113 protein-coding genes, 1 tRNA gene and 1 pseudogene (1 of these 115 running past the window's edge) are annotated in these 113,090 nt (G+C 60.1%); 57 read left to right on the top strand and 58 right to left on the bottom strand.

Features of this window, described 5'->3' with window-relative positions; all coding sequences use genetic code 11:
- Positions 1-1,615, bottom strand: the 5' portion of a protein-coding gene (locus EK369_RS12590) for a bifunctional 2',3'-cyclic-nucleotide 2'-phosphodiesterase/3'-nucleotidase (RefSeq protein WP_206198085.1). It extends 338 nt beyond the left edge of the window; the window shows 1,615 of its 1,953 coding nt (coding positions 1-1,615); it begins with the start codon at positions 1,613-1,615; its stop codon lies off the left edge, out of view.
- A 119-nt stretch (positions 1,616-1,734) separates the two neighbouring features.
- On the opposite strand from EK369_RS12590, the gene nudC reads away from it, so the two are divergent.
- A complete protein-coding gene (gene nudC, locus EK369_RS12585) occupies positions 1,735-2,700 on the top strand; it encodes an NAD(+) diphosphatase (RefSeq protein ID WP_127114612.1) in 966 nt (321 codons plus the stop codon).
- A gap of 48 nt (positions 2,701-2,748) precedes the next feature.
- Positions 2,749-3,216, top strand: coding sequence for an SRPBCC family protein (locus tag EK369_RS12580; RefSeq protein WP_127114611.1), 468 nt, complete (start codon positions 2,749-2,751; stop codon positions 3,214-3,216).
- Positions 3,217-3,264: 48 nt separating this feature from the next.
- Here the strand turns inward: EK369_RS12580 and EK369_RS12575 are convergent, their stop codons facing one another.
- The gene (locus EK369_RS12575; RefSeq protein ID WP_127114610.1) at positions 3,265-3,813 is read right to left on the bottom strand and encodes a cysteine hydrolase family protein; all 549 of its coding nucleotides are present in this window, start codon (positions 3,811-3,813) and stop codon (positions 3,265-3,267) included.
- 12 nt (positions 3,814-3,825) lie between these two features.
- On the bottom strand, positions 3,826-4,686 hold the full coding sequence (locus EK369_RS12570; RefSeq protein WP_127114609.1) for a HalD/BesD family halogenase: 861 nt from the start codon (positions 4,684-4,686) through the stop codon (positions 3,826-3,828).
- Positions 4,687-4,815: 129 nt separating this feature from the next.
- Here EK369_RS12570 and EK369_RS12565 point away from each other — a divergent pair, with 129 nt between their 5' ends.
- Positions 4,816-5,685, top strand: a complete 870-nt coding sequence (locus tag EK369_RS12565; protein WP_127114608.1) for a LysR family transcriptional regulator — start codon at positions 4,816-4,818, stop codon at positions 5,683-5,685.
- Positions 5,686-5,707: 22 nt separating this feature from the next.
- Here EK369_RS12565 and EK369_RS12560 read toward each other — a convergent pair whose 3' ends face one another.
- Positions 5,708-6,544: a prephenate dehydratase gene (locus EK369_RS12560; protein WP_127114607.1), complete on the bottom strand. Its 837-nt coding sequence runs from the start codon at positions 6,542-6,544 to the stop codon at positions 5,708-5,710.
- Between the two features lie 120 nt (positions 6,545-6,664).
- Between EK369_RS12560 and EK369_RS12555 the strand changes: the two genes are divergently transcribed.
- From EK369_RS12555 to EK369_RS12535, 5 genes are all read left to right on the top strand, one after another.
- Positions 6,665-7,192: a c-type cytochrome gene (locus tag EK369_RS12555; RefSeq protein WP_127114606.1), complete on the top strand. Its 528-nt coding sequence runs from the start codon at positions 6,665-6,667 to the stop codon at positions 7,190-7,192.
- Positions 7,193-7,521: 329 nt separating this feature from the next.
- Positions 7,522-9,456, top strand: a complete 1,935-nt coding sequence (locus EK369_RS12550) for an extracellular solute-binding protein (RefSeq protein ID WP_235871418.1) — start codon at positions 7,522-7,524, stop codon at positions 9,454-9,456.
- A 7-nt stretch (positions 9,457-9,463) separates the two neighbouring features.
- Complete coding sequence (locus tag EK369_RS12545; RefSeq protein ID WP_127114605.1) at positions 9,464-10,549, top strand: microcin C ABC transporter permease YejB; 1,086 nt, start codon at positions 9,464-9,466, stop codon at positions 10,547-10,549.
- A 2-nt stretch (positions 10,550-10,551) separates the two neighbouring features.
- Positions 10,552-11,658: an ABC transporter permease gene (locus EK369_RS12540; protein ID WP_127114604.1), complete on the top strand. Its 1,107-nt coding sequence runs from the start codon at positions 10,552-10,554 to the stop codon at positions 11,656-11,658.
- Positions 11,655-13,253 (top strand): ABC transporter ATP-binding protein, encoded by a 1,599-nt coding sequence (locus tag EK369_RS12535; RefSeq protein WP_127114603.1) that lies wholly within the window; start codon positions 11,655-11,657, stop codon positions 13,251-13,253. Before EK369_RS12540 ends, EK369_RS12535 begins: the two co-directional genes overlap by 4 nt.
- Positions 13,254-13,278: 25 nt before the next feature.
- On the opposite strand, the gene EK369_RS12530 is transcribed toward EK369_RS12535, so the two are convergent.
- Positions 13,279-14,187: an endonuclease/exonuclease/phosphatase family protein gene (locus EK369_RS12530; protein ID WP_127114602.1), complete on the bottom strand. Its 909-nt coding sequence runs from the start codon at positions 14,185-14,187 to the stop codon at positions 13,279-13,281.
- A 20-nt stretch (positions 14,188-14,207) separates the two neighbouring features.
- A complete protein-coding gene (gene hemN, locus EK369_RS12525) occupies positions 14,208-15,563 on the bottom strand; it encodes an oxygen-independent coproporphyrinogen III oxidase (protein ID WP_127114601.1) in 1,356 nt (451 codons plus the stop codon).
- 64 nt (positions 15,564-15,627) lie between these two features.
- Here hemN and fnrL point away from each other — a divergent pair, with 64 nt between their 5' ends.
- Positions 15,628-16,374, top strand: coding sequence for a transcriptional regulator FnrL (gene fnrL, locus EK369_RS12520; RefSeq protein WP_127114600.1), 747 nt, complete (start codon positions 15,628-15,630; stop codon positions 16,372-16,374).
- 52 nt (positions 16,375-16,426) lie between these two features.
- Here fnrL and EK369_RS12515 read toward each other — a convergent pair whose 3' ends face one another.
- Positions 16,427-17,266, bottom strand: a complete 840-nt coding sequence (locus EK369_RS12515; protein WP_127114599.1) for a universal stress protein — start codon at positions 17,264-17,266, stop codon at positions 16,427-16,429.
- 206 nt (positions 17,267-17,472) lie between these two features.
- Between EK369_RS12515 and ccoN the strand changes: the two genes are divergently transcribed.
- The 8 genes from ccoN (at position 17,473) to ccoS (ending at position 25,754) form a co-directional block, all read left to right on the top strand.
- On the top strand, positions 17,473-19,074 hold the full coding sequence (gene ccoN / locus EK369_RS12510; RefSeq protein WP_127114598.1) for a cytochrome-c oxidase, cbb3-type subunit I: 1,602 nt from the start codon (positions 17,473-17,475) through the stop codon (positions 19,072-19,074).
- A 14-nt stretch (positions 19,075-19,088) separates the two neighbouring features.
- Entirely contained in the window at positions 19,089-19,817 is a 729-nt protein-coding gene (gene ccoO, locus EK369_RS12505; protein ID WP_127114597.1) for a cytochrome-c oxidase, cbb3-type subunit II, read from the top strand.
- Between the two features lie 11 nt (positions 19,818-19,828).
- The gene (locus tag EK369_RS12500; RefSeq protein ID WP_127114596.1) at positions 19,829-19,999 is read left to right on the top strand and encodes a cbb3-type cytochrome c oxidase subunit 3; all 171 of its coding nucleotides are present in this window, start codon (positions 19,829-19,831) and stop codon (positions 19,997-19,999) included.
- Between the two features lie 12 nt (positions 20,000-20,011).
- Positions 20,012-20,878 carry a cytochrome-c oxidase, cbb3-type subunit III gene (gene ccoP / locus EK369_RS12495; RefSeq protein WP_127114595.1) on the top strand — a complete coding sequence of 289 codons (867 nt, stop codon included), beginning with the start codon at positions 20,012-20,014 and terminating at the stop codon, positions 20,876-20,878.
- A 632-nt stretch (positions 20,879-21,510) separates the two neighbouring features.
- Entirely contained in the window at positions 21,511-22,941 is a 1,431-nt protein-coding gene (ccoG, locus tag EK369_RS12490; RefSeq protein ID WP_127114594.1) for a cytochrome c oxidase accessory protein CcoG, read from the top strand.
- 2 nt (positions 22,942-22,943) lie between these two features.
- Positions 22,944-23,402, top strand: a complete 459-nt coding sequence (locus tag EK369_RS12485; RefSeq protein WP_206198090.1) for a FixH family protein — start codon at positions 22,944-22,946, stop codon at positions 23,400-23,402.
- Positions 23,403-23,405: 3 nt separating this feature from the next.
- Positions 23,406-25,589: a heavy metal translocating P-type ATPase gene (locus EK369_RS12480; protein ID WP_127114593.1), complete on the top strand. Its 2,184-nt coding sequence runs from the start codon at positions 23,406-23,408 to the stop codon at positions 25,587-25,589.
- A gap of 6 nt (positions 25,590-25,595) precedes the next feature.
- Positions 25,596-25,754, top strand: coding sequence for a cbb3-type cytochrome oxidase assembly protein CcoS (gene ccoS, locus EK369_RS12475; protein WP_127114592.1), 159 nt, complete (start codon positions 25,596-25,598; stop codon positions 25,752-25,754).
- A gap of 74 nt (positions 25,755-25,828) precedes the next feature.
- On the opposite strand, the gene EK369_RS12470 is transcribed toward ccoS, so the two are convergent.
- The 3 genes from EK369_RS12470 to EK369_RS12460 form a co-directional block, all read right to left on the bottom strand.
- Entirely contained in the window at positions 25,829-26,518 is a 690-nt protein-coding gene (locus tag EK369_RS12470) for a fumarylacetoacetate hydrolase family protein (RefSeq protein WP_127114591.1), read from the bottom strand.
- Between the two features lie 39 nt (positions 26,519-26,557).
- Complete coding sequence (locus tag EK369_RS12465) at positions 26,558-27,922, bottom strand: D-alanyl-D-alanine carboxypeptidase family protein (RefSeq protein WP_235871417.1); 1,365 nt, start codon at positions 27,920-27,922, stop codon at positions 26,558-26,560.
- Between the two features lie 204 nt (positions 27,923-28,126).
- The gene (locus EK369_RS12460; protein WP_127114590.1) at positions 28,127-28,828 is read right to left on the bottom strand and encodes an HAD family hydrolase; all 702 of its coding nucleotides are present in this window, start codon (positions 28,826-28,828) and stop codon (positions 28,127-28,129) included.
- Between the two features lie 96 nt (positions 28,829-28,924).
- Between EK369_RS12460 and clpS the strand changes: the two genes are divergently transcribed.
- The 4 genes from clpS (at position 28,925) to hemF (ending at position 32,092) form a co-directional block, all read left to right on the top strand.
- Complete coding sequence (clpS, locus tag EK369_RS12455) at positions 28,925-29,263, top strand: ATP-dependent Clp protease adapter ClpS (protein ID WP_127114589.1); 339 nt, start codon at positions 28,925-28,927, stop codon at positions 29,261-29,263.
- Positions 29,264-29,295: 32 nt separating this feature from the next.
- Positions 29,296-30,279, top strand: coding sequence for a class I SAM-dependent methyltransferase (locus EK369_RS12450; protein WP_127114588.1), 984 nt, complete (start codon positions 29,296-29,298; stop codon positions 30,277-30,279).
- A gap of 39 nt (positions 30,280-30,318) precedes the next feature.
- Positions 30,319-31,119 carry an SDR family NAD(P)-dependent oxidoreductase gene (locus tag EK369_RS12445; RefSeq protein WP_127114587.1) on the top strand — a complete coding sequence of 267 codons (801 nt, stop codon included), beginning with the start codon at positions 30,319-30,321 and terminating at the stop codon, positions 31,117-31,119.
- Positions 31,120-31,195: 76 nt separating this feature from the next.
- Positions 31,196-32,092 (top strand): oxygen-dependent coproporphyrinogen oxidase, encoded by an 897-nt coding sequence (gene hemF, locus EK369_RS12440; protein WP_127114586.1) that lies wholly within the window; start codon positions 31,196-31,198, stop codon positions 32,090-32,092.
- Positions 32,093-32,162: 70 nt separating this feature from the next.
- On the opposite strand, the gene EK369_RS12435 is transcribed toward hemF, so the two are convergent.
- From EK369_RS12435 to hemC, 3 genes are all read right to left on the bottom strand, one after another.
- Positions 32,163-32,726, bottom strand: a complete 564-nt coding sequence (locus EK369_RS12435) for a hypothetical protein (protein ID WP_127114585.1) — start codon at positions 32,724-32,726, stop codon at positions 32,163-32,165.
- Between the two features lie 139 nt (positions 32,727-32,865).
- Positions 32,866-33,954: a Hint domain-containing protein gene (locus EK369_RS12430; protein WP_127114584.1), complete on the bottom strand. Its 1,089-nt coding sequence runs from the start codon at positions 33,952-33,954 to the stop codon at positions 32,866-32,868.
- 124 nt (positions 33,955-34,078) lie between these two features.
- Positions 34,079-35,038 (bottom strand): hydroxymethylbilane synthase, encoded by a 960-nt coding sequence (hemC, locus tag EK369_RS12425; RefSeq protein WP_127114583.1) that lies wholly within the window; start codon positions 35,036-35,038, stop codon positions 34,079-34,081.
- Between the two features lie 206 nt (positions 35,039-35,244).
- Here hemC and hemE point away from each other — a divergent pair, with 206 nt between their 5' ends.
- Together hemE and EK369_RS12415 are read left to right on the top strand one after the other, a co-directional pair.
- Positions 35,245-36,279, top strand: a complete 1,035-nt coding sequence (gene hemE, locus EK369_RS12420) for a uroporphyrinogen decarboxylase (protein ID WP_127114582.1) — start codon at positions 35,245-35,247, stop codon at positions 36,277-36,279.
- A 224-nt stretch (positions 36,280-36,503) separates the two neighbouring features.
- Positions 36,504-37,724: a bifunctional alpha/beta hydrolase/OsmC family protein gene (locus EK369_RS12415; RefSeq protein ID WP_127114581.1), complete on the top strand. Its 1,221-nt coding sequence runs from the start codon at positions 36,504-36,506 to the stop codon at positions 37,722-37,724.
- Here the strand turns inward: EK369_RS12415 and EK369_RS12410 are convergent.
- Genes EK369_RS12410 through EK369_RS12385 form a run of 6 tightly spaced genes read right to left on the bottom strand, consistent with a single transcriptional unit; the run spans position 37,721 to position 42,896 of the window.
- Complete coding sequence (locus EK369_RS12410) at positions 37,721-38,803, bottom strand: CaiB/BaiF CoA transferase family protein (RefSeq protein ID WP_127114580.1); 1,083 nt, start codon at positions 38,801-38,803, stop codon at positions 37,721-37,723. The genes EK369_RS12415 and EK369_RS12410 overlap by 4 nt on opposite strands.
- Before the next feature lie 10 nt (positions 38,804-38,813).
- Entirely contained in the window at positions 38,814-39,641 is an 828-nt protein-coding gene (locus tag EK369_RS12405) for an SDR family NAD(P)-dependent oxidoreductase (RefSeq protein ID WP_127114579.1), read from the bottom strand.
- A gap of 4 nt (positions 39,642-39,645) precedes the next feature.
- A complete protein-coding gene (locus EK369_RS12400) occupies positions 39,646-40,794 on the bottom strand; it encodes an acyl-CoA dehydrogenase family protein (RefSeq protein WP_127114578.1) in 1,149 nt (382 codons plus the stop codon).
- Between the two features lie 17 nt (positions 40,795-40,811).
- Positions 40,812-41,228, bottom strand: a complete 417-nt coding sequence (locus EK369_RS12395; RefSeq protein WP_127114577.1) for a MaoC family dehydratase — start codon at positions 41,226-41,228, stop codon at positions 40,812-40,814.
- Positions 41,225-41,707 carry an FAS1-like dehydratase domain-containing protein gene (locus EK369_RS12390; protein ID WP_127114576.1) on the bottom strand — a complete coding sequence of 161 codons (483 nt, stop codon included), beginning with the start codon at positions 41,705-41,707 and terminating at the stop codon, positions 41,225-41,227. The genes EK369_RS12395 and EK369_RS12390 overlap by 4 nt, the downstream gene beginning before the upstream one ends.
- Before the next feature lies 1 nt (position 41,708).
- The gene (locus EK369_RS12385; protein ID WP_127114575.1) at positions 41,709-42,896 is read right to left on the bottom strand and encodes a lipid-transfer protein; all 1,188 of its coding nucleotides are present in this window, start codon (positions 42,894-42,896) and stop codon (positions 41,709-41,711) included.
- 99 nt (positions 42,897-42,995) lie between these two features.
- On the opposite strand from EK369_RS12385, the gene EK369_RS12380 reads away from it, so the two are divergent.
- From EK369_RS12380 to EK369_RS12370, 3 genes are all read left to right on the top strand, one after another.
- On the top strand, positions 42,996-43,895 hold the full coding sequence (locus EK369_RS12380; protein ID WP_164726987.1) for a LysR family transcriptional regulator: 900 nt from the start codon (positions 42,996-42,998) through the stop codon (positions 43,893-43,895).
- A 97-nt stretch (positions 43,896-43,992) separates the two neighbouring features.
- Positions 43,993-44,069: transfer RNA gene (locus EK369_RS12375), tRNA-Met, on the top strand.
- Between the two features lie 165 nt (positions 44,070-44,234).
- The gene (locus EK369_RS12370; RefSeq protein WP_127114573.1) at positions 44,235-45,155 is read left to right on the top strand and encodes a CehA/McbA family metallohydrolase; all 921 of its coding nucleotides are present in this window, start codon (positions 44,235-44,237) and stop codon (positions 45,153-45,155) included.
- Positions 45,156-45,285: 130 nt separating this feature from the next.
- Here the strand turns inward: EK369_RS12370 and EK369_RS22155 are convergent.
- The 5 genes and pseudogenes from EK369_RS22155 to EK369_RS12345 all read right to left on the bottom strand — a co-directional run.
- Positions 45,286-45,462, bottom strand: a pseudogene (locus EK369_RS22155) (GntR family transcriptional regulator); the annotation flags it as partial.
- A 99-nt stretch (positions 45,463-45,561) separates the two neighbouring features.
- Complete coding sequence (locus EK369_RS12360) at positions 45,562-46,248, bottom strand: DUF1045 domain-containing protein (RefSeq protein ID WP_127114572.1); 687 nt, start codon at positions 46,246-46,248, stop codon at positions 45,562-45,564.
- A gap of 302 nt (positions 46,249-46,550) precedes the next feature.
- On the bottom strand, positions 46,551-46,826 hold the full coding sequence (locus tag EK369_RS12355; protein ID WP_127114571.1) for a hypothetical protein: 276 nt from the start codon (positions 46,824-46,826) through the stop codon (positions 46,551-46,553).
- Positions 46,819-48,642, bottom strand: coding sequence for a Na/Pi cotransporter family protein (locus EK369_RS12350; protein WP_235871416.1), 1,824 nt, complete (start codon positions 48,640-48,642; stop codon positions 46,819-46,821). The genes EK369_RS12355 and EK369_RS12350 overlap by 8 nt, the downstream gene beginning before the upstream one ends.
- Before the next feature lie 200 nt (positions 48,643-48,842).
- On the bottom strand, positions 48,843-49,574 hold the full coding sequence (locus EK369_RS12345; protein WP_164726985.1) for a glycosyltransferase family 32 protein: 732 nt from the start codon (positions 49,572-49,574) through the stop codon (positions 48,843-48,845).
- A 269-nt stretch (positions 49,575-49,843) separates the two neighbouring features.
- Here EK369_RS12345 and ilvD point away from each other — a divergent pair, with 269 nt between their 5' ends.
- Positions 49,844-51,697, top strand: coding sequence for a dihydroxy-acid dehydratase (gene ilvD, locus EK369_RS12340; protein WP_127114569.1), 1,854 nt, complete (start codon positions 49,844-49,846; stop codon positions 51,695-51,697).
- Positions 51,698-51,827: 130 nt separating this feature from the next.
- Here ilvD and EK369_RS12335 read toward each other — a convergent pair whose 3' ends face one another.
- From EK369_RS12335 to EK369_RS12305, 7 genes are all read right to left on the bottom strand, one after another.
- Complete coding sequence (locus tag EK369_RS12335) at positions 51,828-52,982, bottom strand: thiolase family protein (RefSeq protein WP_206198084.1); 1,155 nt, start codon at positions 52,980-52,982, stop codon at positions 51,828-51,830.
- Complete coding sequence (locus EK369_RS12330) at positions 52,963-54,468, bottom strand: AMP-binding protein (RefSeq protein WP_127114567.1); 1,506 nt, start codon at positions 54,466-54,468, stop codon at positions 52,963-52,965. Before EK369_RS12330 ends, EK369_RS12335 begins: the two co-directional genes overlap by 20 nt.
- Positions 54,469-54,478: 10 nt before the next feature.
- Positions 54,479-55,015 carry a biotin transporter BioY gene (locus EK369_RS12325; RefSeq protein ID WP_127114566.1) on the bottom strand — a complete coding sequence of 179 codons (537 nt, stop codon included), beginning with the start codon at positions 55,013-55,015 and terminating at the stop codon, positions 54,479-54,481.
- Positions 55,016-55,115: 100 nt separating this feature from the next.
- On the bottom strand, positions 55,116-55,712 hold the full coding sequence (locus tag EK369_RS12320; RefSeq protein ID WP_127114565.1) for an energy-coupling factor transporter transmembrane component T family protein: 597 nt from the start codon (positions 55,710-55,712) through the stop codon (positions 55,116-55,118).
- On the bottom strand, positions 55,712-56,386 hold the full coding sequence (locus EK369_RS12315) for an energy-coupling factor ABC transporter ATP-binding protein (RefSeq protein WP_127114564.1): 675 nt from the start codon (positions 56,384-56,386) through the stop codon (positions 55,712-55,714). The genes EK369_RS12320 and EK369_RS12315 overlap by 1 nt, the downstream gene beginning before the upstream one ends.
- A gap of 127 nt (positions 56,387-56,513) precedes the next feature.
- Positions 56,514-56,738: a DUF1127 domain-containing protein gene (locus EK369_RS12310; protein ID WP_127114563.1), complete on the bottom strand. Its 225-nt coding sequence runs from the start codon at positions 56,736-56,738 to the stop codon at positions 56,514-56,516.
- 116 nt (positions 56,739-56,854) lie between these two features.
- The gene (locus EK369_RS12305; protein ID WP_164726984.1) at positions 56,855-57,445 is read right to left on the bottom strand and encodes a hypothetical protein; all 591 of its coding nucleotides are present in this window, start codon (positions 57,443-57,445) and stop codon (positions 56,855-56,857) included.
- Between the two features lie 168 nt (positions 57,446-57,613).
- Here EK369_RS12305 and rpe point away from each other — a divergent pair, with 168 nt between their 5' ends.
- Together rpe and EK369_RS12295 are read left to right on the top strand one after the other, a co-directional pair.
- Positions 57,614-58,303, top strand: coding sequence for a ribulose-phosphate 3-epimerase (rpe, locus tag EK369_RS12300; RefSeq protein ID WP_127114561.1), 690 nt, complete (start codon positions 57,614-57,616; stop codon positions 58,301-58,303).
- Positions 58,304-58,429: 126 nt separating this feature from the next.
- Positions 58,430-59,305, top strand: coding sequence for a lysophospholipid acyltransferase family protein (locus EK369_RS12295; RefSeq protein ID WP_127114560.1), 876 nt, complete (start codon positions 58,430-58,432; stop codon positions 59,303-59,305).
- 42 nt (positions 59,306-59,347) lie between these two features.
- On the opposite strand, the gene EK369_RS12290 is transcribed toward EK369_RS12295, so the two are convergent.
- Entirely contained in the window at positions 59,348-59,860 is a 513-nt protein-coding gene (locus EK369_RS12290; RefSeq protein ID WP_127114559.1) for an SH3 domain-containing protein, read from the bottom strand.
- A gap of 107 nt (positions 59,861-59,967) precedes the next feature.
- On the opposite strand from EK369_RS12290, the gene EK369_RS12285 reads away from it, so the two are divergent.
- Positions 59,968-60,954, top strand: a complete 987-nt coding sequence (locus tag EK369_RS12285; RefSeq protein ID WP_127114558.1) for a 2-hydroxyacid dehydrogenase — start codon at positions 59,968-59,970, stop codon at positions 60,952-60,954.
- A gap of 6 nt (positions 60,955-60,960) precedes the next feature.
- Here the strand turns inward: EK369_RS12285 and EK369_RS12280 are convergent, their stop codons facing one another.
- Both EK369_RS12280 and EK369_RS12275 read right to left on the bottom strand, forming a co-directional pair.
- Entirely contained in the window at positions 60,961-61,314 is a 354-nt protein-coding gene (locus EK369_RS12280; protein WP_127114557.1) for a hypothetical protein, read from the bottom strand.
- 116 nt (positions 61,315-61,430) lie between these two features.
- Complete coding sequence (locus EK369_RS12275) at positions 61,431-61,877, bottom strand: GNAT family N-acetyltransferase (RefSeq protein WP_164726983.1); 447 nt, start codon at positions 61,875-61,877, stop codon at positions 61,431-61,433.
- A 112-nt stretch (positions 61,878-61,989) separates the two neighbouring features.
- Between EK369_RS12275 and ggt the strand changes: the two genes are divergently transcribed.
- The 3 genes from ggt to EK369_RS12260 all read left to right on the top strand — a co-directional run bounded on the left by ggt (position 61,990) and on the right by EK369_RS12260 (position 65,992).
- Positions 61,990-63,756, top strand: coding sequence for a gamma-glutamyltransferase (gene ggt / locus EK369_RS12270; RefSeq protein WP_127114555.1), 1,767 nt, complete (start codon positions 61,990-61,992; stop codon positions 63,754-63,756).
- 66 nt (positions 63,757-63,822) lie between these two features.
- Positions 63,823-65,229, top strand: coding sequence for an FAD-binding oxidoreductase (locus EK369_RS12265; RefSeq protein ID WP_127114554.1), 1,407 nt, complete (start codon positions 63,823-63,825; stop codon positions 65,227-65,229).
- Positions 65,230-65,260: 31 nt separating this feature from the next.
- Positions 65,261-65,992, top strand: coding sequence for a hypothetical protein (locus EK369_RS12260; protein WP_127114553.1), 732 nt, complete (start codon positions 65,261-65,263; stop codon positions 65,990-65,992).
- Between the two features lie 262 nt (positions 65,993-66,254).
- Here the strand turns inward: EK369_RS12260 and panB are convergent, their stop codons facing one another.
- On the bottom strand, positions 66,255-67,064 hold the full coding sequence (gene panB, locus EK369_RS12255) for a 3-methyl-2-oxobutanoate hydroxymethyltransferase (RefSeq protein WP_127114552.1): 810 nt from the start codon (positions 67,062-67,064) through the stop codon (positions 66,255-66,257).
- Complete coding sequence (panC, locus tag EK369_RS12250) at positions 67,061-67,906, bottom strand: pantoate--beta-alanine ligase (RefSeq protein ID WP_127114551.1); 846 nt, start codon at positions 67,904-67,906, stop codon at positions 67,061-67,063. The genes panB and panC overlap by 4 nt, the downstream gene beginning before the upstream one ends.
- A gap of 186 nt (positions 67,907-68,092) precedes the next feature.
- Between panC and EK369_RS21800 the strand changes: the two genes are divergently transcribed.
- Positions 68,093-68,248, top strand: coding sequence for a hypothetical protein (locus EK369_RS21800; RefSeq protein WP_164726982.1), 156 nt, complete (start codon positions 68,093-68,095; stop codon positions 68,246-68,248).
- A 149-nt stretch (positions 68,249-68,397) separates the two neighbouring features.
- The gene (locus EK369_RS12245) at positions 68,398-70,905 is read left to right on the top strand and encodes a GcvT family protein (protein ID WP_127114550.1); all 2,508 of its coding nucleotides are present in this window, start codon (positions 68,398-68,400) and stop codon (positions 70,903-70,905) included.
- A gap of 47 nt (positions 70,906-70,952) precedes the next feature.
- Here the strand turns inward: EK369_RS12245 and EK369_RS12240 are convergent, their stop codons facing one another.
- The 8 genes from EK369_RS12240 to EK369_RS12205 form a co-directional block, all read right to left on the bottom strand.
- A complete protein-coding gene (locus EK369_RS12240; RefSeq protein WP_127114549.1) occupies positions 70,953-71,387 on the bottom strand; it encodes an EF-hand domain-containing protein in 435 nt (144 codons plus the stop codon).
- A gap of 119 nt (positions 71,388-71,506) precedes the next feature.
- Positions 71,507-71,899, bottom strand: a complete 393-nt coding sequence (locus tag EK369_RS12235; RefSeq protein ID WP_164726981.1) for an EF-hand domain-containing protein — start codon at positions 71,897-71,899, stop codon at positions 71,507-71,509.
- Between the two features lie 201 nt (positions 71,900-72,100).
- Positions 72,101-72,544, bottom strand: a complete 444-nt coding sequence (locus EK369_RS12230) for an EF-hand domain-containing protein (protein ID WP_127114547.1) — start codon at positions 72,542-72,544, stop codon at positions 72,101-72,103.
- A 61-nt stretch (positions 72,545-72,605) separates the two neighbouring features.
- Positions 72,606-72,944: a carboxymuconolactone decarboxylase family protein gene (locus EK369_RS12225; RefSeq protein WP_127114546.1), complete on the bottom strand. Its 339-nt coding sequence runs from the start codon at positions 72,942-72,944 to the stop codon at positions 72,606-72,608.
- 290 nt (positions 72,945-73,234) lie between these two features.
- Positions 73,235-73,894 (bottom strand): DUF938 domain-containing protein, encoded by a 660-nt coding sequence (locus tag EK369_RS12220; protein WP_127114545.1) that lies wholly within the window; start codon positions 73,892-73,894, stop codon positions 73,235-73,237.
- Positions 73,894-74,970 carry an NAD(P)/FAD-dependent oxidoreductase gene (locus tag EK369_RS12215; RefSeq protein WP_127114544.1) on the bottom strand — a complete coding sequence of 359 codons (1,077 nt, stop codon included), beginning with the start codon at positions 74,968-74,970 and terminating at the stop codon, positions 73,894-73,896. Before EK369_RS12215 ends, EK369_RS12220 begins: the two co-directional genes overlap by 1 nt.
- Positions 74,967-75,917: an aldo/keto reductase gene (locus EK369_RS12210; protein ID WP_127114543.1), complete on the bottom strand. Its 951-nt coding sequence runs from the start codon at positions 75,915-75,917 to the stop codon at positions 74,967-74,969. Before EK369_RS12210 ends, EK369_RS12215 begins: the two co-directional genes overlap by 4 nt.
- A 74-nt stretch (positions 75,918-75,991) precedes the next feature.
- A complete protein-coding gene (locus EK369_RS12205; RefSeq protein WP_164726980.1) occupies positions 75,992-76,840 on the bottom strand; it encodes a LysR substrate-binding domain-containing protein in 849 nt (282 codons plus the stop codon).
- 102 nt (positions 76,841-76,942) lie between these two features.
- Here EK369_RS12205 and EK369_RS12200 point away from each other — a divergent pair, with 102 nt between their 5' ends.
- On the top strand, positions 76,943-77,638 hold the full coding sequence (locus EK369_RS12200) for an SDR family oxidoreductase (protein WP_127114541.1): 696 nt from the start codon (positions 76,943-76,945) through the stop codon (positions 77,636-77,638).
- Positions 77,639-77,692: 54 nt separating this feature from the next.
- Here the strand turns inward: EK369_RS12200 and EK369_RS12195 are convergent, their stop codons facing one another.
- Both EK369_RS12195 and EK369_RS12190 read right to left on the bottom strand, forming a co-directional pair.
- Positions 77,693-78,274, bottom strand: coding sequence for a VOC family protein (locus EK369_RS12195; protein ID WP_127114540.1), 582 nt, complete (start codon positions 78,272-78,274; stop codon positions 77,693-77,695).
- 108 nt (positions 78,275-78,382) lie between these two features.
- Entirely contained in the window at positions 78,383-79,717 is a 1,335-nt protein-coding gene (locus EK369_RS12190) for a tetratricopeptide repeat protein (RefSeq protein ID WP_127114539.1), read from the bottom strand.
- 116 nt (positions 79,718-79,833) lie between these two features.
- Here EK369_RS12190 and EK369_RS12185 point away from each other — a divergent pair, with 116 nt between their 5' ends.
- Complete coding sequence (locus tag EK369_RS12185; RefSeq protein WP_127114538.1) at positions 79,834-80,163, top strand: hypothetical protein; 330 nt, start codon at positions 79,834-79,836, stop codon at positions 80,161-80,163.
- The gene (locus EK369_RS12180; protein WP_164726979.1) at positions 80,156-81,886 is read left to right on the top strand and encodes a sulfatase-like hydrolase/transferase; all 1,731 of its coding nucleotides are present in this window, start codon (positions 80,156-80,158) and stop codon (positions 81,884-81,886) included. Before EK369_RS12185 ends, EK369_RS12180 begins: the two co-directional genes overlap by 8 nt.
- 75 nt (positions 81,887-81,961) lie before the next feature.
- Here EK369_RS12180 and EK369_RS21795 read toward each other — a convergent pair whose 3' ends face one another.
- The 3 genes from EK369_RS21795 to EK369_RS12170 form a co-directional block, all read right to left on the bottom strand.
- Complete coding sequence (locus EK369_RS21795) at positions 81,962-82,105, bottom strand: hypothetical protein (protein ID WP_164726978.1); 144 nt, start codon at positions 82,103-82,105, stop codon at positions 81,962-81,964.
- A 136-nt stretch (positions 82,106-82,241) separates the two neighbouring features.
- Positions 82,242-82,736 carry a hypothetical protein gene (locus tag EK369_RS12175; RefSeq protein WP_127114536.1) on the bottom strand — a complete coding sequence of 165 codons (495 nt, stop codon included), beginning with the start codon at positions 82,734-82,736 and terminating at the stop codon, positions 82,242-82,244.
- Positions 82,729-83,082 carry an ABC transporter substrate-binding protein gene (locus EK369_RS12170; protein WP_235871415.1) on the bottom strand — a complete coding sequence of 118 codons (354 nt, stop codon included), beginning with the start codon at positions 83,080-83,082 and terminating at the stop codon, positions 82,729-82,731. The genes EK369_RS12175 and EK369_RS12170 overlap by 8 nt, the downstream gene beginning before the upstream one ends.
- Between EK369_RS12170 and EK369_RS12165 the strand changes: the two genes are divergently transcribed.
- Positions 82,996-83,385 (top strand): YciI family protein, encoded by a 390-nt coding sequence (locus tag EK369_RS12165; RefSeq protein ID WP_306461216.1) that lies wholly within the window; start codon positions 82,996-82,998, stop codon positions 83,383-83,385. The genes EK369_RS12170 and EK369_RS12165 overlap by 87 nt on opposite strands.
- Before the next feature lie 170 nt (positions 83,386-83,555).
- Positions 83,556-84,152 carry a pyridoxamine 5'-phosphate oxidase family protein gene (locus EK369_RS12160; RefSeq protein WP_127114534.1) on the top strand — a complete coding sequence of 199 codons (597 nt, stop codon included), beginning with the start codon at positions 83,556-83,558 and terminating at the stop codon, positions 84,150-84,152.
- An 87-nt stretch (positions 84,153-84,239) separates the two neighbouring features.
- Here the strand turns inward: EK369_RS12160 and EK369_RS12155 are convergent, their stop codons facing one another.
- The 5 genes from EK369_RS12155 to EK369_RS12135 all read right to left on the bottom strand — a co-directional run bounded on the left by EK369_RS12155 (position 84,240) and on the right by EK369_RS12135 (position 89,617).
- Positions 84,240-85,319 carry a BMP family ABC transporter substrate-binding protein gene (locus EK369_RS12155; protein WP_127114533.1) on the bottom strand — a complete coding sequence of 360 codons (1,080 nt, stop codon included), beginning with the start codon at positions 85,317-85,319 and terminating at the stop codon, positions 84,240-84,242.
- 45 nt (positions 85,320-85,364) lie between these two features.
- Positions 85,365-86,285, bottom strand: coding sequence for an ABC transporter permease (locus tag EK369_RS12150; RefSeq protein ID WP_127114532.1), 921 nt, complete (start codon positions 86,283-86,285; stop codon positions 85,365-85,367).
- Complete coding sequence (locus EK369_RS12145; protein ID WP_127114531.1) at positions 86,285-87,370, bottom strand: ABC transporter permease; 1,086 nt, start codon at positions 87,368-87,370, stop codon at positions 86,285-86,287. The genes EK369_RS12150 and EK369_RS12145 overlap by 1 nt, the downstream gene beginning before the upstream one ends.
- Positions 87,367-88,902 carry an ABC transporter ATP-binding protein gene (locus EK369_RS12140; RefSeq protein ID WP_127114530.1) on the bottom strand — a complete coding sequence of 512 codons (1,536 nt, stop codon included), beginning with the start codon at positions 88,900-88,902 and terminating at the stop codon, positions 87,367-87,369. The genes EK369_RS12145 and EK369_RS12140 overlap by 4 nt, the downstream gene beginning before the upstream one ends.
- Positions 88,903-89,194: 292 nt before the next feature.
- Positions 89,195-89,617 (bottom strand): hypothetical protein, encoded by a 423-nt coding sequence (locus EK369_RS12135; RefSeq protein ID WP_127114529.1) that lies wholly within the window; start codon positions 89,615-89,617, stop codon positions 89,195-89,197.
- A gap of 198 nt (positions 89,618-89,815) precedes the next feature.
- Between EK369_RS12135 and dnaE the strand changes: the two genes are divergently transcribed.
- Positions 89,816-93,334 (top strand): DNA polymerase III subunit alpha, encoded by a 3,519-nt coding sequence (gene dnaE, locus EK369_RS12130; protein ID WP_127114528.1) that lies wholly within the window; start codon positions 89,816-89,818, stop codon positions 93,332-93,334.
- Between the two features lie 164 nt (positions 93,335-93,498).
- Here the strand turns inward: dnaE and EK369_RS12125 are convergent, their stop codons facing one another.
- Positions 93,499-93,693 (bottom strand): SlyX family protein, encoded by a 195-nt coding sequence (locus tag EK369_RS12125; RefSeq protein WP_127114527.1) that lies wholly within the window; start codon positions 93,691-93,693, stop codon positions 93,499-93,501.
- A gap of 101 nt (positions 93,694-93,794) precedes the next feature.
- Between EK369_RS12125 and EK369_RS12120 the strand changes: the two genes are divergently transcribed.
- The 5 genes from EK369_RS12120 (at position 93,795) to hisG (ending at position 98,372) form a co-directional block, all read left to right on the top strand.
- The gene (locus EK369_RS12120) at positions 93,795-94,598 is read left to right on the top strand and encodes a crotonase/enoyl-CoA hydratase family protein (protein ID WP_127114526.1); all 804 of its coding nucleotides are present in this window, start codon (positions 93,795-93,797) and stop codon (positions 94,596-94,598) included.
- 107 nt (positions 94,599-94,705) lie between these two features.
- Entirely contained in the window at positions 94,706-95,023 is a 318-nt protein-coding gene (locus EK369_RS12115) for a hypothetical protein (RefSeq protein ID WP_127114525.1), read from the top strand.
- Between the two features lie 87 nt (positions 95,024-95,110).
- Positions 95,111-96,601, top strand: coding sequence for a histidine--tRNA ligase (gene hisS, locus EK369_RS12110; RefSeq protein ID WP_127114524.1), 1,491 nt, complete (start codon positions 95,111-95,113; stop codon positions 96,599-96,601).
- The gene (locus tag EK369_RS12105; RefSeq protein ID WP_127114523.1) at positions 96,601-97,686 is read left to right on the top strand and encodes an ATP phosphoribosyltransferase regulatory subunit; all 1,086 of its coding nucleotides are present in this window, start codon (positions 96,601-96,603) and stop codon (positions 97,684-97,686) included. The genes hisS and EK369_RS12105 overlap by 1 nt, the downstream gene beginning before the upstream one ends.
- Positions 97,683-98,372 carry an ATP phosphoribosyltransferase gene (gene hisG, locus EK369_RS12100; protein ID WP_127114522.1) on the top strand — a complete coding sequence of 230 codons (690 nt, stop codon included), beginning with the start codon at positions 97,683-97,685 and terminating at the stop codon, positions 98,370-98,372. Before EK369_RS12105 ends, hisG begins: the two co-directional genes overlap by 4 nt.
- A 51-nt stretch (positions 98,373-98,423) precedes the next feature.
- On the opposite strand, the gene EK369_RS12095 is transcribed toward hisG, so the two are convergent.
- Positions 98,424-98,855 carry a DUF1489 family protein gene (locus tag EK369_RS12095; RefSeq protein ID WP_127114521.1) on the bottom strand — a complete coding sequence of 144 codons (432 nt, stop codon included), beginning with the start codon at positions 98,853-98,855 and terminating at the stop codon, positions 98,424-98,426.
- Between the two features lie 175 nt (positions 98,856-99,030).
- Between EK369_RS12095 and EK369_RS12090 the strand changes: the two genes are divergently transcribed.
- From EK369_RS12090 to EK369_RS12075, 4 genes are all read left to right on the top strand, one after another.
- Positions 99,031-101,310, top strand: a complete 2,280-nt coding sequence (locus EK369_RS12090; RefSeq protein WP_127114520.1) for an adenosylcobalamin-dependent ribonucleoside-diphosphate reductase — start codon at positions 99,031-99,033, stop codon at positions 101,308-101,310.
- 581 nt (positions 101,311-101,891) lie between these two features.
- Positions 101,892-102,863, top strand: a complete 972-nt coding sequence (locus EK369_RS12085; RefSeq protein WP_127114519.1) for an ABC transporter substrate-binding protein — start codon at positions 101,892-101,894, stop codon at positions 102,861-102,863.
- A 67-nt stretch (positions 102,864-102,930) separates the two neighbouring features.
- Positions 102,931-103,959: an ABC transporter permease gene (locus EK369_RS12080; RefSeq protein WP_127114518.1), complete on the top strand. Its 1,029-nt coding sequence runs from the start codon at positions 102,931-102,933 to the stop codon at positions 103,957-103,959.
- 12 nt (positions 103,960-103,971) lie between these two features.
- Positions 103,972-105,030 carry a quaternary amine ABC transporter ATP-binding protein gene (locus EK369_RS12075; RefSeq protein ID WP_127114517.1) on the top strand — a complete coding sequence of 353 codons (1,059 nt, stop codon included), beginning with the start codon at positions 103,972-103,974 and terminating at the stop codon, positions 105,028-105,030.
- Positions 105,031-105,063: 33 nt separating this feature from the next.
- On the opposite strand, the gene EK369_RS12070 is transcribed toward EK369_RS12075, so the two are convergent.
- Positions 105,064-105,987: a LysR substrate-binding domain-containing protein gene (locus EK369_RS12070; RefSeq protein WP_127114516.1), complete on the bottom strand. Its 924-nt coding sequence runs from the start codon at positions 105,985-105,987 to the stop codon at positions 105,064-105,066.
- A complete protein-coding gene (locus EK369_RS12065) occupies positions 105,984-106,223 on the bottom strand; it encodes a hypothetical protein (RefSeq protein WP_127114515.1) in 240 nt (79 codons plus the stop codon). Before EK369_RS12065 ends, EK369_RS12070 begins: the two co-directional genes overlap by 4 nt.
- Between EK369_RS12065 and EK369_RS12060 the strand changes: the two genes are divergently transcribed.
- From EK369_RS12060 to EK369_RS12035, 7 genes are all read left to right on the top strand, one after another.
- Positions 106,222-107,826, top strand: coding sequence for a fatty acid--CoA ligase (locus tag EK369_RS12060; protein ID WP_127114514.1), 1,605 nt, complete (start codon positions 106,222-106,224; stop codon positions 107,824-107,826). The two genes, EK369_RS12065 and EK369_RS12060, sit on opposite strands and share 2 nt — an antisense overlap.
- The gene (locus tag EK369_RS12055) at positions 107,823-108,506 is read left to right on the top strand and encodes a dimethylsulfonioproprionate lyase family protein (protein ID WP_127114513.1); all 684 of its coding nucleotides are present in this window, start codon (positions 107,823-107,825) and stop codon (positions 108,504-108,506) included. Before EK369_RS12060 ends, EK369_RS12055 begins: the two co-directional genes overlap by 4 nt.
- 11 nt (positions 108,507-108,517) lie before the next feature.
- On the top strand, positions 108,518-110,638 hold the full coding sequence (locus EK369_RS12050; protein WP_127114512.1) for a 3-hydroxyacyl-CoA dehydrogenase NAD-binding domain-containing protein: 2,121 nt from the start codon (positions 108,518-108,520) through the stop codon (positions 110,636-110,638).
- Positions 110,635-111,819: an acetyl-CoA C-acyltransferase gene (locus tag EK369_RS12045; protein ID WP_127114511.1), complete on the top strand. Its 1,185-nt coding sequence runs from the start codon at positions 110,635-110,637 to the stop codon at positions 111,817-111,819. The genes EK369_RS12050 and EK369_RS12045 overlap by 4 nt, the downstream gene beginning before the upstream one ends.
- 128 nt (positions 111,820-111,947) lie before the next feature.
- Complete coding sequence (locus EK369_RS22345; protein WP_306461215.1) at positions 111,948-112,178, top strand: hypothetical protein; 231 nt, start codon at positions 111,948-111,950, stop codon at positions 112,176-112,178.
- A gap of 36 nt (positions 112,179-112,214) precedes the next feature.
- Entirely contained in the window at positions 112,215-112,835 is a 621-nt protein-coding gene (locus EK369_RS12040) for an AraC family transcriptional regulator ligand-binding domain-containing protein (protein WP_306461214.1), read from the top strand.
- 100 nt (positions 112,836-112,935) lie between these two features.
- Positions 112,936-113,090, top strand: a 155-nt coding sequence (locus EK369_RS12035) for a helix-turn-helix domain-containing protein (RefSeq protein ID WP_164726976.1), incomplete at its 3' end; no start/stop codon positions are given.

Raw genomic sequence — 113,090 nt, 5'->3', positions numbered from 1 at the left:
GCCAATGCAGATGGCCAATGCGCCGTGCGTCCGGATTGATCAGCGTGCCATCCGGCCCGTAGCGCGCAGGCTGGCTCAGGTCGATGTCATACCGCAGCCCGTAAATCGCATCACAATTGTAAACCGGGAAATCCGTGCGGCACAGCGGCTGGTCCGCCTGTCCCGGCACAATCTGCTCATAGAGCCCCGCCGACATCTCCAGCCATTCCGCCAGCTCGGCACCATTCAGACGCAAGACGCTGACATCATTGGGGAAAAACTGCAGGTCGCTGATGTTATTCAGCGCCACCTGGCCCGCGGAAATGTCGGTGAAATGCTGTGGTCCAGCCCGTCCGCCACATTTTTGCGGGGCGGCGGCGGCCAATACCGGCAGGTCGGCCCAGTCGGTGCCCTTGCGCGCCTCGGCCACGTAGCCTGCCAGCGCCTCCGCCACCACGCGCACCGTTGCGCAGCCCGGCAGCCTTGCCAGACCGGAATGCAGCGGCTTGCGGATGTGCCCGACGGGCCTGCGCAGCGCCTCGAGCACCCAGTCATGTGCCGGCCTCAGCACCGCAGACAGCGCCGCGTCCTCTTCGGCTTCTTGTGCGTTCATCAGCTCAACGCTGTGCGCCGCCACCTGCCAGCCCCGACCATCCTGAACCACGCACAAGTCCATCCGCCCCAGCAGACGCCCCCCCGATCCCGGTTGCATCGTCGGCGTGCCGTGCACGGTGGCGGTCTCGGCGCAAATGCCCGGCACCGCGGGGTGCGTTGTGCCGGGAAACCGCAAATGCGTGTGCCCCAGAACCAAGGCGTCCAACCCGTCGATCCCCGCGATCAGATGGCCCGCGTTTTCCAGACCTTCCTGCTCCGGAGCGTCCCCCAGACCCGTATGCGCCAGCCCGATCACCAGATCCGCCCCCGCCGCGCGCAGATCGCTTACCGCGCGTCGTGCTGCGACCAGCGACTCCTCTGCCGTCAACTTGCCCGCCACCCGTGAATGATCCCAGCTCAGCACCTGTGGCGGCACCACGCCAAACACACCGATCCGCAGCCCGTGCCGCGCGCCGGTGCTGTCCACCACCTGTCGCTCCAGAATGCACTGCGGCTGCCAGCACGCGGCCAATCCCTCGGGTGCCTCCCCGGTGACCTCGAGATTGGCACACACCAGCGTCGCATTAATCTGCCCGAGGATCTCGGTCAACCGCTCCAGGTCGACGTTGAATTCGTGGTTTCCGAGCGCCGCCGCATCATATCCCAGCGTGTTCATCGCCGCGACCAAAGGATGCGTCAGCCCATCAGGAGAGCGATCCGATACCAGATCGGTCAGCGGAGTCCCCTGAAGAAAATCGCCGTTGTCCAGCAACAGCGTGTTGTCCGCCGTGGCGCGCACCTCGTGGATCAAGGTCGCAATCCGGCTCAGCGCGGGCAGATGGCCGGGCTGATCGGCAAAGTAATCATAGGAAACCAGCGCCCCGTGCAGATCGGTGGTGGCCAGCAGGCTCAGCGTGACATGCGGCCCGTCCGGAACCTTTGCAGCGTTTTCGGGCACCAGGGACACCTCGGCGGATTGGGGATGGTCAGCGGGAACGGAACACTCGTCAATGCCCGGCAAAGAATCATCGCTGCGCCGCAAAGACAAGCAAAAAATTCACTGAAAACAATTTGTTGAAAGGTTGAAATACCTGCGGTCTCGCTGGGCCATTGCCGTGCGGCAGCATCCGTGGCAAGCCTGTGACAAATCGGAGGGCACACATGCGACACGCGGAAACAGTGACTTTTGGCGGTTCCGGTCTGGATCGGGCCGCAGAGCTGCGCGGTGATGCTGCCGCGCTCGAGGCCGCGCGCCGCGACCCCGCCACCCGCACGATTCTGATCTGGCGCGGCAAGCCGCTTTTGGCGGGCGACACCCGCGCCCTTGCCAGATTGCCGATGGATCACCCGGTTCTGACCGACGCCAAGGTCCCGCCAATCTACCTGGGCCGCGAAGAAGGCGGGCATGTCTTTGCCAGCGACATTTCGTTCTGGACACCTGCCGAGCTGGATGCCGAGGCCATGGGCTCATTCCTGGACCGTTCGGAACAAACCCACCCGGCGCTGCCCCCCGATCACAGCTTTTGCGAATTGCGCGCCACCATGACCTTTCTCACGCCGCGCGACGCCGAACTTGCCACTACGGCCAAGGCGGTGCTCAGCTGGCACCGCTCGCATCGGTTCTGCGCCATCTGTGGCAACGAAAGCCAGATGGCCATGGCCGGGTGGCAACGTGACTGTGCCTCTTGCGGAGGGCATCATTTCCCCCGCACCGATCCCGTGGTGATCATGCTCATCACCCATGGCAACAACGTTCTGATGGGCCGCAGCCCCGGCTGGCCCGAGGGCATGTACTCTCTGCTCGCGGGCTTTGTCGAACCCGGCGAAACCCTTGAGGCAGCGGTGCGCCGCGAGGTGCTGGAAGAGGCGAACATCCGCGTTGGTGCCGTTGATTACCTCGCCAGCCAGCCATGGGCCTTTCCGTCATCGCTGATGTTCGGCTGCCGCGGTCAGGCGCTGGACGCTGAAATCACCATCGACCCCGTCGAACTGGACGATGCCATCTGGGTCAGCCGCGAAGAGATGATGCAGGCCTTTGCCGGTGCACATCCCGTGCTGAAACCGGCGCGAAAGGGGGCGATTGCCCATTTTATCCTGCGCAACTGGCTTGCGGATCGACTGGATTAAAGCATAACTGAATAACGTTAAGGCGTGAGATGAGCCAAGGGCAGACAAATGCAGTTTACGAGTAAAGAGAATATCGAAGTTCCCATCGAACAGGTTTTCGAGATGCTGACAGATTTCGAACGCCACGAGCGCTCCGCTATGCGGCGCGGCGCCGAGGTCACACGCACTGACAGCCTCAGCGCGCCCGGTGTCGGGGTCGGCTGGGATCTGGTGTTTGATTTTCGCGGCAAAAGCCGTCAGATGAACCTCGAGGTGACCGAATTCGACCGGCCTTATGAAATGACCCTCGAGGCCCGGCTACAGGGCGTGGAATCCACCATCCAACTGCAGCTGGTGGCGCTTTCCAAGACCCTGACCCGTCTTAATGTCAGCACTGATGTGCGCCCCAAAACCCTGTCCGCGCGGCTTTTGGTTCAATCGCTGAAACTGGCCAAGTCCAACATCACCAAGCGTTTCGACAAACGCATGGCCACGGCCGCCCGCGACATGGAAGACCGCTACGGCGGCATGGCGTGACAGGTCACGACAGGGACTGGCCGCGCCCCTGACCTGACGCGCCAGCGCTTACCCGGCCAGGATATCGCGGGTTGGTTTCACCGCCGCAATCTCTCCTTCGAGCGTTGCCATGGTGACCGAGTGGATTTGCTCTGCAGGATGTGACACCCCATCCGGCCCCGTGATGCCATAGGTCCAGACCGCGTCGGCGGCATAGACTGGCTGATATCCCAGATCCGAGGCACTCCGGGTGGTTGATTCCACGCAATGGTTGGCCGTGGCCCCGCACAGGACAACGCGCTCGATGTCTGCCGCCTGTAACGTGTCCAGCAGCGACGTGCCGACAAAGCCACTGCTGCCGGTCTTGACGACCACAGGCTCACCGGGCGCCGGGGCGGCCACGGGCTGCACCTCGGACCCCGGCGCGTCGGGGTGAAACGGATCGTCCGGGTCCGTGCCGTGGTGATGGATGTGCACCACCGTTTGCCCCGCCGAGCGGAACGCCTCTAGCAGGGCTGCAATGTTGTCCTCGGCCTGCGGACAGGACCGCTCGGCACCGGCGGCATCCTCTTGCGCCAGAGCCATCTGAACGTCGATCACCAATAATGCGGTTTTCATCTTTGCCTGTTCCTATCCAGTTGCTTCGGCCTTGCGATCGGCCAGAATCTGTTCCACCCGCTTGCCATAAATGCGGATATTGATGTCATCCGCAATAACCTGACCGGGCTGTTCATCATAGGTCAGGATGGCAGAGATTCGCGGGTGATTGCCTTCGACCTTTGTCACGCCATGCAGGGAATAGCCGCCGCGAAACAGCGTGAATGTCCCCGCGCCCCGCGAAAAGCTCATGGCCCCGGACATGTCCCCCGCAAGCAGCTGGTCCACCGCCGCGCGATCTTCGCCGTCATCGGTGCGCGAATTGGGCAGAAAGGTGAACTCACCGCCCTGTTCCGCAGCCTGCAACAACAGCGTCACGGTGCATTCAGTGGTGTCGTAATGCCAGGCGTGCCAGCTCTCGGGGCGCAGCGCCACGATGTTCAGCGCCTGAAACGGGTCCGCACAACGGAATAGCTGATCCTTCTTTTGCACCCGACGCACAAACTCTGTCAGGATATCAGAATGATAAAGCCGCTTGACCTCTGTGCTTACAGGGATCTGATCGTCGGCCAGCTGCACGGCGATATGGGTGAACTCTTTGCGGCGCGGATCATCCTCAGGCAGGCTAGGGTCGATGGCCCCCTGATAGATGTTGCGTTTGACGTGCAGAACCTCCGCCGTCGGCAACAGCTGGTTGGCCTCGGCGTTCAGCCGCTCCAGGGCATCACCCCGGATAAAGCCATCCAGATTGCACCAGCCGTTTGTCTGCATGCTGTCCTGGCATTGCGCCAGAAACGCCGCACCCGGCCCGCGGTCCAGATCCGCGATCGGGTAGCGGTCAAGATCAACCAGGTCCAAGGCAATGTCTCGTTGGGTCAGGGGGGTCTCAGTCATCATGTCTCCTGGCGCTTGGGCACCGCAGGTTCGCGGCGCGGTGACGGGTCAGGCCACTATGCAACCGGGCTTTTGGCAACTAAAACGAAATAAAAATACCCCATGAACATAAAAAATTTATGAGACCCCATGCGCCACAACCTGAATCTGAACTGGCTGCGCAGCTTCGAAGCCACCGCGCGCCACCTGAGCTTTACCGCGGCCAGCCATGAAATCGGGCTGACCCAAACCGCGGTCAGCCAGCATATCAAGGCGCTGGAAATGCAGCTTGGGGACAAGCTGTTCCTGCGTCGCCCCAAAAGCCTGCAACTGACTGACATGGGGCAGGCCTATCTGCCCAAGGTGCGCGACGCACTGGACATGATCGAGATGTCCACCACCGGGTTGTTCGGCCCGCGCCAGACCAGCACTGTTACGCTGCGGGCGTCGATGGCCTTCATCATGTGGATCGCGCCACGGCTTGACGGGTTCCTGCAAGAGAACCCCGATATCGGCGTCAAGCTCGTGACCTCCATCTGGCAAAGCCCGGCGGACAGGCAACCGGTCGACGTGGATATCGTTCTTGCGCCCAACGCCCATAGCCGCCCGGGCCTCGAACATCTTTCGGATGAACAGATCGTGCCCATTTGCAGCACCGCGCGCGCCGACAGAATCAAAAGACCGCAGGACCTGTTGCACCACCCGGCCATTCACATCCTGGGATTTGACGACCATTGGGGCCGCTACCTGTCGGCATTCTCCCTGCAGCCAACCGACCGGGGGCAGCGCCTGATGACCGACACGTCCACCGCCGCACTCGAGATGGTCGCCTCGGGGCTGGGTTGTGCCGTGGTCATCGAACGCTTTGCGGCGCAGGCGATGGACACCGGCCGGGCCATCCATATGGCAGGCCCTGCGGTGTCCCTGGGGCAATCGCACTATTTTGTGCAGCCCGCCCAGACGCCCCCTGTGCCACCGGGCACCGAGCTCTTGAAAACCTGGATTCGCAGTCAGTTCTGACCCCGTGCCCAAATTCACTCCGTCACGTGTGCCGTTTCTCAACCGCCGGATAGACACCCAGAATTTCCAGCGAGTTGGTGAAATACTCCAACTCTTCCAGTGCCCGGCGCACTGCCGGGTCGTCCGGGTGGCCTTCGATGTCGGAATAGAATCGGGTGGCCGTGAACGAGCCGTCCACCATGTAGCTTTCCAGCTTGGTCATGTTGACGCCGTTGGTGGCAAAGCCTCCCATCGCCTTGTACAGCGCCGCCGGAATGTTGCGCACTTCAAAGACAAAGGTGGTCATCATCTCGATTTCGCCACGCCGCTCATAGTTCGGCTCGCGCGACATGATGACAAACCGCGTGGTGTTGTGCCCGTGGTCCTCGATGTCCTGCGCCAGCACGTCCAGCCCGTAAATCTCAGCCGCCAGTGTCGAGGCCAGAACCCCTTCGTTGCGGGTCTGGTGTTCGGCCAGCTCGCGCGCCGCCCCGGCGCTGTCCGCAGCCGAGACTCCATGGATGCCGTGCAGCTTCAGAAAGTTGGCCGATTGCGGCAACAAAACAAGGTGCGCGCGCACGGTGTCGATCTCGTCCAGGGTCACACCGGGCAGCGCCATCAGGCTGATACGCACCCGCACAAAAGCCTCATCAACGATGTGCAACCCGCTTTCCGGCAGCAGCCGGTGAATGTCGGCCACGCGGCCATAGGTCGAGTTTTCGATCGGCAGCATCGCCAGATCCGCCGCGCCCGAGCGCACGGCCCCGATGACATCCTCAAAGGACTGACAGGGCAGGGCCTCCATATCTGGATAGGCTGCGTTGCAGGCCTCGTGCGAGTAGGCGCCCGGCTCACCCTGGAATGCGATGCGATTGGTCATCTCGTGTCTTTTCCGCCGAATTGCTTAACATTGGTCGTTTGGTCGCGGTAACTATACCTTGCCTTTGACAAGAGGAAGCGGATAGATACCCGGCAAAACGCCACGAGACGGAAACGTAGCATGTTTGACACGATGACAATGACCAAGACTATCGGTGCTCTGTGTGGGGCACTGCTGATTTTCATGTTGGGTAAGTGGGGCGCAGAAGTTCTCTACAGCACCGGTGGCGGTGGCCACGGCGATCACGCCCAACAGGCCTATGTGATCGAGGTCGAAGGTGCAGATGACCACGGCGCCGAAGAAGTCGAAGAAGGCCCCTCGCTCGAAGAGCTTCTGGCCGAGGCCGATGTCGAAAAAGGCGCCAAGAGCTTTTCCAAGTGTAAAGCCTGCCACAAGCTGGAAGACGGCGCCAACGGCACCGGTCCGCACCTCTACGGTGTTGTGAACCGCGCTGTGGGGTCTGTTGCTGGCTTCGGGTATTCGGGCAAGCTGGTGGCAGTCGCCGACACATGGTCGCCGGAAAACCTCGATGGGTTCCTGACCAACCCCAAGAAATTCGCACCGGGCACCAAGATGTCGTTCTCGGGCTTCAAGAAAGCCACCGACCGCGCCAACATGATTGCCTATCTGCAGACCATCGGCAACTAAGCCAGAAGGTCAGAGATCTGAAAAAGCCGCTGCTTCGCGCAGCGGCTTTTTTCGTGTCCGGATGACGGCAAAGGCTGTACAAATTAACCAGATGGAAATGTTGTACAACTTGGTCATTCGCCCCAAAAAATGTTGTACAACTTGGAGAGTCGGCTTCAAAAATGTTGTACAACATGGTCAAACCCTGTCCGTTGCGCCGATCACGGGCTGCGCACGGTCTTTTCACACCCTGTTTACACATTCTCACCTTGAATCCCGGCACTCAGGCACCTTAGCTTGAGGGCAACAACAAGAACCGGTGCGAACGCTCGCAGTGCAGGAGAGGCCAGATGACCGAAAAGACCTTTAGAATCGCGGGTCCGATGTTTGACCGCCGCGGTGCCCTTCGCGTCATGGGCGCCAGTGCCCTGGCCCTTGGTTTCGGGCGCGCCGGCACGGCCTATGCTGACGAGGATGAGGTCATTCGCTCGCATGGCTATTCCTTTTTTGGTGACCTGAAATACCCCAAAGGTTTCCCACATTTTGACTATGTGAACCCGAATGCCCCTAAGGGTGGTGAGATCACCATCAGTTCGCGTGGCACATTTGACGGCTTCAATCGCTTTGCATGGCGTGGCAACCCCGAGACGAATTCGGGTGTCGTGGCCGAAGCGATGTTTGGCGAAATGCCCTGGGGTGGCGGGCTGCCTGCGGATTCGATCACCGAAAGCTACTGCCTGATCGCGCGCGAGGTCGAGTACCCGCGCAACAAGACCTGGTGCGTGTTCCACATGCGCGACGACGTCACCTTTCGAAATGGTGCCCCCGTCCACGCCCGCGACGCCGCCTTTACCCACAACCTCTTTCTGGAGCAGGGAATCCGCTCTTACGCCCGCTCCGTCAAGGAGCGCATCGAGGCGGTCGAGGTCATTGACGACCTGACTTTGCGGTACAAATTTGCCGACGGAATCTCGCGCCGGTCGCTGATCGGGCAGGTCGGCGGCACGCCGATTTTCTCCGAGGATTGGTACAATGAAACCGGCGAGCGGCTGGATGAGCCGTCGGTGCTTTCTCCAATGGCATCAGGGCCTTACCAGGTCGGTGATTACGAGTTTAACCGCTACGTCGTCTATGAACGCAATCCGAACTATTGGGGTTGGGATCATCCGCTGAACGTCGGGCGGCACAACTTTGATCGCATCCGGATCGAGTATTTCTCGGACGCCACCGCCGAGTTCGAGGCCTTTAAGGCGGGTGTCTATACCTTCCGCTCGGAAGGATCGAGCAAACGCTGGGCGACGGGCTATGACTTCCCCGGGCTTGAGCGCGGAGACGTTATCCGCGAAGCCATCCCCGACGGCACGGCCCCCAACAACAGCGGCGTGATCTTCAACACGATGAAGGCACCTCTGGATGATCGCGTGGTGCGCCATGCCTTGTCGCTTGCCTTTAACTTCGAATGGACACGCGAGTCGCTGCAGTTCGATCTGACCACGCAGCGCAATTCCTTTGTCGAAGGTCAGGACTGGCAGGCCAATGGCGCCCCGCAAGGGGCCGAGCTGGCCTTTCTCCAATCGCTTGGCGACGTCGTTCCGCCGGAAATGCTGACCGAACCAGCGGTCATGCCGCACAGTTCCAACCCATCCAACCCGATAGACCGCCGTAACAAGCGCGCCGCTTTGAAACTGTTTGAACAGGCTGGCTGGACGGTGAGCGACGAAGGCAAGATGGTGGACAAGGACGGCGCGCAGATGACGCTGGATTTCCTGGTGATTTCCACCTGGGATGACACGCGGCTCGCCATTATCGAAACCTTTGTAAAGACCCTTGAAAACTGGGGGATAAAGGTCAAGGCAGACAAGGTCGACAGTGCACAGGGACAGCAGCGTTTCCTCGACAAACAGTATGATCTGATCCACACGCGAATCCTGACGTTTGCCTCGGCGGGCACCGGGTTAAAGCAACTGTTCGGCGCCGACACTGCGGTTGTGTCCTCTTACAACCCTGCGGCGCTGCGCAGCCCGATGGTGGATGCGATCATTGATGCCGCGCTTGAGACCAAATCACGCGAAGAAGAGTTGATTGCTTTGACCGCGCTGGACCGCGCCCTGAGATTTGAGCGGATCATCGTCCATGGCGGGTATGTCCCTGAAAACTGGGTTGCCTATTACGACATGTTTGAACGTCCGGAAAAACTGCCGCCCTACTCAGTAGGGGTTTTGGATTTCTGGTGGCAGAACCAAGAAAAATACGAGGCTCTCAAGGCCTCTGGCGCGCTGAGGTAACGGGTTTTTGGGCGCGTATATCCTTCGACGGCTGTTACTGGTCATCCCAACGCTTTTGGGGATCATGATCATCAATTTCACGCTGGTGCAGTTTGTGCCGGGCGGTCCGGTAGAGCAGATCATTGCCAAGGTGCAGGGCGAGGGGGACGTGTTTTCCAGCTTTGCCGGCGGAGATCAGGACGTTGCCGAGGAAACCTTTGGCTCGGATAGTGACTATCTGGGGGCACGCGGGTTGCCCAAAGAGTTCATCGAGGAACTGGAAAAAGAGTTCGGCTTTGACAAGCCGCCGCTGACCCGGTTCTTGTTGATGATCGGCAACTACATGCGGTTCGATTTCGGCGAAAGCTATTTTCGCAAAATCAGTGTGATAGATCTGGTTCTCGAGAAGATGCCGGTGTCGATCACACTGGGGCTTTGGTCGACCTTGATTGCCTATCTGGTGTCGATCCCGCTGGGCATTCGCAAGGCGGTAAAGGATGGATCATCCTTTGACACATGGACCAGCGGCGCGATCATCGTGGCTTATGCGATCCCGGGATTCCTGTTCGCGATCATGCTGGTGGTGTTGTTTGCGGGCGGGTCCTATTGGCAGATATTTCCCCTCCGCGGTCTGACATCCGATAACTTTGAAAACCTGAGTTTGACGGGCAAGATCCTTGATTATTTCTGGCACATCACCCTGCCGGTTCTGGCGTCGACAATCGCCGCCTTTGCGACGTTGACGCTGCTGACCAAGAACTCGTTTCTGGATGAGATCAAGAAACACTATGTGATGACCGCACGCGCCAAGGGCCTGACCGAGCGCCGTGTGCTCTATGGCCACGTGTTCCGCAACGCCATGTTGATTGTGATCGCGGGCTTTCCGGCGGTGTTCATCGGCGTGTTCTTTGGCGGCTCGGTGCTGATCGAGACGATCTTTTCGCTGGACGGTCTTGGCCGTCTCGGGTTTGAGGCGGCCGTGGCGCGGGATTATCCGGTGGTGTTTGGCACGCTGTTTATCTTTGGCTTGATCGGCCTTGTTGTCGGCATTCTGTCTGACCTGATGTACGTGATCGTTGATCCGCGCATCGACTTTGAAAAGCGGGAGGGATAGTCATGGCACTTTCCCCTCTCAATCAACGACGCTGGACCAATTTCAAACGCAATCGACGCGCGTACTGGTCGCTGATCATCTTCCTGATCACCTTTACCATCACGCTGTTTGCCGAGGTTCTGGCCAATGACAAGCCGATCCTGGTGAGTTATCGCGGCGACTATTTCGTGCCAATTGCAAAGTTCTATCCCGAAACGACCTTTGGCGGTGACTTCAAAACCGAGGCGGATTACCGTGATCCCGTTGTGCAATGCCTGATTGAAACCGGCGGCGTCGAGGATTGCTTTGACGCACCCGAAGACATCATCGGACAGGTCGCTGCGGGCAGTTTCAAAGCAGATGGTTTTCAAAAGGGGTGGACGCTTTGGCCGCTCATTCCCTATTCCTTTGATACCCATGTGGACCGTCCCGGTGCCGCGCCCTTGCCGCCCAGTGCACAGAACTGGCTGGGCACCGATGATCGCAAGCGCGACGTGCTGGCGCGGGTGATTTATGGCTTCCGATTGTCGATCCTGTTCACACTAATCGTCACCATTAGCGCCAGTGCCATCGGTATTGTTGCCGGCGCTGTACAGGGTTATTTCGGCGGGTGGATCGACCTGATATTTCAGCGCATCATTGAGATCTGGAGTTCGACTCCCAGTCTTTATGTCATCATCATTCTCTTTGCCATTCTGGGGCGCAGTTTCTGGCTGCTGGTCTTTTTGACCATCCTGTTTGGCTGGACCGCACTGGTGGGTGTCGTGCGGGCCGAGTTCCTGCGGGCGAGGAACCTGGAGTACGTGCGCGCGGCCAAGGCGCTGGGCGTTTCAAACCGCGTCATCATGTTCCGCCACATGTTGCCGAATGCGATGGTGGCCACGCTGACCATGTTGCCCTTTATCGTGACAGGCACGATCTCGACCCTTGCCGGGCTTGACTTTCTTGGCTTTGGCCTGCCATCGACGGCCCCGTCTTTGGGAGAATTGACGCTGCAGGCCAAACAAAACCTGCAGGCGCCGTGGCTGGCCTTTACAGCGTTTTTTACCTTTGCCATCATGCTGTCGCTCTTGGTCTTCATTTTTGAAGGGGTGCGCGATGCCTTTGACCCAAGGAAGACCTTTTCATGACGATGCTCGAGGTCAAGGATCTGCGCGTCAGTTTCCGGCAGGATGGCGAAAGCGTTGAGGCGGTCCGGGGGGTGTCGTTCACCGTAGATCGTGGCGAAACGGTTGCTCTGGTGGGCGAGTCCGGCTCGGGCAAATCGGTAACCGCGCTCTCGACGGTTTCGCTATTGCCCGCCAGCGCGACGATTACCGGTGATATCACCTATGACGGTCAACAGATGGTGGGCGCGGATGAGCGTATGCTGCGCAAGGTGCGCGGCAACGACATCTCGTTCATTTTTCAGGAACCGATGACCTCACTCAACCCGCTGCATACGCTGGAAAGGCAGCTGGCCGAGTCGCTTGCCCTGCACCAGGGCATAGCGGGTGAAGGTGCACGGGCGCGGATTGTTGAGCTGATGACCAAAGTGGGCATCCGTGATCCGGAGAGCCGCCTGGGGGCATATCCGCACCAGCTTTCGGGCGGACAACGCCAGCGGGTGATGATTGCCATGGCGCTGGCCAACAAACCTGACATTCTGATCGCGGATGAGCCGACAACAGCGTTGGACGTGACCATTCAGGCGCAGATTCTGGAACTTTTGGCAGAGTTGAAAAAGTCCGAAGATATGGGGCTGTTGTTTATCACCCATGACCTTGGGATTGTGCAGCGGATCGCTGACAAGGTCTGTGTGATGAAGGACGGCGAGATTGTTGAGGCCGGGCCGGTCGACGAGATTTTTGCCAACCCCCAGCATCCCTATACGCGCAAGCTGTTGAGTGCCCGTGCCGTGGGCGCGCCGGACCCGGTTGACGCGGATGCACCGGTGATGGCGGAAACAGAACACCTCAAGGTTTGGTTCCCGATCCAGCGCGGGTTCTTCCGGCGCACGGTGGGGCATATCAAGGCGGTGAATGACGCGACCATTTCGGTACGCGCCGGAGAGACGCTGGGGATCGTCGGCGAATCCGGCTCGGGCAAGACCACGGTGGCGCTGGCGATCATGCGGCTTATCGCGTCGGAAGGTGGGATCACCTTTGACGGACAGGACGTGCGCGGTTGGTCGACCAAGCATTTGCGCGATCTGCGCAAGGATATGCAGATCGTGTTTCAGGACCCGTTCGGCAGTCTCAGCCCGCGCATGACCTGCGAACAGATCATTGCCGAGGGCCTGGGCGTGCACGGAAAGCCGGACGGGCGCGAAGAGCGGGATCTTGTGGCAGAGGTCATGGAAGAGGTCGGGCTGGACCCGGCCACGATGGACCGTTACCCGCACGAGTTTTCCGGTGGCCAACGGCAGCGTATCGCCATCGCGCGGGCCATGATCCTGCGACCCAAGCTGGTAGTGCTGGACGAGCCGACCTCGGCGCTCGACATGACGGTGCAGGTGCAGATCGTTGACCTGCTGAGGGCATTGCAGCGGAAGTATGGGTTGGCTTACCTGTTTATCAGCCACGACCTGCATGTGGTGCGCGCGATGAGCCACAAGATCATGGTGATGAAGGCCGGGGATGTGGTCGAGCAGGGCGCGGCCAAGGAGTTGTTCGAAAACCCGCAGACTGAATACACACGCAATCTGCTGGCAGCGGCACCGGATCTGATAGACCACCCGGATTAGGGGACCGCGGTTTCGAAACGCTTTCTTACAGGGGCAAGTCAATAACCACAGCAGCGTGGTCACTGGCATGTGGGCGGTGTTTGCCAACTGTATCCAGCCGGGGGCCCCTGTGACGCGTTGCTTCATAGCCAAGGCCCAAGCGGATCAACCGCGGCACGGCATCCGGGCATCGTGCAGCCAGTGCAGGTGACGCAAGCATGACGTCCGGAGCGGCATAGAAGTTGCCTTCGTTGCCATAATAGCTCCATCGCTCGTGGGTTGGCAGCCGCGCCATCAGGTCGGTTGAAAAGCGTCCACGCAGAGGGGCGATGTTGTTATGTCCAGAGCGTCCTTCGTTGAGATCGCCAAGAACCAGCCACATGGCGGAGTCCGTGTCAGCAAAGCGGCTTTCGATGATCTGGCGCACGGCCAGGGCCTCAAAGTGGCGAATCTCGGATGTTCTGGCATTTTCCGGGTAGGGCGCTTTGAAATGGCAAATGAACAACGTGAGCGCGGATAGCGTGACTTCGAGACAGTCGCGGCGAAAGATCGGGATTTCGGGGCCAAGCACGTTGGCTGGGGGGAGGCCCGCACGTGCGGGTGTCAGGTCGGCGTGGCTAGTAATTGCAAGAGGTGCCTGGCGTGACATGACAGCGATGTCCAACCCGCGCCCGTCATTGCCGGGCAGACAATATCGGTAGGGGTAGGGGCGTGTGATCCGTGGCGCCAGCAGGGAGTCGTGAAAGTGGTCCAGTGTGGCCTGATCGAACACTTCCTGCAGAGCCACCACATCCGCATCCGCTTCGGCCAGAACGTCAGCGGTCAGATCGCGATCATACGAATCGAGGGTCTTCGCGGCCGACCCAAGATCGGCAGGCAGGTCGCGGTCACGCGCACCATCCAAGGATGGCCCGCGCAGCCGCATGTTCTGCACGTTAAAGCTTGCCAGTCGCATCCGTTGTGGCCCAGCCCGGCTTAGATCGCCGAGCTGTGGCCTGCTGAATCCATGTCGTAAGCATCGAGCGCCCGCGCCATCATCCGCGTCAGGGGCCGCGCCGCTTCGGGGATGAAAAGCTGTTCGTCCGTGAGTGTCAGCATGTTCGGGAACTGTTCCAACATGGGGCGGTACAGCTCTTGCAGCTTTGCCTGAGAAATCCCAAAGGTGTCACGGATTTCCTGGTTGTTGATGGCAAAATCACACATCAGCGCTTCGATCATCCGCGAACGCAGCTTGTCTTCGCCGCGGAATGCGTGCCCCCGGCTGGTCGAAAACTTGCCGTCGCGTATCGCCGCAGTGTGGGCCGAGGTGGACGGGTTGTTCTGGGCAAAACCTTGTGGAAACTTCGCAATGGACGAAGCGCCGACACCAATCAGCACCTCGGCGAGGTCATCCGTATACCCCTGGAAATTGCGACGCAGAGTTCCGTTGCGCAAGGCAACAGACAGGCCATCTTCCTTGGTGGCAAAGTGGTCGATCCCGATTTCGTCGTAATTGTCCCACAGGAAAAGTTTGCGGGCCGTCTCGAACAGGTCCAGGCGTTCTTCCGGGGTCGGCAAGGCGTCCGAGGGGATCATCTGCTGACGCTTGGCCATCCAGGGCACGTGCGCATAACCATAAAGCGCAACACGGTCCGGTGAGAGCGACAGGAGTTTCTGAACGCTTTCGGTAATCCGTGCCTGTGTCTGGTGCGGCAGGCCATAAAGAATGTCGGCATTCAGGCTTTTGACACCATGCGAGCGGATCATGTCGACGGCATCTTTCGTGACGTCATAGCCTTGAATCCGGCCAATGGTTTTCTGGATTTCGTCGTCAAAGTCCTGCACCCCGATCGAGGCGCGGTTCATACCTGCGTTGGCCAGGGTCTGGAGGCGGGCATCATCGACTTCGTTGGGATCAATCTCGACCGAGAACTCCCCGTCGGCGGCCATGGGCGCCACGTCAAAGATTGCGCCGGCGAGATCTTCCATCATACCCGGTTCAAGCAGGGTTGGCGTGCCGCCGCCCCAATGCAGGCGCGACAGGGTCACGCCATCTGCCAGGTGATTCTTGAGAATCGCCAGTTCCTGTTTCAGTGTTTCGACGTACGCGGCAACCGGAGAGGCGCTGGCAGTGCCCTGCGTGCGGCAGGCACAAAACCAGCACAGGCGGCGGCAGAACGGCACGTGAATATAAAGAGATATCTGCGAATCTTCTTTAACGGCACGTATCCAGTCGCCGAAGAGGTCCGGCGTGACATCGTTTTTGAAGTGCGGGGCGGTTGGGTAACTCGTATAACGCGGGACTTTCGCGTCAAATAGACCCAGCTTTGCCAATTGTGTTTTCGTTTCCATGCAACTACGCTTAAGCGCAAGCCGTCAGGGCTATCCTTGACCCAGATCAAGCGCGAACTCGATAATGTTGAATGAACCCATGCTCAACTCTCCACATGACTGTGGAGACTGCCCGATCCGCCACCGTGCCGTGTGCGCGCGCTGCGAGCCTTTGGAGCTTCAGGCGTTGGAGGAGATCAAGTATTATCGGAGCTTCGAAGCCGGTCAAACCGTGGTGTGGTCCGGCGACCAGATGGATTTTGTTGCTTCGGTGGTTTCCGGCATCGCGTCACTGACGCAAACCATGGAAGATGGGCGCACCCAGATGGTGGGCCTGTTGCTGCCCAGCGATTTTGTCGGACGTCCGGGCCGCGAAGGGGCCGCCTATGACGTTGTGGCCACTACCGACCTGGTGATGTGCTGCTTCCGCAAGAAGCCATTTGAACGCATCATGCTGGAAACACCGCATATTGCGCAGCGCCTTTTGGAAATGACCCTGGACGAGTTGGACGCGGCGCGCGAGTGGATGCTCGTGCTGGGCCGCAAAACCGCCCGTGAGAAAATCGCATCGCTCCTGTCGATCATCGCGCGGCGGGATGCATCGCTGAAAATGACTGGCATGGCTGGGACCATGGTGTTTGACCTACCGCTCACACGCGAAGCCATGGCGGACTATCTTGGCCTGACGCTTGAAACCGTGAGCCGCCAGATTTCAGCCTTGAAGCGTGACGGTGTGATCCATCTTGAGGGCAAGCGGCACGTGACGATCCCGGATCTAGGGCGACTTCTGGAAGAAGCAGGAGACGACGCAGACGGCGGCGTCATGGCCTGAACGAAAAAGGCGGGCTAGGCCCACCTTTCTATTTTTCATGTCCTGAAACGATCTAATGCGCCATGAACACAGGCACTTCAGCCTGCTCCAAAATATTGCGCGTCGCGCCGCCCAGAATCGCCTCGCGGAAACGCGAGTGTCCGTAAGCCCCCATGACCACCATTTCGCATTCCGTGTCCTTGGCATGGCGCATGATCACGTCCGAGACGCGGGGGAGGGTTTTCGACAGCACGTCGATCTCAACTTTGACGCCGTGGCGCGAAAGGAACTGTGACAGCATCCCACCCGGGTCCGAACGGTTGGGGCCGTGGGTGGGGGGATCGACCACGACGACGCGCACGAGGTCAGCCGCCCTTAGAATCGGTAATGCCGCGCGCACGGCCACAAGCGCTTCGGCGCTTTCATTCCAGGCGACCGAGACCTTTTTTGCGTCCGCCAACGGCGTGCTCCCGTCAGGCACGACCAACACCGGCGTCTGACCTTCGAACAGGGCTGCTTCGATTGTGGGCTCCAATTCAGCTCCGTGGCCCTCGCCGTATGGCTTTGGCAGAATCACCAGATCAGCAAAGCGGGCCCGTTGCGCCACGTGACGCCCCAAATCGGCGATTTGGGCGACGCCAGTTTCAGTGCCCCAGCGCACCCCCGAAGATTCGAGCTTCGACTCGGCGAATTTCTCCAAAGCACCGGCCTCTTCGTGGGCACGGGTCAGAGTTTCCTGCAGCACCATGGCGTTGGCACCCGCATAGTAATAGCCGGTCTGGCTGCGGTCGACGCCCAGCGACAAAACGTCCAAGTGCCCATTATTTGCAGAGGCCAGAGAGATACCCTGTGCAATGGATGCCTCGGCAAAGTTAATATCCGTCAGAACGGTTAAAAGTGATTTATAGGCCATTTATCTCTCCATGGCTCTTTAGATAAGGAGTAACCCCAAGGCGGCTGCGAACCAGTGCCGCGCTACAATCCTGATTGGGGCCGTTTTTAAGCTTCTGCGCTTTGATGCAGATCAAGGCATTGAGAGGGGGTCAGGACCAAAAGACAATCAGTCTAAATCCGCCAGGGCGCAGTCGAATCGTGCCCGGCAAGACGAAGGGACGCAAAATGTTGAATTATATCAAGCTTATCGCGCTTGCTCTGGTCACGCTTTTGGCGTTGATCGCGGCAAACTATGCGCGCGATTTGGCTTACCTTGTACACGCCCTCATTGTGACGGCTGTATCAGGAGGCCTATTTATTTGGAGCCTGAAGAGCTTTGGAACCAAAGTGACGCACTCTCAGGCAGAGTACATGGACGGTGTGGTGCGCGCCGGGGTGATCGCAACGGCATTTTGGGGCGTGATCGGGTTTTTGGCAGGCGTGTTCATCGCGTTCCAGCTGGCCTTTCCGGTGCTGAACTTTGATTGGGCGCAAGGCTTCACTAACTTTGGCCGCCTGCGACCGCTGCACACCTCAGCCGTGATTTTTGCCTTTGGTGGCAACGCGTTGATCGCGTCGTCGTTCTATGTCGTGCAGCGCACCAGCGCCGCGCGCCTTTGGGGCGGCAATCTGGCGTGGTTCGTGTTCTGGGGCTATCAGCTGTTCATCGTACTGGCCGCCACCGGCTATCTGCTGGGCGGTACGCAGTCGAAAGAATACGCTGAGCCGGAATGGCACGTCGACCTGTGGCTGACGGTTGTCTGGGTTGCCTATCTGGCAGTTTTCCTTGGCACCATCATCAAACGGAAAGAGCCGCACATCTATGTGGCCAACTGGTTCTACCTGTCGTTTATCGTGACCGTCGCCATGCTGCACCTGGTCAACAACGCGACAATCCCCGTCTCGATCTTCGGATCGAAGTCGGTGATCGTCTGGGCTGGTGTGCAGGATGCAATGACGCAGTGGTGGTATGGCCACAACGCTGTGGGCTTCTTCCTGACTGCGGGCTTCCTGGGCATGATGTACTACTTCATCCCCAAACAGGCTGAACGTCCGGTGTTCTCGTACAAGCTGTCGATCATCCACTTCTGGGCGCTGATCTTCATCTATATCTGGGCTGGCCCGCACCACCTGCACTACACCGCGCTGCCGGATTGGGCCTCGACCCTCGGCATGGTGTTCTCGATCGTGCTGTGGATGCCGTCCTGGGGTGGTATGATCAACGGTCTGATGACGCTTTCGGGCGCATGGGACAAACTGCGCACCGACCCTGTGATCCGTATGATGGTGATCTCGGTAGGTTTCTACGGCATGTCGACCTTTGAAGGTCCGATGATGTCGATCCGCGCAGTGAACTCGCTGTCGCACTACACTGACTGGACCATTGGTCACGTGCACTCCGGTGCGCTCGGCTGGAACGGCATGATCACCTTTGGTGTTCTGTACTTCCTGGTTCCGGTTCTGTGGAAGCGTGAGCGTCTGTACTCGCTGACCCTGGTCAGCTGGCACTTCTGGCTCGCCACCATCGGTATCGTGCTCTACGCCGCGTCGATGTGGGTAACCGGTATCATGGAAGGTCTGATGTGGCGCGAAGTTGACGCCAACGGCTTCCTCGTGAACTCGTTCGCTGACACTGTGGCCGCGAAGTTCCCGATGTATGTGGTGCGTGGACTGGGCGGACTGATGTTCCTGCTTGGCTCGATCATCATGTGCTACAACCTTTGGATGACTGTGAAGAAGTCGCCGGCTAAAGAGTCGAGCCTTTCTGTCGCAGTCCCGGCTGAATAAGGAGGGCCGGAGCAATGGGAATTCTCGACAAACACAAGGTTCTTGAGACCAATGCGACCCTCCTGCTGGTATTCAGCTTTTTGGTCGTGACCATCGGTGGCATCGTGCAGCTCGCACCTTTGTTCTACCTCGAAAACACCATCGAAGACGTGGAGGGCATGCGTCCTTACACGCCGCTCGAGATGGCGGGTCGCGAGGTTTACATTCGCGAGGGCTGCTATGTCTGCCACAGCCAGATGATCCGCCCGATGCGGGACGAGGTCGAACGCTATGGCCACTATTCACTGGCGGCGGAATCCAAGTATGACCACCCCTTCCAATGGGGATCCAAGCGCACCGGGCCTGACCTGGCACGTGTGGGCGGTCGCTACTCGGATGACTGGCACGTAGACCACCTGCGCAACCCGCAGTCGGTTGTGCCGGAATCGGTGATGCCGAAATATGCCTTCCTCGAGAAGAAAGTTATCGACGGAAAGTATATCGGCGAGCTTATGGCCACCAATGCCATCGTCGGCGTGCCTTATACCGAAGACATGATCGCAAATGCTCAGGCTGACTTTGCCGCACAGGCAGATCCTGACAGCGACTATGACGGTCTTCTGGAGCGCTATGGTGACAAAGTGAACGTACGCAACTTTGACGGCAAGCCCGGTGTAACCGAAATGGAAGCACTGGTCGCCTATATGCAGATGCTGGGCACGTTGGTCGACTTTTCGACCTTCAACCCGGATCAGCACCGGTAAGGGGCGGGGTTATGGAAACATATTCCTTCCTGCGTGAGTTCGCCGACAGCTGGATGTTGCTGTTCCTGTTTCTGTTCTTCATCGGCATCATTGTCTGGGTTTTCCGCCCGGGTGCCACGAAGCAGTACAAGAACACCGCTGACATCCCGTTCCGGCACGATGACAAACCCGCCGCGGATTAAGGAGGCGAGGACATGAGTAAAAAACCCGTACAAAAAGGGACGGAGATCGAAACCACCGGTCACGTCTGGGACGGCATCGAAGAGTATAACAATCCTCTTCCAAAGTGGTGGGTGTGGATCTTCTACATCACCATCATCTGGGCCATCGGCTACTCCATCGCCTATCCGGCTTGGCCGGGTCTGAACGGAGCGACCAAAGGTGTTCTGGGTTGGTCGCAGCGTGTTGACGTTGAAACCTCTATCCAGGAAGCCGCTGACAAGCTGGCCCCGATCAACGCCAAACTGGAAGCAGCCGATCTGACGGCTGTTCCGGGTGACGAAGACCTCGCCGGTTATTCGGCTTCGGCCGGGGCTGCCGTTTTCAAGACCTGGTGTGCACAGTGTCACGGGTCGGGCGCGGCTGGCGCGGTTGGTTACCCCAACTTGCTGGACAACGACTGGCTGTGGGGTGGTGACGTTGAGAACATCTATCTCACTGTCAAGCACGGTATCCGCAACACCGAGGATGACGATGCGCGCTATTCCGAGATGCCGGCCTTTGGGCAGGACTATCTGGAAGACGAGCAAATCGACGCCGTGGTCAACTATGTGATGTCGCTGTCGGGTGATCCGATGGATGCGTCTCTGGTTGCTGCTGGTTCCGAAGTCTTTGCAGACGAGTGTTCGTCCTGTCACATGGAAGACGGTACCGGGGATCGCGAGCAAGGTGCTCCAAACCTGACCGACGCCATCTGGCTTTACGGTGGCGACTACGACTCGATCCGTGAGACCGTATCCAACAGCCGCTACGGCGTGATGCCGAGCTGGGGCAGCCGCCTGAGCGAAGCACAGGTTCGCGCTGTCACGATCTACGTCCATCAGCTGGGCGGCGGCGAGTAAGCCAAAATCTAGAATTGAGGGCGGTTCGCCGCCCTCTCAGGCACCGGTGCCCGAAGGGACGCCGGTGCTTTTCTTTTTGGGGCTGATGGCATTGGTCGGGCGTTGTGTGCCAGCAAATGCAGTTGAATCGGGGGCAATCCTGAGTTTGGACGGCGCATATTTGCCCAAAATCCTCAAAGTTGTCTGTTTTTTTGATTTTGCGCCCGGATAATGACCTCTGTTTGATCTGGGTCAAAGGCTACTTGCCCGAAATCGGAAACACTCAAGTCAATCAGGCCCGTCAAGCATCCCAAAAGGACGCAGCGGGCCAAGAGGTTGCTGGCGGCGAAAGTCGTTGAGCAAAGAGTGTCGGCTTTCCGTCCTGTTCGCGCGTTTCCTGGAAAGCCGACACTTATTAAACCAGCATATCATCCGCATCTTTTATTGCAACCGGGTTTCAGCCTGCGACGATTTCTGCCGTGCTGTCCCGGCGATTTGGATGGAATCGTCTGTTTGCCAAGTGATATGCTTGGTTTTGCAGGTGATTGCCCTGAAACCTATATCAAAGATGTAGAATTTGACCCATATCAATGTCGTTGAACGGGTTGGCAGTCAAAACACAGTTAGACGCATCTATTCCATGAGTGATTCCAGTGAACGCAAGTGACCAAGAACCGGGGCTTTACGCCGCGCGGGAGCCGATTTTTCCGAAACGAGTTTCAGGTACGTTTCGAAACCTTAAATGGATCATTATGGCGATCACGTTGGGGATCTACTATCTGACCCCATGGATCCGCTGGGATCGTGGCCCCAACCTGCCGGATCAGGCGGTCTTGGTTGATATCGCCAACCGTCGATTCTTTTTCTTCATGATCGAGATTTGGCCACACGAATTCTATTTTATCGCTGGCCTTTTGATCATGGCCGGACTTGGTCTGTTCCTGTTCACGTCTGCCTTGGGGCGGGTCTGGTGTGGCTATGCCTGCCCACAGACGGTGTGGACTGACCTCTTTATCCTTGTAGAGCGATGGATCGAAGGTGATCGCAACGCGCGCCTGCGCCTGCACCGGCAGAAAAAATGGGACCTGCGCAAGTTGCGCCTAAGAACCGTTAAGATCGTTGTCTGGATCCTGATCGGTCTGGCAACCGGCGGGGCCTGGGTGTTCTATTTCACCGATGCGCCGCAACTCTTGATCGATCTCTTGACCATGAACGCCCATCCGATTGCCTATACGACAATCGCGGTTATGACGTTCACAACTGTCTTCTTTGGTGCATTCGCGCGCGAACAGATCTGCATCTACGCGTGCCCGTGGCCGCGTATCCAAGCGGCGATGATGGATGAAGAAACCCTGACCGTCGGGTATCGCAGTTGGCGCGGTGAGCCGCGCGGCAAAGGCAAGCGCACCACCGATTCCGAGCTGGGCGATTGTATCGACTGTATGGCCTGCGTGAATGTCTGCCCTGTCGGCATCGACATTCGGGACGGTCAACAGCTTGAGTGCATTACCTGCGCCCTGTGTATCGATGCCTGCGACGAGATGATGGAGAAAATCGGCAAGCCGCGTGGCTTGGTCGATTATCTGGCCGTCGGGGATGAAGCTTGGGAAACCGCCGGAAATGCACCGCGCAGCGTTTGGAAGCATCACTTCCTGCGTCCGCGAACCATTCTTTACACTGCGCTGTGGTCCTTGGTTGGTATTCTCTTAGTGGTGGCCCTGTTCATGCGGACAGACATTGACCTGACGGTCGCTCCGATACGCAACCCGGTTTATGTCACCTTGTCTGACGGCACCATTCGCAACACGTATGAAGTGCGCCTGCGCAACAAGCACGGTGATGAGCGCCCATTCCAGATCACGGTCAAAGGAGACCCCTCTCTGGTCGTAGAGCTTGAAGGCGAAGACGATAACATCGTCAACGTCCCTGCAGACCAGATGAAGCTTCAGCGTGTTTATGTCCTGGCCCCCAAAGGGACGGCTCCTGCCGAATCTGACCGAACCGATTTCCGCATTTGGGTCGAGGATGTTTCGAACGGGGATCGTGTGTATAAAGACACTGTGTTTAACGGAAAGGCGCGATGATTATGGTTCAACGTCAGTTCACCGGTCGGCATGCTGCCCTGATCTTTGTCAGCGCCTTTGCGATCATCATCGGGGTTAACCTGCTTCTGGCATTCTCGGCGATCAAGACCTTTCCGGGTCTTGAGGTCAAAAACTCTTATGTCGCGAGTCAGGAGTTCGACGATCGCCGCGCTGCGCAGACGGCGTTGGGGTGGACGGTCAAAGCCAATCACGCAGGTGGGCTTTTGGTTCTGTCGATCACCGATGAGATGGGCAAACCGGTTGAGGTTACGGCTCTTGACGCGGTTTTGGGCCGCCCGACCCACGTCAAGGATGACATGCATCCGGCCTTTCAGTTCGACGGGACGGCCTATGTGGCGCCGGTCGAATTGTCGGATGGCAACTGGAACATCCGCATGAAAGCCCTTGCTGCGGATGGTACCGAATTCATGCAACGCGTAGTTCTACACGTCAAAAGGTAAGTCATGACTGCCGCCATGCGCCCCAATGCCTCTGCCTGCCCGGCTTGCGATGCTGTCCCCGCGGCAGAAGCGCTTGCAGAGCAGGCTACCCAGAAAGATGCGCGTCTGGCATTATCATTGCCGACGATCCATTGTGCGGCTTGCATCTCGGCCGTCGAGCGCAGGCTCAGCGCTCAACCCGGAGTGAAAACAGCGCGTGTCAACCTGACCCTGAAACGGGCCACGATTGAGGCTGAGGCCGATGTCACCGCCGCAGATCTGGTCGGCGCGCTGGAGAGCATCGGCTATGAGGCGCACGAGCTTGATGCCGGTACGTTGTCCGCCACAGAGAATGACAAGGCCGGGCGTGATCTCTTGATGCGACTTGCCGTGGCGGGGTTCGCATCGATGAACGTCATGCTTTTGTCGGTTTCGGTCTGGTCCGGCGCAGAAGCAGCAACCCGCGACATGTTCCACTGGATATCGGCGGCAATTGCCCTGCCGACCATCGTGTTTTCGGGCAAGCCGTTTTATGTCCACGCCTGGTCGGCGCTCAAGAACAAACGCCTCAACATGGATGTTCCGATTGTGCTGGCTATCGTTCTGGCCGTGGTTACATCCCTCTGGGAGACCATGCTTTCGGGTGAACATGCCTATTTCGACGCAGCGTTGACGTTGGTGTTTTTCCTGCTGGCAGGTCGCTATCTGGATTACCGCACACGCGCCGTGGCACGGTCTGCGGCAGAGGAGCTGGCCGCTTTGGAGGTGCCCCGCGCCGTCAGGGTCGTGGATGGCGTCGAAGAAACCATCCAAGTCAGCGAACTTGTTCTTGGGGACCTCGTTCTTGTGCGCCCGGGCGGGCGCATGCCGGTGGATGGCGAGATCATCGAGGGGCAATCCGAATTGGATCGATCGCTCCTGACCGGGGAAACTGTGCCGGTTTTTGCCGAGCCGGGGTTGGGCGTGAGCGCCGGGGAAGTGAACCTGACGGGGCCTTTGGTCATTCGTGCCACCGCGGTGGGCGAAGAGACCAGCCTGCACCGGATGGCTGACCTTGTGGCCATCGCCGAGTCCGGTCGCTCACGGTACACGTCACTCGCCGACAGTGCCGCCAAACTTTATGCCCCGGGGGTGCACATCCTGTCCGCGCTCGCGTTTGCGGGGTGGTTTCTCTACACGTTCGATATGCGCACTGCGCTGAACATCGCTGCCGCCGTCCTGATCATCACCTGCCCATGTGCCTTGGGGCTTGCTGTGCCTGCGGTGACGACCGCTGCTTCTGGCCGTCTGTTTCGAAAAGGCATGCTGATCAAACACTCGACAGCACTGGAAAGACTGGCCCAGGTCGACACGGTGGTATTTGACAAAACCGGTACGTTGACGGCTGGGACACCCGAATTGACCAACCTTGCGGATTTCTCCCAAAGGGACCTGGAAGTCGCTCTGGCACTGTCCATGGGGTCTTCACACCCGTTGTCACAGGCCTTGAGCAAAGCCGCGCACGAGGCCGGTATTCGACCCGCCAAGCTAAGCGAGATCGAAGAAGTGCCGGGTTTCGGCACGCAGGGCAAACTGGACGGTGAACTAGTGCGATTGGGCCGCGCCGCATGGGTCGGGGCGCAAACCTTGGCCCAGACCTCGGCCTTTTTGTCCATCGGGGGGCGGAACCGTGCCTTTACCTTCACGGACACACTGCGTGATGGGGCAGAGGCCTCGGTGCGTGCGCTTTTGGATGATGGCCAAGACGTTTTGCTGATCTCGGGTGACAGTGCCGGAGCAGTGGAAGCCTTGGCCAATCGGTTGGGCATTGTCAAATGGATCGCCGAGGCTTTGCCGGAAGACAAGGCAGCCAAGGTCAGTGACTTGGCCGCAGACGGGCGTCACGTGTTGATGGTGGGCGATGGTTTGAACGATACCGCAGCCCTGGCTGCAGCCCATGTGTCGATTTCGCCGGCAACGGCATTGGATGCGGCGCGGGTGGCGTCAGATATTGTTCTGCTGGGCAGTGACCTGAGCCCTATCGCAGATGCGTTGGCTACTGCGCGCGCAGCGACCAAGCGCATTCGCGAGAACTTTCGTATTGCCACGGTTTACAACATCATTGCTGTCCCGCTGGCCGTTGCGGGTCTCGCGACGCCTCTGATTGCCGCATTGGCCATGTCGACCTCTTCGATTACTGTGTCGCTGAATGCGCTTCGTCTGAGGTAACCCGTCATGAATGTTCTGAGCTACCTGATTCCCATCTCTCTGATCCTCGGTGGAATCGGACTTTTGTTCTTCATTTTCACGGTGCGCAGCAACCAATATGACGATCCGGAAGGCGACGCGCAACGCATCCTGAGTGGCGAGTGGGACGATCACCCAAAGCCATAAAGCACCCCGATTGCGCGGGATGCCTGAGAGCCGGGGCTAGGACCGGTGTAATTGCAAAGAAATGAAGGCAGCGGTCAGGCGAGTGTGACCGTTGCAGAGTCCAGCCCGTCGATTGAAATCGTACAGGTTTCGCCTGCATGCAATTGGCCGACGCCTGCTGGGGTGCCCGTCATGATGAGATCGCCGGGTTGCAGGGTAACAAGGCCGGACAGAAAAGAGATGATGTTAGCGGTCGGCCAGATCATCTCGCTGAGGTCTCCGTCCTGACGCACATCATCGCCGACGTGGCAACGAATGGCACCGCGAGTCATGTCGCCGCACTCAGTCGCCGGTTTCAAAGGGCCAATGACAGCCGAGTTGTCAAAGCCCTTGGCCATGCACCAGGGACGGCGATCTTCCTTGGCCTGCGCCTGCAAGTCGCGGCGCGTCAGGTCATTGCCTGCGGCGTACCCCCAGATGTGGGTCGCAGTGTCTTCGGGCGCAATATCCATACCGCCTGTGCCGATCGCCACGACAAGCTCTGCCTCGTGATGCAGGTTTTCCGTCGCCACGGGGAACGGAATGGTGCGTCCCGAGGGAATGGCAGTGTCTACGGGTTTGTTAAAAAAGAATGGCTTCTTCTTTTCCGGATCCAATCCCATTTCGCGGGCGTGTTCGGCATAGTTGCGTCCGACGCAAAAGATACGGCGGACCGGAAACAGTCCGTCGCTACCGGAAACCGGCAGCAAAACGGGGGCGGGGGCGGGCAGTACAAGATTCTCCATGCCGGTATTCTTGAACCAGCGCACCGCAACGTGCAAGCGTCAGGAGGGTCCGATCGTGTAGCAGGCGATCTGGCGGGCTTGCAGACGACGACAGGCAAGATCTGCGGTTTCGCGGGACAGGCCGACGAAGTTGGCTTCGTAACCGCGCGAGTTCTTCACCACCTTGCGCAGAGAACCGTCCAGCGTCGACATTTCGGCCAGCGCCGTTTTGAGCAGCACTTTCTCGGCCGCATATCTACTGGTGTAGCGGCCCACGTTGATACCCCAATGACGCCCGCCTGACGTTGACACGCGGGTTACGACCTGCGGCGTTTCCGGCACTTTGGCTTCAGCGGTCAAATCGATGCTTGTATCGCTTTCAACCGGACCTTCGACCTGTGCCTGGATTAGGGCGTTCTGAATGTCGACTTCGATCACCTTGGCCGAAGCAACGACAACAGGCTGCGACTCTGGCTCCATCACGCGGGGTCGCAGGCGCGGTCGCAAGCTTGTTTTTACGGCTCCGCTCACACGTACTGTTTTTCCTGCTGCGCCATTCCCTGCATAGCTCGGAGGTTGCGGTTTGCTCAGGGCGACGCGGCTGGGGGCACGACGAAAGCCGAGGTCCAGAAGCTCGGCGACCTTGGCATTGCGCGAGGCTGTCGAGCGTCCGCCAAACACCGTTGCGATGATGCGTTCATTACCCCGCTCTGCCGAAGCCACGAGGTTGAAACCTGCCGCACGGGTGTATCCCGTTTTGATGCCGTCGGCCCCCCTGTAGGCCGCCAGAAGTTTGCGGTTGGTGTTGGAAACGGTCGTGATGCCCGCGTCAGTCGAGCGGCGTGAGAACAGATTATAATACTGCGGATAGTCATAAAGCAGGTGACGCCCAAGGGTGGTCATGTCCCGTGCGGTCGACAAATGCCCCGATTCGGTCAGCCCGTGGGCGTTCTTGAACGTCGTGTTGGTCATGCCAAGCGCCCGCGCCGTGCGGTTCATGCGGCGGGCAAATGCGGCTTCGGATCCCGAGATGGCTTCGCCGATGGCCGTGGCGGCGTCATTGGCGGATTTCACGGCAGCGGCACGAATGAGGTAGCGCAGCGCAATGCGCTGGCCGGACTTGAGACCAAGCTTTGATGGGGGTTCTGCGGCGGCGTTCTTGGAAATGCGCACCTTGGTATCAAGCGTGATCTCGCCATTCCGCACTGCCTCAAACGCGATGTAGAGCGTCATCATTTTGGTGAGCGATGCGGGGTGCAATCGCGTGTCCGCGTTGCGTGAATGCAAAACTTCGCCAGACCGCGCATCAACCACCATCGCTGCATAAGGTGCCGCGGCGGCGGATAGCGGTACGAGCACCAACAGCCAAATCGCTGTCAGAACATATAGCCCCAGACGGGCCGGCCTGGTTTGCCGATCCTTCACGTGGATACTGCCTTTTCTGCCTCAAGCCCGCCGGGTTGTCCCGGTCGGATCATTTGTTGCCTGCAGGCTAGCACAGGGTCGGGCGCGAATAAAGTCCAAGATTTCAGAGGCTTTGCCAGATGTGGCAGAGGCGACAACCTACATGTTGCGGACCTTGTTTGTTTGGCCCCAAGACCGGCGATTGTGGCGGGAATGTGGCGGGGATCAGCCGATCACGTTCACGAGATCAGGCAGCCCTTCGAGGCTTTCGATTTCCGCGTAACGTGAATGGGAAGCCGGTTTTTCGGCTTTTTCCAACTCCCAGACCAGCCCGTGTGGCACGTAGACACCCCAGCTGCCTGCTTCGATCGCAGGCACGACATCCGAGCGCATGGAGTTGCCAACCATCATGGCGCGGTCAGCTCCGTCACCGTGCCGCTGGAAAGTACGGTCATAAATTTCCGGCGTTTTGTGAGAAACGATCTCGACCCAGTCGAACATTTCACCAAGACCCGATTGCGCCAGCTTGCGCTCCTGATCCAAGAGATCGCCCTTGGTGATCAAAACCAGATGGTGCGTAGGGGCAAGCGACTCAATCACCTCGCGGGCGTGTGGCAACAGCTCAATCGGGTGCTCCAGCATGTCACGACCTGCCGCCATCAACTCGCCAATCACCGTCGCGGGCACCTTTTCTTCGGTCACTTCGATGGCGGTCTCGATCATAGACAAAACAAAACCTTTGATGCCAAAGCCATAGTGCCCAACATTGCGCTTTTCCGCCTCTAAAAGCCGGTCTTCCAGATGGTCCTGTGGTGCGAAATCAGCCAGCAGCTCGGCAAAGCGTTCCTGGGTGATGCGAAAGAAACGCTCGTTGTGCCACAGCGTGTCATCGGCATCAAAACCGATGGTTGTTAAGTGCTTTGCCATGAATGCGTCCCGATAATGTCGCCTCAAGCTCTTTTCTAACCCTGAAGACAGGTTATATAAACCGTCCTAGGCAATATCCGGAATCCATTGACCCCCATGATCCAGCACCCTTGGCAAATGACGGCAGACAATGACGACGACAGCGATGTTGGCGTTGCGGTGCAAACACGTGCGCGCACCAAGCGCCCGCCGTTGTATAAGGTGTTGCTGCTGAATGATGATTACACGCCCATGGAATTTGTCGTGCATATTCTTGAGCGGTTCTTTGGCCTGACACATGCGCAGGCGTTCGAGATCATGTTGACCGTGCACAAGAAAGGCGTTGCCGTTGTCGGTGTCTTCAGCCATGAGATTGCCGAAACCAAGGTGACTCAGGTGATGGATTTTGCCCGTCGTCATCAGCACCCGCTGCAATGCACAATGGAAAAGGAATGACCGCTCTTATCTGAGCCGTCATCGCATCCGATATGTCCCAATCCCGTTTATCCCTCGCCGTTGAAGGCAATGGCCTGGAGTTGCCTGTTGATGGCCGTATTGGCGTTTTTGCGGCCCGTGTTGGGCAAGATTTGTCGGCGCTGCCACGTGAGCGGGTCGAGGTGATTCAGCCGCTGTACCCCGACCATCAGGCGTTTCTGCGCGCAGGCTATCCCTGTTCCGTCAGTGAGGACGGACAGTATTCGGTGGCTTTGGTTTGCCTCCCAAGGGCCAAGGCGCAGGCCCGCGATCTGATCGCCCGTGCCGCGGCCTGTGCTGATCTTGTCGTCGTAGACGGACAAAAGACCGACGGCGCAGACAGCATGCTTAAAGCGTGCCGGAAACGCACAGAGCTGTTGGGAACGATCTCAAAGGCGCATGGCAAGCTGTTCTGGTTCAAGGGCGGAGACTTTTCCGATTGGCGCGCGCCAGATGTACAAGAAATCGAAGCCGGATTTCTAACCAGCGCTGGGGTTTTTTCGGCAGATGGAATTGATCCGGCCTCAGCCGCCCTGGCGGCTGCGTTGCCGCAAAAACTGGGTCGCAACGTGGCTGATTTGGGGGCTGGTTGGGGATACCTGTCGGCCGAGGTGCTGAAGCGGCCAGGTGTTGAAACGCTGTTTCTGGTCGAGGCAGATCGCATTGCCTTGAATTGCGCCGAACGCAATATCGAGGATACACGGGCCAAGTTTCATTGGGCCGATGTCCTCAGCTGGGAACCGCGCGCGCGCATGGATACGGTGGTGATGAACCCCCCGTTCCACTCTGGTCGCAGCGCCGAGCCCGCGCTGGGTGTGGCCTTTATCGAGGCCGCGGCGCGTATGATCGCACCCTCGGGGCAGCTCTGGATGGTGGCCAATCGACACCTTCCCTACGAGACCACGCTCAAAGCACGGTTTGGGCAAGTTGAAGAAGTGGCCGGCGACAATCGGTTCAAAATTCTACATGCCACACGGCCCGCTCGCACGCGCGGATAAGACCGCGTATCCTGCGGCAAGAATCAATGGGGAAGTTTCATGTCATTTTCGATTGCCGGTAAAACCGCCATCGTAACCGGGGCCGCCAATGGCATCGGCCTCGCTGTGGCGCGCCATTTTGCAGATCATGGGGCCAATGTCATGTTCGCGGATATGGACGAGAGCCGCCTGATTGATGAGGTCGGAGAGAATACTGACGACTCAAACGTCCGCTATTTTGCCGGCGACCTGCGCGAGCGCCTGACCATTGCGAACCTGCTTTCGGCGACCATTGACGCGTTTGAAAACGTGGACATTCTGGTCAATGGCTGCAGACAGGTGATCCATTCGGACGTGCTGGACCCCGAAGACCGCGCCGTCGAGACCATGATGAACCAGAACCTCATGACGTCTCTGCGCCTGTCGCAATATGTTGCCAAGCGCATGATCAAACAGGCTGAGGGCCAGGAAGAGGGTCAGGTCGGTTCGATCGTGAACCTCTCGTCCATCGCGTCCCGCCGCACCCATCCCGACCTGATGGCGTTTTCCATCTCAACAGCAGCGGTCGACCAAATGACGCGGTCACTGGCTGTGGCGCTGGCTCCGCACCGTATTCGTGTGAACGCCGTTGCGTTTGGGTCGGTGATGTCGGCGAGCCTGCAAGAGGTGCTGAAGGAAAACGCCGAGTATCGCCAGCAGATTGAAGCCAAAACGCCTATGGGCCGGATTGCGGCCCCTGGCGAGCTGGCCGATGCGGTGCAGTATCTGGCCTCGGAAGGGTCCGGTTTCATGACCGGGCAGGTCTTGACGTTGGATGGGGGGCGCACCCTGTTGGATCCGGTCGGTGCACCCGCGCACTGACACCTGCGATGTTAAGTCTCTGGTGTGGGGCAGGGCACCCTGCTAGGCATTTGCGGTCCGAAATAGGGAGAGCCCCATGAGCCAGGAACAGATGCAATCCGAAAAGACCCGAGCTTCGGCCTGGTTTCGCGAATTGCGTGATCAGATTGTTGCGGCCTTTGAAGGGCTTGAACACAGCCATTCAGAGGGCCCATTTTCGGACATGGCGCCCGGTCAGTTCGACATCAGCGAGACCAAGCGCGCCAGCGCGGATGGGTCCGATGCAGGCGGAGGGCTGATGTCGGTGATGCGGGGCGGGCGTGTTTTTGAAAAGGTCGGCGTCAACATCTCGACCGTCTACGGCGCATTGGGCGAGCGCGCACAGGCGGCCATGGCTGCGCGCAAAGGTATTCCCGGCATGAAAGATGATCCTCGCTTCTGGGCGTCAGGCATTTCCCTTGTGGCGCATATGCGCAACCCGCACGCCCCTGCAGTGCACATGAACACGCGTATGTTCTGGACGCCGCACGCCTGGTGGTTTGGCGGCGGCTCTGACCTGAACCCGTGTCTGGAGTACGACGAAGACACCGCACACTTCCATGCCGTGCAAAAGCTGCACTGCGATCGTCACGACACCGCCCACTACCCACGGTTCAAGGCCTGGGCTGATGAGTATTTTTTCGTTCCGCATCGCAATCGTGCCCGCGGTGTGGGCGGGATATTTCTGGACGATTACAACAGTGGAAACTGGGAACAGGACTTTGCCTTTATCCAGGACGTCGGACAGGCGTTTCTGCCCGCCTTTGTTCCATTGGTTGAAAAGCGCCGCACCGCGTCATTTACCGAGGCTGACAAGGATGCACAGCTTGTGCACCGAGGTCTCTATGCCGAGTACAACCTTGTCTATGATCGCGGAACCAAATTCGGTCTTGAGACCGGACACGACGCCAATGCAGTGCTGATGAGCCTGCCGCCTTTGGCGAAATGGGTGTAAGCAGTTTGGCCCATTGGAAATGAAGTAAGGGCGGGGGATCCCGCCCTTTTGCTGTTAATCGTACTTAGGGTCAGCCCTGTGCGATCCGAATGCTGCGGCAAAGCTGCCTGTGGGCCAGTTCAATCTCTTCATAGGCTCCCCGAACGGCCGTGATTTCGGACGGGCTGTCATATAGCTTGATCCGCATTTTTGATGGCGTACCAATACCTTCGCCTTTGTGCACATAGATGCTTTTGATGTTGCGCAGCGGGATTGTACGTTTTGAGCGAACACCATCCCGGCGATCCAGTTTGGCGATGTTGATCTCCATCTTGCGAGGGTTGAATGCAACCTCGATCCGGTGGCCGCGCATGGCGTGGGTGTAGATCGCAATGCCGATGGTCGAAAAGGCAATCGAGAGGCCCGTCTTGGCCAGATTGGCATCGCCGACAAAGCTGGAATTGGGGGTGAGCCACTGGACGAAGGCCCCTAAGACAATTGCGATCCCGATAAACCGGATAACTGCTTCATTGCGCGACGTGTGGCGAAAATATCCATCGCGTTCGCGCATCGAAAATGCGCCCGCTGCCGCGTCGCGTGCTTTGGCCATTGCAGCGGTTTGACCAACCGCTCTTTGGTTAACAGCAATGTTCATGTCCATCCCTCATGGCATTTACTCTACCTTAAGGGTTGCAGGGAAAAATGGCGCAATAAGGGCGGGAATTCCTCCATTTTGTGGGAAATTCCTGCTCAATTTAGGGCTGGATGCATGTGGAGCTGCACGAGAAGCAGGATCACTGTGCGGGTGCCGGACCACCTTCAAGCAAGCTGCGATTGTTACGCAGGGCCTTTTGCAAAAACTGCCGCAGCGATTTTCCGGGCGCGCTGCCACTTGGAGCAAAAAGACGTGCGCCGCGAGGAACATAGGCTGGTTGATGCAATTCGGGAAACAGGGTGAATATTTCATCACGCGCCTCTAGGCTGACAGTTACCAGGGTTTCTTGTCCCAGGTACATACTTTCCACAGGTGCGCTCTCGGCAAAGATAATCTCATGATGGGGCAAAAGGAAATGGAAGTACTCGATGTATTCCAGATCTTCGACGATCTCGATGCCCGAAAGATCGACGAGTTTCTTGGCTGGTACAAGAATCTCGGCGGTGCCGAAATGGCGGATTGCCAGTTTCGAACGCAACAGAATACGGTGCTGTTGCGACACCAAGAGATCCCGGGACGGAACCCCCATGCCCAGTGCGTCTTTCCTGATCCGAACCGGCGCCAATTTACCTATGGCACGCACGCGACGTCCATCGACCCAGCGAATAGGCTGAAGCCCGTTGTCCATCGTCTGAACCATATCTCCGCGCTTCAAATCAGCGACATCAACGGGCCCCTTGGGTGTGACAAGTCGGGTGCCGCGCGCGAAACACACGACCCGAGTGTTGTCGATCGAGCGTGACGCCGATGTCGTGTACAACCCGTTGAAGCTGGCATTTACGACAGAGGTCAAAGCCACGCTTTGAATGTTCATGAAGTCCAGATCGGTTTCCGAGATCGGGATGAGATACAGGTTGCCATCTGCCATCTGTGCAACGCCGACGGTGGTGTTATAGGTTGTCCCGTCACCACGGGTAATCGTGGTGCTGTAGGCCTGGATACTGTCCAGAACCAGCGCCACACCATCAATCGAAATCGTGTCACCATTGGTTGAGACATCGTTTTCAGAAATCAACCCATCGCCATTGGCATCATTCCCTACGGCATCAACCGTGGACAAAACCGCGTTGGAATAGGTTCCGATTAAATTTGCCGCGTTCTCGCTGAGATAGCTTCCCTCAGTTGGATCAACATCCGCAGCAGATCCCAAATGTAACCAGGTTGCCATGGCAACACCTCTCACTCGCACTCAAAAACAGACACCGCACACATGGTGTCTGCATTTTGACTAAAATCTTAATGTGGAGGTTTTAGGGCAGGATCACGCCCCTTGCGGGGCATGATTTTTTTGACTACGCGCGCCAGGAGAAAAAGCCTGGGCCCGCCTTGGCCAACAGGCTGGCAGCCATATCGCGGCCCAGATCGGCGCCGTCTTCGATCGGGGCAGTGCGATCTTCGCTGATGCTCTCAGATCCGTCAGGACGCAGCACTTCGCCCCGCAGGCGCAGGATGCCGCCGTCGAGTTCCGCCAGCGCAGCGATTGGCGTTTCGCAGGAGCCATCCAGTGCCGCCAGGAATGCACGTTCCGCCGCGAGCCTTTGCCCGGTTTCCTGATCGTGCAGCGCCGCCAAGAGGTTGGCAGTCCGGCCATCGTCAGAGCGTCTTTCGATCCCGATAGCCCCTTGGGCAACGGCTGGAAGCATCTCTTCCGGCTCAATCGCCGAAGAGGCAACTTCGCTCATGCCCAAACGATTCAGGCCCGCCATGGCGAGAAAGGTGCAGTCCGCCACTTTATCCCCCAGCTTTTTCAAACGGGTTTGAACGTTGCCACGGAATTCAACGACATTGAGATCAGAGCGATAGTTCAACAGCTGCGCGCGACGGCGCAAGGACGATGTGCCAACAACAGCGCCTTTGGGAAGCTCGGCAAGCGTTTTGACATCCGGCGACACAAAGGCATCGCGTGTATCCTCGCGGGGCAGATAGGTGTCGAGCAACAGGCCCTCTGGCTGCAGCGTCGGCATGTCCTTCATCGAATGCACCGCGACGTCGATGGCCCCGGACAGAAGGTCGTCTTCAATTTCTTTGGTGAACAATCCCTTGTTGCCGATTTCTTTCAGCGGGCGATCTTTGGCAATCAGTGACGCATCGTCTCCGGTGGTCTTGATCACGACAATCTCGAATGCCGCCTCGGGCAGATCGAAAGCGGCCCCCAGTCGGCGGCGGGTCTCATAGGCCTGAGCCAAGGCCAGCGGCGAGCCGCGCGTGCCAATACGCAGGGGTGAATCGGGGGAGGGCAGGGTAACTGTCATATCTCCGGGTCTAATCCTGACTTCTTGGCCTGACAAGCGCAGAAGGGTTGACATCCGGCCACCGGCACGTGACTGACACGGGCAAGTGGCCTGTTCCCGTACTGGCAGGGGCCGCGTTTCGTTCGGGTGACAAGGCCCGATTTGACACGCGCTTTCCTTGACCCATGTCAACGCTGAGGGAATTGGCCGAAGCTAAGAGGTGGAGCATGACTGAACCTAAGAAAATGATGCGGGCCCTGGCGGGTGAAACGCTGGACACGCCCCCGATCTGGATGATGCGCCAGGCTGGGCGTTATCTGCCCGAGTACCGTGCCACCCGCGCTCAAGCCGGGGACTTTCTGTCGCTCTGCTACAACAGCGAATTGGCAGCCGAAGTGACCCTGCAACCGATCCGTCGCTACGGGTTTGACGCCTCGATCCTCTTTGCTGACATTCTCTTGCTGCCCCAGGCTCTGGGCGCTGATCTGTGGTTTGTGACCGGAGAAGGCCCGCGCCTGTCAACCATCCAAACACAGGCCGACTTTGATAAGCTCAAGGGCAAGGATGACATCCACGAGACCCTGAACCCTGTCTATGAAACGGTGCGCATCCTGTCGCGTGAGTTGCCCAAGGAAACCACGTTGATTGGCTTTGCCGGCGCACCCTGGACTGTCGCGACCTATATGATTGCGGGTCGTGGCACGCCGGATCAGGGACCCGCGCATGCATTGAAAGACGAAAACCCCGCGCTGTTCGGTCAGGTAATTGATCTGCTGACTGAGGGCACCATCGACTATCTGTCAAAACAGATTGAGGCCGGTGCGGAAACCGTCAAGATTTTCGACAGCTGGGCTGGATCGTTGAATGGCGCGGACTTTGACCGTTATGCCCTTGAACCCGCAAAGAAAATCATTTCTGCGTTGAAAGCGCGTCACCCGGATGTGCCGATTATCGCGTTCCCGCGCGGGGCGGGCGAACGCTACGAAGGCTTTGCCAAGGCTTCAGGCGCGGATTGTGTGGCGCTGGATGACGGTGTGACACCGGAATGGGCGGCGGCACATGTGCAAAAGGACGGCTGCGTACAGGGAAATCTCAAGTCCTCTCATATGGTTACGGGCGGCCAGGCGCTGGTAGACGAAACCCGCCATATTGTCGAAGCGCTGGGCAAAGGCCCGCATATCTTCAACCTCGGTCACGGGATTACACCGGACGCCGACCCGGAAAACGTGCAGCTGATGATCGACACGGTGCGCGGTAAGTAACCGGCTCCAGAGCACAGTTCGAAACCGAAAAACGGGACCCGAGAGGTCCCGTTTTTTGTGGTCTGTATCACGTCGGTATCGTGTCGGTATCACGTCGGTGTTGTCGCACTGCATTTTTGCAATAAGCCTCGCGTTGTGTCACCTCCGCGTGATCTGAGTGTCATGGGGCTTGGCTTTTGCATCCACGCCTCCCACCCTCGGGACATTCCACTGGAGTGTCCTCTATGCCCACTGAACGCATCACCTTTCCGGGTCACAACGCCAATCAATTGGCGGCGCGGCTGGATCTGCCCAATGGTCCGGTTCTGGCCACGGCGCTGTTTGCCCATTGCTTTACCTGCTCCAAGGACATCCCAGCCGCCCGGCGCATTGCGGCGCGACTGTCGAGCATGGGGATTGCCGTGTTGCGGTTTGACTTTACCGGGCTGGGCCATTCCGAGGGCGAGTTCGCCAACACCTCTTTTTCCACAAACGTTCAGGATCTGATCGCCGCCACCAGCTATCTGGCCGACCGTGGCATGGCGCCGTCGATCCTGATCGGCCATTCCTTGGGCGGGGCTGCCGTGCTCAAGACGGCGGGACAGGTTGCCGGGATCAAGGCGGTTGTCACCCTTGGGGCACCGTTTGATCCGGAGCATGTGACCCACAACTTTGCCGAGGCACTTGAGGACATCCGCCGCGATGGCCGGGCCGAGGTCAATCTGGGCGGCCGCCCGTTTACGATTTCGCAAGAGTTTGTCGAGGATGTCTCGCGCGCGGCCCTGACCGAGGCGATTGCCGGACTGAACGCCGCCTTGCTGGTGATGCATGCACCGCTGGACAATATCGTCGGGGTGGAAAATGCCAGCCAGATTTTCCTTGCGGCGAAACACCCCAAGAGCTTTGTCACGCTGGACAGCGCCGATCACCTGATCTCGCGCGGCGAAGATGCAGAATACGCGGCAGATGTCATGGCCGCATGGTTGTCGCGCTACGTGGACTTGTCGCCGCCCGCACCGCCACCGGGAGCACCCGAAGGTGTGCTGCGGGTGCGCGAGGCTGACCCCAAGGGGTTCTTGCAGGATGTGCAATCCGGGCCGGATCATCACATTTACGCGGACGAGCCTGTGGCCTATGGCGGCACCAACAAGGGGCTCACGCCCTATGGGTTGGTGTCAGCGGGGCTGGGGGCCTGTACCTCGATGACCATTCGCATGTACGCGCGCCGTAAAGGTTGGCCGCTGACCGGCGTTTCAGTCGATATCAGCCACAACAAGGTGCATGCGCAGGACAGCGAAACGGCAACGCGGGATCGTATCGACAGGTTTCATCGCAGCATCCGCCTGGAAGGGCCGCTGGACGAGTCCCAGCGCGCGAAGCTCTTGGAAATTGCGGACAAATGCCCCGTGCATCGCACGCTTGAGAACGCGTCCGAAGTCGTGACGACACTGGAGGATGCCGATTAACCTGCGTCCAGTTCGGCAAGAATTTCTGCTGTGTGTTCTCCGCGTTTGCAGGGCCTGCCAGGTGTGGCCGCGTGCCCGTCAAACCGGGGTGCCGGTGCGGGTTGCAGAACGCCATCCGGGGACTGCCACACGCCACGCGTCTGCATGTGCGGTGCGTGGCTGGCCTCGACCGGCGACAGGACCGGCGCAACGCAGGCATCCGAGCCATCGAACAGGTCTGCCCAATGGGCGCGGGGCTCGGCAAGAAAGATATCCTCGAGCCGGGCGGTCAGTTTGGGCCAGAGCGAGGCGTCGTGTTGTTTCAGGAACTCGGGATCGTCGCTGAGGCCAAGTTTCTCGATGAAGATGGCGTAGAATTGCGGCTCGAGACATTGCACGGACATATAGCCCCCATCGGCGCAGACGTAAGAGCGGCTCCAGTGAGGTCCGTCCAGCAAGCTGCGCCCGCGCTCCATCGACAACATGCCGGTCTGGCGGATCGCCATGAGCAGGGTCATCATATGCGCCGAGCCATCAACGATGGCAGCATCAACGACCGTGCCCTTGCCGGTGGCCCTGGCGTTCAGGATACCTGAAAGCAGGCCAACCACGAGGTACAGCGCGCCGCCACCAATGTCGCCGACCAATGTGGCGGGCGTGATCGGCGGGGTTCCGGGTTCCGAGGCATAGTGCAGTGCCCCGGAGGTGGCGATATAGTTGAGGTCGTGGCCCGCCGTTTCCGCACGGGGGCCGGTCTGGCCCCAGCCGGTCATGCGGCCATAGACGAGGGCCGGGTTCGCGGCGTGACACTCATTAGGCCCCAGACCCAGCCGCTCCATCACGCCGGGGCGGAAGCCTTCGATCAGCGCGTCGGCACTGGCAATCAGTTTTCGGGCTGTGGCAATGTCTTCGGGGTCCTTGAGGTCCAGCGCAATGCTCCGCTTGCCCCGGTCCAGCACGGAGCCATCGGCGGTGACCTGTCCGCCCTTGCCCTTGCGGTGGATAGTGATGACATCCGCGCCGAGATCCGCGAGCAACATGGCCGCAAAGGGTCCCGGGCCAAGGCCTTCGATTTCGATGACGCGAATGCCGTTCAGCATGGGGGTCTCCTTAGCCGAGGGTGAAGCCGCCGCCAACGGTCAGCACCTGACCGGAGACATAGTTCGATTCCGGGATGCAGAACATGTAGACCCCGCCTGCGGCCTCTTCCGGGGTGCCGCCGCGGCCCATGGGCACCATCGAGGCAAATCCACCTGCAACCTTGGTTGGAATGCCGATGCCGACCTCATTGCCATCCACGGTGATGGTTTTCTTTTCATCCGTGGCCTCGGTCAGGCGGGTTTCGATATAGCCGAATGCCACGCAGTTGACGCAGACCTTGGAGCGGCCCCATTCCTTGGCCATGGTTTTGGTAAGGCCGACAACAGCCGCCTTGGCAGAGGAATAATTGGCCTGGCCGACGTTACCGCCAAGGCCCGCGACAGAAGAGATGTTCACAACCTTGCGGAACACTTCGCGGCCCTCTTCGGCTTCTTGCTTGGCGGCACCTTTGATAAAGCCCGACGCTGCGCGCAGGATCTGGAAGGGGGCTTTGACGTGCACGTCCATCATGGCGTCGAACATGTCGTCCGTCATGTGACCGATCATCGAATCCCACGTGTAGCCCGCGTTGTTGACGATGATGTCGACGCCGCCAAAGGTCTCAATCCCGGTGCCGATGAAGCGTTCGGCAAAGCCTTTTTCGGTCACGCTGCCCGGCACGGCGACGGCATTGCCGCCTGCGGCCTTGATCTCGTTCACCACGTCCACAGCTGGATCGACCTCGAGGTCATTGACCACAACCGAGGCACCCTCAGCGGCGAGCTTCAGCGCGACCGCGCGGCCGATGCCGTTGCCTGCGCCGGTGACATAGGCGGTTTTTCCGGTGAGTTTGCTCATGGGGTCAGTCCTTGTCCAAAGAGCGGGCGATCAGTTCTTTCATGATCTCGTTGGTCCCGCCGTAAATCTTTTGCACCCGCGCATCGGTATAGAGTTCCGAGATCAGGTATTCGTTCATGTAGCCATAGCCGCCGTGCAGTTGCAGGCATTCATCAATGATGTCGCATTGTGCCTGCGTGCCCCACCATTTTGCCATCGCTGCCTTTTCCGGGGTCAGGAGACCCTGGTCGAGTTCGGCAAGGCATTGGTCAAGAAACGCCGCCAACAGTTCGATCTTGGTGGCGGCCTCGGCCAGTTTGAAGCGGCTGTTCTGAAAGTCCATGATGCGCTGGCCAAAGGCTTTGCGTTCACGCACATAGTCCAGCGTTGTGTCCAGCGCACATTGCGCGGCACCAAGGGCCGAATAGCCAAGGATCAGGCGTTCCCAGGGCAACTGCTTCATCAATTGGTAGAAACCCTGGCCCTCTTCGTCGCCCAAGAGGTTGGTTTGCGGCACGCGCACGTCCTGAAAACTCAACTCGGCCGTGTCGTTGCGCTTCATGCCCATCTTGTCGAGCTTGCGACCCACCGAAAAGCCGTCGAGGCCTTCGGTTTCGATCATGATCAGGGACACGCCTTTGCTGCGCGAGGTGGGGTCGGTCTTGGCCACCAGAACGATCAGATCAGCGCTGCCGCCATTGGTGATAAAGGTCTTGGAGCCGTTGATGAGGTATTCGTTACCGTCCTTGATGGCGGTGGTCTTCACCGCCTGCAGGTCCGAGCCGGTGCCCGGTTCGGTCATGGCAATGGCGGCGACCATTTCACCGCTGGCGAGTTTCGGCAGCCACTTTTGCTTTTGCTGCTCGGTGCCAAATCCGGTGACATAGTGGGTGGCGATGTTGTGCACCGAAAAACCCCAACCGGAATCGCCAATCTTGGCCTGTTCCAGAAAGGTGACCGCGTCGAAATGGCGGCTAAGGCCCAGTCCGCCGTATTCCTCGGGGACGGTGGCACCGAGAATGCCGATTTCGGCGGATTTCTCCCAGAAAGATTTTGGCACGTGGCCGTCGTCCTTCCATTGATCGCGGTGGGGTTGGAATTCGTCTTCGAAAAACCGGCGCACCGAGTCGCCGAAAGCGTGGTGCTCTTCCTGCATCCAGAGATGGGTTGGCATATGTGTCTTCCTTTGGGTCAGGCAGCAGAAACCAGCGCTTCGCCGCGCAGGGTCTGTGTGCCGTCGTCGATGGTGGCGGTGAGGGCGACGCGCAGCATCGGTGCGCCGTCCTGTTCAAAGCGTTCGGCGATGCGGCCTTCGCATGTCACGGTGGCGCCGACGGGGGTGATCGCCGTGAAGCGGCTGGAAAGGCCGCGCAGGCGGTCGATTCCCGCCCAGTCGGTCGCGACCCGGCCCAGTTGCGCCATGGACAACATGCCGTGGGCAAACACATCCTGAAGTCCTGCGCGCTTGGCAAAGTCGAGGTCGATGTGGATCGGATTATGATCCCCCGAAGCCCCGGCATAAAGCGCCAGCGTAGTTCGGGTGATGGGGCCAAAGGTGACGGTGGGCAGGCGGTCGCCTTCTTCAGCGGTTTGCGGTGTTACGCTCATGACTGCGCCTCCTTCGGCAGGCGGTGGATCAGGTCACGGCTGGCAATCGCCAGCGTGCCGCGCTGGGCGTGGCGGACCTCCATTTCGAGGTGTGCAATTTCCAGCGCACCGCCCTTGGCATCGGAAAAGCCTTTGACGCGGCTGATGATTTCCACGGTGTCACCGGCATAGATCGGGCCGTGGTAGGCGTAGTTCTCAGTCCCGTGCAAAAGATAGCGCATGTCAGCCGCGATCAGGCCAAGCAGATCCTTTTGCCCTTTGCGCGCACTTTCCTTGGAGGCCGCCATGTCCAGCACCACCGGATAGGTGGCGGGGGCCATCACGTCCGGGTGTCCGGCCGCACGCGCGGCGTCGACGTCGAAATGGATCGGGTTGGTTTCGCCAATGGTTTCCGCAAAGAACGCAAGCGCACCTCGTTCCACGGTGACCTCGACAGGTGCAGCTACATAGCCTGCGCTGGAGCGATCAAACAATCCCATCTCAGGCCGCCTGATACAGGGTGACGACGCAGGCGCCGCCAAGGCCAAGGTTATGCTGCAGCGCTGTTTTTGCGCCGTCGACCTGACGCCGCTCGGCGGTGCCGCGCAGTTGGTGGGTCAGCTCGTAACATTGCGCAAGGCCGGTTGCGCCAAGCGGGTGGCCCTTGCTAAGCAATCCGCCCGAGGGGTTGGTCACGAACTTGCCGCCATAGGTGTTGTCGCCGTCTGCGATGAACTTTTGCGCGCCACCCTCGGGGCAGAGGCCAAGGCCTTCGTAGGTGATGAGTTCGTTATGGGCAAAGCAGTCGTGCAACTCAACGACGTCGACGTCCGCAATGTCGATGCCGGACTGTTCCTGCACCTGTCTGGCCGCAGCGGCGGTCATGTCATAGCCGACGACCTGCATCATGTCGTGTGCCTCAAAGGTCGAGGCGAAGTCGGTGGTCATCGCCTGCGCCTTGATCGTCACGGTGGTCGGGATGTTGTGCTTTTGTGCGAAAGCCTCGGAACACAGGATCGCCGCGGCGCCGCCACAGGTCGGCGGGCAGGCCATCAGGCGGGTCATCACACCCTCCCACATCATGGGGGCTTCCATCACCTGTTCCTCGCTGACTTCGGTGTTGAACAGCGCCAGAGGGTTGTTCACCGCGTGGCGCGAAGCCTTGGCACGGATCTTGGCAAAGTCATTCAACTCGGTGCCGTGCTTTTCCATGTGGCTTTTGCCCGCACCGCCAAAATAGCGCAGCGCCAGCGGCACTTGGGAATTGCCGACAAGCGCGTCCGTTTCCGCGTCAAAATCGTCAAAAGGGGTAGGGCGGTCGGTCCAGTGGCTGCCCAGAGCCCCCGGTTGCATCTGCTCAAAGCCCACAGCCAGCACACAGTCGGCAACACCGTGTTCAATGGCCTGACGCGCCAGGAACAGCGCTGTCGACCCGGTCGAACAGTTGTTGTTCACATTGACCACCGGGATGCCGGTCATGCCAACGTGATAGAGCGCCTTTTGCCCGCAGGTGCTGTCGCCATAGACGTACCCGGCATAGGCCTGTTCCACGTCATCATAGCTAAGCCCCGCATCGGCCAAGGCCCCTCGGATCGCGGCAGCGCCCATTTCGTCATAACTGTCCGACGCGCCGGGTTTGGCGAATTTGATCATGCCGACACCGGCAACAACAGCAGTTCCCCTGGTCATGGAAGCTCTCCCGAATCCTGTGATTTCCACGAGTATGGGGTTGACGTGTGGCATAATTCAAATTCAAAAACGTCTATAGATATTCATTTGGGGAATGCCTTGAATCTGAGCAAACTCAAATATGTGGTCGCGGTAGACCGGGTGGGGTCGATTTCAGCTGCGGCCAAGGTCATGCATGTGACCCAATCGGCGGTGACCAAGGCTGTCGCGGATGTCGAGGCCGACCTGGGGTTCGCCCTGTTCGACCGGCGTGCGCGTGGGGTTGTGGCGACGGTCGCCGGGCGGGGATTTGTCGATCGCGCTGCGCGCATCCTGTCGGACATGGATCAGTTGGTCGAGGATGCCAGGATGGGGCGCGACAGCCGGGATCGTGTCCTGCGGATCGGCATTTCGCCTCCAAGCCTTGAGGGGTTGATGAACCGCGCCATTCGCGATCTGGTCCTCAGCCACGCAGAGGTGCGTGTGCAGTTGCGCGGTGCCCCGTTCGAGGCCGGAATGCAGCTGTTGCGTCAGGGTGATCTTGATACGCTGATCACGCCGGCAGGGCCGGGCACGTCGCAGTCCGGATTTGTCAGCGAAGCCTTGCCGCCGCTGCATGCCCACCTGTTCGCACGCAAAGGACATCCGCTGTCTGGGCGCAAGCTGACGGCGGCTGATGTGGCGGCTTACCCGATCATCACGCCGGATCTCTCGGGTCCGCATGTGACGCCCATTCGCCAGATCCTGACATTTCTGGATAGCGACCCGAACCGTGGTTTGCACGTGATCGAGAATTTCCCCATGGCCTCGGGCATCATCGAACGGTCGGACGCGGTGGGAACCGTGACCGAGGCCTATGTCAAAAGCCAGGCGTTTCGCAGCCGGTTCGAGGTTCTGGGCTTTGATATGGGGGCGCCTCTGCCCATGGCGATGGTCTATCGCAGCGAAGCACAGCCGTCGCGCGCCATGGGTTGGTTGCGGGCGGCTCTAACGCGTCATCCACCCACTGGTCCGAGTTAAGTGCTGAGGGATCGGGGCGAAATCTTGGGGCGGGTCAAAAATTCGTTGATTCCATCTTGACCCCACGCCGCGACTCCCCTAAATCGCGACCCACCATGGCGGTATAGCTCAGTTGGTTAGAGCAGCGGAATCATAATCCGCGTGTCCGGGGTTCAAGTCCCTGTACCGCCACCAAGAATTCCCGAAGCCCGGATGTACCCACATCCGGGTTTCTTTTTTGCGGCACAGCGCGCGCATCGTCTTCACAAACAAGTGGAGCGCCGCGCGCAATTGGCTACAATTGCCCCCAAGATATTTCGCAACGACTATTTCGATGTCCGCAAGCCTTTGGAGCACATCATGATTCCCCTCGCATTTTCAGCTCCCGGTCAGTTTTGGCGCGGCAATCTGCATTGTCATTCCACCCACTCTGATGGCGTGCTTGACCCGGAAGAGGTGTGTCACCGGTATCGCGCAGAAGGCTATGATTTCTTATGTCTGTCAGACCATTTTACCGGTCAGTTCGACTATCCGATCACCGATACGTCGGGTTTTCGAACCAAGGCGTTCACAACGCTCATCGGGGCTGAACTCCACAGTGGAGCGATGCAAAACGGAGACCTCTGGCACATTCTCGCGGTCGGCCTGCCGCAGGATTTTGCGCGACCCGATGCCCCGGACTTCCGCGCCCATCCGGGTCAGGAAAGTGGGCCGGATATTGCGCGCCGGGCACGGGATGCCGGGGCCTTTGTGGTCATTGCACATCCGCAGTGGTCGGGTTTGACGCTGGACGATGCACTCAGCATGGATGCGGCCCATGCGGTTGAGGCCTATAACTACGAATGCGAAGTTTCGAGCCAACGTGGCGATGGCTTCCACTTGGCTGACCTCATGCTGTCAGAGGGGCGTCAGATCACCCTGACGGCCTCGGATGACGCGCATTTCAAACTGGAGGATCATTTTGGTGGTTGGGTGCGTGTGAAAGCCAAAGACAACACGCCCGACGCCCTGTTGGCCGCGCTCAAGTCCGGCGCCTATTACTCTAGCCAGGGTCCCGACCTGCATCACATCGAGCTGCGCGGAGCGAAGCTTGTCGTGCATTGTTCGGATGCGGTGGCCATCATCGTGCAGGGACATGGAAGCGCCACGCGCGCAGTACATGCCGAGCGTCTGACGTCAGCGGAACTGCCGGTTGAGCGGTTCCGCGGCGGCGGTTGGCTGCGCGTGACAGTAGTGGACGACAAGGGCCGCAAAGCCTGGTCAAACCCGATCTGGCTCTGACCTCACCCGCCAGCCGCATCCAGCGTCTTGGCTTCCTACCAATCCGCCTGGCCTTTTCTAGGGTGTCGTGAAACCGCACCCGGCGGCCAAGCGGATAGTCGGCCTGGGTTTGCGCTAAAAAAACGCCCGATCCACGCCGGGCATAGATCAGCCCGTTCTCGGCAAGATCGCGCAGAGCACTGCGAATGGTGTGGCGGTTGACCTCAAATCGTTTGGACAGCTCGGCCTCGGTTGGCAGTTTGTCCGCCTGCTGGTAGTGCCCTGCGGAAATGTCCTCGGTCAATGTGCGGGAAATGGTTTCCCGCACCGGGGTCTTTTTCTGAAAGCGGTTCGCGATCGGGGCACTTCAATTGCGGCCAGGAGGGTCTGTGTCACAAATTCCGTGCCGCGCGACAAGCACGCAGCGTCAGGCCCCCAGTCGAAACCGGCGCACCTCGTGGAATCTGCCGTCCTCGTCCTCTCCCACCAGGGTCAGTTCCTCGATGCGGAAGGGTCTGGGCAGAAGTGGTTCGAACTGAGGCTTCAGCCGGTCCATCAAGGGCGCAACCTGCGCCTGCGCCACCCGCCCGGTCAGCGTGATGTGAAACCGGAATGCCTCCATGACATAGGGGTAGCCCCACGTCATCAAGAGCGCCTCTTGCCGATCGCTCAGGTTGGCTCGGCGACGGCGTGCAATTTCCGCCGCGCTCGCCGGGGCGCGAAACGAGTCCAGACCGGCAACGACGGCCCCGGCCATCTGCGTCAGCGGCGTCTGATCCCCCTTGACGGTGAGCGCCACAAACCGCCCCAATCGGCTGAGTTCAAGCCCGTCGAGGGTCACTGGCACAAGGCTGGCGGCCAAGTTTGCGCAGGCTGTTTCCAAAGCGGTTGCATCCGTGCCGGAGGCCAGCCGAAAGGGCGGCTTGAGCGTGCCGTGAAACCCATAGTTTCGCGGTGACGCGGTCAACTCTGACACATCGAAGCCAAGACCGGACACCTCGGGGTGTGCAACAGCCTTGCCTGTCGCAAGATCCCAGCCCAGCCAGGAGGCGCCGAATGCGGCCAAAGGACCCTGCGGGGGGGTGTAGTAGACGGCATATCTGTTAAATTGCACTGGCAGCCCCTTTTGGTTTTCCCTGGCTCACTCAAATCGATGCGACAGAGACATGACACAAGAGACAATCTTCGCCAATGCCCAGCTGGTTGCGCCCGACGAAGTGCTGACCGGATGCCTGGGTCTGCGGGGGGCAAGATTGCCGACATCGCAAGTGGCTCATCGGTGCCCAAGGGCGCGATAGATTGAGGTGGGGATTTCATCGCGCCCGGTCTGATTGAATTGCACACTGACAATCTGGAACGTCACATCCACCCGCCATCCCGTTCGACCGTGCACCTGACGGGTGGCACCAGTCAAAATCACGTCTCTGCGCGATCCGCCTCGATCTGCTCACGCAGCCACTCGCCCCGCTGGATCTGTTTTTGCACCACGTCCAATTTGGCTTCGAGCCGCTCTTTCTTTGAAACCTTGAGCGTCTCGGCAATCTCGGTCTTCAGCGCGTCTTCTTTCACCCGCAGCTTGCCAAGCACCTTGTCGACGTGGTCGGGCTCGATCTTGCCCGCTTTGTTCTGTGCAAGACGCTCGTAATAGTCGTCCAGTTTGCCGATGCTCTTGCCCAAACCCATCTCAGTCATCTCCCCGCCGCGTTGCCATGGCCATTTCTTCGGTCTCGTCTTCGTCCAGTGACAGGATGCGCTCGACTTCGTCCACGCCGGTTTCAGTTTCCGTATGCAGCCGCTTGCAGGCCTCGATCATGTCCTTGATCGCCTCATAGCCATATTGCGAATCGTTGATAAGCGAGGTCGCCTCGGCTGCCGACAGGCTACCATCCCTGATTAACGCCTCTGTGACATGAATTGTATCCTTGTAGGCCCGCTTGGCCTGAACCCGTTCCTCATCCAGCCAGAGCGCGCTGCGCCGGTCAGGCTCTTCGTTGCGGACCTTGTCCATTTCGACCAGCATGCGGGCGATTTCGGCGCGAATGGCATTGTAGAGCACGGTCGTCGCGCCCTGATCGCGTGCCGTGTAGCGCGTGGCATTGCCGCGCAGGTGTTTGACGGCCTTGACCGCGCGTACCACCCGACCGGCGCCGTCGCGCATATCATGGATGCGCTGCAGGATCGCTTCCGGCGCACCTTTGTCGCCCAGCCCAACGCGAGAGGCGAACTCGACAATGGCCGCATGCAGGGGCTTGATCTGTTGGTCATAGGCCAGATCATAGTCGAGCCCCACCGGGCTCTGGCTGGCCTCAACGACGGCGGCAATGTCCGGAGCGGTCTTGAGCGCCGCGAGATCCAAATTCAAACCCTTGGCAATCAGGGTTTCCGCGTTTTGCATCAGGTGGCCCAGTTCCTTGCGCATGGCCTCTTCGGCGACTTCCGGAAAGTCGTCGGTGGCATCGGTCAGATAGATGGGCGAGGCCGTGTCCGAACGCGGCGCGGCAATGCGATGTTCCAGGAAACGGATCAGTCTTGACAGGACAGGCAACATCATCCCCACGCCCAGCAGGTTAAAGATCGTGTGGAACACGGCAAGCTTTAGCGCATAGTCCTCTTGCGCAATACCCACCGCCGCGCTGAGGGTGTCCACCGCCTGAACCAGAGGCACGATCAACACCAGCGCCACCACCGCCGTGGCCAGGTTGAAGATCAGATGGGCCAGCGCCAGCCGTCGCCCCTGATAGTTCGCCGTCAGCGCTCCGATCATCGCGGTGACAGTGGTGCCAATGTTAGACCCAATCGCCAGCGCCAGTGCATTTTCATAACTGATCTGGCCCGTCGCCAGCGCGGTGATGATGATGACCATCGTGGCGTGGCTGGATTGCATGACCACGGTCATGACGGCACCGATCAGCGTGTAGATGATCAACCCCAAGAGCCCCGGCAGGGCAAAGCGGTTCAGGTCGAACTGTTCCTGAAAGCCTTCGAACCCTTCTTTCATGTAGTGAATGCCAAGAAACAGGAACCCCATGCCCGCCAGCACCAAACCAACCCCGCGCATGTACTTTGACGACTGAAAGACCAAGACCACAGCAAAGGCCAGCATCGGCATCGCATAGGCCGCGATGTCGACCTTCAGACCAAATCCCGCCACCAGCCACGCGCCGGTCGTGGTGCCGATATTGGCGCCAAAAATGATCGCGACACCGGCGGTCAGCGTGATCAACCCGGCGCTGAGAAACGAGATCGTCACCAGGGTGACCAGCGATGACGATTGCATCAGCGTCGTGGTCAACATGCCGAACCCCAGCGCCCGGGGTATCGAGGCCGTGGCCTTGGCCAGGATCTTTTCCAGCAACCCGCCCGAGAACAGCTTGAACCCATCTTCGAGCATCATCATGCCAAACAAAAAGATTGCGACGCCCGCCGCGATCTCTTGCAAATCCGGCTCTGCCCAAAAGCCCAGAACCAACAGACTCAAGGCAATGGGAACAATCAGTTTGCGGATCACGGGCGGCTCCTCGGTGGGTATGCGGGATCACTATGGCGCTGCATTGTTCCATGATTCAATACCAGAAGATGCGGCCAAATGCAGCGCGGCAGGAGGTTTTCAGGACTTGCCAAGTGCAGGGAAAAAAGGCCCCGGAGGCACCCCTTCAGCCCGCATCTGCGCTCAATTCCAAGTGCACAAGCCCGGCTGTGTGACCTGGCTTAATGCCAGTGCCGACTAAGTTTGCGCCAGGCCACGACGATGGACATCGGCTTCCAGCTGCCCATACCGAAATGCAGCACTTCCCGCTTGTGAAACGCCGGGCGATCCACAAACCGCACGCCGTCAATCACGACCGAGCGCGTCTTACGCAACTCGCGCACTAGGTCCGGCGCGCTGTGACCGCGGTCTTCCAGCCAGTCATAGATCACATCCGTAAACACACCGGGGCCGGTTTTCTTGATCGTCCAATCCGGGCGTTGGTCGATGAAGAAAGGGTCTTTCACGTTGATCTCGATCCGTCGCACGGTCTCGGCCAGGATCGGGTGGCCGGGCGCAAAGGCAAAGGTCCAGTTGGAAAAGGCCACGATATTGTCGTGCCACCACAGCGACAGGTTATAGGCGCCACCGGATTGCACGTGACCCTCGGGCTGCCAGTCGCGCAGCTTGTCGAGATAATCGCCGTCGATCCCGATCACGGCTGTGTCCGTTGGCTGCATCCATTGCGAAAGTGGCTTGCGGCAAATGGTGTCGGCGTCGGTGTAAAGCCCACCGTGATGCAGCACCACGAGATAGCGCCAGAAATCCGACCGCTCGACCGGGTTCAAACCCAGGTAGGTTTCCAGATGGTTCGGCCACACGGTTTTGATGAAGCTCAGGCAATCGCCATCATCGTGCAGCTCAACACGCCACTCGGGGTTTTTGTCGACCCAAGACCTGATCCAACGCCGCATTGGACGCGCCATTTGCGCGACATCCTTGGTCTTCCAGGTCTGGAAAACCCGACGTGGGATCGTGGGGGCAGGGGGTGTTATGGCGTCGTCCTCAAGCTGGCTCTTGCGGACATTAAGAACTCGCCGTCCGAGCTACAACGACAGTTTTGGTTGAATTACCCTTGGCCCGCGCAATATTTCCCCCATATTGCCTTGCAAATCACCCGTTACGATGGCACCCGTCAGTGCCAGACCCGACATCCGGACAGCCATTCTCAAGGAGACCCGCAATGCCTGATCTTCGTTCCAAGACGTCCACCTTTGGCCGCCGCATGGCCGCCGCCCGCGCGCTGTGGCGTGCGACCGGCATGAAAACCGAGGATTTTGGCAAACCGATTGTGGCTGTGGTGAACTCGTTCACCGAGTTTGTGCCGGGCCACGTGCACCTGAAAGACATGGGCCAACTGGTCGCGCGCGAGATCGAAAAGGCCGGTGGTGTTGCCAAGGAAATGAACACAATCGCCGTGGATGATGGCATCGCCATGGGTCACGACGGCATGCTCTATTCGCTGCCCTCACGCGAAGTCATCGCCGACAGCGTCGAATACATGGCCAACGCCCACTGTGCCGACGCGCTGGTCTGCATCTCGAACTGTGACAAGATCACGCCGGGCATGCTGATGGCCGCCATGCGTCTGAACATCCCCGCGGTGTTTGTCTCGGGTGGTCCGATGGAAGCGGGCAAGGTCATTCTGCAGGATGGCGAACACAAGGCCGACCTCGTCACCGCCATCGTCGGCGCGACCGACGAAGACCGCTCGATGGAAGAAGTCGACAAGCTGGAACGCTCGGCCTGCCCGACCTGCGGGTCGTGCTCGGGCATGTTCACCGCCAACTCGATGAACTGTCTGGCCGAGGCGCTGGGCCTCGCGCTGCCGGGCAACGGCTCGTTGCTGGCGACCCACTCCAAACGCCGCGGCCTGTTCGAAGAAGCCGGTCACAAGATCATCGAGCTTTGCGAACGCTGGTACAGGGACGGGGATGAAACCGCCCTGCCGCGCGGCATTGCCAACTTCAAGGCCTTTGAAAACGCCATGGCGCTGGATATTGCCATGGGTGGCTCGACCAACACCGTGCTGCACCTTCTGGCCATCGCGCACGAAGGCGAAGTGGATTTCACCATGGCCGACATGGACCGCATGAGCCGCCAGATCCCGCACCTGTGCAAGGTCGCGCCCTCGACGCCCAAATACCACATGGAAGACGTGCACCGCGCAGGCGGCATTGCCCGCATCCTGGGTGAGCTGGACCGCGAAGGCAAAATCCACCGCGAGTGCGCTACGGTGCATGAAAAAACCGTTGGGGAGTTCATCGACAAATGGGACGTGCGCCGCGAAACCGCAGGCAACGAAGCGCGTGATCTGTTCATCGCCGCCCCCGGTGGTGTGCGCACCACGCAAGCCTTCAGCCAGTCGCGCATGTACACCGAACTGGATCTGGACATCGAAGACGGTTGCGTACGCGACTTTGAAAACGCCTACTCGGAAGAGGGCGGGCTTTGCGTGCTGTTCGGCAACATTGCCGAGCAGGGCTGCATCCTGAAAACCGCAGGCGTCATCAAAGAGATGTATGAGTTCGAAGGCACGGCCAAGGTCTTTGAATCCATGGAAGACGCCATGCACGGCATCCTGCAGGGCGAGGTGAAACCCTATTCCGTCGTCGTGATCCGTTACGAAGGTCCCAAGGGCGGTCCAGGCATGCAGGAAATGCTCTACCCGACCGCCTATCTGAAGTCGAAAAAGCTCGACACCACCTGCGCGCTGTTGACCGATGGCCGGTTCTCGGGCGGCACCGCGGGTCTGTCGATCGGCCACGCCTCGCCGGAAGCCGCCGAAAAGGGTGTGATCGGCTTGGTGGAAGATGGCGACAAGATCAAGATCTCGGTGCCTCAGCGTTCCATCCATCTGGATGTGAGCGACGAGGTGTTGGCGGAACGCCGCGCCAACCACCCGCAGGCCGACAAGAAGGTCTGGAAGGCGATGGGACGCCCGCGCGCCGTGTCCAAGGCGCTCAAGGTCTACGCGGCGCATGTGTCTAACGCGTCTACTGGTGCCGTGCGTGTGCTGGAAGAAGACGACGAGTAAGCTATTGAAACTGAATTTGAAACGGGGTCGCATTGGCGGCCCCGTTTCGCGTTTCAGGGGCGCTGCCCCTCTTGGCCCCGGAACAAGTCCGGTGCCAATTCACCCCGGAGTATTTTGGGCAAGATGAAGTCTAGAGAGCGATGGGTCTGAAAGCTGCCGTGAGCCCCTGTCCGCCGCCGATACCGATCATCGCCATGGCAAGGGCGTTTTCCGGGGCCGGGGTGCGCGCCAGCTGGGAAAAGAGCCGCGTGACAAGGATCGCGCCCGACGCGCCGAAGGGATGGCCAAGGGCGATGGCACCACCCTGTCGGTTGGGCAGATCAGCGGGCAGGCCAAGCTGATCCAGGCTCGCCAGAACCTGCGCGGCAAAGGCTTCGTTGAATTCAAGATGGGTGAGCTGATCCAGCGACAGGTCCGGACGGCGTTGCAGCAGTTTTTGGGTAGAGGCGACCGGGCCAATACCCAAAAGATTGGGATCAACGCCCGCGCTCGCGGCATCCTCAAACCCGAGCACACGCTTATGGCCGAGAACGTGCGCGCGCGCGGCCGAGGTCACCACCACCGCCGATGCCCCGTCGTTCAACGGGCAGCTGTTGGCGACGGTCACCGTACCGCCCTTGGCAAAGGCCGGACGCAGGCGGGCAAGTCGCTCTGCTGTCAGATCAGCGCGGGGGCATTCGTCCCGGGTATGGCCGTTGATGGGGACAATTTCTGTCGAAAAGCTGCCCTCAGCTTGCGCGGCTGTCGCACGTGCGTGGGATTGCAGGGCAAAGGCGTCCTGCCGCGCGCGTGAGACAGTGTAGTGCTGCGCCACGTTCTCCGCGGCCATGCCCATCTCCGGATCACCGATGTCGTCCGGTGCAAAGCGTGCCCGGTCATACGGCGCGCCTCCCGGCAAAGTCCGACTGGGTGTGCGGCTGTGGCTTTCGACACCGCCCGCCACATAGACCTCACCCGCACCTGCCTGGATCAGGCGGCAGGCGTGAATGACGGCTTCCAGCCCCGCGCCGCATTGGCGGTCCGTGGTGACGCCGGGAATGGCGACATTGCCCCATGCGTGAAGTGCGGCCAGTCTCGCGACATTGCCGCCGGGGCCAGCGGCATTGCCAAGAATGACATCGTCGATCTCATCCGCTGCGACGCGCGCGTCTTCGACCACCGCCCGCAGTACCGGCGCCGCCAGGTCCTCTACCTCAACGTCCCGAAACATGCCGCCTGCGCGTCCGATGGCGCTGCGGCGGGCGGCGATGATGACGGGCTGGCGCTCAGGCGGTAAGGCGGTCAAGGCGCGCATCCTCCTGATCCAGCCATTCCTGCAGCGTGGCGCGGGCGATCTTGCCGCTGCTGGTCAGCGGCCAGTCGCCGGTCCTGAAAATCTGCCGCGGCAGTTTGTACCGTGGCAGGCTGAGCGCCAGCCGCGCGCGAATTTCGTCGGCCTCGATGTCGCCCTCGACGATGGCGACAATCTCCTGCCCACGCGACGGATGCACCCGCCCCAGCACAATCGCGCCTTTGACGCCCGGCAATGCGGCCAGTGCGGTCTCAACTTCCTGCGGATAGACATTGTGCCCCGAGGTGATCACCATGCCGCCCTCGCGTCCAAGGATCGACAGGCTGCCATCGGTGTTCAGCCGCCCGATATCGCCAACTGTCGCCCAGGGGCCTTCGCGACGAAACCCGCTGTTGCGACCGCCCCAGAGATAGCCATCAATCGCCAGATCACCGCGCACAAAGATTGTTCCGGCGCTGCCTTGCGGCACCTCGTGGCCGTCTTTGCGAATGGACAGTTCGACATGCGGAAAAGGGCGTCCGACACTATGGGCCGGCGCTGATGAGCTGTCGCGACCATGGGTGTTGAGGCTGACAAACCCCAGCTCTGACGCGCCATAGTATTCATGGATGCGCGCCCGTGGAAAAACCTCTTTCGCGCGCGCCAGCAGCGTCGGATCCAGTTTGGCGCCCGCCGTGGTGATCTCGGCGATCTGGTCCTGCGGTGCCCCATGGCTCAACGCCCCCAGCAGGGTTGGCACCGCCACGATGCGGCGTGCCTCGGCCATGGCGCGATGGGCACCCGGCAGATCGAACCGCGCGATGCCATGAAAACCCGCGCCCAACTCCAGCGTTTCGGCCAGCGCATACATGGTGATGCCATGCGCCAGGGGGCCAGGGGCAAAGGTGTGGCTGCGGTCTGTCAGGGCAAAGGCCTCGCGGCTCGCATCCAGCGACGCCCGCCAGGAATGGCGCGCTCGGGCAAAGGCCTTGGGGCGCGAGGTTGTACCCGAGGTGAAACCGACAAGAAAAATATCCTCTGGCGCACTCCACGGCAGTGGGGCAGGCGCTGCCAGAAACCCCTCAAAATCATCCGTGTCCACACGGATCACAGGAACGCCCAGACGGGTCGCGGCCTCGATCAGGGCCGTTTGGCGCGACAGGCAAAACACCGCATCCGGCGTCAGTTTGACCAGAGTTTGTTGCAACAAGCTGTCGGGCCAGTTGGGATCAAGCAGCTCAACCGCATGCGGCGTGCTCATTGCTGTCGCCAAAAGCGTGGCTGCCGCCGCGTGGTTGCCAACGGACAGCGCGAACAGGCGGCCCTGTTCCGGCAACCTCAGGGTTTCACGGGGGCGGCCCGGCAAAGCCGACAGCGCGCCGTGCAGTCGGGCGATCCGGTCGTGCAACGCGCCATAAGTCAGCCGTGCACCAGACATGTTGACCGCCAGCGCATCGGGGCGTTGGCGGGCATGCATGTCTATGGCGTTGCGTAAGGGCAAGCGCCCTCCTTCAGAGGTTTGGATAGGCCCGGCGCAAGCCCCGGACAATGATCGTGGCCAGCACCACCTTTACCAGATCGCCCGGCACATAGGCCACCATGATGGTCAGCGATTTTGCCAGGCCCAGTTTGCCGACAAAGGCCATCCACGGAATGCCGATGGCATACATCAGCACAATGCCTCCAAGCGCGATGGAAACCGCCGTCATTGCAAAGCCCGCGCCGGGGGCCTTGGACACAAGATACCCGATCAGTGCGGCACAGAGCGGCCACGCCAGAATGAACCCGCCCGAGGTGCCCGCCAGCACGCCAAAGCCACCGCGCCCGCCCGCAAGCAACGGAAGACCAACCGCCACCAGCACGACGAACAGCAACAACGCCAATCCACCCCGACGTGCGCCAGCGACCGCGCCCGCCAGCATGACCCCCAGCGATTGCGCTGTAATGGGCGGCAGGGCCAGTCCGGCAAAGCTGACCGGCGGCATCAGGCCAAGCGCTGCGGTCAAAGCCGCGAAAAGAGCGATATAGACGATGCTCTTGGTGTCCATTTCAGTGTTCCTCTTGCCTGTGTTGCGCGTGTTTGCTTGGCGCGGCTGGTAAAAAGCCGACAGGATCACGGCAAGGGCAGCTGCCACGTTGCGGCGTCTTTTAGGGACGATATCCTCGAGAGTCGATGGCATCCGAAATATCATCCGCCATCTTGAGGGTGCGGATCGCCACTGGCATGGCGACGGCAATCACCGAGCGTTCCAGCCCGCGCGCTTTTTGCGCCTCGCGCACGTCCTGCGTGATCTGTGCCAGCACCGGGATGAACCGCAGGGCCAATGAAATCGCCAGCCCGATCTTTGCGGGATTGACGCCCAGCGGTCGCAGGACCCCCAAGGCCCAGGTCATGGTGTCGATCATGTCGCTGGACCGCGTTGTCAGCGTCACCAGGCTTGCCAGCAGGATCAGCGCCGCCAGCCGCAGCACCACATAAGCCGCCAGAGTCACCCCGGAAAACCACCACTGCAGGGCAAAGAACAGGACAAAGATCCACAACAGGGGGCGCAGCTGTTGCCAGGCCTGTTTCATTGTCAGCTGTGCCAAACGGTAAAGACCCAGCACCACAATCAGCGCGGCCAGCGTGACAACCAGGCTCTGATTGAGAAACAGCGCCGTTGCCCCCACCATCAGCGCCAGCATCTTCGGCCCCGGTGACATCCGGTGCAGGATCGACGTGCCGGGTGCGTAAAGGTCCAGCATCAGCTCATCCGCTCGACGTAGAAGGGGATCGCCTTGTCCGGTGTGTCATCAGCAACAATGCGCCCCTCGTCAAACACGATGACCCGGTCAAATTCCTGCAACAGCTCCAGATCGTGACTGGCCAGGATCACGGTCTGCTCCAACGCGTCAATCGCGCGGGTGACCCTGCGCTTGTTGCGCAGATCCAGCAGCGTTGTCGGTTCATCCAGTACGACATAGGCAGGCTCCATCACCAGCACGCCGGAGATTGCCAGCAATTGTTTCTGCCCCCCTGACAACAGGTGGGCAGGGTGCTCGCGCAGATCGCTCATGTCGTACCGGGCGAGGATTTCCGTGGTCTTGCGGGCGATGTCCTCTTTGGAGAACCCAAGGTTCTTCATGCCAAAGGCCAGGTCCTCTTCCACCACGGGAAAAACGATCTGGTTGTCAGGGTTCTGAAACACAAACCCAACCTTGCGGCGCACATCCTTGCCATCGGACTTGGTGCTCATCCCATCCACGCGCACCGTGCCCTCGGATGGCAGAACCAGGCCGTTCAGCAATCGCGCAAACGAGGATTTGCCAGACCCGTTCGCCCCGATGATGGCGATACGCGCCTCACCCAGCGACAGGGAAATGTCGCTCAGAACCGTGCGGTCTCCATAGCGTAGCGTGACGTTGTCGATCTCGATCATGGCGGGCCTATCCGAAAGGTTGCGCGCTCATAACGCAAAAGCGCCCGCCTTTGAAGTGCGCTCTCATGCCCCCCGAAATGCAAGAGGGCGGCCTAAGCCGCCCACCGTCAGGGTCGATCGGGACCGTTCAGTAGCCCGCACAGTCGCGGAAAACGTACAGAACGATGTCTTCGCGCCGCAAACCCATCTCTGCCAGTTCATTGTCAGTCAACGAGTTCAGATAAGTGACGCGCTTTTGGCGCGAGCTGGCCTCACCCAGAGCGACCATGCCGCGGCCCAGAGCCACGAAGGGAGCCGCCAGGACGTGCAGGACGGAGGCGCCGAAACCAGTGTGATGTGCAGTATGTGCCATAAGAAGCCTCAAATTCAGGACATGTGTCCTCCCTTGGGACCTATGTGTGCCATGCCGCTGCAAGCCACCAGCGACAATTGCGTATGCCCGCCTTGCACTTGGCGCAAGGCTTGGGCTCAGAGCTTGCCGGCAGCTTCGATGGCAACAAAATCATAGGTAAAGGGCGCCTCTCCGGGGTCCTTCATCTCGACAAGATAGGCAAAGCCGAATTCGGGCAGGTAATTCAGCCGCTCTTCATACCCGTCCAGCGTATGATAGATCGAGAGGATCGGGATCATGTCATAGCTGCAGGTGCCGATGGTGATCTCGGTGTTGGGGCCATAAATGTGGCTCTCTTTGCCGGGGTGAATATCTCCCTGATCATTGACCAGCGTCTTGACGTCCCAGCGCCCGCCCGGCGTTGGCGGCCCGACCTCTGATGGCTTCACCGGATAGGCAAAGGTAGAGCGCGTCCCCTGAACGACCTCGCCGTCTTCCGTGTCAAACACCTCGACCACATAGACCCCACCCATCAGCAGATAGTGCGCGCCATAGCCCTGTCCGTCATCGTAAATGCCGCGTACGAACCCGTTGGGGCCGGTCTTAAAGGTTTCGGTTTCACCGCCAGCGTTGCGCAGCATGACGCCGCCTTCCATGTCGGCACGTGTCGGGCACTCGGCGATCAGGGGCGAGGCTAGGCAGGACATCAGCAGGGGCAGGGCGCGCATATGTGGCTCATCGGTCAATTGTAATGTCTGTCCTGCGTAGCACGCGCATCCGGCCTACGGCCAGTATTTCCCGGCACCAGGCCATGAAACGCAGTGATTGCACTTTTGCGCCGTGCCACTCATGTTCCGCCCAAGATCCGAATCACGCGCTTACGAAAGGCCCGTCTCATGAGCTTTGACCGTTCCATCAAGATCGCCCCCTCGATCCTCTCTGCGGATTTTGCCAATTTCGGCCAGGAAATTCAGGCCATCGAAGCGCAAGGCGCCGACTGGGTGCATGTTGACGTGATGGACGGCCATTTCGTGCCCAACCTCACCTTTGGACCGCCCGCGATCAAAGCTTTTCGCCCGCATGTCAAAACCTTCATGGACGTGCACCTGATGATTGCGCCGGTCGACCCCTATATCCAGGCCTATGCCGATGCAGGCGCTGACATGATCGTCGCCCATGTCGAGGCAGGCCCGCATCCGCACCGCACCCTGCAAGCGATCAAGGCCACCGGTGCCAAGGCGGGGATCAGCCTCAACCCCGGCACACCCGCCAACGTGATCGAGCACCTGCTGCCGCTCTGCGACATGGTGCTGGTGATGAGCGTGAACCCCGGCTTTGGCGGGCAAAAGTTCATCCCCTCCAGCGTCGACAAGGTGCGTCAGGTGCGCGAGATGATCGGGGATCGCGAGATTCACATTCAGGTCGACGGCGGGGTGGACCCCAACACCATCGGCCCGCTGGTTAAGGCTGGAGCGGACTGTTTTGTGGCAGGCTCTGCCGTGTTCAAGGGCGGCTCTGTCGACACTCCGGAAGTTTATGGCGAAAACATCCGCGCTCTGAAGGCCGCGGCACAAGCGGCGCAATAGTATTATCCTCGTCGCAAATACCTGATTTCGGCCTGAAACCGCGCATGGGGTGACAAATGCGTGCAGTGGTGCCGTGGCCGGGGCGATTTCGGTTGGTATTGACCGCAAACACGTCCATACGGTGCCATGATCCCTGCCACGCTAAAATCAGTCCTGCATCACGCCAGATACTTCCCGTTGTGGTCGGCGCTTACCCTGTGGCGGTGGCGCGCCTTTGACCGGCGTTCTCGCGGGCTGGGGACAACATTGGGCTTGGTGATGCGCTGGTTCCCTCCGGCCAGACGCCGCTTTGCGGCCCAGGCAACCCGTGTCTTCCCCGACATGAAGCCAGGCGCGCGCACTAAACTGGGCCAGAGCATGGGCCGTCATATGGGGCGCACACTGTTTGAAATTTACCACCTCGCCGAATTTCAGACCCATCATCACAAGTTTCGAACCTCTGGCCCCGGCCTTGCGGCGCTGAAAGCGGCCCACGCAGCCGGCAAGGGGGCGATCATCGTGTCCGGCCATTTCGGACAATGGGAAGCGGTGCGCTCCGTGATCAAGATGCACGGGCTTGAAAGCGGCGCGGTGTATCGCCCGCAAAAGAACCGCCACTATCAACGCCGTATCCTGGCCGGGATCGAGGCCGGGGGAAAACCCATTCTGGCGACGGGCCGCGTTGGCACAAAGGCTCTTGTGCGCCACCTGCGGGCTGGCGGCATCATCTCGATCCTGCTGGACGAGAAATACGCCGAAGGCGTGCGCTTGCCGTTTCTCGGGCATGACGCGCTGACGTCGCTCTCAGCCGCACAGCTTGCGCTCAAATATGACCTCTTGATGATCCCGGCCTACGGTATCCGCGTTGATGACGGCAACGCGTTTCGGGTGGAATTCGAAGACCCAATTCCCCATACGGACAGCCACACGATGACCCGCGCCTTCAATGACAGCCTGTCCGCGCGGATTCTGGAAAACCCCGAGCAATGGTACTGGATGCTGAGACGCTGGGACAACGCGTGAGAGTTTGGTGAGGCACCCCGGTAGACCTATCCATCAGCCGGATTAATCCCTGAGCTCTTCGGCCTTTACACCCCAGAGCGCCGATTTGTGCGCCCAGCCTTTGTAGCCGCCTGAGGTGAGGCGGCACCAGTCGGGGCCACATTCGCCCAGCCGCGCAACAACGCCCAGTTCCAACAACGCCACTTCCTGCGCGTTTGGCTCTGGCTTCATGCGGATGGCCAGCATGTCCTGTTCGATAACCACCGTGCGCACGCCGGACAGCAGCGAATAATGCACCCAGCCGCCTGCGCCTTCCAGATCCTGCACGCGGCGCCAATGGCCATGCTCGGCTGTGATCTGCAACGGCATGTTGCGCCGGGTAAACACCCAGTCAATCCTGTGCGTCAGCGACGGGCCGCGCCGCACATTGGCCTTGCTCGCCTTCAATGACACATAGCGCGGCATCGGCAGGTTCGTGACCGGCCCGCGCACCTCTTCTGCCAAGGCAGCAGTGGCCGCGACCAAAAGGCACAACCCCACTGCGCAAAATAGACGTGTGAACACCCGTTTGGACATTTTTGCCTGTTTTCTGCTCTTCTTTGTCCCGCGGGTTCTTGTGACCCGTCTTGGTATGGGGCACTCTGACACCGACGCGGTGATTTGCAAAGGACTGGGAGGCCCGGATGCCAAAGGAACGTCTAAGTGTTGTCGTAACGCGACGCTTGCCCGAAGCGGTTGAGACTCGGTTGTCGGAATTGTTCAATGTGTCTTTGCGCGATGACGATACGCCGATGAGTCGGGACGAGCTGGTCGAGGCGATGAAAACCGCCGACGTTCTGGTGCCAACCCTGTCCGATACCATCGACGCCCCGATGATCACCCAGGCCGGTGGACGGCTGAAGCTGATCGCAAACTACGGTGCCGGTGTCGATCATATCGACGTCGAAAGCGCCCGCCAGCGCGGCGTTCTGGTCTCCAACACCCCCGGTGTGTCGGCGGACGACACGGCGGACATGACCATCGCCATGATCATCGGCGCGACCCGCCGCATCCCCGAAGGCCTGCGCATGATGGCCAAGGGCGACTGGAGCGGCTGGGCACCGAACGCCATGCTGGGCAGCCGCATGGGGGGCCGCCGTCTGGGAATTCTCGGCATGGGTCACGTCGGGCAGGCCGTGGCGCAGCGCGCCCGCGCCTTTGGCATGCAGATCCACTACCACAACCGCCGCCGCCTGCATTCCGGCATCGAAGAGGCGCTCGAGGCCACCTATTGGGAAAGCCTTGACCAGATGGTCGCGCGCATGGACGTGCTGACCGTGCATTGCCCGCATACGCCGGGCACCTTCCACCTGATGAACGCCCGCCGCCTGAAACTGCTCAAGAAAGACGCCTATCTCGTGAACACTTCGCGTGGCGAAGTGATTGACGAGAACGCGCTGGTGCGGATGCTGAAATCCGGCGATATCGCGGGCGCCGCGCTCGACGTCTACGAAGGCGGGACCGAGGTCAATCCAGACCTGCGCCGCCTCGGCAACGTCGTGCTGCTGCCGCATATGGGCTCTGCCACCGTCGAAGGGCGGCTTGAGATGGGCGAAAAGGTCATCATCAACATCAAGACCTTTGACGATGGTCACCGCCCGCCGGATCTTGTGGTACCGTCGATGCTGTAAAGCGGGCTACTGACCTGGCAATCCGGGCACTGGCTCGCCACCACTTTGCGCATTCATGTCCCGAATTCGCCGTTCCGTGTCTTTGTTCTGCAGGTCTCTTTGCTCGGCAAGAAGCGCTTCTTTTTGCTTTCGGCGCCTGATCGCGAGCCGTTTGCTGACGTAAGCCGCCGCAACAAACCCCAGGACCATGCTGACGATTGACTGCCAAAAGACGGTCATCGCCGGCACTCCGATGTTCAGCAGTATGAACGTTGCCAAACACACAGCCGCACCTGCCAGAAACCCGAAACGTGTCGGGTCATTGTGGCTCGGGTTCTTGACCTGAAGCATGACCCCTTCTTCAATGGAATTGCCGACCATAGCTCTCTCCCTTCAGGATCAATCATACCGCACGCGCCCCAAAAAGCCAAAACACAGCATTGGCCCAAGCAGGCCCCGGGGCATGGTGCAGGCCGACGTGACAGGCAGCTCTGTCGTCACATCTCAATCAGGTAGACATCGAACGGAAACTGCTCGACCACCGAGTCGTATAGCCGCTTGGCGCGCAGATTGTCCTTGGCCGTCAGCCAATACACCTCGGTGACATCGTCCGTTTTCGCCTGCTGCACCACCGCCTCGATCAGCTTGCGCCCCGCGCCCGTGCCACGGGTTTCGGGCAGGACAAACAGGTCGTTCAGATAGCACACGTCCCCGGCTTGCCAGAAATTCCTGTGATACAGGAAATTCACCAATCCCACGGCCTGGCCCTGCGCGTTCAGCGCGATATGTGCAAACATCGGCTCATCCGGGGCATGAATTCGGGCCCAGCTCAGGTCTTTTACTGCCTGATCCCGTTCGGTTTCATAAAAGGCAAGGTATTGATCCCACAGGGTTTCCCAGTCTGCCTTGTCGGATGGCACGACGGGGCGCGTTGTCACGGTCATGAGAGTCTCCTTTTGCGACAGCTTACAAAGCGCGCCCCAAATGCCAAGCCTGCAGAATCCCGTTGCCGTGGCTGTCCCGTGCGCTAGGCTCATACGCAACAGGGAGACCGACATGAGAACACTTGCACTGGCCTTGACCCTTGCGCTGGGCATGACCCCGGCATTGGCACAGGAAACCGCCGACAGCGTCGCGCCCGAAACGGCCACCGCGCTCGGCAGCACCCTTGCGGGGCCGCTCGCAGCCTCGCAAGCCGCCAAGGACGCTGGCCAGCCTGTCGCGGCTGACGATTGGATGGTGGTCGCCGCGCACCCGCTCGCGGTCGAGGCAGGAGGCCGCGTTCTGGCCGAGGGTGGCACCGCAGCTGATGCCATGGTCGCGGTGCAGGCGGTGCTGGGGCTGGTAGAACCACAAAGCTCAGGCCTGGGCGGCGGCGCCTTTCTGGTCTGGTACGACGCAAAAAGCGGCGAGGTCACCACCCTCGATGGCCGCGAAACCGCCCCTCTTGCCGCGACCCCGCAAATGCTGCTGGGCGAAGACGGCCAACCGCTCGGCTTCTTTGACGCCGTGATCGGCGGGCTCTCGGTTGGCGTTCCCGGCACGCCCATGCTCATGCAAGAGGCCCACCGCAGCTGGGGCCGCGCCAACTGGCCGGGTCTGTTTGCCGAGGCCATCACCCTTGCCGAAGAGGGCTTCCCGGTCTCGCCCCGCATGGCGGCCTCTGTTCAGCGGGACGCGGAACGTCTGTCTATCGACCCGCAAGCCGCGCAACAGTTTGTGCCCGGCGGCGCGCCACTTCAGGCTGGCGATCACTATGAGAACCCCGCCTATGGCGCCACGCTCAGAACCCTCGCAGCCGAAGGGGCCGCGCCTTTCTACACCGGCGACATTGCGCGCCAGATTGTCGACGCCGTTGAAAACGCGGCCCGCCCCGGACTGCTCGCCCCCATCGACCTCGCGCTCTATCGCGTGAAAGAGCGCCCCGCCGTCTGTGCCGACTATCGTGGCTATGACGTCTGCGGCATGGGGCCACCGTCCTCGGGGGCTCTGGCCGTCGGGCAAATCCTCGGCCTGCTCTCGCCCTTTGATATGACCGGTCTTGGCCCCGACGACCCCCACACCTGGCGGCTGATCGGGGATGCCACGCGGCTGGCTTTTGCAGACCGGGGCCGCTACGTCGCTGACAGCGACTACGTGCCTGTCCCTGTCGAGGGCATGCTGGAACGCAGCTATCTTAACAACCGATCCGAGCTTTTGCGCCGCGACACCGCGCTGCCCAAAGTCACCCCCGGCACACCAGAGTTCGACCACGCGCTGAACTGGGCGGATGACGCGGATTTCGCGCGCCCCGCGACCTCGCATATCACCATCGCTGACGCCCATGGCAACGTGCTGTCGATGACCACCACCATCGAAAACGCCTTTGGCAGCCGGGTCATGGCGGCGGGTTTCCTGCTCAACAATGAACTCACCGACTTTTCCTTCCGCAGCCACCGCGACGGTGTGCCCGTCGCCAATCGCGTGGAACCGGGCAAGCGCCCGCGCTCGTCCATGGCGCCCACAATCGTGCTGGACAACGGCGCGCCGGTGCTGGCCATCGGCTCTCCCGGCGGCAGCCGCATCATTCCTTATGTCGCCAATGCCATTATCGCCCATCTCGACTGGGGCATGGACGTGCAACAGGCGGTCTCATTGCCGCATCGCGTCAACCGGTTTGGCACCTATGATATGGAGGACGAGGCCATGGCCGCCGAGATGCAGGCCTTTGGCTTCGAGGTCAAAACCCGCAGCCTCAACTCGGGCCTGCATGCCATCTCTTTTGGAGATCGTTTGCAGGGCGGCGCTGATCCGCGCCGCGAAGGGTTGGCACTGGGGGAATAAGGCAATTTAGTTGATTTGTTAATTAAAATTCTGTAACGATCAACCGCAACTTAGAGGGAGCAGCAAATGGTTCAGGCCAGTGATCTACCGCGTAACGAAGAGGGTATCGCCACCGTCGTTGGCCTCTTGAAACAGCGTTTTGGTGAGAAACTCTTGACCGGCGACGCCATTCGCGAACAGCACGGCCATACCACCACCTGGATTAAGAACCAGTCTCCTGATGCGGTGATCATGCCGCAAAACACCGCCGAGGTGGCCGAGATCGTGAAAACCTGTGCCACGCACAAGGTGCCGGTCATCGGCTTTGGCACCGGCACCTCGCTCGAAGGGCATGTGAACGCCCCTGCCGGTGGGATTTGCGTCGATTTGATGGAGATGAACCAGATCCTCGCCGTCAATTCACAGGACCTCGACTGCGTTGTCCAACCCGGCGTCACCCGCGAACAGCTCAACACCTACCTGCGCGATCAGGGGCTGTTCTTTCCCATCGACCCCGGCGCCAATGCCTCGCTTGGCGGTATGGCGGCGACCCGCGCCAGTGGCACCAACGCCGTGCGCTACGGCACCATGAAGGACAACGTCCTCAGCCTCGAGGTGGTCACCCCTCAGGGCGAGATCATCCGCACCGCCAGCCGCGCCAAGAAATCAAGCGCCGGGTATGACCTCACCCGCCTGATGGTCGGCTCCGAGGGCACGCTGGGCCTGATTACCGAGATCACCCTGAAACTTCAGGGCATCCCCGAGGCGATGTCTTCGGCGCGGGTGTCCTTTGACAGCATGGATGCCGCCTGTCAGGCCGTGATGATGACCATTCAATACGGCATTCCAGTGGCCCGGATCGAGCTGCTCGACGCCCTGACGGTCAAGGCTGTGAACGCCTATTCCAAGCTGACCCTGCCGGAATCGATCCTGCTTTTGCTGGAATTCCACGGCTCCGAAACCAGCGTCGCGGAACAGGCTGAGCTGTTTGGCGGTATCGCCGAGGAATTCGGCGGCACCGGCTTTGAATGGACCGCCAATGCCGAAGAGCGCAACAAGCTCTGGCAGGCCCGCCACGATGCCTATTGGGCCTCCACAGCCCTGCGGCCGGGGGCCAAGGGCTTCTCGACGGACGTCTGCGTGCCGATCTCGCGTCTTGCGGAATGCGTGACCGCCGCTCAGGAACGCCTGAACGCGCTGGGCTTTATCGCGCCGATCGTTGGCCACGTAGGTGATGGCAATTTCCACACCCTGCCGCTGGTCGACATGGACAACCCGGACGAGGTCGCCAAGGCGGACGAATTTGTCGGCTGGCTGAATGACCTCGCGATTTCCCTCGGTGGCACATGTACCGGCGAGCATGGCATCGGGCAGGGCAAGAAACCCTATCTGGTCAAGGAACTGGGCGGCGCCGTCGACATGATGGTCGCGATCAAGCGGGCCATTGATCCGGACAACATCATGAACCCAGGCAAGATTCTGCCCGCCACCTGACCCGACGGGGCAACACGCACAGGAGGTCCCCATGCGCCCCCTCGGAACCACTCTCGCGGCCCTTGCCGCTCTGGCCTCACCGGCCCTGGCCGAGAACGCCTCAAACCCTCTGGCGGCGGTGAACAACACGGATCTGCGCTATCAATACTACGATCTGGGCGGCGGTTTTGACCAACAGGACGCCATCATTGATGGCGCCTACATGCTGCGCCCCGATCTCAAGTTCAAATACGAGGCGCATTACTACTCAACCGACGTATCCGGCACCCGCGAAAACGACCTCAGCCGCGTCAGTTTCAAGGGCATCCACTTCCCATCCGAACGCAAGCTGAACGACACCTGGGGCATGCGCACCGCCGTCGGGCTGGAACTCATCCTCGATTTTGGCGACCCGGCCAAGGGCACCGGCCTTGGCTCTGACCAGATCGCGCCCTTTGGGGGGGTGGCCTTGACCAACCTGCAAACCGGTCTGACGCTGATCCCGCTGGTGCAGCATTATGAATCCTACAACGGCCCCACGGATGTCTCGCAGACCGCCATGCGGCTGATTGCATTGCAGCCCTTTGGGGACGGCTATTGGGCCAAGATGGACCTGAAACTGCCCTATGACTGGAGCAACGATATCTGGCCCGCGTCAGCCGAGTTTCAGCTGGGCAAGAACCTGAACGCCAGATTGGCGCTCTATGGCGATCTCTTCGTGGGTTTGGGCCGCGACCGGCTCTATGACCATGGCATCGGGGTTGGTCTGCGCCTTAAGTACTGAGCGTGACCCTCGTAGGTCGGACAATTTGTCCGACCTACATCGACCCACATTGCCGCGTTTCAGCTATTGTGCAGGGGTTTCGACCGTGCGCGCCGTTAACGTGTCAGGATTGCGGTTCGAGCACCGACGCAATACCGACGTGATACCGACGCAATACAGACCCCAGTTTTGGCCTTTAACCACAGGCAAATCAGGCCGAGTCGCATGGAATGCCATGAGAGTCCGCGCGCGCCCCGTTCAGACTCTGTTTACGGATCAGACCCTAGCGATACACCTGATCCTCGCCCGGAAACGACCGGTCCTTGACCTCTTCGGCGTATTGCGAAACGGCGCGTTCGATGGCGGGCCCGAGATCGCCATAGACCTTGACGAACTTCGGCGTCCACTCGTTCAGCCCCAGCATGTCCTCCAATACGAGGATCTGCCCGTCACACTCGGCACTTGCGCCGATACCGATAGTGGGAATATCGATCTGCTTGGTGATCTTCGCAGCCAGCGGCTCTACCATGCCCTCCAGCACAACCGCGAACGCCCCCGCCTCGGACACGGCGCGGGCGTCTTCCTCATGCGCTGTCCAGCTGTCTTCCTCGCGCCCCTGGGTCTTGAACCCGCCCATGACGTGGCTCGACTGCGGGGTCAGGCCGATATGCGCCATAACCGGAATGCCGCGTTCGACAAGAAAGGTGATGGTCTCGGCCATACGCTTGCCGCCTTCCAGCTTGACCGCGCCACAGCCGGTTTCCTTCATGATCTTCGCGGCATTGCGGAACGCGACCGAGGGGCTTTCCTCGTAGGTGCCAAAGGGCATGTCCACCACGACCAGCGCCTTTTCGGTGCCGCGCACCACGGCCTTGCCATGCATGATCATCAGCTCCAGCGACACGCCCACGGTGCTCTCCATGCCATGCATCACCATGCCCAGAGAGTCCCCCACCAGGATAAAGTCCGCATATTTATCAACGATTGCAGCGGTATGCGCGTGGTACGAGGTCAGCGACACAATCGGCTCGCCCCCCTTGCGCGCGGCGATCATCGGCACAGTGTTGCGGCGGATTTTGGTGTGTTTGCTCATGGGAAGACAACCCTTTGGTCAATCAGAAGAATGCCGCCGAACTCAGCCGAAAGCATGATGGCAGCAGGAGAGGTGAGGGGGCCGGTGATCTCGTCAAGCGTTTCCGCTTCGACGATGTCCAACCCTTTCAGGGTGGCACGTGGTTGGCCCTTGATGACGTCGGTGATGGTGGCGCGCAGGCCCTCGACGGTCCTTGGGGTTGCGGCCCAACTCTCGGCGTGATCCAGCGCATCGCACAGCACGCGGGCGGCGGCGCGATCTTCCGGTCCCAGCCGCACATTGCGCGATGACATGGCCAGCCCATCGGCTTCCCGCACCGTCGGCACGCCGCGCACCTCGATGGGAAAGGCCAGATCGCGGGTCATGCGCCGCACGATCTTGAGTTGCTGATAATCCTTCTCGCCGAAACAGGCGACATCGGGCTGCACAAAGTTGAACAGTCGCGCCACCACCGTCGTCACCCCGCGGAAATGCCCCGGGCGCACCAACCCGTGCAGCATATTGGCCATGCGGGTGGTCTCGACGATGGTCTCATCACCTTGCGGATAGACCTCTTCGACAGGGGGCACGAGCACACAATCCACGCCCGCCGTGCGCAGCATCGCAAAATCCCGGTCCTCATCACGCGGATAGGCCTCCAGATCAGCGGCCTCGCCAAACTGCGTGGGATTGACAAAAATGGTCACAACCACGCGGTCGCAATCCTCCTGGGCCGCCGTGACCAGCGCCATGTGGCCCTCGTGCAGAAACCCCATGGTCGGCACCAGCCCGACCCTCTCACCGGCGGCCCGGTAGCTGGCCACCTCGGCGCGGCAGTCTGCGATGGTCCTGCAAATCTTCATGTTTTGCGCGTTTCCATTGGACGTTTGGGTCGCTTCCTTACAGATTATGCCGCGCTGCGGCAAGAAAATTGCGCGGCTTTGGTGCCGTCTTTTGCCCCGCCGCCCCGATATCGCCCCATTGCCTGCCCATTCTCGCCAATCCTCTGGCGCAGACTACCTCTTGGGGGCAGACGCAGGAGGGACCGGATGGGCCGCGTTTTGCCATTTATCTTTGTGACGACCGGTCTGGTCGCCATCGCCACGTTTCAGGCCCAGTCTGAACGCATGTCGAATGCACCGGCGCCCCTGACCATGGCAGGCACCATTTCCGTCGAATCCCTGGCCCCGGCACCCCGACCCTGACCTCTCCTGACACGGCAATGGCCCTGCGATAACGACCAATCCCGCACCGAGGGTCGGTTTTGAGCTTTTTTGGGTCGGCTGGACCCGCCGTGGCCTCCCTTGATTTGACAGATTATGCTCAATTCACTTTTTTGGGAGTCGCTGGGCCTATGAAAACTCAAGTCAAAGCGCTGGTTGTCGGCGGTGGTGCCGTCGGAACGTCAATTGCCTATCACCTGGCCAAGGCCGGTTGGGATGACGTGATGCTGATCGAACGGGACGAGCTGACCTCGGGCTCGACCTGGCATGCCGCAGGTCTCCTGCCGCTGTTCAACATGTCTTATGCCACCACGCATATCCACAAGTACTCGGTTGATTTCTACAAACAGCTCGAGGAAGAAACCGGGCTCAATGCAGGGTTCGCCGTGGTCGGCAACCTGCGTATGGCGCAGACACAGGACCGCATGGACGAATACATGCTCTATGCGTCCACCGCCGAAACCTGTGACGTGGCCTATGAATGGCTGACCCCGGATCAGATCAAAGAGCGCTGGCCACTGATCGAGACCGGCGACCTCAAGGGCGCAATCTATCACACCGAAGACGGCTACATTAACCCCGCCGATGTCACCCAGGCGATGGCCAAGGGCGCGCGCCAGCGCGGTGTCGAGATCGTGCGCAAGATGCAGGCCGACGCCTTCCACTGGACCGGAACCCACTGGGAAGTGACCTGTACCAAAATGGTCGAAAAGGGCGGTAACCTTGTGCCCAGCGACGAGCAGGTCGTGATCACTGCCGAACACGTCGTGACCGCCTCCGGAAACCACGCACAGCGCACCGCCAAGATGCTGGGCATCAAGATGCCCGCGATCCCGGTCGAACACACGTTCATCGTCATGGACAAGGACCCCGAGCTGGTCAAATGGCGCGAAGCCGGCAACCCCGAGCACCCCGTTGTGCGCGACGCCGACAACGAATCCTATGCCCGTGAAGAGCGCGGCGGCTGGATCCTGGGCATTTACGAACATGGCGCCCCTGCACAGTTCGAACATGGGGTGCCGGACAGCTTCCGCGCCGACCTATTCCCGCTGGATCTGGACCGGATTGCCGAACAGTATATGGCGATGGCCGAACGTGTGCCCTCCTGTGCTGAAAGCGGCCTCAAGGACGATTTCAATGGCCCGATCTGCTACACACCGGATGGCAACCCGCTGGTCGGCCCCGCGCCGGGTCTGCGCAACATGTGGCTGGCCGAGGGCTTTTCCTTTGGCATCACCGCTGCGGGTGGCACCGGCTATTACCTCGCCCAGATGATGGTCGATGGCGAAGCCGAGATCGACATGGCCTCGCTCGACCCGAAACGCTATTCGTCAAACTGGATGACCACCGAATTTGCCGCGCGCAAAAACGAAGAATGCTACGAGCACGTCTACATCCTGCACCACCCCGACGAAGAGCGCGCAGCCTGCCGCCCCTTGCGCACCGCCCCCGCCTATGACCGCCAAAAGGCCCAAGGCGCGCAGTTCGGCTGGGTCAACGGCTGGGAACGCCCGAACTATTACGGCCCCCTCGATGCGCCGGAAAACTTTGACCACGACAGCCGCTCGTTCCGCCGTGGCGCGTGGTGGGAATACGCCAAGGCCGAGGCCGAAGCGGTTCGCAACGGCGTTGGCCTGATCGACGCCACCGCCTTTACCAAACACGTGGTAAAAGGCCCCGGCGCAACCCAGTTCCTCGACTGGTTCACCTGTAACAAACTGCCCAGCGTCGGTCGCATCAACCTGACCTATGCGCTGACCAGCCACGGCACCACCCGCACCGAATACACCATCGTGCGCAACGGCGAGAACAACTACTACCTCGTCTCTGCCGGGGCCTGGACCGAGTATGACGCCGACTTCCTGCGCAAGGCGGCCGAGGACAAGATGGAAGAATTCGGTTACATCGAAATTCAGGACGTGACCACCCAATGGGGCGTCTTCGCCATCGCAGGCCCGAAATCGCGTGACGTTCTGAAAGAAGTGATCGTCGATGCCGACCCCGACACCGCGCTTTCGAACAAACGCTTCCCGTGGCTGACCGCGCGCCAGATCGAACTGGGCATGTGCCCGGTCAACGCCATCCGCGTGGCCTATACCGGTGAATTGGGCTGGGAGTTGCACCACCCGATCGAGATGCAGAACTATCTCTGGGATCTGCTGACCAAAGCGGGCGAGAAACATGGGCTCAAGCTGGTTGGCGCACGCGCTCAGAACTGGCTGCGTCAGGAGAAATCCTATCGCGCCTTCGGCACCGAACTGGGCCGTGATGCGACCCCGGCCGAAGCCGACCTGCCGCGCTTTATCGACCTGTCCAAGGACTTCCACGGCAAGGCCGAGCTAGAGGCCACGGGCATCCGCGCCAAATGTTGCACGCTGCTGATCGACGGTCCCGCCGATGCCGACCCATGGGGCCGCGAGGCGCTTTATACCCTCGATGGCACCCGCGTCGGGCGCCTGACCTCGGGCGGGTATTCCGTGCACTTCGGTAAATCCATCGGCATGGGCTACGTGACCCCCGACCTCGCGGTCGAAGGCACCAAGCTGCAGGTCAAGATGCAGGACAAGCTCTGGGATGCGGTTGTCACCTGTGACAGCCCCTATGACCCCAAGAACGAAACCATCCGAATGAACGGCTGAACCGGTTTCGCCCGGATCAGGAAAAAGGGGCCTCTGAGGCCCCTTTTTTAGTTGCGGCCAAAGTCGTCCACGGTCACGGTGCCATCTCCGTTTCGGTCAATCCCGGCGTACCACGCAGGGACCGCTGCCATGAACTCTTCGCGGCTGACCTGCCCGTCGCCATTGGCGTCGGTGACGTCACGCTTCATGCCATTGGCCGGGTTACCCTTGCCCTTGCCGTGCCCCATGCCGTTTTCTTTCATGTCAGTGGCGCGGGCTTCGTCAAACTGATCGTGTTCCTCGGCGTCCAGAACACCGTTTTCATCCGCATCAAAGGTGTAAAAGATATCGCTGCGGCGTTCGGTGGCTTCCTCCAACGACACGGCACCGTCTTCATTCAGGTCCCAGTTCTCCACGAAATGGGCACCCGGATTGCCGGCCTCTGCCCATGCGCCGCTTGCGGTCAGTACCAATGCCAGGATGGCGATTTTTGGGGTAGTCATGTCTCTGTCCTCTTGATTTACATTCCTTATACGGAATGTAATCGAGGTCCCGTCGAGGACAGACTGTCGCAGGGGCCGGAAAATAGAGATCAGCGGAAAAACCCATGCAGATCCGCGTGTTACGGCCTCTTTGCCGCCATCTCCTCCGGGCTCACCATACCGTCGCCGCTCGTGTCCAGACGATCAAACATGGCGCCGGTCCAGCGTTTGAATTCACCGGCACTGATCAACCCATCCCGGTTCATGTCCGGCGACCCCATCGTCGCAATCACCTGGTTCTCGCTGCGACGAAAGGCCAGGTTTGCCTCAAACCCCTCGCGCTCGCGCCCCTTCAGGTCGCCATCCTCATCCTGATCATAGGTGTCAAAGACATCGTACTGAATCGCCGCCGCTTCCTCGCGCGACAGCAACCCGTCACCGTTGACGTCCCAATCTCCAATCCTGATTTCATCCGGATCTGCCATGGCCATGCTTGCCGCAAATGCGACCATGACACATATCGTCTTTTTCATGTTCATTCATCCTTTGAACATCAGATAGTTGGTCATACGCACCGGAACCAGAGGTCCGTCGCACTCTTTTGAACACCCGGCAGACTCCCGCCGCACGCCAACCACGCGCAACCTCTGCTCCCGGCAAAAAATGAGGGAGCGGACCCTCAGGATCCGCTCCGCATCAAACAGTCATGCCATCCGATTTCGGCCAAAGCCGGTTCAGTTGTCCTTGGTAAAATCCAGCGCATTGGGAAAGTCATTGGCGTCAATCTGGCCATCCCCGTTGCGGTCCATCTGCATGAACCATCTGCGCCCGGCTTCCAACAACTCCTCGCGCGTCACCATGCCGTCAAAGTTGCTGTCGACATTGCCACGGGACAGGCCGCCAACCGCGCGCAACGACAATGAGGTGTTGTGCTCCTTTGCCTCGGCCTCGCGGGCCGCGTCAAAGGCATCATATTCCTCGTTGTTCAGCGCGCCGTCGCCGTCCTTGTCAAACTGCGCCATCACCGCCAACAGGCGGTTCTCGATCTCGGCCAGCGTCACACGCTTGTCCTGGTCGAGATCCCAAAGACGGAACTCGGCGGTTTCGGCCAGGGCAACCGAGGCTGAAAATGGCGCCGCAAGAGCGGCCGCCAGCACGAATGGCAAGAGACGGGGCATGCGTGTCCTTTCGCAAAAGACGTAAAGTGTCACACCTATGTAATGCGGAACGATGATACGCTCAACCGGCGGTCATCTCGTCGTAACACTCCAGCGCTTTTGCCGCATACATCATCGATGGCCCACCGCCCATCTGGATGGTCATCGCCAGCACATCGCCAATCTCTTCCCGGCTGGCCCCGGCGCGGACCAAAGCCTCGATGTGCAACACGATGCAGGCCTCGCAGCGATCCGCCACGGCAATGCCAAGCGCGATGAACTCCTTGGTCTTGAAATCCAGAACCCCGCCTTCCTTGACGCTCTTGCCGAGGGCGCCAAAGGCCCGCGTCGTCTCGGGGATGGTCTTGTTCAATGCGCGCAACTGGTTGCGGGTTCCGTTCAGTTTGTCAGCCCAGCTCATATATCTCACTCCTGGAATATCATTTCCCGCTGAAAACCACGGAATCACCTGACCCACTTTGACAAAGATCATGTTTTCGGAATTTGTTTTGCCATGACGACACGTCACACATCCCCCATGCTTCATGTCGCCAAAAATACTCCGGGGTGAATTGGCTGCACCGCAGCCAAGAGGGGCTGCGCCCCTCCCAGGCTCAGCTCTGCTGAGCCACGCCCAACGGGTTGCATTGTTTCTTCAGATACAATGCCAACGGGCCGCATCGCTTCAGCGATGTGACCCAGGCGGGAGAGCTACCCGGGCTTCCGCCACAGGATCGACAGGTTGTTGGCTGGCATCTCCACCATATCGAGATAGTCCAGCCAGGCCGCCTGACCCCACTCCAGCACGTCAAAGTCGCTCTTGTACCCGATTTCCGGATCCGCAGCCCGCAGGCTGGCATGAAACGCGCGGTCGCCCTCGCTGACCAGTTCATCATCGCGCATGAAGGGGCCATAGATCATCAACACACCCCCCGGCGCCAGCGCCTCGGCGGCCTCTGTCACCAGCACCCGCGCCTCGTTTTCCGAGATCAGGTGCAAGAGGTTGGCCAGACAAATGAAATCCTGACCACCCTGCGCCGCACCCCAGCCCGGCGCCGTGGCATCCAGCGCCATCGCAGGGGCAACATTTGTCAGACCAGCCTCGGCAACATGCGCGTCAATGCTGCTGCGTCGGCTGGCATCGACCTCGCTTGGCTGCCACTGCAGGCCGGGCAGGGCCGCCGCCAGGGCCACCACATGCTGACCGGTGCCGCTGGCGATCTCCAGCGCGCGGCCCGCCTCTGGCGCCCGATCCGCCGCAAGTGCGACAATCGCCTCGGCATTGCGCGCCGCCGAGGGCGCAAACAGCTTGTCGCCGCCGCTGCCCGTGGCGACCGAGGCCGTCTCTGGCAATTTCTCGCGTTTCGGCATCAGGCAAACCTCCTCGGGTCCAGCGCAGCCAGGGTGATCCCGTCCAGCTCCGAAGGCCGCCCCGCCACCAGATCCGCCACCAGCTGCGACGCGGCAGGGGCGGTCTGAAAACCATAGCCCCCTTGTCCCGCCACCCAGAAAAAGCCCGCATCCTCCACCGCAGGCCCCAACACAAGGTTGCGGTCCGGCGAAAAGGTCCGCAACCCCGCCCAGCTGCTCTCCAGCCGGGTCACCGGCTCGGTCACAACCTCCTCGTAACGGGCAAGCCCCTCGGCCAGCACCATGTCATCAGCCCAGGCGTCATGCGGATCTTGCGGGTCTTCCTCGGCGGGTGAGACCAGCAACTTGCCCGCGTCCGGCTTGGCATACCAATCCTCGCGCACCCCCAAAAGCATCGGCCAGCCCGAAACATCATGTCCCCCCGGCGCGGGAATACGCGCCATCGACCGCCGCAAGGGCGTAAACCCGAGCGGTGTAATCCCGGCCAGTCCGGCAATCACATCCACCCAGGCCCCGGCGGCGTTCACAATCATCCGGGTCTCGTGTTCCACGCCATTGGCGGTCACAACCCAGCCCGTCCCGGTGCGCCGGATCGCGCTGACCTCTTGCCCGGTCAACACAGTGCCCCCCTCGGCGCGGCACATGCGGGCAAAGACCTGGATTTCACGGTCCGTGTCCACGTCATAGGCGCTCTCGTGATAGGCTGCATACCCCAGCCTGTCCTTGTCCAGGATCGGCACCATGGCCAGCGCCGCATCCAGCGCAATCGGGGACATGTTGAGGCTTTGGCACGCACTGTCAAAGGCCTCGGCCTCATCCGTCTTGCCCACCAGCATCAACCCCCGCGGGCTCAGAAAGCCGCCATCGTAATTCGCATGAAAGTCTCCGCTGGCCTCCGACAGGGCCACGGTCGACGCCAGCCCGTAATTCGACTCGTACAGCGCCGCCGAGCGCCCCGAGGCATGGTACCCCAGCGCTGTCTCGCGTTCCAACAACAGGGTCTTGCCCAAGGGGGCCAACCGGGCCGAGGCCGAGGTTCCGGCGATACCTCCGCCAATCACCAGAAAATCTGTCATACTTCTTCAATCCGATCCGTTGCAGGGGGCGGCGTCGGGCTCAGTGCCGCGATCCGCGCATACAAAGTGTCACTCATCTCGAAATTCAAGGCCGCCAGCGACGGGGCCAGTTGCGCGGCATTGCGCGCCGATATGATCGGCGTCGGCCCGGTCGCATGTCGCGCCGCCCAGGCTACCGCCAGCGTTGCGGCATGCACCCCTAGTTCGGCGGCAATCTCGCCCAAACCCATGGCTGCCTCGCGCATCCATCCCGGCCCATACCGGGCCGCATAACGGCTGTCGGTCGCCAGCCGACCGTCGCCGCTGGCAGCCTGATACTCACCGCGGTACTTTCCGGTCAGCAGCCCCCCGCCCAGTGGCGAATAAGGCGCCACAAGGATGTCCTGATCCGCCGCCATCGGCAGCAGCTCCACCTCGGCCTGCCGTTTGACCAGATTGTACATCGGCTGCAGCACGTCGATGGTCAACCCGCGTTCCCGCGCCACCCCTTGCACCTTCATCACCTGCCAGGCAGCAAAGTTCGACAGGCCCACGTAAGAGATCAGCCCCCGCTGTTTCAGCTCTGCGAAACAGTCCATGGTCTCTGCCAGATCGGTGTCCGGGTCGAACCGGTGCAGGTATAAAATGTCCACATGATCCATCCCCAACCGCCGTCGCGACAGATCGAATTGTGCGGTCAGGGTCCTGGCGCTTGCCCCACCGGTATAGCCCGCCTTGGTGGCGATGATCAGCCGGTCCCGTTCCGGCGCGGCCAGGCGCCCCAGCATCTCTTCCGAGGCCCCCTCGGTATAGACATGCGCGCTGTCGAAATGGGTGATCCCGGCCGCGCGACAGGCCGCGAACATGGCGCCGGCATCCTTTTCAGAGGCGGTGCCACCAAACTGCATGGCACCAAAGGCCAGGCGGCTGATCGGGGTGCCATCACGGCTGACGAGGGTTCTGTTCATGGCGCGAAACTGGCACGGATTGCACGCCGGGAAAAGAGGTCATGCGCGCCGTAGGTCGGACAATCTTGTCCGACCTACATATGCCCCAGCAACCAATCCCGCACGGTGTCACGTGCCGGGTGCGGGCGGTCGGGATGCAGCAGATAATAGGCCTCGTGCCGCGCGGGCACCTGCCACAGGACATCCAGCTGTCCGGCGCCCAATGCGTCCTCGACCAGCAACCTCGGTGCAAGGGCAATGCCCTGTCCCGCCACCGCCGCATCAATCGCCAGAGCCGTCTGGTTGAAACTCAGCGCCACGTCCGGCGCGGCATGCCCCGCGGCTTCGAACAATCGCGTCCAATGGCGGTGGCCATCCTCGATCAGCCTGTGCCCGGCGAAATCCGCAATCGCCATCGCGTGGACCCGGAACGACGGCACCGCGCGGGTCACCGCCAGCATTTCCAGCGGCGCAAACTCGGTCACGATCAGACCGTCCCTCTGCCGCATCCGGCCTTGCCGCACCGCAAGATCCACCTTGTCACGCGTGAAATCGGTCAGGCGCTCGCTGGCCCTGAGATCCAGCGTGATCTCAGGGTGTTCCAGTGCCAGATCAGCCAGTCGAGGCACCAGCCATTTTGTTGCCAGCGAGGGCGGAACCGAAAGCACAACCGCTGCCGGAGATGGGCGGAGGTTTTCCGTCGCCCGGTCAATGATCTCCAACGCCTTGCGGATTTCCGCGTGATACAAGGCCCCCGCTTCGGTCAGCGCCAAACCCCGGGGCAGCCGCGTAAAAAGCAACAAACCAAGGTTGTCTTCCAGTTTTCGCACCTGCTGTGCCACCGCACCTTGGGTCACGAACACCTCTTCTGCGGCCAGTCGGAAGTTTCCGTGACGCGCGGCTGCATCAAACATGCGCAGGGCATTCAAAGGTGGTTTTCGCATGACGTGACAATAGTTTTTCTCCTGCCTTACCGCAAGAAGCATGATTGGTCAGGCGCCCCGTTGTCCCCTAATCTGACCGCAACATCGAAAAGGAGATTTGTTATGACCAAAGTTGCATTGATCACCGCCGGCGGCAGCGGTATGGGCGCAGATGCTGCGCGCCGCCTCAAGGCAGACGGTTTTGAAGTTGCCATCCTGTCGTCCTCGGGCAAGGGCAAGGCGCTGGCAGAAGAGCTGGGCGGCGTCGGCGTCACCGGCTCGAACCTCGTCGCAGCGGACCTGCAGGCGCTGGTGGACGCGGCCATGGCAAAATGGGGCCGCATCGACGTGCTGGTCAACTCGGCAGGCCACGGCCCCAAGGGCGACATCATGGAGATCGGCGACGACGACTGGCATCTCGGTATGGAGGTCTACCTGATGAACGTGATCCGCCCGGCACGTCTGGTGGCGCCGATCATGGCGGCGCAGGGGGGCGGCGCAATCATCAACATCTCGACTTTCGCGGCTTTTGAACCCGATCCGCTGTTTCCCACCTCGGGCGTGTTCCGCGCGGGACTTGCCAGCTTTACCAAGTTGTTCGCGGACAAGTTCGCAGGCCGGAACGTGCGCATGAACAACGTCCTGCCGGGCTTTATCGACAGCCTGCCCGAGACCGAAGACCGCAAGGCGCGCATCGCGATGGGGCGTTATGGCCGTGCGGCCGAGGTCTCATCGATGATCTCTTATCTCGCGGGCGAAGGCACCTATGTGACCGGCCAGAACTGGCGCGTGGACGGGGGCCTGACGGCACATGTCTGAGGCCTTTGGCTGATGGCTCGTAGGTCGGACAATCTTGTCCGACCTACCACACCCTCAATAGGGGTTCTTGGCCCCGCGATCGGCGGACAGCGACTCCTGGCGCGCATCGACCAGCGCCTCAATGGCCTCGGTCAGGTGGATTTCCTGAATGTTGTAATCCCCGGCTGCGACCCGTGCGCGGTGGGCCCGGATCATCACATCCGCATGGGTGCAGCCCACCGGTGGTTCGAACTTGTAGCAGGCCAGCTCGATCGTCAGCCCCAGCGGGTCCTTGAAATAGACCGACTCCATAAAGCCGCGATCCTTGATCGGGGTATGCGCAATCCCGCGCGCGTCCAGCCGCTCCAGCGAATGGGTCAGCGACGCCCGCGACACGTTAAAGGCAATGTGGTGCACCGTGCCGGGGTCGCGCGGATTGCCGGTTGGATCAGCTTTGTAGTCTTCATTGGTGAAGATCGTGATCAGCCGCCCGTCGCCGGGGTCGAAATACAGATGCCCCTCGTTCGGATTGTCGAGGTTCGGCTGGTCAAAGATAAAGGGCATGCCCAGCACGCCTTCCCAGAAATCAATCGAGGTCTGCCGACCCGCCCCGTTCAATGTGATGTGATGCACACCCTGTGCCTGAATCTTGCGCATGTCCGTCCTCCTGTTCTGGCTCGTAGACTAGCGTCAAAACTCACTCGCACAAATCTCCGAATTGGCGCGCCTATTGTGCGCAAATGCACGAAAGCCTCCGGATCACCCCTAGACCGGCTCCTGCCAGCCAGCGGTGGTGATCATCTTGAGGATCTCGTTTGCAAAAGCCGGATCAGAATAGAACGCCCCCACAACGCGCCTGGCGCTGAACGCGGGCCAGGCCTGGCGCAACTGGGCCAGCCTGGCCTGCGCTTGCTTGCGCTCTCCCAATCCCTCATGTGACGCCGCGAGTATCACGAGCGACAAGGCGCTGACCGGATCGCCGTTCTCTGTCGCATAGGTGATCGAGCGGATGGCCTCATCGTACTTGCTCAGGTGGAAACTGGCGACCGCGTGAATATTGCGGTGGGCAAAGCGGTAGCTGCCCGTTTCCCTGGGGCGGGTGTGATGGCTGACGTCATAAGCCTCTTCAAAGTGCCCCAGAACCAGCAGCATTAAGCTGCGAAAATCCAGCACGTTTCCATCCCTCGGCGCCAGCCCCTCGGCCAGCTCGGAATGGGTCAGCGCGGTGTCAAACTGCCCGTTGGCATAGCTGGCCCAGGCCAGCGCCGATTGGCTCCAGCCCGAGGTGGGCGCCAGATCGACAGCCCTTTGGGCCATCTGCAGGGCCTCTGCCTGCAAGGCCGCCCGTGTCTCACCCGGTGGGGTCAGAATGGCACTGGTGCCCAGGCTGTGACCCAGCCCGGCATACCCACACACATAGTCGGGATCGCTCTTGATCGCCTGCCGAAAGATATCGCTGGCCAGCGTCTGATTGTCCACGCTGGCAACCGGAAACAACAGGCCCCGGGCATGGGTGCACAGGTTTTCGGCCTGCACCGTGGCCGGAGACTTGGCCGCCAGCGCCTTGAGCTTTGCGGTGTTTGTCTGGGCCAGAGGCGGCTCGGTCACCGGTGCCACAGGCCAAAACGCCAGGACACCCACCGCACCGATCAGGGCAGCTGCCCCCATGCCCGTCCAGAGCCACTTGCGGGCCATTTTTCGCGTGGCGGTGCCGATGTTCTCGGTCACTGGCGTGATGCGGTCCTCGAACCAGGGCGCATAGCCACCACTGTCGATGTGAATTCTGATGCGATCCGCCCGGCCAGCCGTGTCATAATACTCATCCAGCTTGCGCCGCAGCCGCCCCGCATCCACCCGCACAAGATTGCTGCGGGACCCCGCAGCGGTCATGTTCCGCAGATAGACATCCTGGGCGATGGTCTTGCCTAGGATCTGATCCGCCCGCCCCGCAATCGCCTCGTCCACCACATAGCGCAAAAACGCCTTCAGGCGGTCGGCATTCACGAACTGTTCGCTTTCACACACCGCATCCAACGCCGCGCGCAGCTCGGCCCTATGCGAGGTCGGCTCTAATGCGTGGGTCTTGTCGTGGTCTGCCATGGCTTTCGGGTGTCTCCGAATTTCTCAATCTTTTCAACGGGTGAAGCCTGCGGTTTTACCCTGAAGTTACCGTATCACCCTTCTGTAAATCTGCAATCACGTTGCAGGCTTGGGCCATGACGATCCCGGACTCGAAACATGACAGGATAAACAGCGTGCTGACACGTGTCTTTCCAACCGAATGGGACACCCTCAGGCGGTTGCGGGCGCAGTCATCCGAACTGGATGAGATTTGCGCCGACTACGTGCTTCTCACCAAAGAGCGCGATGTCGCTCAGGCCGACAAAGGGCCTGACGCGGACGAGCTGCTCTTGCAGATCGATGACAGCCTGTCCGGCCTGCACCAGGAAATCCTGACCTATCTCGCCCGGCATGCATCCCGTGTGCCGGACCTGTCCGGGACACCCCCCCACGATCAACATTCAACAGGAGCCAAGGATGTCTAAACTTACATCACGAAAGCGAAGGGCGCTCGCCTGTGCTGGCGCGTCGACCCTCTCACTGCTCACCGTCTTAGCGCAGGGCGCAATGGCCGGTGGCGAAAACATTGTCCACGACGCCGAACATTATGTGCTCGAAGCACAGCATGGCGACAAATGGGCCAGGGAAGATGCCAACATCCAGGAAAAGCTTGCCGCGCTCGAAGCCAAGCACGGCACCAGGCCCAACATCATACACATCATGTGGGACGATACCGCTTTGGGGGAAGTGGGCATTCCCGAAATCCAGTCCGTGCGCGGCTTTGAAACACCGCACATGAACCAGATGGCCGAAGATGGCATCAACTTCATGCGCATGTACACCGAGCCAGCCTGTACACCGACCCGCGCCGCATTCCAGACCGGCCGTTACGCTGTGCGGTCGGGCATGCATACGGTGTCGTTCCCTGTCGAGTACTCGGGCATGGACGCCGAGGAAGTGACCATTGCCGAAGTCCTGTCCGACGTTGGCTACAAGACGGCGTTTTTTGGCAAATGGCACCTTGGGGACACCGAGTTCTCCTACGCCCACAACCAAGGGTATGATGAGGCGTTCTTCACGCCCTACAACCAGGTGCCGTCGATGTGGAACCCTGCTGCAGAAGTCGGCAACGTCATCACCGGCCTGTACCCTGACCTCTATGCTGAAGACAAATACGACATGGACAAGTCCTGGCAACCACTGGGGCAGGTCTGGACTCTGGAAGGCACCAAAGGGGGGGAGACCATCGAATGGGGTCCGCCGCCCAATATCGAGAACTACTGGGACATCGAAACCGAGTCACAGCGCCGGACGCTGGCCTTTATTGACAAGAGTGTCGAAGCCGGTGAGCCGTTCTTCGTGGCTTACCAGCCTATCCTGGGTGCGTTCTTTCCTGATCCCCGCGTAACCCAACGGTCCACTGCCAACAAGAACATGCTGCAAGAAGGCCTGATTGCCGTCGACAATTTTGTGGGTGAGCTGTTCGAGCATCTGGAAGAAAAGGGCATTGCCGAAAACACGTTGGTCATGGTGATGGCCGACAATGGCCCGTTCATTCACTACGGCCCTCGTGGCATGGTCGAAACGCTCTATACCGGCGGTAAGGGCGACTTTACCGAAGGTGGTGTGCGTGTGCCCGCGATCGTCAAATGGAAAGGCGTGATCGAACCCGACCAGATCGTAGGTGACATTCTGCACGTCAGCGACCTGTTCACCACTTTCGCCCGTCTGGGCGGCGCGATGGACCGTATTCCGACCGACCGCGTGATTGATGGTGTCGACCAGACCTCGCTATTGCTGAACGGTGATGGCCATTCGCGTCGCGACTATGTCATGATCTACCAGGGTCCGAACCTGGCAGCTGGCGTCAAGGGCCGCTTCAAGCGCGACTGGAAAAACGCGACCCCCGGCCTGTCCAAGAACGAGTTCTACGATCTCTACACTGACCCGCGTGAGCGTACCGGTGAAATGATCCAGATGTTCCACGTCAAGTCGATGTTCAACCGGCAGCGTGCGCGCCACGAAATGTGGATGGAGACGTACCCCAACCGCCCTGACGCAACCCCTGGACCGGCCCTGACAGGTATTTCCAACGAGCGTCCTGAGACACAAAAGCTTTACACATCGCCAGTGGATGCAGAGAAACTGCCCTTTACCCCCGAGCAGCTTACCAACTATCCGCGACCGTTCTCGGAAAGCGATATGTAAGATCGTTTGATCGGCTAAAAAAAGAGAAAAAAGAGGCTGCCGTTGTGCAGCCTCTTCTATGTTTTCAGACAGTGTTCAGCCTTCCGCGCCAAGCCGGGCAAAGTGTGCATCGCGGAAAACACCCTGATCGTGGCCCTTGCCGACACCCCCGGAGGGCACGCCCGTCTTGCCACTGCCTCCGAGGCGCTCAAGCGCGCGTGATCCGCAGCTGGTACTCAAGGATCTGCCGTTTGATCCGCTGGACTACATCAAGCATCTGGACGAACTTCCGTTTGATCCGGCCGCTGACCCCAGCATTGGTCAACAAGCCCCCCGTAGGTCGGACAATCTTGTCCGACCTACAGCCGTCCCGGTCTCAGGCCTCACCCCAGCCAAGTGACTCGTCCAGAAACAACTCTTCCACGTCGACCAGACGTCCGGACAGCCTCTGTTCGTAACAGTACCGCAGCAGGGTCGTCATGGTTTTCCTGTTGTTGTCGGAGAACCCGTAGGAATAGAAATTCTCTCCCATCACCGCGCGCGCTTCTTCCATCTCCTGCGAGAACCAGGGCTGCGAATTGAGCACCCAGCCAAGGCTGCGCTGCCAGCCATAAAGCGATTGTTTGCTGGCAGCATAGGCGTCAAACACCGCGCGCGCCAGACCCGGATTCGCCGCGACCACATCCTTGCGCATGGCCACCGCATGCATGATCGGGAAAATCCCGGTCTTGCGGTAATAGGCCTGCTCCACCGCGCGGCTGTCATCAAACAGGCACACGCACTTCGGGTGGCCCTCGACAAAGGCGCGTGGTTCGGCGGCATGAAACAGCGCATCGACGTGGCCCTCGACCAAGAGGTCGGATTCATCCAACCCCTCGGGGCCTTCGGTGATGTCCAGCCCGTCCGGGATCAGGCTTTCGTATTCCGAGGCGCCGCCGGTGTCCTTGCTCGCCGGTGTCCTTGCTTGAAATAACCCATTTCACATCACGCGGCGACACCCCGTACTCGTCCTGCATGAAGCCGCGAATCCAGGTCAGCGAACTTGACGAAAACCCGGGCGAGGCGATGGTCTTGCCCTTCAGATCCTCAGGCCGTTCAATGCCCCGGTCCGGGCGAATGAAAACACTCTTGTGGCGAAAGACCCGCAACAGGAAAACAGGCAGCAGCACGTGGTTGTTCAACCCGCCGTTGGCATAGGACAGGATATAGGGGATCATCCCGATCTCGGTCACCTCGCGTGTCATCGGACCGCCCAGGGCATTGGTGTTGAGAGTGCCGATCAATCCCGCCGCGACGCCCATGTTGCCTATGCCAGGGCCCACCCCGAGCTGCTGATCGGCGGCGGGCTCAAGCCGGACATCGACGGGGCCTTTTGTGGCGCGCTCTGGGTGGTCGAAGCCCCAGGCCGCGCCGAGGTCGAAGCTCTGATCCTCGACGATCCTTTCTACGTCGCCGCGTATCGCGACTATGACATCTTCACCTGGGGCAAGATCCTCGAAGACCAATCTGTCACCCTCTGATCCCGGCGGCACAGGCTGCTGCGTGGGATCGGGTTTTGGCAACGACACAGATGTGCGGCCACGCTATGCTGCCGGGGACCACACCGACCGGCACCGGCGCCCCCCCGCCCATCCGGCACGAAAACCCATGACGCAAACGCCCCAGTGCAGCTTTCTACAGGAGCCCCAGAATGACCCCCGAAAAACTCAGGCAGATTTACGGCGACGCCTCTCCCCACGCTGCGGCCAAGGTCATCACGACCTTTGATCGCCATTGCCGCAGCTTTATCGACCACGCCACCTTGCTGATCCTGGCCACCTCTGACGGCACCAACCTTGATGTCTCGCCCAAGGGCGACCCGGCAGGCTTCGTGAAAGTCGAGAGCGACACAACCCTGCTTATTCCCGATCGTCCGGGGAACAACCGGATTGACGGCCTGATGAACATCCTGGCCCATCCGCAGGTGGCGCTGCTGTTCCTGATCCCTTCTGTGGACGAAACCCTGCGAGTGAATGGTCGCGCCGAGATTACCGACGATCCACAGGTCTGCGCCCAGTTCCAGATCAAGGGCCGCAGCCCCAAAACCGTGACCCGCATCACCGCCGGGGAAATCTTTACCCACTGCGGCAAGGCCCCGCTGCGCGCGGGCCTGTGGAAGCCCGACAGCTGGCCCTCGGAACGCCCGGTCGCGACGCTTTATGAAATGGTGCGCGATCACTCCGAGATCGAGGTTGCCTCGACCAGCCAGGACTATACCGAGCAGCGTTACCGCGACACGCTCTACTGATCCTGAGGGGGGCATCCGCACCAGACACCGCAAAAAAAAAGGCCCGCCAGATCAGCGGGCCTTTTGTTATGTCAGATTGGGGCAGGCTTACTGCGGCACGTCGCCTTCGATGCCTTCGACATAAAAGCCGAGGCCCGCCAGACCGTCGTCACCATAGTCCTGCGCGGTCTCGCCTTCGGCCAGCCACGGGGTGCCGTCCTGCTTGTTCAGCGGGCCGGTGAACGCGTGGTAAGAGCCATCCGCCAGCGAATCCCGCAGCGCTTCGGCGCTGGCCTTCACGTCTGCCGGAACCGCGTCCGAGATCTCACCGATGCCAACCATGCCAGCGCCGATGCCGTCCCATGTGCTCACGCTTTCCCAGGTGCCATCCATCACGGCCTTGGTGCGCGCGACGTAGTAGGGCGCCCAGTTGTCGATGATCGACGACACGCGCGGGAAGGGGGCGTACTCACCCATGTCCGAGGCCTGACCAAAGGTGATCACGTTGCCGGCGGCCTGAGCGGCGGCCTGCGGCGCGGTCGAGTCGGTGTGCTGCAGGATCACGTCTGCGCCCTGTTCGATCAGCGCCTTGGCGGCGTCGGCCTCTTTGGCCGGATCAAACCATGTATAGGCCCAGATGATCTTGAACTGGACGTCCGGGTTCACCTTCTTGGCGTGGATATAGGCCGAGTTGATGCCTCGGATCACTTCGGGGATCGGGAAGGACGCGATATAGCCGATGACGTTCGACTTGGTCATGTGACCCGCAATGTGGCCCTGAACCGCGCGACCTTCGTAGAAGCGTGCCGAATAGACCGAGACGTTGTCGGCCTGTTTGTAGCCGGTGGCGTGCTCGAACTTCACATTCGGGAACTTCTTGGCGACATTGATGGTCGGATCCATGTAGCCGAACGAGGTGGTAAAGATCAGGTCCGTACCCTGCAGCGCCATCTGGGTGATCACGCGCTCGGCGTCGGCCCCTTCGGGCACGTTCTCGACATAGGTGGTTTCCACCTTGTCGCCAAAGGCCTCAACCACGGCCTTGCGGCCCTGATCGTGCTCATAGGTCCAGCCACCGTCGCCCACGGGGCCGACATAGACAAAGCCTACCTTGGTGGTGTCGGCCATCGCGCCTGTGGCGAGTCCGGCCGCCAGGGCAGCACTGGTCAGCAGTTTGGTCAGTTTCATACGATTACACTCCCTTTCGTGTTCATTATTGGCACTCGGACCGGGTTAGCCCGAGGCGTGGAAGATGCGGCCGAGCGATGCAGGCGCACGGCTTTTGTCAGCAGACATGATGACAAGCACCAGAATGGTTATCAGATACGGCGACATTGCCAAGTATTCGACCGGGATTGCAATGCCCGCGGCCTGCAGATTTAGCTGCAAAACGTTGATACCGCCAAAAAGGTAAGCACCCAGTAAAACCCGCCAGGGTTTCCAGCTGGCAAAGACCACCAGCGCCAGCGCGATCCAGCCGATCCCGGCGGTCATGCCCTCGGTCCATTGCGGCACGCGAATAAGGCTGATGTAGGCTCCGCCAAGCCCCGCACAGGCGCCCCCGAACAGGATCGCCAGCACCCGCACACGGACCACGTTGTATCCCAGCGCGTGCGCGGCATCGTGGTTTTCACCCACCGCGCGCAGAACCAGCCCGACGCGGCTGTACTTCAGCACCGCCCAGACCACCGCACATAGCGCAACACCAATGTAAAGCACCGGATCATGGCTGAACAGGATCGGCCCAATGACCGGAATGTCCGAGATCACCGGAATATCCAGCTTGGCCATGGTCGGCGGCTTGATCCCGACATAGCTCTGCCCCATCAGCGCCGACAGCCCCAGCCCGAACAGCGTCAGCGCCAGACCGGATGCGACCTGATTGGCCAGCGCGAACTGCGTGAGAAAGGCAAAGAGCAGCGACAACAGCGCCCCGCCGATCATCGCCGCCACCAGCCCCACCATGGGCGAGCCGGTCTCAACCGAAATGGCAAAGCCGCTGATCGCACCAACGATCATCATGCCTTCGACGCCCAGGTTCAGCACGCCCGCGCGCTCCACCACCAGTTCACCGATGGCCGCCAGCAACAGCGGAGTCGCCGCCACCATGAGCGAGGCAATCAGAAGGACGGGATTAATAGCACTCAGGTCCATCACGCGGCTCCCTTCACGGCAATTCGGATACGATAGTTGGTCAACAGGTCCAGCGCCAAGAGGAAGAACAACAGCATCCCCTGGAACACCTGGATCGCCGCCGAGGGCAGGCTCAGCATCAGCTGCGCCAGCTCGCCGCCAATATAGGTCAACGCCATCAAGAGCCCGGCCAGCAGGATGCCCACCGGATGCAACCGGCCCAGGAACGCCACGATGATCGCGGTAAAGCCATAGCCGACGTTGAAATCAATGCTGATCTGACCCGCCGGCCCCGAGACCTCGAACAGACCCGCCAGTCCCGCCAGCGCCCCTGCGGTGCCCAGGCAGAACAGGATCAGCCGCGTCGGGTTCACCCCGGCAAAGCGCGCCGCGCGCGGGGCTTCGCCGGTCAGCCGGATGTTGAACCCCAGGATGTGCCGGTTCAGCAGCACATAGGCAAAGATCACCGCGATGAAGGCCGCGACAATGCCCCAATGCATGCCAGTGCCCGCAATCAACTCGCCATTATGCGCCGCCGCATAGTCCTTGAGGTTACGGGATCCCGGAAAGCCGTGCCCCTCGGGGTTTCTCAGCAGCCCCAGCGACATCGACGCCAGCAATTGCTCGGCCACATAGACCAGCATCAGCGAGACGAGGATTTCATTGGTGCCGAATTTCACCTTCAACAGGGCAGGGATCATCGCCCAGGCCCAGCCACCCAGGGCGCCTGCGACCACCATCATCGGAAAGATCAGAAAGCTTTCCGACGGGTAGAATGCCAGCCCCACACCTGCGCCACAGATCGCGCCCATGATGTACTGGCCTTCGGCGCCGATGTTCCAGATGCCTGCGCGGAACCCCAACGACAGGCCAATCGCGATCAGGATCAGTGGACCGGCCTTGACCAGGAGCTGCGGGCGCGAATAGGACGCGAACTGCTCGTGGAACAGCGGGTCCCAAAAGATTGTGCGAATGGCCTCGAACGGGTTCTTTCCCAGGGCCCAGAACAGCAACCCGCCTGCAATCATGGTGATGAACACCGCGATCAGTGGCGTCGCCAGCGCCAGGGCGCGGGACGGCTGTGGCCGTTTCTCCAGCTTGATCATGCGCCGGCTCCTTCATCGATATGCGCCACTTCCATACCGTGCGCGCCGCCCATCATCAGGCCAATCTCGTCAATTGTCAGACCGGCCGCCGGGCGAATGTCCGACATGCGGCCCTCGTTCAGGGCGCCAAAGCGGTCCGAGATTTCCATCAGTTCGTCGAGGTCCTGGCTGATCACGACAATCGCCGCACCCTTGGCCGCAAGATCCAGCAAGGCCTGCCGGATCGCCGCCGCCGCGGCCGCATCCACGCCCCACGTGGGCTGGTTCACCACCAGAACTTCGGGATCCTGAAGCACCTCGCGACCGATCACGAACTTCTGCAGGTTGCCCCCCGACAGCGACCGTGCCGCGCGATCCGATCCCGGCGTGCGCACGTCGAACGCCTTGATGATGTCATCGGCAAACGCGGTCGAGCCGCTCCAGTTCACAAATCCGTTCTGTGTCAGCCCCTTGCGCATCGCCCCGGTCAGCAGGGCGTTTTCCACCAGGCTCATGTCCGGCGCCGCCGCATGGCCCAAACGCTCTTCGGGCGCTGCAAGAATGCCGCGCGCCCTCCTCGCGTTGGGGCCCAGGTGGCCGACGTCCTCGCCCTTGACCTTGACCGCATCCGGCCAGGTCGTGCTCTCGCCCGAGAGTGCCGCCAACAATTCGTCCTGACCGTTGCCAGCAACCCCGCCAAGTCCCAGAATCTCACCGGCATGTACCGTGAAGTGGATGTTTTTCAGCGTTGTGCCAAAGGGGTTCGACGGCTCCAGCGACAGCCCCGACACATCCAGCATCACATCGCCGGTCTTTTCCGTCGTGCGTGTCGGCGTCTGCAGCGTGTCTCCCACCATCAGCTCGGCCATATCCCGCGCCGATGTGTCCGCCGGCACGCATTCGCCGACGTTCTTGCCCAGCCGCAGAATGGTCGCGTGGTCACACAGGGTGCGGATTTCTTCCAGCTTGTGGCTGATATACAGGATCGACGTGCCCTCGGACTTCAGCTTGTTCAGCGTCTGGAACAGGATTTCCACCTCCTGCGGCGTCAGCACGCTGGTCGGCTCGTCCATGATCAGCAGCTTGGGATCCTGCAGCAGGCAACGAATGATCTCGACCCGCTGACGTTCCCCCGCCGACAGATCGCCCACCGTGCGGTTCGGGTCCAGCGGCAGCCCATAGGCCTCGGACACCCGGCGAATACGCCGCGCCAGATCGCGCATCGAGGGCGGGTTCTCCATCCCCAGTGCCACGTTCTCGGCCACGTTCAGCGCGTCGAACAACGAGAAATGCTGGAACACCATCGCCACGCCCGAGGCGCGCGCCGCCTTCGGCTCGGGTGGGGCAAAGGCACCACCACGCCAGGTCATCTCTCCACTGTCGGGCTTCACCAGCCCGTAAATCATCTTGACCAGCGTTGATTTGCCCGCGCCGTTTTCCCCCAAGAGCGCATGAACTTCGCCCTCCTGGATATCAAACGACACGTTGTCATTGGCAACCACGCCGGGATAGGCCTTGGTCAGGCCGCGAATGCTGAGCAATGTCCCAGTCATATGGTGTTCGTTCCCTGTTGCGGCTTCGGGTGCAAAACGCCCCGAATGCCTTTGTCTGAGCGACCTCACCCTAGGAAGAGGGCCGTGGATTCGGCAAGGGGAACTTGGCGGCCCGGCACCTCCTTACGCAACGAATGCGGGAAAAGGCCTTTGCGACAAGCACTTGAAAACATGTGTTTTTCTTGTAGCTTTGCAGTGCTTATTGTTCGGAAAAATTTGAAAGACCCAATTTTATTCGCGGGAAACGGAAAGGCGATGAGGGCCGAAATGACGATTTTTCAGGCCTTGGGCGCTATGGGAAGTACCGCAGACACGAGCTGTCATCAACCCGCGTTTCCATCTGTTCCAGAACCCGGCTCTGGTCAAAACAGCGCGGAAACAGGCCGCGCTGTTTACAGGCCGACCCCCGCGCCAGAACCGGGTGACTCTGGTGGGTTGCCTCCAGCCGGGTGACCAGCGTTTCCGGCTCGGGGTCCTGGGCTTTGAACGCGTCGATGTACGAGTCCAGATGCTGTTTGCCGTCGCGGGAAAAATGCGTGCCCATCACGATCAGCGCATGGGCACAACTGGCCTCACCTTGCGCTGAGACCAATGTGGCGTAGTTCAACCAGTGGTCCGGGTAATCGGGATACTCCAACACCAATTGCCGCGCGAGCCGCCCAACCTCGGGCACGGACATGCCGCCGCGGTCATAATGCAGGCTGAACAGGGTCATCAACGCCTCGCGCCGCACCCGCCGCAGGTCCTCCAGCGTATTCGGATGCCGGGAATCAACTATAGCGTGACACCCGGTGCCCGGCGCATCTGCCGATTGCGGGCACTGCCCCCCGTAGGTCGGACAATCTTGTCCGACCTACACCAGCGCGTCGCAATCCCCCGTGACCTCCGCCCTGCGCTGCGCTAGCTTGCCCCCATGACCACCCAACCCCGATTCATTCATCTGCGTACCCACACCGAGTATTCGCTTCTCGAAGGCGCCCTGCGCGTCAAGAAGCTGCCCGGAATGTGCGCCGACAATGACATGCCCGCCGTCGCCATCACCGACACCAACAACATGTTTGCGGCCCTTGAGTTCTCAGTGACCGCCAGCGGGGCAGGGGTGCAGCCCATCATCGGCTGTCAGGTCGATATCACCATGCCGCATGACGACCCCTCGGGGCGCACCCAGCCCCCGGCACCTGCCCCTGTGGTGCTGCTCAGCCAGCGCGAAGAGGGCTATGAGAACCTGATGAAGCTGTCGTCCTGCCTTTATGTCGATGCGGGCGGGCAGTTGCCACAGGTCTCGATTGACGAACTTGCCGCCCATTCTGACGGCCTCATCTGCCTCACCGGCGGCCCCGACGGCCCCATGGGGCGGCTCTTGCAAAACGGCCAGCACGCCGCCGCGCAGGCGATGATGCAGCGCTTCCATGCCATCTTTGGCGACCGGCTGTATATCGAGCTGCAACGCCACCCCGGCGAGACTGGCCAACCCCAGGCCGAACGTCTCACCGAACGCCCGTTTCTCGAGATGGCCTATGCGATGGACATCCCCATCGTCGCCACCAACGACGTCTATTTCCCCAAGACCGAGATGTTCGAGGCGCATGATGCCCTGATCTGCATCGCCGAGGGCGCCTATGTCGACCAACAGGACGGCCGCCGCCGCCTGACCCCGCAGCATTACTTCAAAACCCAAGCCGAGATGATCACCCTCTTTGCCGACCTCCCCGAGGCGCTGGAAAACACGGTCGAGATCGCCAGACGCTGCGCCTTTATGGCCTATCGCCGCGATCCGATCCTGCCGAAATTCGCCGACGACGAAGTCACCGAACTGCGCCGTCAGGCCGAAGAGGGGCTGGACTATCGCCTGTCGATGATCCCCCACGCCGTCAGCGTCGAGGACTACAAGGCACGGCTTGATTTTGAGCTGGGCATCATCGAGGGCATGGGCTTTCCCGGCTACTTCCTGATCGTGGCCGACTTTATCAAATGGGCCAAGGAAAAGGGCATCCCAGTGGGGCCGGGCCGGGGCTCGGGGGCAGGCAGCCTCGTGGCCTATGCGCTTTTGATCACCGACCTTGACCCCTTGCGCTATTCCCTGCTGTTCGAACGGTTCCTCAACCCCGAACGGGTCTCCATGCCCGACTTCGACATCGACTTTTGCATGGATCGCCGCGAAGAGGTGATCCGCTATGTTCAGGAAAAATACGGCCGCGACAAGGTCGGTCAGATCATCACCTTCGGCGCGCTCCTGTCCAAGGCCGCCGTGCGCGACATTGGCCGCGTGCTGCAAATGCCCTATGGCCAGGTCGACCGCCTTTCAAAACTGATCCCCGTCGAAGGCGTCAAACCGATGTCCATCGTTGATGCGCTGAAAGAAGAACCCCGCCTGCGCGAAGAGGCCCGCAGCGAAGAGGTGGTGGACCGCCTGTTGACCTATGGCCAGCAGGTCGAGGGCCTCCTCAGGAACGCTTCGACCCACGCCGCTGGTGTGGTGATCGGCGACCGTCCGCTTGATGCGCTGGTGCCGCTCTATCAGGATCCGCGCTCGGACATGCCCGCCACCCAGTTCAACATGAAATGGGTCGAACAGGCGGGGCTGGTGAAATTCGACTTCCTCGGCCTGAAAACCCTCACCGTGATCCAGAACGCCATCGAACAGATCCTCGCCTCGGGCCGCGACATCCACATCACCGCCGACGGCACGCAACTCTACGACCCAACCGAAGGTGCGGTGAACGAGATCAACGCCATCCCGCTGGATGACGACCTCACCTACAAACTCTACTCCGCCGCCAAAACCGTCGCCGTGTTCCAGGTGGAATCCACCGGCATGATGGACGCGCTGAAGCGCATGAAACCCACCTGTATCGAGGACATCGTCGCCCTCGTCGCCCTCTATCGCCCCGGCCCGATGGAGAACATCCCGACCTATTGCGAGGTCAAGAACGGCATCAAGGACATCACCTCGGTGCACCCGCTGATCGACCACATCCTCGAGGAAACCCAGGGCATCATCGTCTATCAGGAACAGGTGATGCAGATCGCACAGGTCATGGCGGGCTACAGCCTTGGTGGTGCTGACCTGTTGCGCCGCGCCATGGGTAAAAAGATCGCCGAGGAAATGGCCAAGGAACGCCCGAAATTCGAAAAGGGCGCGATGGAAAACGGGGTCGACAAGAAAAAGGCCTCCGAGGTTTTCGACCTCCTGGAGAAATTCGCCAACTACGGCTTCAACAAATCCCACGCTGCGGCCTATGCGGTGGTCAGCTATCAGACCGCATGGCTGAAAGCCAACCACCCGGTCGAATTCATGGCAGGCGTGATGAACTGCGATATCCACCTCACCGACAAGCTTGCGGTCTATTTCGAAGAGGTCAAAAAACACCTCGCGCTGCCCTATGTGCCCCCTTGCGTGAACCGCTCTGATGCCACCTTCAAAGTGGTCGAGGGCGCGCTGGTCTACGGTCTCGGCGCGCTGAAAAACGTCGGCGTCGAGGCGATGAACCTCGTGACCGAAGGCCGCAAAGTGGATGGCAAGGACAAACCCTTTGCCACGCTCTTTGACATGGCCCGCCGGGTTGACCTGAAACGCGTTGGCAAACGCCCGCTGGAAATGCTCGCCCGCTCCGGTGCCTTTGACGAATTGGACAAGAACCGCCGCCGCGTCTTGGAAAGCCTCGATGCGCTGGTCGGCTATTCCGCTGCCATCCACGAACAGAAAGCCTCCAATCAGGTGTCGCTCTTTGGCGAGGCCGGTGACGACCTGCCCGAACCGCGCCTTTCGCCCGTCGCCGACTGGCTGCCCGCTGAAAAGCTCGACGAAGAGGCCAAGGCCATCGGCTTTTTCCTCTCCGGCCACCCGCTCGAGGATTACATGGCCGCGCTCAAACGCAAAAAGGTGCTGACTCTGGATGAGGTCACCGAACAGGCCCGCATGGGGCCTTGTGTGGTCAAGATCGCAGGCCGCGTCTCGGGCCGTCAGGAACGCAAATCCAACCGCGGCAACCGCTTTGCCTTTGCCCAGCTTTCCGACCCCACCGGTGCCTACGAGGTCACCATCTTTTCCGAAACCCTCGAAAAATGCCGCGACTATCTCGAGACCGGCTCCAAGGTGGTTGTCACGGTCGAGGCGACGATGGAATCCGACCAGCTGAAACTGCTCGCCAAATCCATGGCCCCCATCGATGCCGTGGTCGCCGACGCCGGGTCCTCCGGTCTCAAGATCTACGTCGAAGACATCACCGCCGTGATGCCCGTCGCCAATGTGCTGCAGCAAAGCATCGAGACCGTGAAACTCGGACCCAAAGGCCCCGTCATGTTCTGCCTGATGCACGGCGACCTGCCGGGCGAGGTTGAAATGGATCTTGGCATCGAATGCCCGGTAAACCCCCAGATCAAAGGTGCGATCAAATCGCTCGAAGGGGTGATGGCCATTGAAGAGTTCTAAGGTTTTGTGTGTCCCCCGAACGCCGGGGTAGGGCGGGATTCACCCCGCCGCACGTTGCCGCAAATCCTTAAGGATTTCTTGCCAAAACCGGACTCTCCAAGTTGTACAACATGGGTAAACACCCCAAAAAATGTTGTACAACATGGGTATTTTGGCCAAATCGCCTAGTAATGCGGTGGCCGTTCGTCCCCGACAACAATCCCGCCACTGCCTTCCGACTCGCGGCTGGCTTCGCGCTCCATCAGCATATGCACCCGCCGTGTCAGCGTCGCGATTTCCGCGTCCTGACGGGCCACGACATCGGACAGGTCCTCGACGGTGCGCGTCAAATGCGCGATCTGTTCTTCCAGTTTTTCCATGATGCTCCCTTAGGCTCGCAAGAGAGGCGGGTCAAGCGACGTCGCGTCGAACTTGCCTTGTTTTCTTGGCTTTGCGACGCTTCCCTATCAAAGGAGACCGCATGACCATCACCCTTGAGACCCGCGATCGCACGCGTATTGTCACCATCAATCGCGCGTTTGCCCGCAATGCCGTGAACCCTGAAACTGCACGCGCGCTCTATGACGCCTTTCGCGCGTTTGACGCTGACGACACGGTTGACGTGGCCATCCTCACCGGCGCAGACGGCCATTTCTGCGCGGGCTACGACCTCAAATCCGCCGCCACGGATGAGGGTCAGGATTGGATCAAAAACGTCATGATTCCAGATACTTGGAGCGACGCGTGCACTGATCCCATGCCCGGCCCCATGGGCCCCTCGCGCCTCATGCTGTCCAAACCCGTGATCGCCGCAGTCGAGGGCTACGCCGTCGCCGGAGGCCTCGAACTCGCCGCGTGGTGCGACATGCGCGTGGCCTCCGAGGCGGCCACATTCGGCGTTTTCTGCCGCCGCTGGGGCGTGCCCCTGATCGACGGCGGCACCATCCGCCTGCCACGTATCCTGGGGCAGGGGCGGGCCAATGACATGATCCTCACCGGACGCCCCGTCGGCGCCGAAGACGCCTATCGCATGGGCCTTGCGGATCGTGTTGTTCCAGAGGGTCAAGCCCTTGAAACCGCAGTGGAAATCGCCAACGCTCTCACTCAGTTCCCCCAGGCCTGCCTGCGGGCTGACCACCTGTCGGCCCAGCCCTCCGGCGCCGAACTGGCCACCGCCCTCAAACGCGAATGGCGCTCGTTCCAGACCTTCCTCGCCGAAGGCGCCGCCGGGGCTGCGCGCTTTGCCAGCGGCAAGGGGCGAGGTGGGGATTTCTCGGACATTTAGATAAGCGATTTCAACGGCTTGACGACGAGTCATGTTGCGCCAGGTCATATGGAACTGCGCCGCAAACCGGTAGACTCCTTTTGCAAACATCAGCAGAGGAGACCGGCATGCGCCTCAAACATCTTGCCCCCATCGCCGCCCTTTCCATGATCCTCGCAGGATCTGCGCTGGCCTATTCCGGCGAAGACTACGTGGTCTGCAATCTTGATCCGAACGGAGACAACTTCCTCGCCCTGCGCAGCTGTGGGTCCTCCAAATGTCAGATGCTTCGCACGCTCGGACCGGGAACTTTCCTTTTGACTCTCGAGCCTTACGCAGAAAGCGGGTGGCGTCAGGTGATTGTCAAATCCGGTTTGGATGACCACAGCTACAGCGGTCCCGACGGCTGGGTCTATGACAAGTATATCTGCCGCATTCAGTATTAAAACCTGACTATTCCACCCGTTCGCTTGCCCCCGCGCGGGGCATTGGGTAAAGGCCATGGCGACACCATTCCCATAGGGACCATGACCATGGCCAAGCAGAAGAAAGCCCCCCGCCCCAAGGCAGCAACGCCCAAGGGTTTCCGCGACTATTTCGGCACCGAGGTGACCGAGCGCACCCAGATGCTGCATCAGATCGCCGGGGTCTATCATCGCTATGGTTTCGAGGCCCTCGAATCCAGCGCCGTGGAAACCGTTGAAGCGCTTGGGAAATTTCTGCCCGACGTGGATCGCCCCAACGAAGGCGTCTTTGCCTGGCAAGAGTTTGACGACAACGATCAGGGCGACTGGATGGCGCTGCGCTATGACCTGACCGCCCCTCTGGCGCGGGTCTATGCCCAGCACCGCAACGATCTGCCGACGCCCTATCGCCGCTACGCAATGGGTCCCGTCTGGCGCAACGAAAAGCCGGGCCCGGGCCGATATCGTCAATTTTATCAATGTGATGCGGACACCGTCGGCACCGCCAGCATGGCCGCCGACGCCGAGATCTGCGCCATGCTCTCGGACACGCTCGAGACCGTTGGCATTCCGCGTGGCGACTATCTGGTGCGGGTCAACAACCGCAAGGTTCTGAACGGCGTGCTCGAAGCCATGGGCCTGCCCGAAGGCGAAGGTGCGCGGGATAACGTCCTGAGAACAATCGACAAGTTTGACAAGGTGGGCGAATCCGGTGTGCGCGAGCTGCTGACCAAGGGACGCCTTGACGCCTCCGGCGCGTTCATCGACGGGGTGGGGCTCAGCGAAGATCAGGCCGAACCGGTGCTCGCCTTTCTGACCTCCAAGGCAGATGACGTCGCCAAGACCTTCCAGAACCTGCGCACTGCCGTGGGCGCCTCAGGCATTGGCGCCGAAGGCATCGCCGAGCTGGAGCAAATCGCCGAGCTGCTCGACGCAGGTGGCTACGGCGCGGACCGGATCGAGATTGACCCCTCGGTCGTGCGCGGCCTTGGCTATTACACAGGCCCGGTCTACGAGGCCGAGTTGACCTTTGAAATCTTTGACGAAAAAGGCCGCAAGCGCCAGTTCGGATCGGTCTCGGGGGGCGGTCGCTACGACGATCTCGTCAAACGGTTCACCGGTCAGGCCGTGCCCGCCACGGGCATCTCGATCGGCGTCGATCGCCTGCTCGCTGCCCTGCGCGAAAAGGGCCGCATCGGGGGGCGCACCGAAGGCCCCGTTGTTGTCACCGTCATGGACCGCGACCGCATGGCCGACTATCAGACCATGGTGGCCGAATTGCGCAACGCCAGCATCCGCGCCGAGGTCTACCTTGGCAACCCCAAGAACTTTGGCAACCAGCTCAAATACGCCGACAAGCGCAACTCACCGGTCGCCGTGATCGAAGGCGGCGACGAGAAAGCCAATGGTGTTGTTCAGATCAAGGACTTGATTTTAGGCGCAAAAATCGCCGAAAGCGCCACGCTTGAGGAATGGAAAGAACGCCCCAGCCAGTTCGAAGTGCCGCGCGGCCAACTGGTGGCCAAGGTGCGCGAGATCCTCGCCGGGCAGGACAGCTGATGCCTAAGAAAGCCAAGATTCGCGCCCGTGCGGCCGCGCTGAAAACGATGTTTGAAGATGCCGGGGCCAACCCGGTTGAAACCTCGCTCTTGCAGCCTGCCGAAGTGCTGCTGGACCTCTACGGCGAAGACATCCGCGCCCGGGCCTATGTGACCTCGGACGCCTTGCGCGGCGAACAGATGCTGCGCCCGGACTTTACCGTGCCGGTGGTGCAGATGCACATGGATCACGGCGCCGAACCCGCCCGCTATACCTATGCTGGCGAGGTCTTCCGGCGGCAAGAGGACGACCCGTCCAAGCCAAACGAATACGCTCAGGTGGGCTACGAGGTCTTTGACCGCGAGAACCCCGCCGCCGCCGATGCCGAGGTTTTTGCCCTGATCCGCAAAGGTCTGGGTGATCTGGACCTGCGCGCCGCCACCGGGGACATCGGTATCCTCATGGCCGCGGTCTCGGGGTTGAACACAACCCAACGCCGCAAGGATGCCCTCTTGCGCCACATCTGGCGACCGCGCCGTTTCCGCGCGCTTCTGGACCGCTTTTCCGGGCGCACACCCGCGCCCCAGGCGCGTATGGCCATGCTGGCCAAGCCCGACCCGATGACCCATGACTTCCCCCGCATCGGCCTGCGCTCTGACGCCGAGGTGGCCGCGCGGATCGAAGCCCTGAAAGAAGATGCCGAGGCCGCGCCGATCACGGCCAACGAGGTCGCGCTGATCGAGGCGTTGCTGGGCGTGCGTGAAAAACTGCCCTACGCGCTGGAACACCTGCGCGACATTGCCGTCGACATGCCCGCCATCACCGAGGCCGTCTACTGTCTCAAGGACCGGATGGATGCCTTGCAGGCCCAGGGGATCGACGTGGACGCCCTTGAATTCGAGGCCAGCTATGGCCGCACTTCGATGGAATACTACGACGGCTTTGTTTTTGGCTTTTACGCCGAGGGCCGCCCAGATCTGCCACCGGTCGCAACCGGGGGGCGCTATGATGCTTTGACACGTGTGCTGGGGCAGGGGCGGGAAATCCCGGCGGTCGGCGGCGTGATCCGCCCGGGCCTGTTGCTCGAGCTGGAGGGCGCGCTATGACGATCAAACTGGGGGTTCCGTCCAAGGGACGGTTGATGGACAAAACCTTTGACTGGTTCCGTGCACGCGGCGTCTCGCTCGCCCGCACCGGATCGGATCGAGAGTATGCCGGCGCGGTCGAAGGCGTCGACGGGGTAGAGCTGGTGCTGCTCTCGGCGGGCGAAATCCCGCGCGAACTGGCGACGGGGCGCATTCATCTGGGCGTGACCGGAACCGACCTTGTGCGCGAAAAGCTGGCCCGCTGGGAACAGCAGGTGGAAGAGGTTGCCTTGCTTGGCTTTGGTCAGGCCGACCTGATCCTCGCCGTGCCGAATTGCTGGGTTGATGTGGATACGCTGGACGATCTGGACGCCGCCTCGGCCGCCTTCCGGGCGCGCCATGGGTTCCGCCTGCGCATCGCCACCAAGTATCACCGCCTCGTGCGCGAATACCTGCAGGACAACGGCGTTGCGGACTATCAACTGGTTGACAGCCAGGGCGCAACAGAAGGCGTCGTGAAGAACGAAACCGCCGAGGCGATTGCGGATATCACCTCAACCGGGGAAACCCTGCGCGCCAACCACCTCAAGATCATGAGCGACGGCCCAATCCTGAAATCGCAGGCCACCCTGTGGCGCAGCCGCGTGGCGACTTACAGCGACGCGGACCGCCTGGTCCTGTCAAAACTGTTGGACACCCTCAGGTAAGAAATTCTTCTAGAAGAATTTCCAAGTCTCAGAATTTTCTAGAAAATTCTGCTAACGGACACCAATTTCAGCCAGGGCTGTGGCCAGTTCCGGGGGCAGATCGGTGTCGCTGGCGTTTTGGTCACGCAAATCCGCAGGGCTGTCTTCCGGCTTCAGATACCGCCAGCCCTGAAACGGTCGGCGCAGGGCGGTTTCGGTGCGATGCACCGTTGGGTCAAGCACGATGGCACAGCGGCGAATGCCGTCCGCCCCGATCACCTCGTCCAGCCGCAGGATGGTCTGGCGGCACTGGATCGCCCCCTTGATGACCCAATAGATCGAGCCACCTTGCAGGATCTCGGCCTCGCGCTTGGGCCACATGCGGGTCACGTGGCGGGGCAGGCCATCGTCGGTCTGGGCGCGCCGGGTCGCTTGCCACGTGGACATCGAGTCGACGTTTTCCGATCCCACGGACAGCTTTACCAGGTTGATGAATTTATCCACAGGTTACTCACAGATTCGTCCCAAGGTGACCCCTCATATTGTAGTCCGGTGTGGCCCGACAGCAAGCAGTTGTGTTTTTTGTTCCGTGAAATGTCGCTGTGTGGGTTTCCCGGCAGGCAAGTCTGGGCTAGTCTGGGACCCTCTTTCAAATACTGAGATATCTGGGAATCACACGATGAGCCGTTTTGCCGCCCCCATTGCCGAGTCCATCTGGGACATGAAATACCGTTTCAAACAAGCGGACGGCAAACCCATTGATCTCACGGTCGAGGACAGCTGGCGGCGCATCGCACGCGATCTGGCCAAGGTCGAAAAAGACCCCTCGGCCTGGGAAGATCGGTTTTACGACGCTCTTGAGGACTTCAAATACCTGCCTGCAGGCCGCATCACCGCAGGCGCAGGCACGGCGCGTAATGTGACCCTGTTCAACTGCTTTGTTATGGGCACCATCCCTGACAGCATGGGCGGCATTTTCGATATGCTGAAAGAGGCCGCGCTGACCATGCAGCAGGGCGGCGGCATCGGGTATGATTTCTCGACCATTCGCCCGCGTGGCGCCGATGTCAAAGGCGTGGCCGCCGATGCCTCTGGCCCCTTGAGCTTCATGGACGTCTGGGACGCCATGTGCCGCACCATCATGTCCGCAGGCAGCCGCCGTGGTGCAATGATGGCCACCATGCGCTGCGACCACCCCGACATCGACGCCTTTATCACCGCCAAATCCGACCCCGCCCGCCTGCGCATGTTCAACATGTCGGTGCTGGTCACGGATGCCTTCATGGAAGCGGTCAAAGCCGATGGTCCGTGGGAGCTGAAATTCCAGGACAAGGTCTATCACACGGTCGACGCGCGCGATCTGTGGAACAAGATCATGCAGAACACCTATGATCATGCGGAACCGGGTGTGATCTTCATCGACCGCATCAACCAGATGAACAACCTCAGCTATGTTGAGACCATCGCCGCCACCAACCCCTGCGGCGAGCAACCCCTGCCGCCGTATGGTGCCTGTCTTCTGGGGTCCATCAACCTCGCACGGCTGGTCTCCAACCCGTTCGAGGCAAGCGCCGCGCTGAACCAGGGCGAACTGGACGATCTGGTCGCCACCGCCGTGCGCATGATGGACAATGTCGTTGACGCCTCGCGCTTTCCGCTGCCTGAACAGGCACAAGAGGCGCAGAACAAACGCCGCATCGGCCTGGGCGTGACCGGACTGGCGGACGCGCTCTTGATGCTGGGCCTGCGCTATGGCAGCGAAGAGGCCGCCGCCCAGACCGAAGCCTGGATGAAGGCCATCGCGCGGGCGTCCTATCTGGCATCCGCCAACCTCGCCAAGGAAAAAGGCGCTTTTCCGCTGTTTGACAAGGACAAGTACCTGGCGGGCGGATTGGTCGCCGCCATGGACGACGACGTCAAGGCCGCCATCGCCGAACACGGCATCCGCAACGCTTTGCTGACCTCGATCGCCCCCACCGGCACAATCAGCCTCTATGCGGGCAACGTGTCTTCGGGGATCGAGCCGGTCTTTGCCTATGCCTATACCCGCAAGGTGCTGCAAAAAGACGGCTCGCGGACTGAGGAAGAAGTGGTTGATTACGCCGTGCAGATGTGGCGCGACAAGTTCGGCGACAAAAAGCTGCCCGACTACTTCGTCAACGCCCAGACGCTGGAACCGGCCGCCCATGTGCGCATGCAGGCCGCGGCGCAGAAATGGATCGACAGTTCGATTTCCAAGACCATCAACTGCCCCGAAGACATCGACTTTGAGGCCTTCAAAGACGTTTACATGCAGGCCTGGGACACAGGTTGCAAAGGCTGCACCACCTACCGCCCGAATGACGTCACCGGATCGGTCCTCGCCGTATCGGAAACCTCGGAGTCCGCCCCCGGCGAACAGCCTGCCGACCACGTGGCCGATGGCGAAGTCATCTACATGTCCGAGCCTCTGGAACGCCCGCAATCGCTCGAAGGCGCGACCTATAAACTCAAGTGGCCCGACAGCGAGCACGCGATTTACCTGACGGTGAATGACACCATCATCAACGGCCATCGCCGCCCGTTCGAAGTGTTCATCAACTCCAAGAACATGGAGCACTACGCCTGGACGCTGGCGCTCACCCGGATGATTTCCGCCGTGTTCCGCCGGGGCGGAGACGTGTCATTTGTGGTCGAGGAACTGAAAGCCGTGTTTGACCCGCGCGGCGGCGCCTGGATGGAAGGCAAATACATCCCCTCGATCCTCGCCGCGATTGGTGGCGTGATCGAGCGTCACATGATCACCATCGGCTTTATCGCAGGCGAGGGCATGGGCCTCAAAACCGACCCGCAAGCCGAGGTCATGGCCGTGGGCGAAGCCCCGCGTGGCAAGGCCTGCCCAAGTTGCGGCCAGTTCGATATGCGCATGATCGAAGGCTGCATGACCTGCGGCTCCTGCGGGCACTCAAAATGCGGGTGACCGCGCGCTGTGTCCTCTGCCTGGCGTGAACGCCAGCATCAGTCTGCAATTTGACCAGTTGAAATCGCAATTCTAACCACAAAGAGTTTGCGTCGCTTCTATCGGGCGGTGGCAAGTACCTTTCTGGGAGTGGAGAAAGCCCAATCAGCGTTCGGTCGTGATATCCGTTGTGACTGCTGAGTTTTGTGAAGCAGACCATATCGGGCATTTGTCGCAAAAGAAGCAAATGACCGTAGGGTGCCCGCATTGTCTCAATGCAACATCGTGCTCGAATGAAAGTGGCGTGCCCTGAATGGGCATCCTTGTGTGTGATGACACCTCATGGTGTCTCTTAGAGAAATCTGAAAACTCGCCTGCTTTTGCCACACAGGGATTTGCATCTGAGACGTATTCGTCGGAATAAAGTTCACTCTGCACGAGCCTGGTGTGACACTCTACCTGTAAACATTCGTACATGATCCTAAATTCTTTTCAGTTCTTTGATCAGTGGCACGCCGATACAAATCATTGCTAGGAACAAGGCGAAAGTTGGTTTGGAGCGTTTCTCTCCCCCCGTTTCGCCGATGACAAGGAGGAAAGAAATGTTCAAGATATCAACGGGTCTGGGATGCGTATTTGCTGCGGCAATCACCGCTTCGGCGGCCCAGGCAAACGACTGCGGTGAAGTATCACTGATGCAGGCCGATTGGGGATCAGCGCAAATTGTGACCGCGGTCTCGAAGTTCCTGATGGAGCAAGGCTATGGCTGCGAAGTGACCACGGTTCCGCTCTCGAGCAACCCTGCGCTGGCATCCGTTTCCGAGACCGGAGAGCCCGATATTCTGACCGAAATCTGGACAAACGGCGCGCCGGCTTACCAAGGATTGGTTGACTCAGGTGCGATCATTCCGGTGACCGAAGTTCTGTCAGATGGCGGTGTCGAAGGGTTCTTTGTTCCGAACTACCTTGTGGAGAAACATCCCGAACTGGCAACGATTGAGGGCATCGCAGCCAACCCCGAACTTGTCGGAAATCGCTTTCACAACTGCCCCGAGGGATGGACCTGTCTGAATGTCAGCACCAACCTGCTGACGGCAAGCGGGTTGATTGATGCAGGCATTGATAACTTTGTACATGGATCAGGCGAAACCCTTGCGGCGTCGATCGCGGCCGCCTACGACAACAAGGAGCCGTGGTTCGGTTTTTATTGGGCGCCGACATCGGTGCTGGGCAAATACCCGATGACCCTGGTCGAGATGGGCCCGCATCACCCTGAAAAGCACGCCTGCAACATCACAGCGGAATGCGAGACGCCAGCAATGAGCGCCTTTCCCCGCAGTGAAGTGGTGACTGTCCTGTCCAAGGAATTCATGGCTGAAAACGCGGAAATCTCTGAGCTGATGACAAATCTGTCCTTCACCAACGCACAGATGGGCGAAACGCTGGCATGGGTCGAGGACAACAACGCCTCCTACGATGAAGGTGCGGTACATTTCCTGACGACCTATAAGGACGTCTGGGGCGCGTGGCTTAACGATGCGGCGCGCGACAAACTTTCCGCATTGCTGCAGTAAACTGCTAGGACAGGGGCATCCTCAGTGATGCCCCTAACGCACTGAAGTAGATCGGAAAGTGGGATAAATGGCCTTCTATGACAAGTTATTCAGCGCCATGGGTTTGAGCGACTGGTGCGGCACGTCAGACGACAAAGCGCCTCTTTCGCTGGCGGACCTTGCGGCGCAAGCAGGAGGAGCAGAGGACGCCGGTCCGGTCTTTCCAATTCCCTCGTTTGACAATCTGCATGAAAGCTGCAACCGCGTGTGGCAGTCGCGTGATGTCACCAACGGGATCGAAGACGGGTTTCTGGCAGCTAAGCCTGCCCTGAAAGCCGTTCTGGATCCGATCACACAACCATTGAGTTGGGTGTTGGATGGCGCACTTTGGCTATTTGAGGCGACGCCGTGGTTCATCATGGTTCCGCTTCTGGTGGCGATTTCCTGGTACGCCTCGCGGTCGCGCCCTGTGACGATCTTTGTTGCCGTCGCGATTATGCTGCTGGCTGTCGTCGACCACTACGATGTGGCGATGCAGACCCTGTCGATCATCTTTGTTTGCACGACGATATCGGTGCTGTTCGGTGTGCCCATTGGCATTGCCATGTCGAAATCCGACCGGTTGCAAAAAAGCGTCGTTCCGTTGCTCGACCTGCTGCAGACGCTGCCGACCTTTGTGTACCTGATCCCTTTGATTTTCTTGTTCTCTGTCACTGAGTCCAAGCTTTATGGAATTGCCATCATTCTTTACGCGATTGTTCCGGTGATCCGCCTGACCGACCTGGGCATCCGGCTTGTCGACAGTGACGTGATCGAGGCGGCCAATGCCTTTGGCATGAATGACCGCCAGAAACTGATACGAGTGCAATTGCCGCTGGCGCTGCCGAACATCATGGCCGGGATCAACCAGACCATCATGATGAGCCTTGCCATGGTCGTGATCGCCTCTCTTGTTTCGGCCCCTGGCCTTGGCGTGAACGTGCTGCGCGGTATCCGAAACCTTGAACTGGGTGTGGGCATCGTCGCTGGTATCGGCATTGTTCTGCTGGCCGTGATCCTTGATCGTGTGTCCAAAGCAGCTCTCACACGGGTCGATAAGACCCAAGTCAAACACTAAGGAGCCGGTTCGATGACACAACCAATGGTCAGCCTTTCCGGGCTCTATAAAATCTTCGGCCCCCGCGACATGGAGGTGTTGCACCATGTCCAGAATGGCATGGGCAAGGAAGAGTTGCTGGCGCAGCACGGGCACGTGCTGGGTCTGAACAACATCAACGTCGATATGCAGGCGGGCGAAATCACAGTGGTCATGGGCCTGTCAGGCTCGGGCAAATCCACGCTGATCCGCCACCTGAACCGATTGATCGAACCCACCGCGGGCGAGATCATCGTGCAGGGCGAGGACGTGATGCAACTGTCCGAGGACGGGCTGCGTCATGCCCGTCAGGAAAAGATGTCCATGGTGTTCCAGAAATTCGCACTCTTGCCGCACAAGACCGTGCTGAAAAACGCGGGTATGCCGCTGTCGGTGCGTGGCGAAGACGAGGTCACCTGCGATCGCGAAGCCGCGAAATGGCTGAATCGCGTGGGTCTGACCGGGTTCGAGAACCATTATCCAGCGCAGTTGTCTGGTGGCATGCAACAGCGGGTGGGCATTGCACGGGCGCTGACCGCAAACACACCGATCATGCTGATGGACGAGGCTTTTTCGGCCCTTGATCCGCTGATCCGGACTGACATGCAGGACCTGCTTCTCGAGCTGCAAAAAGAGTTGCACAAGACCATCATCTTCATCACGCATGACCTTGATGAGGCGCTGAAGCTGGCCGATCACCTTGTGATCCTGAAGGACGGCTTTGTTGTGCAACAGGGCGAACCGCAGCATATCCTGCTGAACCCTAACGATCCCTACATCGAAGACTTTGTGAGCGACATCAACCGTGCACGGGTTCTGCGGGTGCGCTCGATTATGACCCCGCTTGTCGACGGCAAAGTGCCCGAGGATGCGCATGGCGAAGTGGACGTGAATGACACGCTCGAAAGCATGATTGCGCGGTCCGGCGGGGATACGTCCCACGCCTATATCGTCAAGGATGGGGAGCAGACGGTCGGCACACTGGACATGACCGAACTGGTTCGCGCTCTTGTCCCTCGTGTTGCCTCTGAAGCAGGTGCGCGTCAGTCCTGACGCGCATCTTTGGCTGAGGTGAAATTCAACAGATCAGGCCCGGAAGAACCGCATGGTTGGGTCGGCCTCGATCTGTTCGAACAGCCAGTCAACAAAGGTGTCGAGCTTGGGGTTGGGAGCACGTTCTTTTTGCGTCGCCAGATACCAGCGACCGGGCTCTGGCACTGACGTATCGAACGGTTTGACCAGGCGCCCTCTTTCCAGGTCACGCGTGCAAAACGGTGCCCTTGCAACGCTGATGCCGTGATTTTTCAGCACAGCCTCGCGGACAAGCGGGTAGTTGTCGAAAATCGAGCCAAACTTCATGGTCTCGCGATCCAAGCCAACCGCATCCAGCCAACGGTCCCAGTCATCCGGCTCATTCCATGTGCTTGGGACACTCAGCAACAGGTGATTTCCCAGCTCTTCCAGCGGCATCCCACCGCTTGGCGCATGCAGGGCCTCCGGAGCGCACACCGGATAGATATCCGTTTCGAACAAGGGGCTGTAGTTGAACCGTTTGTCAAAAGGTGGCGCATTGAAAACCCCCACATCGAACCGGTGCATGTCATAATCACCATCCTCAAAGGTGGAGACGATGCGCACACGTGTGTCCGGGTTATCCTGAAGGAATTCGGCCAATCTGGGCTGGAGCCACATTGTGTTGAAACTGGCGTAGGACTGGACAAGCAACACGTCCGGTTCCTCGGGGGCCTGGATGCGCTGTGTGGCTTTGACAATGCCCTGGATGTGTTCGCGGACCGGCGGATAATACTGCTCGCCGGCCGGGGTCAGTTCGACCGAACGGCTCGTGCGTTCCAGCAGTTTGACGCCGATTGTTGTTTCCAGTGCCTTGACCTGGTGGCTGACGGCCGCGTGGGTCACACAAATCTCGTCAGCGGCCTTACGGAAACTCTTGTGACGTGCCACAGCCTCAAAAGCGCGTAGTGAAACCAGCGTGGGCATATGCGTGGTCATTGCTGCATCTCCTTGATGAAACCTCTGCCTACTCTCAAGCAGAGGTATCCGACGGCGGGCGCGAGTTTAGCAGGGTTCAGATACTCTTTTTCATAGCCTGCCGGGGGATGGCGCGCAATTCGTGGTGCGGGGTGATCGGTTAGAATTTCTTGATGAAAGGAAATTTCTTTCAATTCTTCAACCGGGTGAGGCATGCCAAATTGGCTGACAGAGATGCTAAGAGAGTCCACCTTCATGCCGTCACTTGTGCCATCGCCAAACGCATATGGTTATCCGCTGCTGATCAAGCATGTGCTGGCCGGATCCCAGGGCGCGTCAGCCACCGAAGAAATCGTCAGCGGCGCTGATATGCGACTGAGTTACGCGGACTTGGGCGCGCGCGTCTGCCAGCTTGCCAACTCTCTAAAGGCCCGTGGCATAAGACAGGGCATGCGCGTCGGTGTCATGGATTGGGATACACACCGCTATCTTGAGAGTTTTTTCGCGATCCCGATGATGGGCGCGACGCTTTTCACGATCAACGTGCGTTTATCGCCTGAGCAGGTTCTTTACACGATCAACCATGGCAGGCCCGATCTGATTATCGTGCACCGCGATTTCATGCCTCTGATTGACGACATCAAATCGGGCTTTGATCGGGACATCATCATCGTGCCGATTGGCGACGGTGAAGGATATGAAGAGTGGATAAGCGAGGCCCCGGACAGCTTTGATTTTCCGGACTTCGATGAAAACCAAACGGCAACCCTGTTTTACACCACCGGGACCACCGGCAACCCCAAAGGGGTGAGCTATTCCCACCGGCAGTTGGTGCTTCACACCTTGGGCCTGATTGCTGGATTCGGCGCGTGGCCGGGAAACGCCGGCTTTCATCGCGGCGACGTTTACATGCCGCTGACGCCCTTGTTTCACGTGCACGGCTGGGGATTTCCATATGCCGCGACGATGCTGGGGCTGCGGCAGGTCTATCCCGGTCGATATGACCCTGAAACACTCTTGCGGTTGATTGCAGACGAAAACGTCACCTTTTCCCATTGCGTGCCCACGGTCCTGTCAATGGTGCTCGACCATCCCAACTGCGCGCAGACTGACCTGAGCCGATGGAAGGTGATCATTGGCGGGGCCGCCTTGCCGCGAAGTCTGCAAGGCCGCGCAGCGGCTACGGGCATATCCTTGCATGCGGCCTATGGGATGTCTGAAACCTGTCCGTTTCTGACGGTGGCCGATTTGTCCAGCAATGACCCCGAGATGCAGGCGCAAACCGGCTTTCCCGGCCCTCTTGTCGACCTTCGTGTTGTGACACCGGATATGAAGGACGTCCCGCATGACGGCGAGACAACCGGCGAAGTTGTTGCGCGGGCGCCGTGGTTGACCCAAGGCTATCTGGACAACGCGCAAGCCTCAGATGACCTGTGGAATGGTGGATACCTGCACACCGGGGATGTTGGCTATATCCGCGAGAATGGGTCGTTGCAGATTACGGATCGCCTCAAGGACGTGATCAAGACCGGCGGTGAGTGGATTTCCTCGCTGGCACTGGAAAACATAGCATCGTCTTGTAGCGGCGTTGAGGACGTCGCCGCGATTGGCCTGCCGCATGCCAAGTGGGGCGAAAGGCCGGTGCTGGTTGCTCAGGCCGCAGAGAATGCCGAACCGGATCTTGTGCGCCAGAGCGTCATGGAGGAAATCCAGTCGCGCGTTGACGCGGGCGAAATTTCAAAATGGGCCATTCCAGACGACATATTCTTTGTCATCCACCTTCCTAAAACCAGCGTCGGCAAGCTCGACAAGAAGCTCGTTCGGCAAGACATTTTAACGCGCGCGGGCCAAAAATCATGACAGACAAGCAACGCCGTATTCAGGCGCTCATCCAATCCATTGTTGCCTATCTGCAGACTCGCAGAGTTGTCACGGGCGTTGATCTGACGTTGGAAAAGCTTGCAGCCATGGACCTGTCCGATGAAAGGCTCATCGACATACCGCCCCAGGGAACCCGGCACGATGAGGTTCTGAAAAACGCCATCGCCGGGATCGTCGCCCCGGAATTGCGGGACATCGCACGGTGTCTGAAAGCGGCCAAAGACGATCTGGTCTGGCGCGAAGACAACGCCCAATTCTATCCACCCGGTGCCGATTTGGGCGAAGGATATACAAAGTGCAACCTGCATTCCCCGCTGATTGGGCCGGACGCATGTGGGTATCACCATCCTGATTTCAACCTGGGCATTTTCATGCTGGGTCCACGGACGCTGTATCGGGACCATAACCACGACGCGCCAGAGCTGTATCTGAACCTGTCCGAAAAATCGGGTTGGCGGTTTGGCACCCGCGATTGGCAGGATTATCCGGCTGGATCACTTATCTGGAACGCAGCGGGCGAGCTCCACGCCACGCGGGTCTATGACCAGCCGTTCATCTCGGTCTTTGTCTGGCTCGAGAACGTGCATTCACGCTGTAACGTAATCCCCTTCGACGACTGGGCAGAGATTGAACACGATCTCGCCAAGCAGCCTAACTGAGGTTTCCGAACATGATTTCCATTGAACACACCGAGGGCGTCGCTTTCATTGAGCTGAATGCCCCTCCGGTGAACGCCCTCGGCTTGCAGATGCGACAGGCGTTGTCGAAGGCCATTCGCGAGTTGGATGCTAACGAGCAGATCGAAACGATCGTTCTATGCTCGGCTCTGCCGCTGTTTTGCGGCGGCGCTGATATCGTCGAGTTCCGCACCGGGGCAGTCTGGGACAAGCCGGACCTGCCGGACCTGTGTGTGACAATTGAAACCAGCACAAAGCCGGTTATCGCCGCGATAGCAGGCCCCGCGATGGGCGGCGCGCTGGAGATCGCGCTTGCCTGTGATTACCGTGTCGCCACGCCGGATGCCGTGATGGGGCTGCCAGAGATCAAGCTGGGGTTGCTGCCAGGTGCCGGGGGCACCCAAAGGCTGCCACGGATTGCCGGGCTGGAAGCGGCAACGCAAATGATCCTTTCGGGTGATCCCGTGAAAGGCGACTATGCCCTGTCCTGCGGGCTGGTCGACGCGCTGTTTGAGAACAACCAGGATTTTCGCGCACATGTTTTGGGTTTCGCCACCCGTGTCAGCCATGAGCGCGAACCGAAACGCAGTTGCGCAGATATGACCGTCACACACCCTGATCCCAAGGGATATCTGACGGGTTTCCGAGACCAGATAGCGCACACGTCCAAAAACCTTGTCGCCCCTGAACGCTGCTTGGTATCCATCGAGGCCGCGTGCGAACTGCCCCTGGCCGAGGGGTTGGCACAAGAAAAGGCAGGTTTCGCTGACCTGCTCGACACACCTCAGTCGCGCGCAGGCCGGCATCTGTTCTTTGCAGAGCGTGAATGCACCAAGGTTCCCGGCGTTACCCGTGCGGACCAACCACGCGACATTGCATCGGTCGCCGTGATCGGTGCCGGAACAATGGGGCGCGGCATCGCCATCGCCTTTCTGCAGGCGGGGTATCGGGTCACGTTTCTGGAAACCACGCAATCTGCGCTGGAACAGGGGTTGGAAAAGGTCCGCGAGCATTTCCAGCGCGCGGCCCAAAAAGGGCGGCTCAGTGCTGATCGCGCAGAGGCCATCGCCGCCAACGCCACAGGAACGCTCAGCTACGGCGACCTTGGCGAGGCCGACCTGATCATTGAAGCGGCGTTTGAAAGCATGACTGTCAAACGCCAGATTTTCGCGAGCCTGGACCAGCACGCCAAACCGGGCGCGATACTGGCCTCGAACACATCGACATTGGATGTTGATGAAATTGCCGCGGTCACCTCCCGCCCGGAGGATGTGATTGGCCTCCATTTCTTCAGCCCGGCAAATGTCATGCGCTTGCTGGAGGTGGTACGCGGCGCCAAGACCGCTCCGGATGTGATTGCAACGGCACTCACGGTCGCAAAGAAGATCCGAAAGCTCCCTGTCACGGTTGGCGTGTGCTACGGCTTTGTTGGAAACCGGATGCTGGAGCCATATTTTCGCGAAGGATCTCGTCTGCTTCTTGAGGGGGCGACGCCGAAACAGGTGGATGACGTCCTTGAAGGCTTTGGCATGGCCATGGGCATTCACGCAATGGCGGATCTGGCCGGGGTTGATGTGGGTGCCCGCGTGCGTCAGGAGCGGCGCAGTGAAATCGCACATGACCCCACATACCAGGCCGTGCAGGACAGGTTGTTTGAACTGGGCCGACTGGGTCAGAAAACCGGGCGTGGCAGCTATATCTACGAGGGCCGGGCACGGGTCGAAGACCCTGAGATTATTCAAATCAGCACCGATTTGGCAGACCTGCATGGCATAAAACGCAGGGACATCGGCGCACTTGAAATCCTTGAACGGTGCCTTTTTCCCCTGATCAACGAGGGCTTTTTGATCCTTGAAGAGGGCATTGCGACGCGCCCCGGTGACTGCGACCTGATCTGGGTCAACGGCTATGGCTTTCCCAACTGGCGCGGCGGCCCGATGCACTATGCCGATGAAATCGGATTGCCCCGCATTCTGGACCGCATGACCCACTACCGGCAATCGCTGGGTGCTTATGGAGAGATGTGGTTCACACCTGCGCCTTTGCTGGAAGACCTCGCAGCCTCGGGCATGACACTTGCCGCGCATTTTGATGCCAAAAAGGAAACATCATGAGAGAAGCCGTTATCGTCTCAACCGCCCGAACCCCGATTGGGGTTGCCTATAAGGGTGCGCTGAACAACATCAAATCCCCTACCATGATGGGGCACGCCATTCAGCACGCGGTTGAACGTGCAGGCGTGGACCCCGGTTCGATCGAAGATGTCGTCATCGGATCGGTCCTGACTGCGGGGACAGGCGGCATGAATGTCGCCCGTTTGTCGGCGCTGGCGGCGGGGCTGCCAAGTACAGTGGCAGGTCAGACGATGGACAGGCAATGTTCCTCCGGGTTGATGGCCATTGCGACGGCTGCAAAGCAGGTCATTGTGGATGGTCAGACCATCGCCGTGGCAGGCGGGCAGGAAAATATTTCCGCCCTGCAGAATGCTTATCTGAAATGGGCGGGCGATGAGAAAGATCCAAACGTTATTGCCCAATCCGAGCATGCCTATATGCCGATGCTGATGACGGCCGAAAATGTGGCACGAACCTATGGGATCAGCCGCGATGTGCAGGATGAATACGCCGCACTTTCCCAAGGTCGGACTGCCCGGGCTCAGGCCGCTGGCGCCTTTGATGACGAGATCGTCCCGATCACGGCGATCAAACGCATCAAGAACCGCGAAACCGGTGAGGAAACCCTGGAAGAGGTGACCTTGTCACAAGACGAAGGCAACCGGCCGGGCACGACGGCCGAAACGCTCGGGGCATTGAACCCGGTTATCGAAGGCGGCCTGATCACCGCCGGAAACGCAAGCCAGCTTTCTGACGGGGCCTCGGCCTGTGTGCTCATGGAAGGCAAAATGGCTGAGCAGCAGGGGTTCACTCCGCTGGGCATCTATCGCGGTATGGCAGTCGCTGGAAACGCACCGGAAGAGATGGGTGTCGGGCCGATCTATGCCATTCCAAAGCTGTTGAAGACTGCAGGTCTCCGCATAAGCGACATTGGGCTTTGGGAGCTTAACGAAGCCTTTGCCTGCCAGGCTCTCTATTGCCGTGACCATCTTGGGATTGATCCCGAAATCTACAACGTGAACGGCGGTGCGATATCGATTGGCCACCCCTACGGCATGACAGGCGCGAGACAAGTCGGGCACGCTTTGCTTGAAGGAAAGCGTCGTGGCGTAAAATACGTGGTGACCTCCATGTGTGTCGGCGGAGGCATGGGCGCCGCAGCACTGTTCGAAGTCGCCTGATCTCACTGAAATGAGTTCAAGCAGAGCGTTATCTGGTTGAGACATTGACATTCTGTCATCTGCGAAAGCCGCCATCTGCAAGCCTGCATTTCATGTCGACCGGAATTGGTGATACCTCCTGAGGCGTTATGACCAATGTCACGCCAACGATCCTTTCCACGGTTTCCAGCCAGTTTGTCGATGACTGGCTGGCAGCGCTGCGTGCCCTGTGCCCAGAGGCGCAGATGGCGTCGCTGCTTAGCCGGTCCGGTCTGAACGCGGATACGCGCTCGCCGAATGGTCGCGTCACGCTGGATCAGATCGTATGCCTCTATCAACTCGCCGCAGTTGAGACCGGTGATGAGATGATGGGGCTTTGAAGCAGACCCGTCCGGCCGAGGGCCCTGCAACATCTTTTGACCACTGTCAGGGAAGCCACGTCTCTTGCATCTGCACTCTACCGGTTTTCGACCTTCTGGAATTTGCTGCTGGATGACTATCAGTTTGATCTGGATGATACTGACAGCGCATTGGTGCTGACCCTTAAACCACAAGGCGACGTGCCGCTTCAGCGGTTTGGCCACATGTTGATCCTCAAACTTGCCCATGGGCTTTTGTCTTGGTTGGCCGGGCACGAGGTTCCGGTTAAGGCCGTAGATTTCGCGTTTGACCGCCCGGAGTTTGACCAGGATTACGCGATCATCTTTCCTGCACCGCTGCGGTTTGGCCAGCCCGCCACCGCAATCTCGTTCGATCCGAATGCACTGGGTCCCGTGCAGACGCGCAGCACCGCTGGCCTTGACCGGTTTTTGCAAAACGCGCCCCGGGACTGGATCTTCACCTCTTCGCGCGAAACACACCCAATCGCTGCGGGTGCGCACGTATCTCGGTCAGACAGGTTGGGATTCGGCGACCTTAACACAGACTGCATCCGCAATGCACATGACCCCGCGCACCCTGATCCGCAGGCTACACGCGGATGGCACGTCGTTTCAGGCCGCAAAGGATGCCCTACGGCGCGACATCGCAATCCGTGATCTTCAGGCGGGGCGCAAAAGCGTTGAAGCCATCGCATGGAGCTGTCACGGAATTGTTCCGCTCCTTTGACTTGGTATTTTGCCACAAAGGAGAGACATCATGGCACCGAAACCAACCCTGGAATTCCGCGCCGAAGCAGTGCGCGTAGCGTTGACGAGCGGGCTGCCGCGTAAACAAGTGGCCGCCGATTTTGGGATCGGCTTCTCGACACTGAGCCGCTGGATCCAGCAGGATCGGCGCAATCCCGAGAAGCC

It is taken from the genome of Shimia sediminis (assembly GCF_003990645.1).
GTDB classification, from domain to species: Bacteria; Pseudomonadota; Alphaproteobacteria; order Rhodobacterales; family Rhodobacteraceae; genus Shimia; species Shimia sediminis.
This window is presented reverse-complemented; position numbering and strand designations above follow the sequence as displayed.

Coding starts and splice junctions, on each gene's coding strand:
- EK369_RS12160 (WP_127114534.1), top strand. CDS start 83,556: ATGACCCCCGAAAAACTCAGGCAGATTTACGGCGACGCCTCTCCCCAC.
- clpS (WP_127114589.1), top strand. CDS start 28,925: ATGATCCAGCACCCTTGGCAAATGACGGCAGACAATGACGACGACAGC.
- ilvD (WP_127114569.1), top strand. CDS start 49,844: ATGCCTGATCTTCGTTCCAAGACGTCCACCTTTGGCCGCCGCATGGCC.
- EK369_RS12245 (WP_127114550.1), top strand. CDS start 68,398: ATGAAAACTCAAGTCAAAGCGCTGGTTGTCGGCGGTGGTGCCGTCGGA.
- EK369_RS12215 (WP_127114544.1), bottom strand. CDS start 74,970: ATGACAGATTTTCTGGTGATTGGCGGAGGTATCGCCGGAACCTCGGCC.
- EK369_RS12225 (WP_127114546.1), bottom strand. CDS start 72,944: ATGAGCTGGGCTGACAAACTGAACGGAACCCGCAACCAGTTGCGCGCA.
- EK369_RS12390 (WP_127114576.1), bottom strand. CDS start 41,707: ATGGGATTGTTTGATCGCTCCAGCGCAGGCTATGTAGCTGCACCTGTC.
- EK369_RS12275 (WP_164726983.1), bottom strand. CDS start 61,877: ATGACCGTGACAACGCGCCCCGTCGTGCCATCCGACAAGGCAGACTGG.
- EK369_RS12450 (WP_127114588.1), top strand. CDS start 29,296: ATGTCCCAATCCCGTTTATCCCTCGCCGTTGAAGGCAATGGCCTGGAG.
- nudC (WP_127114612.1), top strand. CDS start 1,735: ATGCGACACGCGGAAACAGTGACTTTTGGCGGTTCCGGTCTGGATCGG.
- EK369_RS12080 (WP_127114518.1), top strand. CDS start 102,931: ATGGCCTTCTATGACAAGTTATTCAGCGCCATGGGTTTGAGCGACTGG.
- EK369_RS12315 (WP_127114564.1), bottom strand. CDS start 56,386: ATGATCGAGATCGACAACGTCACGCTACGCTATGGAGACCGCACGGTT.
- EK369_RS12205 (WP_164726980.1), bottom strand. CDS start 76,840: ATGCGAAAACCACCTTTGAATGCCCTGCGCATGTTTGATGCAGCCGCG.
- EK369_RS12120 (WP_127114526.1), top strand. CDS start 93,795: ATGACCATCACCCTTGAGACCCGCGATCGCACGCGTATTGTCACCATC.
- EK369_RS21800 (WP_164726982.1), top strand. CDS start 68,093: ATGGGCCGCGTTTTGCCATTTATCTTTGTGACGACCGGTCTGGTCGCC.
- panB (WP_127114552.1), bottom strand. CDS start 67,064: ATGAGCAAACACACCAAAATCCGCCGCAACACTGTGCCGATGATCGCC.
- EK369_RS12060 (WP_127114514.1), top strand. CDS start 106,222: ATGCCGTCACTTGTGCCATCGCCAAACGCATATGGTTATCCGCTGCTG.
- EK369_RS12145 (WP_127114531.1), bottom strand. CDS start 87,370: ATGATCAAGCTGGAGAAACGGCCACAGCCGTCCCGCGCCCTGGCGCTG.
- EK369_RS12190 (WP_127114539.1), bottom strand. CDS start 79,717: ATGGCAGACCACGACAAGACCCACGCATTAGAGCCGACCTCGCATAGG.
- EK369_RS12055 (WP_127114513.1), top strand. CDS start 107,823: ATGACAGACAAGCAACGCCGTATTCAGGCGCTCATCCAATCCATTGTT.
- EK369_RS12075 (WP_127114517.1), top strand. CDS start 103,972: ATGACACAACCAATGGTCAGCCTTTCCGGGCTCTATAAAATCTTCGGC.
- EK369_RS12125 (WP_127114527.1), bottom strand. CDS start 93,693: ATGGAAAAACTGGAAGAACAGATCGCGCATTTGACGCGCACCGTCGAG.
- EK369_RS12210 (WP_127114543.1), bottom strand. CDS start 75,917: ATGAACAGAACCCTCGTCAGCCGTGATGGCACCCCGATCAGCCGCCTG.
- ccoS (WP_127114592.1), top strand. CDS start 25,596: ATGAATGTTCTGAGCTACCTGATTCCCATCTCTCTGATCCTCGGTGGA.
- EK369_RS12325 (WP_127114566.1), bottom strand. CDS start 55,015: ATGGACACCAAGAGCATCGTCTATATCGCTCTTTTCGCGGCTTTGACC.
- EK369_RS12320 (WP_127114565.1), bottom strand. CDS start 55,712: ATGCTGGACCTTTACGCACCCGGCACGTCGATCCTGCACCGGATGTCA.
- EK369_RS12575 (WP_127114610.1), bottom strand. CDS start 3,813: ATGAAAACCGCATTATTGGTGATCGACGTTCAGATGGCTCTGGCGCAA.
- ccoP (WP_127114595.1), top strand. CDS start 20,012: ATGAGTAAAAAACCCGTACAAAAAGGGACGGAGATCGAAACCACCGGT.
- ccoN (WP_127114598.1), top strand. CDS start 17,473: ATGTTGAATTATATCAAGCTTATCGCGCTTGCTCTGGTCACGCTTTTG.
- EK369_RS12400 (WP_127114578.1), bottom strand. CDS start 40,794: ATGCCAACCCATCTCTGGATGCAGGAAGAGCACCACGCTTTCGGCGAC.
- EK369_RS12290 (WP_127114559.1), bottom strand. CDS start 59,860: ATGTCCAAACGGGTGTTCACACGTCTATTTTGCGCAGTGGGGTTGTGC.
- hemF (WP_127114586.1), top strand. CDS start 31,196: ATGAGCCAGGAACAGATGCAATCCGAAAAGACCCGAGCTTCGGCCTGG.
- EK369_RS12430 (WP_127114584.1), bottom strand. CDS start 33,954: ATGGCAACCTGGTTACATTTGGGATCTGCTGCGGATGTTGATCCAACT.
- EK369_RS12265 (WP_127114554.1), top strand. CDS start 63,823: ATGGTTCAGGCCAGTGATCTACCGCGTAACGAAGAGGGTATCGCCACC.
- EK369_RS12185 (WP_127114538.1), top strand. CDS start 79,834: ATGACGATCCCGGACTCGAAACATGACAGGATAAACAGCGTGCTGACA.
- EK369_RS12050 (WP_127114512.1), top strand. CDS start 108,518: ATGATTTCCATTGAACACACCGAGGGCGTCGCTTTCATTGAGCTGAAT.
- EK369_RS12485 (WP_206198090.1), top strand. CDS start 22,944: ATGGTTCAACGTCAGTTCACCGGTCGGCATGCTGCCCTGATCTTTGTC.
- EK369_RS12530 (WP_127114602.1), bottom strand. CDS start 14,187: ATGCGACTGGCAAGCTTTAACGTGCAGAACATGCGGCTGCGCGGGCCA.
- EK369_RS22345 (WP_306461215.1), top strand. CDS start 111,948: ATGACCAATGTCACGCCAACGATCCTTTCCACGGTTTCCAGCCAGTTT.
- EK369_RS12090 (WP_127114520.1), top strand. CDS start 99,031: ATGAGCCGTTTTGCCGCCCCCATTGCCGAGTCCATCTGGGACATGAAA.
- EK369_RS12470 (WP_127114591.1), bottom strand. CDS start 26,518: ATGGAGAATCTTGTACTGCCCGCCCCCGCCCCCGTTTTGCTGCCGGTT.
- ggt (WP_127114555.1), top strand. CDS start 61,990: ATGAGAACACTTGCACTGGCCTTGACCCTTGCGCTGGGCATGACCCCG.
- EK369_RS12435 (WP_127114585.1), bottom strand. CDS start 32,726: ATGAACATTGCTGTTAACCAAAGAGCGGTTGGTCAAACCGCTGCAATG.
- EK369_RS12280 (WP_127114557.1), bottom strand. CDS start 61,314: ATGGTCGGCAATTCCATTGAAGAAGGGGTCATGCTTCAGGTCAAGAAC.
- EK369_RS12065 (WP_127114515.1), bottom strand. CDS start 106,223: ATGAAGGTGGACTCTCTTAGCATCTCTGTCAGCCAATTTGGCATGCCT.
- EK369_RS12480 (WP_127114593.1), top strand. CDS start 23,406: ATGACTGCCGCCATGCGCCCCAATGCCTCTGCCTGCCCGGCTTGCGAT.
- EK369_RS12295 (WP_127114560.1), top strand. CDS start 58,430: ATGATCCCTGCCACGCTAAAATCAGTCCTGCATCACGCCAGATACTTC.
- EK369_RS12155 (WP_127114533.1), bottom strand. CDS start 85,319: ATGAAACTGACCAAACTGCTGACCAGTGCTGCCCTGGCGGCCGGACTC.
- EK369_RS12570 (WP_127114609.1), bottom strand. CDS start 4,686: ATGACTGAGACCCCCCTGACCCAACGAGACATTGCCTTGGACCTGGTT.
- EK369_RS12560 (WP_127114607.1), bottom strand. CDS start 6,544: ATGACCAATCGCATCGCATTCCAGGGTGAGCCGGGCGCCTACTCGCAC.
- EK369_RS12370 (WP_127114573.1), top strand. CDS start 44,235: ATGATTCCCCTCGCATTTTCAGCTCCCGGTCAGTTTTGGCGCGGCAAT.
- EK369_RS12565 (WP_127114608.1), top strand. CDS start 4,816: ATGCGCCACAACCTGAATCTGAACTGGCTGCGCAGCTTCGAAGCCACC.
- EK369_RS12385 (WP_127114575.1), bottom strand. CDS start 42,896: ATGACCAGGGGAACTGCTGTTGTTGCCGGTGTCGGCATGATCAAATTC.
- hemE (WP_127114582.1), top strand. CDS start 35,245: ATGACTGAACCTAAGAAAATGATGCGGGCCCTGGCGGGTGAAACGCTG.
- panC (WP_127114551.1), bottom strand. CDS start 67,906: ATGAAGATTTGCAGGACCATCGCAGACTGCCGCGCCGAGGTGGCCAGC.
- EK369_RS12235 (WP_164726981.1), bottom strand. CDS start 71,899: ATGAAAAAGACGATATGTGTCATGGTCGCATTTGCGGCAAGCATGGCC.
- EK369_RS12140 (WP_127114530.1), bottom strand. CDS start 88,902: ATGACTGGGACATTGCTCAGCATTCGCGGCCTGACCAAGGCCTATCCC.
- EK369_RS12460 (WP_127114590.1), bottom strand. CDS start 28,828: ATGGCAAAGCACTTAACAACCATCGGTTTTGATGCCGATGACACGCTG.
- EK369_RS12195 (WP_127114540.1), bottom strand. CDS start 78,274: ATGCGCAAGATTCAGGCACAGGGTGTGCATCACATCACATTGAACGGG.
- EK369_RS12105 (WP_127114523.1), top strand. CDS start 96,601: ATGCCTAAGAAAGCCAAGATTCGCGCCCGTGCGGCCGCGCTGAAAACG.
- EK369_RS12405 (WP_127114579.1), bottom strand. CDS start 39,641: ATGAGCAAACTCACCGGAAAAACCGCCTATGTCACCGGCGCAGGCAAC.
- EK369_RS12085 (WP_127114519.1), top strand. CDS start 101,892: ATGTTCAAGATATCAACGGGTCTGGGATGCGTATTTGCTGCGGCAATC.
- EK369_RS12135 (WP_127114529.1), bottom strand. CDS start 89,617: ATGACCCTGTTCAGCCTGCATTATGACCGCGGCGGCATGTCCGTGCCC.
- EK369_RS12535 (WP_127114603.1), top strand. CDS start 11,655: ATGACGATGCTCGAGGTCAAGGATCTGCGCGTCAGTTTCCGGCAGGAT.
- EK369_RS12355 (WP_127114571.1), bottom strand. CDS start 46,826: ATGACTGAGATGGGTTTGGGCAAGAGCATCGGCAAACTGGACGACTAT.
- EK369_RS12500 (WP_127114596.1), top strand. CDS start 19,829: ATGGAAACATATTCCTTCCTGCGTGAGTTCGCCGACAGCTGGATGTTG.
- ccoO (WP_127114597.1), top strand. CDS start 19,089: ATGGGAATTCTCGACAAACACAAGGTTCTTGAGACCAATGCGACCCTC.
- EK369_RS12540 (WP_127114604.1), top strand. CDS start 10,552: ATGGCACTTTCCCCTCTCAATCAACGACGCTGGACCAATTTCAAACGC.
- EK369_RS12310 (WP_127114563.1), bottom strand. CDS start 56,738: ATGGCACATACTGCACATCACACTGGTTTCGGCGCCTCCGTCCTGCAC.
- EK369_RS12305 (WP_164726984.1), bottom strand. CDS start 57,445: ATGCGCGCCCTGCCCCTGCTGATGTCCTGCCTAGCCTCGCCCCTGATC.
- EK369_RS12550 (WP_235871418.1), top strand. CDS start 7,522: ATGACCGAAAAGACCTTTAGAATCGCGGGTCCGATGTTTGACCGCCGC.
- EK369_RS12045 (WP_127114511.1), top strand. CDS start 110,635: ATGAGAGAAGCCGTTATCGTCTCAACCGCCCGAACCCCGATTGGGGTT.
- EK369_RS12285 (WP_127114558.1), top strand. CDS start 59,968: ATGCCAAAGGAACGTCTAAGTGTTGTCGTAACGCGACGCTTGCCCGAA.
- rpe (WP_127114561.1), top strand. CDS start 57,614: ATGAGCTTTGACCGTTCCATCAAGATCGCCCCCTCGATCCTCTCTGCG.
- EK369_RS12170 (WP_235871415.1), bottom strand. CDS start 83,082: ATGATCCCCTATATCCTGTCCTATGCCAACGGCGGGTTGAACAACCAC.
- fnrL (WP_127114600.1), top strand. CDS start 15,628: ATGTTGAATGAACCCATGCTCAACTCTCCACATGACTGTGGAGACTGC.
- hisG (WP_127114522.1), top strand. CDS start 97,683: ATGACGATCAAACTGGGGGTTCCGTCCAAGGGACGGTTGATGGACAAA.
- hemN (WP_127114601.1), bottom strand. CDS start 15,563: ATGGAAACGAAAACACAATTGGCAAAGCTGGGTCTATTTGACGCGAAA.
- EK369_RS12115 (WP_127114525.1), top strand. CDS start 94,706: ATGCGCCTCAAACATCTTGCCCCCATCGCCGCCCTTTCCATGATCCTC.
- EK369_RS12415 (WP_127114581.1), top strand. CDS start 36,504: ATGCCCACTGAACGCATCACCTTTCCGGGTCACAACGCCAATCAATTG.
- hemC (WP_127114583.1), bottom strand. CDS start 35,038: ATGACAGTTACCCTGCCCTCCCCCGATTCACCCCTGCGTATTGGCACG.
- EK369_RS12070 (WP_127114516.1), bottom strand. CDS start 105,987: ATGACCACGCATATGCCCACGCTGGTTTCACTACGCGCTTTTGAGGCT.
- EK369_RS12230 (WP_127114547.1), bottom strand. CDS start 72,544: ATGCCCCGTCTCTTGCCATTCGTGCTGGCGGCCGCTCTTGCGGCGCCA.
- dnaE (WP_127114528.1), top strand. CDS start 89,816: ATGACCACCCAACCCCGATTCATTCATCTGCGTACCCACACCGAGTAT.
- EK369_RS12580 (WP_127114611.1), top strand. CDS start 2,749: ATGCAGTTTACGAGTAAAGAGAATATCGAAGTTCCCATCGAACAGGTT.
- EK369_RS12345 (WP_164726985.1), bottom strand. CDS start 49,574: ATGCGGCGTTGGATCAGGTCTTGGGTCGACAAAAACCCCGAGTGGCGT.
- EK369_RS12260 (WP_127114553.1), top strand. CDS start 65,261: ATGCGCCCCCTCGGAACCACTCTCGCGGCCCTTGCCGCTCTGGCCTCA.
- EK369_RS12240 (WP_127114549.1), bottom strand. CDS start 71,387: ATGACTACCCCAAAAATCGCCATCCTGGCATTGGTACTGACCGCAAGC.
- EK369_RS12515 (WP_127114599.1), bottom strand. CDS start 17,266: ATGGCCTATAAATCACTTTTAACCGTTCTGACGGATATTAACTTTGCC.
- EK369_RS12180 (WP_164726979.1), top strand. CDS start 80,156: ATGTCTAAACTTACATCACGAAAGCGAAGGGCGCTCGCCTGTGCTGGC.
- EK369_RS12445 (WP_127114587.1), top strand. CDS start 30,319: ATGTCATTTTCGATTGCCGGTAAAACCGCCATCGTAACCGGGGCCGCC.
- EK369_RS12150 (WP_127114532.1), bottom strand. CDS start 86,285: ATGGACCTGAGTGCTATTAATCCCGTCCTTCTGATTGCCTCGCTCATG.
- EK369_RS12410 (WP_127114580.1), bottom strand. CDS start 38,803: ATGCTGAACGGCATTCGCGTCATCGAAATCGAAGGCCTTGGCCCGGGA.
- EK369_RS12220 (WP_127114545.1), bottom strand. CDS start 73,894: ATGCCGAAACGCGAGAAATTGCCAGAGACGGCCTCGGTCGCCACGGGC.
- hisS (WP_127114524.1), top strand. CDS start 95,111: ATGGCCAAGCAGAAGAAAGCCCCCCGCCCCAAGGCAGCAACGCCCAAG.
- EK369_RS12200 (WP_127114541.1), top strand. CDS start 76,943: ATGACCAAAGTTGCATTGATCACCGCCGGCGGCAGCGGTATGGGCGCA.
- EK369_RS12395 (WP_127114577.1), bottom strand. CDS start 41,228: ATGAGCGTAACACCGCAAACCGCTGAAGAAGGCGACCGCCTGCCCACC.
- EK369_RS12555 (WP_127114606.1), top strand. CDS start 6,665: ATGTTTGACACGATGACAATGACCAAGACTATCGGTGCTCTGTGTGGG.